This window comes from Pseudoalteromonas shioyasakiensis, from assembly GCF_001550135.1.
GTDB classification, from domain to species: Bacteria; Pseudomonadota; Gammaproteobacteria; order Enterobacterales; family Alteromonadaceae; genus Pseudoalteromonas; species Pseudoalteromonas shioyasakiensis.
In genome coordinates this window covers 403,699-517,186 of record NZ_LRUE01000024.1, presented here as the reverse complement: position 1 = coordinate 517,186, position 113,488 = coordinate 403,699, and the positions used below count along the sequence as shown (strand labels likewise).

Below are 113,488 nucleotides of genomic sequence, written 5' to 3'. Positions count from 1 at the left end.
GGAGAGCATCGCCCTTACAAGGCGAGGGTCACTGGTTCAAGTCCAGTACGACCCACCACATATAAAACCTCCTTATTTTATCTCTAGTTTTCAAAAGCATCGCCACTCTTTACAAAACACAGGCTCGATGGTTCAAGTCCAGTACGACCCACCACATATAACAACCGCTTGTACTCTCTAACTTCTACTCTCTAACTTCTACTATCTAACTTCTACTATCTAACTTCTACTATCTAACTTCTACTATCTAACTTCTACTATCTAACTTCTACTATCTAACTTCTACTATCTAACTTCTACTATCTAACTTCTACTATCTAACTTCTACTCTCTAACTTCTACTCTCTAACTTCTACTCTCTAACTTCTACTCTCTAACTTCTAATATCTAACTTCTAATATCTAACTTCTAATATCTAACTTCTAATATCTAACTTCTAATATCTAACTTCTAATATCTAACTTCTAATATCTATCACTCACTACTCCCTTTATTGATATAACCCAAAGCTAAACTTTAAATCATTGCAAAAGCTGTAATTTGCCTTGTCAGCAGCTAGACTGTTTATTATAGTCATCGTTAATGTCACTTAGTCGCAAGTCCAATGCCTGCAAAGATTTTTTCGAAAGCCAAAATTTTAATAGTTGAAGAGCAGCCACTTGCTCAAAGCTATATGAAACAGTCCTTAGAGGGATTGGGGTTTCGTCAGTTGCGTTTTGCTGAGCATGCAATTGCAGCAAAAGAACAATGTCAAATTGAGCAGTTCGATCTCATCGTTTGTTCATTTAACCTTAGTAAACATCAAGATGGTTATCAGCTTTATGAAGAGCTGAAAACTAAACGTCTTATAAAAAACTCTACCGGCTTTATTTTTATTTCAGCTGAAACAAGTGGCTCGTTAGTTCACAGTGTACTCGAGCTACAACCAGATGATTTCTTAGTTAAACCCTTTACAATTAACGAATTAAAAAATCGTATTGAAAAAGTGTTATTGCGCAAAAGTAACCTACATCAAATTTATCAACTTATTGATGATGGGAATGACTCCAAAGCAATTAAACAAATTGATACCTTGCTGCAAAACAAAGGTAATAGTTACAGCGCCATTCTATTGAGATTAAAAGGCGACGCCCTACTTCGCCTTAAGCGCTTTGAAGATGCCAAAACCTTTTTTAAATCAGTGCTCGATATTCAAAAATTTACTTGGGCAAAAGTTGGTTTAGTCGAAGCGCTTATTGCTAATAATGAACATACCCTAGCACACCGCATGCTTAAGACGATGTTGCAGCGCAGTGAAACTAGACTAGTTGCGCTTGATTTACTGGGTCGATTAGAAATAAAACTCAATAAATTTGATGAGGCACAGGATTTTTTTAGTAAAGCTGTTGAAATTGCCCCGCGTAACATTGACCGCCAGAAAACCTTAAGTCATGTATCACTGCTTAATCACGATTATGAAAAGAATTATTTAACGCAAAAAGACATTGCCAGTTACGCAAAACACTCAATTCACGATAACCCTGATATATATTTAAATGCGGCGCGCGCAGGGATTGATTTTGCTTTAACGACGGATCAAACCGATCAAGTTAATCGTATTTCAAGACAGACAAACCAGTACTTAAGTGATTTAAAAAAGCAGTTTCCGAATAGTAATAATCAAACACAAATTGATGTTCTCAATGCGCGTTTGCATTATTTAAAGGATGAACATCAAAAGGCTAAAGCACTTATCAATCAACTTGATGAAAGTGACACTCAAATTCGTTCAGTAGATGGTGCGCTCGATAAGGCGAAAGCGTTTCATGAGCTTGGTTTTCACCACAAAGCACAGATGCTATTTAACCAAATAATAACTCACTGTGAACGCCACCCATCAGTTAGCGATCCGGTGTATTTACGTTATATTCAACAACAACAAACTGAACGACGAGATATCAAGCTCGGTCCGAAAGAGCTCAATAATCACGCTGTAACACAATTTAATAAAGGTCAGCTCAATACGGCGCTAGAAGCCTTCACCCAAGCATTTAGGATCATGCCTAAAAATGCCAGCATCGCTTTAAACCTACTGCAATGTTTATTCGATACAAATAACCAAGGCCAATCATTTAATTTAGCGCTGGCGAAAAAATGTTTTGCCTTGCTCGATGCGCAAACATTAGAAGATGAACAAGCAATCCGCTTTGAAAAAATTAAAGCCCTGGCTGCAAAGTTAAAAATTAAGCTTGCTGAGTAATTGCGTATGGCATCTTCTTTGTTTAAATTTAAAAAGCCCCTCCTAAGCGTTGCGCTTTTAATATTTTGCCAATACAGCTTTGCCTCAGCAACATTACAACATTGGCAACAAGCCAGTATCAATTGGCAAAGTAAAGCAGGCAGCCATATCAATATTTTGGCTGATGAGCAGCCTGCATTTATGGCGTTAAAACCCTACATTCCTTTATTTGAGCAGCTAACAGGAATTTCTGTTGGCTTTCATGCTTTAGAACAATCACAAATGCGTGTTCGTCGCCATCAAGATTTAAGCGAGGCTTCTGGGCTTTACGATGTACTGCCGATGGGGATTACCTTTTTAGGTGAAGCGCAAAGCCAAGGCTGGATTGAGCCCTTGCAGCCTTACATTGATAACCCAAAACTGACAGACAAAACTTGGTATCAGTTAGAAGACATTAGTGAGCGTAGCCTAGCGCTTTGTAAAATTGATAACACGCTATATTCGTTACCATTTGATTTTTCTGCGCCAATTTATTTTTATCGCAAAGATCTTTTCGAACGTTTTAACTTAGCAGTTCCCGATACCTACGAGCAACTACAAGCAACCAAGGTTAAGTTACAACGAGAAATCGACCGTACTCCTTCTTTAAATGGTATGCATGCATTTGCCTCACGTACGCTGCCGGGGGCAGGATTAAACACTTGGACTGTGTTACCTGTTATGCGTGCTTATGGCGCTGAAGTTATCGACGCGCAGGGCCAGTCTGTTTTTAATAGCCCTGAAACGGCACAAAGCCTACAAGTGTATCGCGACCTAGTAACAGGGTTCGGCAATCCAGATAACAGCCGCTTACTGCATTTTTATGAAATTCGTCGCCTGTTTAAAGAAGGCCGCCTTGCTTCGGCCTTTTTGGCTTCTCATTTTTATAATGAAATAGATACCGCCGAAGAGTCAGATATTTGGAATAAATGGGAAGCAGCCCCCTTGCCTGCAGGTCCAATCGCCAGAGAAACATCTCCTTGGGCATGGGCATTTGCAATTAATAGCAAATCAACTAACAAAGATGCTGCATGGTTATTTATTCAATGGGCAACCAGTGAGCAGACCGCCGCACTACTTAGTACAGGAGGTTCACCGCCTAGACAAAAAGTGTGGCACGAAAAGCTGTTTACTCTAGTAAACAAACCTGGCTTTAATAAAGCCATGTTATGGGTGTTTGAGCATGCAACGCCTGATCGCCTTCAGGCTGGCATGGTCGAGTTTCCAGTTATTGGCGAAATTATTTCGCAAACCTTTAGCCAAATTTTCTATGGTGCAGATATAAAACAATCAATCAAAAGCACAGACGCAAAAATCAACGCTAATATGCAAGCATTAAAAGTACGGAGCAATATTGAGCAATGAGAATTAGTATTGCCCACAAAATTTTAATGATCATTGGCTTTACCATTACCCTTATTTTAGGGGCAAGTACGTCGTTGCATGTAATGGAGCTTAAAGAGCAAACACTTTTGAACATGAGTGAAAAAGCTGATGCGATTGTCTCGCCCATGTTGTCAGAAATAAATAGCCTCACAAAAGATAATACCGTGGGGAGTTGGGTGCTTAAAATTCAGGGTCTTACCCTAAAGAACATATTAAAAAATAATACTTTTGATGATTTAAAAACGATTTACTTTATCGACCAAAATAATTTTATCGCCGCCCACCCGGATAACAGTAAAGTAGATACCCTAGAAACTAACCAAGAGCTGCTAAAACAGCTCAATCCTAAGCATAATGTCATTGTAGCCATGGAGCAGCAATATGTTGTTGCTGTGCCAATTAGCAACTTTCAGGGCGAAAATATCGGTTACGTTATGGTGAGTTTTTCAGATAAAGACTTAGCGTTAAAGACCAAATCGATTATTAGCAATGCGGTTTCGCTGTTTGCTATTTACCTGTTAACCGCACTTATCATCGCCTATATCATTATTCGCCGAATTATTTTGCAGCCCATTGATCAGCTCGTGGAGTTTTCTCATGCCGTGACCACGGGTGATTTAAACTGCCCTATTAATATAAAGAGCCAAGATGAAATAGGTACTCTCGCCAGTGGCTTTAAAATGATGCGCGCTGCGGTTAGACAGCAGATAAACAGCATGCATGAACAACATAGTTTACTTGAAGACACCGTTGCAAAGCGCACTCAAGAGTACCTTGACGCTAAAGAGCAAGCTGAACAATCAAATCAGGCTAAAAGTCGCTTTTTAGCTAATATGTCGCATGAGTTAAGAACTCCGCTCAATGCAGTGCTAGGTTTTAGCCAATTACTACAAGATAGCGAAACAGATAAAAATAAGCGTCGTTACTTAGAAGCAATATCAATCTCTGGTAATTCACTGCTTAATGTTTTGAATGACATTCTCGATTTATCAAAAATCGATGCTGGTAAAATGCAACTCGATATTGAGCGTGTAGAAATCCCTAAAATGTGCCATGAGCTTAATATGATGTTTTTACAACTCAGTGCGCAAAAAGATCTCGACTTACAAATAAGCTCTCACCCAGAGTTAACAACCCCTGTGTTACTTGATAGCAATAAAGTTCGCCAAGTACTAACCAACTTAATCAGTAATGCCATTAAGTTCACTGCACAAGGCAGTGTTAAAGTGTATTTCGATTTTAAAGCCCACGATGACAACAGCAATATTGATATCAAAATTCATGTCACAGACACAGGTAAGGGTATTCCTAAAGATCAACAAGATCTTATTTTTAATGATTTTGAACAAGTACAAGGCCAACGTAGTTCGGAGTTTGGTGGAACGGGATTAGGTCTTGCGATTTCACTGCGTTTTATCAAGCTAATGGGTGGTGAGTTATCGGTGATCAGCGATAAAGATAAAGGCAGTGAGTTTATCGTGTCTTTACCAAATGTTGAATTAGCTGAGTCTAAAAATGAAGTGAAACATCGTAACTACCCCGCTATTTCGAGCTACCACTTTAATCCTGCTCGAATTTTGATTGTTGATGATATTCCCTACAACCGTGACTATTTAGAGTCCTTTTTATCGCGCTGGAGCTTTACCGTAGACACGGCTATCAATGGTGAAGATGCCCTTAAAAAAATTGAGCAGCATCAGCCTGATTTAATCATCATGGATTTAAAAATGCCGGTAATGGGCGGATTAGAAGCAAGTCAGTTAATTCGCAGTGATGATCGCTTCAAGCATATTCCAATCATTGCGGTTACAGCATCGGTATTAAAAGATGATAAGGCACAATCCAGTATTTTGACAGACTACATAATCAGTAAGCCAATTCACCGTGAGCACCTTATTTTCATCATTGCTCAATACTTAGATTAGGTAATAATTAGATAGAGATTAAACACGCCTTAGTCGCGTTTTTTCATCGCTATAGCATTCATGCAATAGCGTAAGCCACTTGGCGGTGGACCATCAGGAAATACATGTCCTAAATGTGCATCGCAAACATTACATACGGCTTCAATGCGCTGCATACCATGGCTAGAGTCCGCGATATAGGCAATGCTTTCAACACTGCTAGGCTGAGTAAATGACGGCCAGCCTGTGCCACTATCGAACTTTTCATCACCATCAAAAAGTAAGTTGTCACAACATACACACGCATATTGACCTGGTTCAAATATCGTACATGAATCAGAGCTGTGCGGACGTTCGGTGCCTTTTAAACGGGTTACATAGAATACATCTTGTTCGAGCTCAGCTTGCCATTCAGATGGCGATTTTTCGACTCGACGTGGAGGTGTTGGGTTACCGTTATGGGCAAACTCTAAAATATCTTGCCAAGTTAACATAATGCTCCCTCAGGGTTGAATACAACAGTTGCACAGTACATCACAAGCACTACGAAGGGCAAGCAACGTGCGTCTAGTAATTACTGTGTTTGTAACTTGATATCTATTTGTGCACGTTCACGCTCAGAAAGTAGCTGTGCTAAATGACTATTTATTTGGCTGCTGTTAACACTTAATACGGCTGTTATCAGCTGGTCATTGACATCAGTTACATGGATTATCCCTTCGCCGATTTCAATCTGCTTAATTTGGCCAATTAATACAAACTCAGCTTTGCGTTTAAAATCGAATATACCAGCCAAACTTATCAGCGCTAGCTGATTTACATCACGCTTTAGTAAATCAGTAATGGGATTACGCGCTACAAATAACGGCGTGACTCGATAGAGGCTTGATAGCGTTATAAAGCCCCATAACATCACAAACAACGAAAATGCAGCACTTTGCCAAAGTGGCGTAAATACCCATAAAACAATTAATACCAGCGCGATAGTGAGTGAAATTTTTGCTAAAAGCTTATTAATTGCCAACATATTGCAGCCCTATTTCTTTTCAATTGGATCTGGCCAATCATTAAAGAAGACCGACAGATATCTGCTTTTTAATAAATATAACAGTACCCATAACACAAGTACCATTTGGCACGCTAAGAAAAACGAAAACTGATAGTGACTGTGCGCAGCCTGATAGGTTAACCAACTTAAATCTGTGATTGCACACAAAATTAATGGCCAGCGCATAAAACGCCATATAGACGCCAAACGTTTCGCACTTTCAGCATTTTCTTGAGGTCGGCGTAAACAAAAGATCACCGCCGGTAATAAGGCGATTGCCGCAATGGCAATGGCTGTAAAGAAATCGCTTTTCGACTTAAAAAACAGCGACATGATATCTAAATCAGGGCGACGGCTGAGCGCCGCCATAATCCATATAAAGTAACTGCGTAACAACACTAACAAAGTTAAATGAAACGCCACTGGGGTTCGATAAGCGCCGTGTTTATCCCAGTATTCTGGACCGTAGCGATTCATATTTGGTTCTTCTTATCGGCAATGATGCCAAGTACAAAAAACGCAGCTGTAAGTGTAAGCGCCAGCCATTTAACACCGAGTAGCAGTAGCAACTTACTTAAAAATGGAGTTACAAACACCACAAGTAAGCCCATGCCAAACCCTGTGACCAACACAAAGCAAAGCACGCGAATAATAAAGTGACGACGCGCGACAAAGCGCTTGGTCACTTTAATAATATCGTTTGCATACAAGGATATAAAACACACCACCAGCAATAATGAAATATTGTAAAGGTGTGGTTGCAGCCAGCTGCCAATTGTTAGAGCAACTGACGACAATGCCTGCAATAGACTATCCATTGTGCTCACTTAAAAGTGCAATGAGGTCAGCCTCAGTTAACACATCAATGCCTAAGTCTTGTGCTTTGGTTAATTTTGAGCCTGCTTTTTCACCCGCAATCAGTGCATCTGTTTTCGCCGATACACTACCCGACACTTTTGCACCTAACGCTTGTAAACGTGCTTTTGCATCATTACGATTAAGCTCACTCAATGTGCCGGTCAGTACGTAAGTTAAGCCAGCTAATGGCTGCGCATCGGCGCTCGGCGCTGTTAATTCTGGCCAGTGAATACCTTGCTCAACTAACGCATTTACAACTGCCATATTGTGCTCTTCGCTAAAGAAGCCACGTACATGCTTAGCAACGATCTCACCTACGTCACTTACTTCAGTTAACGCATCAACGCTTGCTTGAGTGATTTTTTCTAGAGTTAAAAAATGGTTTGCTAAGTTTTGCGCGGTTGCTTCACCCACTTCACGAATACCTAACGAATATAGGAATTTAGCTAAGGTTGTTTGTTTCGCATCTTGTAGTGCATTAACTAAATTCTTAGCAGATTTAGGGCCCATTCGCTCTAGGGACTCAAAATGCCCTTGTTTAAGGATAAATAAATCAGCAGGCGTTTTGATAAGCTCACGATCAACAAGTTGATCAACAATTTTGTCGCCCAAGCCATCAACATCAAGGGCTTTACGTGACGCAAAATGTTTAATTGCTTGCTTACGCTGCGCTTGGCACACTAAACCACCAGTACAACGGGCAACCGCTTCACCTTCAATGCGCTCCACATGTGAGTCACAAATTGGGCAAGTAGCAGGAAATTCAATGTCTTTAGCATCGTCAGGGCGACGTTCAAGGACAACTTGGGTAATTTGCGGAATAACATCACCTGCACGGCGAATAATCACGGTATCGCCAATTTTAACGCCTAAACGGGCAATTTCATCGCCATTATGAAGCGTTGCGTTAGATACCGTTACGCCACCTACAAATACTGGCTCTAATCGTGCTACAGGGGTGATTGCACCTGTGCGCCCTACCTGAAACTCAACATCAAGTAATTGGGTGATTTCTTCTTGTGCTGGGAATTTAAAAGCAATTGCCCAGCGCGGTGCACGTGCCACAAAGCCTAAACGCTCTTGTAGTTTTTTGTCGTTTACTTTAATAACCACACCGTCAATTTCGTAGGCAAGGCTACTTCGACGCGTCAAGATATCTTGATAATAATCAAGTGCAGCTTGCTGACCTTCAACGAGCTTTGTTTCTGGGCAAAGTGGTAAACCCCAATCGGTAAGTTTAGCAAGCTGTTGGTAATGATCTTCTGGTAACTGCCCATCGGCAACAAGCCCAGTGCTGTAGGCATAAAACATCAGTGGACGTTTTGCTGTTACTTTAGAGTCAAGCTGACGTAAGCTACCGGCAGCAGCATTACGCGGGTTAACGAAAACTTTGTCGCCACGCTTTTCGGCTTCACTGTTTAGTTTGGCAAAACCGGCACTATCCATAAATACTTCACCGCGCACTTCAAGCTCTGCCGGGAAGTCATCGCCACGTAACTTAAGCGGCACATTACGAATTGTTTTCACGTTTTGGGTGATGTTTTCACCTACCATACCATCGCCACGGGTGGCTGCTTGAACTAAAACACCATCACGATAAATAATTGATACCGCTAAACCATCAAGCTTTGGTTCACAACAAAAAGTCAGCTCCTTGTTATCCATTACTCGCTCTTTGATACGGCGGTTAAAGGCGGCAAACTCCTCTTCTGAAAAGGCATTATCAAGTGACAGCATTGGCACTTGGTGAGTGACTTGCTCAAACTTATCAAGTGCAGCGCCACCGACTTTTTGGCTTGGTGAGTCAGGGCTTTGAAACTCAGGATTAGCTTGCTCAAGGGCGCTTAATTCGCGCATTAAACGGTCATATTCAGCATCAGGAATGCTAGGTGCATCCAGCACATAATAATTATGGTTATGCTCTTCTAACTGGGCACGAAGTTGGCTAATTTGCTCAAAGATAGGGCTGGACATGAAAACCTCAAAAATCTACATAAAAAAGCCACTTCGACGACTTAACGCCAAGTGGCCTAATACTTATACTCTGTGTGTGCGACTAAGCTGAAAAGCTGCGTACTTTCTCAACATACTCACGAACGCTTTCAACCGTCATTTCTTCACGGTTGCTATCTAAAATCGTTGCACCAAATTCGTCGGCTAGCTTTTTAGCTGCACTGTGCAACATGTTGAATGCACTTAGACCGTCGCCATCACATGGTAAGGTCATAAATAAGCTAACACCTGCCGTACTAAACTGTTCCATATTATCAATATCGAACGTGCCTGGGTTGTACATATTCACTAAACGGAATAACACCGGGCCTGTGCCTGCTGGGTCTAAGTGACGGTTAAAGAAACCTTCTTCAGAATACTTAAAGCCTAACATATTAACGGCTGGCAATAATTGGCTGCCATCCATTGTTAAGCCCTCTGGCATTTGTAAATGCACAATAATGAAATCGGTTGGAGCTTGTGCATCTGCTGGCTCTTCTTCAACTTCTTGTTGCTTAGCTTCAGGCTCTTCAACAACCTGTTCTGAAACAGCTGGTTCGTCGTGACTTTCTGCTGAAAAGCTTAAATCACCAAACTCTGGCTCATCACGTTCTTGCGGTTTTGCAGTTGCAGGCTCTTGAACCTCGCTGGTTGTTTCGTTCGGTTCAACCCGTTCAACTGAAGGCGTATCTGGGCTGTCCTTTTTACGCACCGACCATAAGCCGTGAATTAATAAACCACCAATGACAAATACACTGATTACGATTAAAGCCCATCTTAATTCTTCGGCCATCCCCTCACCTTTATTATTTGATATGCCTAAATTTTATGCATGTGCCATTTGCACAGCTTGTTCTATATCTACAGCGACCATTCGTGATACACCTGGTTCGGCCATAGTTACACCGGTCAATCTGCCTGCCATTTCCATAGCAATCTTGTTGTGACTGATATAAATAAATTGTACTGATTGTGACATCTCTTCTACCAAACGGCAAAAACGACCCACATTCGCATCATCCAATGGCGCATCCACTTCATCTAGCATACAGAATGGAGCTGGATTGAGCCTGAATATTGAAAACACCAATGATAATGCGGTCAGCGCTTTTTCTCCACCACTAAGCAGGTGAATTGTCGAATTTTTCTTGCCTGGTGGCCTTGCCATGATGCTCACCCCACTTTCAAGTAGATCATCACTGGTCAATTCAAGGTAAGCACTACCGCCACCAAACACTTTTGGGAATAACTCCCCAAAGTCTGTATTTACTTGTTCAAAGGTCGCCTTGAAACGATTTTTTGTTTCTCGGTCGATTTTTTGAATCGCCCCTTCAAGGGTATTTAATGCTTGTGTTAAATCATCAAGCTGCTGATTTAAATAATCGCTGCGCTGTTTAGCCTGCTCAAACTCATCTATTGCCGCTAAGTTCACCGCGCCAAGTTCATTTAAAGCTTGCGTGGTTTTTGTAAGCCTCGTTTGCATGCTATTTAAATTGGCATTGTCAGGCAGTTCTTCAAGTACTGTTTTTAAATTTTGTTCCAGTTCTTCAAGTGGCTCTAACGCAGCTTGCGCCTTAACGATTAAACTTTGCTCATCCAGCGCTAATGCTTGCAACTGCTCTTGTAACGTCACCAACTCAGATTGCGATGATTTCAACGCTGTTTGCTTATCAGCAAGCTCCTTTTTAGCTTGACTCAAGGCCGCTTGCAAGTTTTTCAGCTCAACGTCACTTTGTTGATGCTTTTCAAGCAATAGCATAATTTGATCTGCTACTTCTTCAAGCGGGATCACTAGCTCTTCTAGTTGCTCGTTGAGCTCTAATACAGCTTCACTGGCAGCACTTTGTGCGGCATTAGCATGCTGTAGTTTAGTTTCGCTAAGTTGACACTCACTGCGAGCTTTTTGTTCAGCCAAATTAGCTTGATGTGCTTGCGTTTTATATTGCTCAAGCATAGAAGCCACTTGGCGATAGTTGTTATTTGCCTCAACTTGTAGGTGTTTTGCTTGCTCTAACTCAGTTTCAAGTTCTAACTGCTGCTCTAATAATTGCTCAAGTAAAGTCTGCTGCGTTTGTTGCTGTTCGTCAGCACTTTGCTTTTGTTCAGCCAGTAAGGTTTGACGCTGTTGCAACTTAATAAGCTGGTTTTGCCACTGGGTTTGCTGCTCTAATAACATATCGCGTCGAGTGCTGGCCGATGCAATCTGCTGAGCTGCTTGGTGAATTCGTTCTCTGTATTGCTCTTTGTCGGCGATAAGTGTTTTCTTGTGAGCTAGATGCTCATTTAGCAATTGCTGCTTAGTTTCTAATTGCTCGTTGAGTTCTTCATCTAACTGCTGTGCATCACTTAGCTGAGCATGCTTTAAAAGCAAAGAATTGTCGGCGTCTTTATTGGCATCGGTATGAAAGTTACGACCATGCATACAGCCCTCTTCATCAATCACAGCCAGCCAATATGGATCCGCCAAAATAGCGTCATCAAAACAAGGTTGAAATGCAAACCGTGCTAATAAATCAGGGTAAGCACCCGATTCGATATAATTAGCTAATGACTCTTTTGGTAACTCATCATCAGATGCAGGCCAAACACTGTTAGGCTCTTTATGTTGACTGACCTTTAGATGCTCAAGGCCAAGTAGGGCTTGTTCAATTAGCGGCTCAAAGCCAGAAGCCACCTTTAACTGCGCCAATAGAGAGACACTTTCGCTGTCGGTTTGCTCTGATAGCAAAGAATTAAGCGCAGCTATGCTGGCTCTGTTTTCATTACTGTGCTGCTGAACCCGCTTTAAGTCCTGCTCTAAGTGCTGTTGCTCTTTATCCGCTTGTTCTAGATTTTGAGTGAGCTTATTTAGCGCACTTTGTTGCTGCGCAAGCTCTTTCGTCAGTGATTGAATTTGCTGTTGTTGCTCAGCAATTTGCGCTGCAACTGGAGTCGCTTCAAGTTCATTAATTTCAGAGGCAAGTTGTGCCTGCTGAGACTCAAGTTGCGCAACAGTCTGGGCAAAGTGAGCCTGTTGACTCTTTGCAACATTAATATCACTGCTATGAGCTTGGCTTTTCTGTAAGGTGCTTTGATATTGCTCATTGGCGCTTTGCGTTTGTTGCTGTTGCTGTGCGACTTGTTCTTCAACCTCTGCAACCTGCTCGGCGCACAGTAAACTTTGCTCAATCGCTTCTTGTAGCTGCTCTTGTAAAATGGCGGCTGAGGCGTGTTGCTCTTCTTGCAGCTCTTTATTTTGTAACTGCAGTTGTTGCTGTTTGATAAGGTTTTGGCTAAGTGTTTGCTGTTGCTGCTTTAAGCTGATCTGTTGCTGCTCTTTGCGGGTTAAATCAGTATGAGTTTGATGCTGAGCCTGCTGTGCGTCTTGCAGTTTTTGCTGCTCAAGCTGCACCTGATTTTCAAGGCTTGCTAAAACGTCATCGTGGCCAGAGTGCGCTTCTCTAAAGAACTGAATTTGCTCTTTAAGTTTATTAATTTGCTCAGCTTTATCAATTTGTTGTTGGTGTAACTTCTGCCACTTTAAAACCGCAATTTGCCCTTTTAAGGTACGCTCTGTGGCTTTTAGCTCTCGGTATTTTTTTGCATCGACTGATTGCACTGCAAGCTTATCAAGCTGTGTTTGCAACTCCTGCCTTACATCAAGCAATCGTTCAAGGTTTTCGCGGGTACTTTTAATGCGGGTTTGCGTTTCACGACGACGCTCTTTGTATTTTGAAACTCCCGCGGCTTCTTCTAAAAAAACACGCAAGTCAGCCGGTTTGCTCTCAATTAAACGCGAGATCATGCCCTGCTCAATAATCGCATAGCTGCGCGGGCCAAGACCTGTGCCTAAAAAGATATCGGTAATATCACGCTTACGGCATTTACTGCCATTTAGAAAATAAATTGACTGGCCATCTCGAGTCACTAAGCGCTTTATCGCCACTTGGTTTCGATCAGCAAAGGTATTCGGTAAATGACCACTGGTGTTATCAAACACCAACTCAACAGAGGCTTGTGAAATTGGCTTTCGATTAGTTGAGCCGTTAAAAATAACATCGGTCATGGCATCGCCACGTAAGTTTTTAGCTGAGCTTTCACCTAGCACCCAACGCACTGCATCGATGACATTTGATTTGCCACAGCCGTTCGGGCCGACAACACATGTCATCTGATCAGGAAATGGGATCTTAGTGGGTTCAACAAACGATTTGAAACCCGCTAATTTTATGGTGCTTAAGCGCATCTAATTGTTTTACCGATTTTTATTGTTATTCTTCAATTTAACCCATTTTAGGGTAAAAGGTTAAGCGTGGCGCTTAAAATTATCTAAAATAATACCCGTTGCCATCGCTACATTAAGCGATTCTGCTTGGCCAAATGCCGGAATGGTTATTTTATCAGTAACTAAGCTTTCGCAATCAGTTCGTATACCATGAGATTCACTGCCCATTAGTAATACGGCATCTTGTTTAAGAGCAGTTTTGTGAATGTTCTCACCTTCTAAAAATGCACCATACACAGGAAGATTTAAGCTAGGTAAGTAACTGGTTAAATCAGTTTGTGAGACACACACGCGAGCAAATGAGCCCATGGTTGCGCTGATGGTTTTCGGGTTATAAGCATCCGCACTGTCTGTGCTGGTAACAATATGCTTAATACCATACCAATCTGCAACACGAATAATGGTACCTAAATTACCCGGATCCGACACACCATCAAGGGCTAAAATAAGTCCTGATGTTGGTAATGCTTGCTGACTTGGCATATCAACAACAGCAATGGCGGCGTTGTTACTCACGAGCGTGCTGGCTTTAGTTAGGCTGTCTTCGTCTGCTTCAATGACTTGATGGGCTGCAAGCGCTGATTGGTGCGCAGAAATAAATGCAGGAGTCGCAAATATATGAGCAATACTTAACCCACTGTTTAGTAATTCAAGTATATTTTTTTCGCCTTGAACAAGGTACTGGTTATATTGCTTACGGTATTTCTTTTGACCTAATGCACGAATTAGTTTCAGTTGGTTTTTTGAAATCATAACAGCCTCATAAAATGATTCATTAGTATATCACCAAGGTCACAGATTCTGTACTCGAAAAACCAAGGGGGAAGTGCCAATTGCTTATTCAATCAGCACTTTTAAGAGACACTAGCTGATAAGAGGTATTAACTAATTTTTGTCAGCCACTCATTTAACCATGGCTCAGTAACAGGCCAAGGCTCAAAATCTTCACAGGCATCAATTTCTAAACGATGACCAACAGGTTTTGCCTGTAAATCGCGAAACAGCTCATCAAAACTGCGACCTGCACCACAAAACGTATCGCCATAGCTGCGGTCGCCCATAGCAATAATGCCGTATTGCTTGCCTGTTAACATAGGAAATTGATCATTTAATTGGCTATATAAAGCGATTAAATTGTCAGGAATATCGCCCTGACCCGTCGTTGAAGTGATCACTAAAATATGTGACGCAGCCAGCATGTCATCGACCGTGCCATTTTCAACTAATTGCGCTTGATGCTCAGACTTTTCAATAACTTCAATAACTTGTTCGCTTAAACGCTCAGCACCGCCGTAAACACTGCCGACAAAAATACTAATGGTTGCCATAATAATCCTTTTCTTCTGTTGGCCAGCCAAGTTGCTGGCAAATCGTTAACATTGCATCGCCTAATGGCGCTCTAATTGTTATTGGTTGCTTGCTATAAGGGTGCACAAACTTTAATTCAGAGGCAAATAACATTAAACGACGAAGCTGAAAATGCTCTCTAAAAAATTGATTATGCTGATTATCACCATGATTTACATCACCAATAATTGGCAATGATAAATGTTTTAAATGACGACGAATTTGATGTTTGCGGCCAGTTTTTGGAAAACATTCCACCAGCGAATAACGAACTGTTGGGTATTTACCAATTGGAATAGGCAAGCTTGCTTGGTGCAGGCAATGAAATTGCGTTTGTGCTTCTTGCGGTGCTTTATTTTGATCAGCAAACTTATCAGCAATTTTATCAAGCTCTTCTTTTAAAGGTTTATCTAAGAAGATTGATTCGTTTAAAAAGCCTCTTACTAAAGCTAAATAACGCTTTTCAATTTGCCCATCAATAAATAACTGGTTCATATCACGGGCTGCTTCTGAACTTAACGCAAACAGTAATACGCCTGAGGTTGGTCTATCTAACCGATGTACAGGAAACACGTGTTGACCAATTTGGTCACGCAGCATTTGCATTGCAAATTGGGTTTCGTGTTTGTCTAAAAACGAACGGTGAACCAATAAACCGGATGGTTTATCAATCGCAATGTAATTATCATCGCGGTACAGAATCGTTAACTCATCAAATTGTGGCTTAACACTCTCTTGCATCTTAGTCATCACTCAAAAGTTGATCGAGTTTTTGTAAAACGTTAATCACATCATTACCGCCGCTGTGTTGTGCCAGCATCATTTCAGCCATAGGCGCAATTGCAAAATTACGGGGTAAAGGCTGAGCGTGTGTGATTAAGGCATGCATTTTTTCAAGAAAAACAAATTGCAGCCATTGCTCAAAAGCCATGGTGTCATGACAAAACGGCACACTAGAATTGAGTGCACTTGGGTCAATCGGTGCTGTTTGCCAAAGTGAATGGCGTTGTAATGTGGATTCTAATTCGCGCAGCAGCGCCAAAGTCTGTTGATGCATTGTAAAACTCTTAATACCTTTGTGCTTAGTATACCCTGTTCCAAGGCGCCATGGTATGGCGTATAATTCGCGGCTGATATAGATTAAAAACGGTAATTGAGATTTTATGACTGAGCAGATCGCCACATTAGGTCAACTTCTGGATGCAGCAGGCACCACTTGGCGTGCCTTCGATATTGGCAGACACATCACGAAATTAGACAAAAAACAATTTCTTGCCATTGAAGAAACAAAAATCCCTTACCCTTACCCGCTTGCTGGTCATGCTTGGCTTGCTATTCAATTTTGGGATGTAAAAGCGTCTAAAGAACCTTATGTATGGTTTTTAAAATTCCCCCTAGATGAGCAAAGCCGTCTTGTAAGCGCAAGCCGCGATCATTTCGCAAATATGGTAATTGAAGCACTTGGTACAGAAATTACCGGTGAAAATGCCGAAGGCAAATTAGACAACAACCCGTATGTATTTACGCCAAACGCCAACAAGTTAGCGGCATTTAATGCACAGGTTAAATGTTTGCTTAAACAAAGTGCTTCACAGTATTACGAATATGCGCAGCTGTATTTTTCAGGCAAACTCGGTTTTGATAATTGGCAAAGTGTTGCAGTACAAGGTATTGCTGATTTTGCTATGCGTTTAGATAACGACAACAATTTAGCAAATCTACAAGCCGCTTGGGGGCAGTTACCAGTCGAAGTATTACAGCCGCTAAGTGCAATGCTTGAACATGTTGCAATTGAACCCGTATTTGCAGAGCAATTGTTAGCCTATGGTTTAAACGCCATAGAGCATAAAGACGACATCGCCCTTGTTGCAGCTCTTAGAAGCTTATCAAAAACAACTGCGCAAGGTTTAACTGCGCAACTTGTTGATGCTGTATTACGCTCTGATATGAACACCCAATCAGATGTACTATTAACGATTGCGGGACGCTGTTTTAGCACACTTGAAGACCCAGAACGCTTACACGTGTTTATGGATTGCTGTGCACACCACACTAAAATTGAACAACTGTTTGTGAGTATTTTCACCGATTTAGTTGCAATTCCTAGTATTCGCCCTCACCTACTAGGTTTATTAAGAAAAGAAAATCGTAGCGAAACACTCGCTCGAGCAATTGGAAGGTTATTTTCGTAAATGGCAGGCTTGTGGACACTCATCATCATTGGCAGCATCATCTACTTTTTTTGGTTAAACAGAAAAGTGGCCGAAGCAGCTAATCTTCATGCACAAAGACAAATTGAGCAATTAAATGTGCAATTGATGAGTGTTGCTTGCAATAAACGCCGACTTGGCATTTTAAAAAGCGGTAAACCAGGTATAAAAAGCGAATTTATTTTTGAGTTTTCAAGTGATGGACAAAACGTGTATCAAGGCGTTTTGATCATGGAAAACGAATTACTTAAAAGCGTAGTAATACCGCCGCATAAGATTTAAGTTGCGAGTTGCGAGTTGCGAGTTGCGAGTTGCGAGTTGCGAGTTGCGAGTTGCGAGTTGCGAGTTGCGAGTTGCGAGTTGCGAGTTGCGAGTTTTACAAGAATAATTGCCTGTTTGAGAAGTGCGACCTCCAGAAAGAACTAAGGCGTAGCTAATAGCCACGCCCCAATCTTGCTACTTCCATGATTAAGTATCCTTACTTATGCCGAAGCTGCCTTTTTATCTTTCCCCTGAACGGGTATACATCCGATACACCCACCATGCTACTTCATGTAACATTTAACACATCCTAGTGCCGTCCTCTTGCCGTCAATGGCTATCCACTTCGTTTTCCAAACGCTCCTTTAGCTTCCTGCTAAAATCATCCTTTGGTCAGTCCTTTTCAATCGCTCCGCGATTGTACTGCATCCTGGCAGTGTCCTCGTTCTTCCTTGCTTCCCTAGCTCTTGTCCCTTTGCTTCCTGCTAAGCATCTTGCTTTGTTGCCATAATCCTAATCCTTGGCATCAGTTCAATCATTGAACCTGCGTCTTCTTGACATGATTAAGTTTAGAGAAATGCGGATATCTTGGTAGGCATAAAAAGTAATTTTTTCTAAGTCACAAAAATGACAAAAACAATAAATCCTTTAAAATCATTACAATAAGCAATTATGGGTACAAATTTAAAGGCATTAAACTGATAAAACGCACAGCAATGTGAGATTTATCTCACATTGCTATTTCCAAAACGTCCTTTTGTCAATTTGCTGCTTTGAACATCAAGTCACCTTCAACTTGGTTAAAGCTTAATGCTTTGAACACTTCAAACCCTTCAGAGCTAAAGAATTCGCGTTGTTCAGAGCGAGTAACAAATACGGCTAAACCACTTGCTTGATTGCTTGACTCAACTAAGTCATCAAGCCCTCGCAGCAGATATCGGCCTAAACCTTGCCCCTGAAAATGTGGGTCAACGGCTATAAAAGCTAAAAACAAATAATGACCTTTACTCGAGAGCGCTTCACGAATAGTGCGCTCCTTTTCTATAAGCTGATTGGTTTGCAAGTAACCCGCACTAAGCATCAGCTTTAATCGCCAATGCCAGTATCGCTCAGCTTGCAGTTCACTTGCCGAATCAAATACACAGGCAATAGCTTTTAATCTACTTTGTGAGTAAAGGCCTATTAGAGGCTGCTTTTCTTGCCAGAAACTTGCTAGCTCTTCACGTACTAAAGCACGTAATTTAGTTTCATATTTACTTGGGTTATCTTGTTGAAAACCTAATACATTCTGAAGAACGGGATCATCATGATAGGCTTGATAAATAAGGCTTGCGGCAGTGCTGATGTCTTCAGCACTCAGGTATTGCACACTTAAGGTTTCGGGTTCAGCAACTGTCAAAATACTCATCCTTTTATTTGTTTTATTATTTTCGTACTAGACTATAAGGTATATACCCAACAGCGATTAAAGACAAATTCAGCGTAAGTTAAACTGCAGTTCATCATCATTAAGTTCAAGCAGTAATAATTATCGCCATACACAAGGAGCAGAACTATGGATACGACAAAACATGATATTTCGACCCTATTTGCACAACTTGGTTTACCGAGCAAAGAAAGTGAAATAGATGCTTTTATAGCATCCCATCAACTGTCTGATACAACCCTATTGCAGGAAGCGCCTTTTTGGGATGAAGCTCAGCAACACTTTTTAGCAGAATCACTTGCAGAAGATGGTGCTTGGAGCGAGGTGATTGATGAATTAGACGCAAGGTTACGCCAGTAACGCCTGCGACCTAATTTACGAGCTTAAATAACATTCTTTTAGCTCGTAAATTAGGAAAGTAATTTCACTCCACATCTATTATTGCTACCATACGCGCGCACTGCAGCCCATATACTGCGGTGCTTTTTAGTCTTTATAAAAGAGTTTATACAAAAATGAATGCCGTTGTATTTGATGCAATTAAAACCCTTCTTGATGAAGGTAAAACCCCGACAGTTGCCTTAACTAAAAGTAAGCTAGCCCAACCAATGCCGATGCCTGTGATCATCGCTGCGGTTAGCCAATATAAAAACAATCCGGATTCAATTAATAATTTCATCAATAACCCGTCAAATGAACAACTGAGTACACCAAAAGAAAGTCAATTGGATCGTATTGAAGCTAAATTAGATAGGTTATTAGCACTGCTTGAGAAAAAATAATGTTTGTTGTCGATCTGACTTTTGATTGCTACCAAGATACTACCTTAGAGCTTGCTGAGCAGGCGATAAACCGCCTAGTGAATGCGCTTCGTTTTAACGGCCAAATAATTGGTGATGAATTTCCAACGGTTTTAAAAGATGGATTTTTCATTACTCGTGTAATGTGCCCAACCGAAGATGCGATGCATCCGCTCAACCATAGCCCGTTTGTAAAACATAGTATTGAGCAATTAAACACTGCAGGCTTACTGGCACCAAAAGTTAAAGTGGTCGGCCAAGACATTCACTCAAATGGCGCAGACATGTGTCATGATCCGTCGTGCTATATCTTGTATACCACGTACGTGCACACCTGTAGCCCGCTTTATTGTGGTGACGATTTTTTGCCTGTGCCGTTATTTCGCATTCCAGCAATTGCCAATGGCGATTACAAAACACTCATTAAATGGCAAGAAGACTGGCAAGCGTGCGATCAAATTCAGATCAATGGTGCAACCCGTTGTGAATTTCCTGCGCTTGAAGAGCTAACTAGCATCAAGAGTGACTTATACCGCCGTGGTCGCGATATCACGAAACGTATTAGTTTTCTAACCAAGAAGTCGGTTTATTACTATTTATACCGTGTAGGCGGCGTTGACAAAGAGTCAGAGCTTAAACGTCGCTGCCCAAGCTGCGATGGCGAGTGGAAATTACCAGAGCCATGGTTTGGCTTATTTGATTTTCGTTGCGAGCCCTGTGGCATTGTTTCGAATATCTCGTGGGACTTTCAATAACCTAATAAAGGTAATAACCAGATACACGAAAGGGGCAACCGCCCCTTTTACTTATTGAATTTACACCGTTACTTTGTCTAAAAACTCACTGATGCTATTCGCTAGCACATGATGTGGTTTTTTACCCACATACTCTAAGCAAACCTCACCGCTTTCGACTAATACAGTGATCAGCAGATCATCTTGCTCTGTAAGACCAATAAATACGGTTTCTGGCTGCTTTAGCTTGCGCTTCATTAACACGTGACCGGTAATATTTTGCTGTAAGCGGCTAAAATCATCTTCATTCCATGCTTGTAGCAGTTCAATGTGATGATCATCAACACTCAATAACAAATTACCCGCATAGACATGACCAAACAATGGGCTTAAATCTTCAGGAAACGATAGCTCTAGCGCCTTGGCTAAGTCTTCTAAACTGCTAGCAGGTTGTTGTGGAACTGCACACCACTGAATAAGCCCCTGCTCATCGACTTCGCCCTGCTCACATGGACTTGGCCACGCTGTATCATGTTCAATAACAGGAAGCTTTCCTGTGCGTTCGAGGCATTTTTCACTAAATGCTTGATGTAACTTATCTAGTTTTGTAGAAACAGACATACTGCGAAACTCATTGGCTTTAGGTATAATGCCGCCATTGTAACTACAAAAGTGTAAAGATGACAGATTACAGCAACTCACCCGAACTGAAAAACAGTGTTCTTGGTAAAAGCACAGAGTATATAGATACCTACACACCAAGTTTACTGTTTCCTATTGCCCGTAAATTAAACCGTGATGCATTAGGTGTTAGCGAAGATAACTTACCGTTTAAAGGCCAAGATATTTGGACTGGCTATGAATTATCGTGGCTAAATAGCAAGGGTAAGCCAATGGTCGCTGTCGCAACATTTGTATTTCCTTGTCAGAGCAGCCATATCATTGAGTCAAAGTCATTCAAACTGTACCTAAATAGCTTTAATCAAACACGCTTTGAGACGCTAGATGACGTTCACCAAGCACTGAGTAAAGACTTATCCGCTGCGGTAAATGCACCGGTGGTCGTTACTTTATACCAAGCAGATGATTTCAATTGTTTGCCATTTTCAGCGTTACCGGGCGAATGTATTGATGATCTTGATATCGAAATCACCAGCTATGATATTGATGCAAGCTCACTTCGCCATAATGGTGATGAGATTGTCTCAGAAACCCTACACAGTCACTTACTAAAATCGAACTGTTTGATCACCTCACAGCCTGATTGGGCGAGTGTAATTATACGTTATAAAGGCCAAGCAATTTGCCATGAAGCCTTATTAAAATACTTAATTTCGTTTCGAACTCACAATGAGTTTCATGAGCAATGTGTAGAGCGTATCTACTGCGATTTAATGCAGCAGTTAAACCTCGAAGAGCTAGAAGTGTATGCCCGTTATACACGCCGTGGTGGTTTAGATATCAACCCTTATCGCTCAACGAATCAAGATGAAACACCCTTCAAGGTAAAAATTAATCGCCAATAACTTTGGTGACAATAAAAAACCGAGTTGTGAACTCGGTTTTTTATTGTCTGAAGATTCGTTACAGATAATTACTCGTCTTTAAAAATACCCACATACGTTGGTGATGTATTTGATTTACTCGCACGGTACATACCTGCGGTGTTAAACGGCAAGCTGATGTTACCTTTAGCATCAATAATGATCACACCGCCTGTGCCACCTATAGGCATTAATACATCGTGGATCACTTCGTTCCCCGCTTCCACAATGGTTTTACCTTGGTATTTTACGCGAGCACAAATATCAGCTGCCACATTGTAGCGAATAAAGTACTCGCCATGGCCTGTCGCAGATACTGCACATGATTCGTTTTCAGCAAAGGTACCTGCACCAATCACTGGTGAATCGCCCACACGGCCAAAACGTTTTGCTGTCATGCCACCTGTAGAGGTACCTGCGGCGATATTACCGTTTTTATCAAGTGCAACTGCACCGACAGTGCCCATTTTGTAATTAACCGGCAGGGCTTTGTGTGCAGCTTGGTAGTCTTTGCTAGTTACTTTTTGTTTATCGAGCTTTTCTTTTGCTTTTAATAAGGCTTTATAACGGTGCTCAGTATCAAATAGGTTGTTTTCAACCAGCGGCATACCTTGAGTTTTTGCAAACTCTTCAGCACCTTGGCCGCTGAGCATAACATGCACTGATTTTTCCATCACTAAGCGCGCCAAGTTAATTGGGTTTTCAATGTGTTTAACCCCAGCAACAGCTCCAGCTTGGCGTGTACGACCATCCATAATCGATGCGTCAAGCTCATGTGCACCGTCATAAGTATATACAGCACCGCGACCAGCGTTGAAATACGGCGAGTTCTCCAGCACATTAATTGCCGCAGTGATAGAATCTAGGCTCTCACCACCCTTTTCAAGCACGGCATAGCCTGTTTCAACGGCCTCTTTTAGTTTTGCACGGTAAGCTTTTTCTTGCTCTGGCGTGAAGCGGCTCTTTTCAATCGTTCCTGCACCACCATGAATGGCGATAGCGAAAGGTTGATCACTACTGTGGCTGAAAGTACTAAATGATAATGCGCTTAGCGCAATGGCTGAGGTGAGTAATGTTTTTAACATAGGGGCACTTATATTTATTTTAGTTTGTAAGCCCAATGTGAATAATTCGGCGCTGCATTTCAAGCTTTAACCGACGAAAGAAACAAAAAAAGCGCCAAATGGCGCTTTTTTCAGCTGTTTAAAATTAAGCTTTAGCTGCTTTTAAACGTGCTAAACGTGCTACTTGATGAGTAGACGTTAAGAAAGAGTAGATAGGTGCTAAGTAGCCACGCTTACGAAGGTCTAAGAACTCTTCATCGCTTAGTGAGTTAAGTTTTTTCTCGTCAACAAGGTAGATACCGTTGATGTCTTTTTTCTCACCTTTGATTTCTACAGTTAGCGTTTGAGCTACTAGTAGTTCTTTATCTGCAAGGTACTTAGTGAATGCTTCAGTTACCTGAGAGAACTCGATGAAAGAAACAAGTGCTTCTTTACGACGCTTAAGGTATTCAGTTTCTTCACCGTTTTCGAAAAGTGCATTACCTGTTTCTTCGCTTACAAGTGGGCTTGCTTCGTCGATTACGATACCAAATTGGTCAGCTTCTGGGTGCTTAACAAGACCTAGTGGGTAACGAGTCATAGACATAGGTGCAAATGCAGCTGTCCATTTGTCGTCTTGAATGAAAAGGTTCTCGCCTGGCTCTAGACCAAATAAAGCAACTGCTTGGAATTGACCTGATTCGTTGTTTTTAACAAATGCCATTGGGAATTCATTTGCGATGCGTGCAAATTCGTGTGCAACCACAGGTACTAAGTGCTGAGTTTTCATGAACTCAATGTTGATGCCATTTTGAATTTTAGTGTTGGCATGTTTTTCGTTATGTAAAGGCTGTACTTGTTGCTCCGCCATGATACTGCTCCATTAATTTTATAATATGTTTTTGCTGTTAGTGCCCAAAGCCTATAGGTTTTGGCAACAAAAAGGAAGTGAAAATTTTGTGGCAGTTTGTACATTATAAATTAACAAATTTACCCACCCTGCTAATTAACCCCTAGCGATGAAAAAACAAACGATTAGTAGGTAAATATTATCACGCATAAGCCACTATTTTTGTTAGTATATTCAAAATATCATGGACAAAATTAAGGCAAGTGATGGAAGGCTATCAATTAAATAAAGACTATAAAATAAGCCAAGTGTTTATTGGTGAAATTAATGAGACGGTTATTATTATTGATGACTTTTTACACAACCTTGAGCCAGTTTATCAATTTGCCACAGAGACAGCCTATTTCCAGCCTTTTGGCAGCGATGGCACTCTATACCCTGGCAAACGAGATGAAATGCCTGCGCCTTACTACCGAGCTTTTGAGCAGCTACTTAACGAGCTTTTAGAGCAAGGGATCATTACAAGCGGTGAAAATAATTTATATCTTCATCGCTGTAAGCTTTCATTAGTTACTCAAAATGCGAATGAATTAAATACCTTGCAGCGTATGCCACATATTGATTCAACGGATGATAAAACATTTGCAGCAGTGCATTATTTGTCTCCTAAAGAATGGGGCGGCACAGGCATATACAAATACCTGCCTGAGAATATTATTAAAGTGACAGCTGATAACCGAAATAGCGTGCATAACATGATTGCTGATACTGAAAAATACAGCGCAACTCATCAAGGCTATTTAAATGAAACAACAGGGCTTTTTGAAAAAGTAGTGGATATTGAAGCGAAGGTAAATAGGCTCGTAATTTATAAGAGCAACCTATTGCATAGCGCAGCTCTTTTTAATCACAAAGGGTACAGCAATGATATAAGCAACAGCCGTTTATCTATCTCTTCGTTTTTTAGAATTAGCTAAGCTGGCTAATACTTTTTTAGCCAGCTCAGTTAATAAAGTTAGTTTTTCTGTAAGCCAAATTTCTTTATTTTATTTAACAGCTCTCTGTGTTTAGGTAGCTCGCTTAATAGCTGATTGACGCGCTGCTGTTTAAATTCAGCAACTTGTTGGTTGTCGCTCTGCTTAGATTGCTGCTTGGTGGGTACATAATGCATACCAAACAATACATATAAGTAGTTTTCTAAGTCGAATAAATCAAACTTACTGGCAAAGTCTTCGCGTACTGGTGTAAAGCGCTGCCAGCGTGCTAGGTTATTTTTTAGTTTTTCTGATAACTGGTCGGTTTTTTTGTTATCACGCCAAAAAGCCGAATCAGTTCTATCCGAAATACAGTAATGCATTTTTATAAAATCGAACGTTTGTTGCCATACATAATTCACCTGCTGATTATAATCATCAGCAACTAAGTTAATGTCATCTCGGGTACGCGGAAAACGCTTTGCTAATAACCCCGCAGAAAAGTCTGCAATTAAGATGGCAGTTGCTTCAAGTGGCTCAACAAATCCTTGCGACAACCCTATAGCGACACAGTTTTTGTGCCACATTTTTTCTCTGTGCCCTACTTTCATCGGGATCTTTCTTGGCGTTAAGTGCTCAAATTTATTACCTAAATAATGATGCAATTTAGCGTGTGCTTGCTCATCACTCATATACTTAGATGAATAAACAAACCCCACTCCTCTTCGCTCTGTGAGCGCAATATCCCAGATCCAACCAGCTTGGTGTGCTGTAGCAATAGTGTAAGGCGGTATTTCATCATCGTTTTGTGTCGGTACTTGCAATGTGATTGCAGTATCAGTTAATAAACTATCTGACTTATCAACAAAGCCCACCCCTAGTTTTTGCCCAATAAAGGCAGCCGAAAAACCGGAGCAATCAATAATAAAGTCAAACTCTAAGGCGTTACCCTCTGAGTCGATTAGGTGTGTAATAAAACCTTGCTCATCACAGCTGACATCTTTAATTTCTGCAAACAGGTGTTTTACAGCAAAATGTTGCGTGGCATGGCTTCCTAAGAATGCAGCAAACTTTTTAGCATCAAAATGATAGGCATAGCCATTGATACCTGCATATTGCGGTGTCGCAATTGTTTTCGGTGCTAGGTTATTTTCACAACACGCATGTTGCTTAGAAACAAACTCGGCGTAATCATTACCGTTACCCTCAGCAAGCCACTGCTGCGTTAACTCCTCACCGAATATATGTGGGTGATCAAATAAATGATGGTAAAAGTTAGCACCATGTTTGTGTTTATCTAGCCAATTTACAAACTTGATTGACTGCTTAAAAGTAACATCACATTCATTGATAAAGTCACTTTCACTGATACCAAACTTTTGCAAAGAGTTGCGCATCGAAGGAACAGTACCTTCACCGACACCTATGCTGGCAATATTAGGAGACTCGATTAACGTGATCTCAATACCACTTTGCAAAAGCGCATGACCCAAATGGTTAGCGGCTAACCAACCTGCTGTTCCGCCACCAACAATTGCGATTTTTTTTATCATTTTTACTCGCCCACTTTTATACCAATTTGCTTAATTAAATAGTCTATTTTGAGGTAAGAAAACCTCGTTGATAACAAGGCAAAAATTTCGTTATTTAGTTGTGCTCGGCAATTGCTCCTGCATTGCTCTACCTTCTGCATCCATGCAGTCGTAAATCAGAAATTTTTAACGCAGTTAGCGACAGGTTTAATCCCTCAAAATGACTAAGTATTATTGCGGATTGGTATTACTCACAAAAAAGCCCAGTGCGAGCTGGGCTTTCTTAATTTCGTTATCTAAATCAGATTAGAAACGTAGTGATACACCTAGCTTGTAGCGTGCTTCACCTTCAAAGCTCCATGCTGGGTAGCCGTTACGAAGCTCAGGAACTACTTCTGCATCAGAAGGAGCAACACCGATTTGTACGCTGTCTTCTTCAGTTAAGTTAACAGCTTCAAACGTTACGTCAATGTTATCAGTTACGCTGTAGTTAGCACTGAAATCAAGCGTACCGTATGATTGGTGCTCACGGTTACCGTAGAAACCAGGTAGCTCACGGATCATGTACTCTGAACGCCAGTTATAAGCTAAACGTGCTGAGTAAGTATCTGTTTCATAGTAACCCACTAAGTTCACAGTATGCTTAGACGAATCTGAGAATAATGGGATCATATCTGGGTAGTTTTCAGCTTCTGATGGTGCATCTACGAATGTGTAGTTTGCTGAATAACCAAAGCCACTGTCAAAGCCATCTTGAATTTGTAGCTCGATACCTTCGATTTGGCCACCACTTGCATTAAGCTTAGTAGATAGCGTCCAGTTATCACCTTGAGTATCTGGGTCTACAACACCGATTTGTTGATTCAAGATTTGGCTTGAAGTAACAAATGATGTGATGTCTTTGAAGAAGTAAGTTGCACTTACCATACCGTCACCATCAAAGTACCACTCGATACCTAAATCAGCTTGAGTTGCTTTGAATGGGTTAAGGCCTACGTTACCTTTAGTTAGTACTTCGTTATTTGCTGTACCATCAGCGTAACCTGCAAAAGATGATGCAGAGAACATATCTGTGTAGTTAGGACGTGCAATAACTTGTGCAGCAGAGGTACGTAAAATTACATCTTCAGCTAAATCGAATGCGATATTGATGCTAGGTAATACGTCGTTGTAGCTCGCTTTATCTGTGCTTAGTGAACTTTCGTACTCACCATTTGCAAAACCGTAGTAATCTGATTCTGCATCTGTAGAGATATAACGTAAACCGAAGTTACCGCGGATAGATTCTGCAGAGAACTCAGCCATTGCGTAAACTGCGAAGTTTTCTTCTTCGATTGTACCGTAACCTGAGCGGTATACAGCTGAATCATTATCGAAGCTTGCAATTGCAGCACGTGCATCAGCTACCATTTTGTCAAAATCTGGCTCAGGTAAAGTGAAACCTGCACCTGATGACATTGTACCTGAGTAGTAAGTCTCACCATCACCACTTGGTAATGTATCAACTAAAGTAGTTGAGTAAGTCTCTTGTTTTACTTCATGGTCAGCCCAACGGAAACCTGTTTTGATTGCTGTGATAGCACCAAAATCAACAGGGAATGAAAGGTCTAACTGTGCGTAAGTTTCTTCATCTGTGTTAGGTTGCTTTTTAAGTGCCCAACCAGCAGGAGATAATGGACCTGCAAAATCTGATGCTTCAAAGTATTTGTTATTGATATCAATTTTGATCACATCACCAGTAGCATCATAAGTACCAGCGTAATCAGATGGAACGCCGATGAAGTTACCGTAGTTTGCAGTTAGGTCTGTACCACCTTCTGATTCAGTTGTACCGAAACGACCTTTTAATGTGAAGTTTTCACCTTCGTATTTAAGGCTAAAATCAGCAGTGTCAGATGACATGCTTGCGATACGTGCCCAAGTTTGAGTCCAACCTGGGTTTACACCTTCACCAGTACGACGGTAGAAAGTACATGTACCTGATGCATTTGTTTGCTCACAAGCTGCTTCTTTGTCGTCAGGGAACATTACGAAGTTTGAGGTATTTGCATTGTTTGCATCTAACTCAAGGCTCATGATGTTTAAACCTAGCTCTAGGTTTTCTGTAGGACGATACTGGAAAGTTGCATTTAATGCTGTACGCTCACGCTCTTGTTGGAACGTAGTAGGAACAATATCACCCCAACCGATCAGTGATTCGATACCGTTACGTTGGTAGTTTGTTTCAGCCCAAGATACTGAACCTAATAAACCGAATGTTTCTTCGTCATTTTTCCAGCTAAATAAGCCAGAAACTTGAGGGTCTGTTTCTTCAGAGATTGTGCCGTAATCGCCTTTTGCACTTAAGAAAGTTGTACCAGCGTCAAGATCAAGTGGCTTACGAGTGTTAACAATAACTGTACCACCAACACCACCTTCTACAACGTCAGCTTGAGAAGATTTATAAACTTGGATTTCACCAACTAATTCAGGTGGTAAAAGCGTGTAGTTGAAGCTACGGTCGATTGATTGTTGGTCATACCAACCTGTTGATGCAACAGTTTGACCGTTTAAAAGTGTGCGTGTTAATTGGCTTGAAGCACCACGAATAGACACTTGCTGACCTTGACCGAATTGACGGTTAACAGCAACACCTGAAATACGACCAAGTGCTTCACCTACATCGCCATCAGGAAACTTACCGATGTCTTCTGCAGAAACAGCATCGACAACGCTGTCAGCAAAGCGCTTAGTATTCATTGAAGCTTCAAGTGAACGGCGAATACCGCGAACTTCAATTACTTCAACATCTTCTTGAACTTTAGTTTCTTCTGCTGCGTATGCAGCGCCAGTGAACCCAGCACTCATTACGAGGCCGATATTAACTGCTAATAAGCTTTTCTTAAAATTTTTAGCTAACACAGGATTCCCCTTGAATCATTTTGTTGGTTTTTTATATCACTTCTGCCCAGTGATGATGACAACGCTGTCATCTGGTAACAAACCATACACTCTAAATTACATTTGTGCTACATCTTTTTGGTTAATTTGTGCAAAAAATTTACAACGAAATAATCAAGTTATTGATATAACTAATATTTAATATTGAGTTTTTAAGAATTGTTACAAATAAACGGCGCAAATATAGCATGAGTGATATTGCAGATGAAAAGACCAAAAGGATGAGTTTTTGAAATTAGCTAAAAATTACATGCATTTTTGTAAGCTTTAGTTTCCACTGGGCGTTTATTAACCATAACTAAAAGTTATATAAAACCTGTTATCTAACAATAAATTAGCCTAAAAAACTAACCTATTTCTAAAAGCACGCTGTCATGTACAAATTATTTTTAACTTTTTCTGGGCAGAATGAGTTAAAGGGAATGTTGAGAATAACAATCAATAGCAATGACAGCGTTGTCATTTTCAATTATATAGAGCCCTTTTGTACTTGTCTAACACTTTATCGGGCTATTTAAAGAAAGCGTATTTATTCAATACTGTTCGTTAAAGATGACTATTTAAAAACAAAAAAGCGAGCATAATAGCTCGCTTTTGACCTTGATTTTAATTAGGCGATTAAGGCGCCCAATAAACTTCAATATTGATATGTGGGTGATTCAATACTGCACGTAAAGGCATGTCAGCAACTGCACCGCCCTCTTTCGCTTGCTTGTAAACAGCAAGCTTTTCTTCACCGCTAATTAAAAGCTTCACTACTTTAGAGTCTGCAATCGCAGCTAAAGTTAACGTCATACGCTCAGTGATTTTACCTGTTACATCGCTTTCAATAGCGTTAATTGCACATACTAAATCATCTGTCGCAAGACCGTGTTCAAGGCCTTCAGCATGTGGGAAAAGTGAAGCCGTATGACCATCTGGACCCATGCCTAAAATTGTCACATCAAAAGGACGCTTTAATACTTTGTATGCAGCTTCACATTCTGCTACACCATTTTGTGCCGTTAATGCGTCATTTTTCATTGTTACGAAATTAGCTGCAGCGCCATGGTTTTGTAATAGCGTGCTTTTGATAAATGCTTCATTACTTTTTTCATGATCAGCATCAACCCAACGCTCATCAACCATAGCAACATCAATGTTTGCCCAGTCAAGTTCAAGGTTCGATAAGTGCTTATAAGCTGGTGCTGGCGATGAGCCACCCGATACCATTAGTACCGCACGACCATCTTCTTTAATACCAGCAACAAGACTTTGTTCAAGGCTTGAAGAAAGCTCAGCTGTTAATTCGTCTTTGTTTGCAAAGAATTTTTCAACAATTGTTGCCATCTTAATTACGCCTTATCGCCTGTGTTAAACCAAACGTGGTTGTTTTCTTCTAAAAGCTCATCGGCATCTTCAGGGCCCCATGTACCAGCTCGGTATAACGATGGTGCACCTTTTTCTTGCCAACGCTCAATGATTGGGTCAATCCATTTCCATGCTTGACGCACTTCATCACGGTGAATAAACAATGATGGGTTATTTGCTGCGGCATCTAACATTAAGCGCTTGTAAGCATCTGAATGGAAACCATTACTGTACGCTTGCGATAACTCAATGTTCATGGTTACTGGTTCTAATTGCATCTCAAGGTTATCAAGGCGCTTAGACATCAGTGTTAATTGAATTGTTTCTTCTGGTTGCAGACGAATAACAAGACGATTTGGCTCAATGTTACCTACGTTGTCGGTATAAACGTTGTGAGATACTTTTTTGTATTCAACAACGATTTCAGCACAACGCTTTTTCATACGTTTACCAGTACGAAGGTAGAAAGGAACACCTGCCCAACGCCAGTTATCGATGTGCGCACGAATAGCAACAAAAGTTTCTGTTTTGCTCGCACCTTCGTTTAATTCTTCTAAGTAACCTGGGACGATTTTACCGTCTAAGTTACCTGGTACATACTGACCACGTACAATGTTTGCATCAACATCTTCAGCCACTAACGGACGTAACGACTCAAGTACTTTTAATTTCTCAGTACGGATGCTGTTCGCGTTTAATTTGTTTGGTGATTCCATTGCCACTAAGCAAAGTAATTGTAACAAGTGGTTTTGTACCATATCGCGTAATGCACCCGCTTTATCGTAGAAACCAGCGCGGCTTTCTAGGCCCACTGTTTCTGATAAGCTAATTTGGATGTTATCGATTGATTTTGCATCCCACAGGTTTTCAAACAGTGAGTTTGAAAAACGCAGTGCCATTAAGTTTTGTACGGTTTCTTTACCTAAGTAATGGTCAATACGGAATACTTGCTCTTCTTTGAAGTATTCAGCAATTTTTGCATTGATTGCTTCAGCAGACTCACCACAGTAACCAATCGGTTTTTCAACAACAACGCGTGACGTTTCTGTGATCAGACCTTTCTTAGATAAGATTTCACAACAGCTACCGTACACTGCAGGTGGTAATGAAAGGTAAAAAACACGAGACTTATCAGCATCGTGTTCATCAAGGATATCTTTTAGTTTATCCCAGTCATCATCGGCTTCAGTTACATTCGTTACAACTGGCACAAGATAAGCTGAAAATGCTTTCCAATCTTTTGCGTTGTACTCACCTTTACCTAAAAAGTCTTGTAACGCTTTATGTGCTGTTTCGATGTATTCTTTACGTTTGCTTTCTTCACGTACCGTAGGAAGGATACGAGAACCTTGAGGAAGGTTGCCCTCTTGATAAGCGCGATACATTGCAGGAAGTAACTTACGTAACGCAAGATCACCGCCGCCCCCAAAAATTACGATATCAAATGGATTTAACATATATCACTCTCTACATTGGCAATGCCATGTTAATCGACTCATGCAGTATGGCAGTGCGTGTTGTTATCTGGTTGATTGGCTGTGTTAGATGATCCCTTTAACAAAGCCTGTTGAATTTGTTGTAAGTAGTTTACTCATTATTCTTATGTTGGCTGAAGTAAATGAGTCTTAGGGGCTCTGTAAATCCTCTCACAAAAATACAGGCCCTAAGAACTCCAGCGCTACCCGTTCAAAGGTATTCGGTTTACAGCTGTTGCTGCGAATCTATTACTGCTTACGATGTGTTTTATAGTAAGCGATCAGTCCGTTGGTTGAGCTATCGTGTGGATGACTGACTGCGTCATCAAATAATTCAGCTTCAATTTTAGAGGCAAGTCCCTTACCTAGCTCTACACCCCATTGGTCAAATGAACAGATTTCTAAGATAATGCCTTGGCAGAAGATCTTGTGCTCATAAAGCGCAATTAAACGTCCTACCGTTTTCGCATCAACTTTATCTAACAACATTGACGTTGTTGGGCGATTGCCTTGGTGAATCTTATGATTCAATAATTCTGCAATTTCTGCTTCAGATTTACCTTTTGCGGTTAAATCTGCAGTTACTTGCTCTGCATCAACACCGGCCATCATCGCTTCGGTTTGTGCAAAGAAGTTTGATAATAAAATATCATGGTGCTTACCAACATTTACTTGCGGCTCAATTGAGGCAATAAAGTCAGCAGGTACAATTACATTACCTTGGTGCAGACATTGGTAAAAAGCATGTTGGCCATTAATACCTGTCATACCCCAAATAATTGGAACCGTCGTGTAAGGAACCGTTTCACCAGCAAAAGTAACATGCTTACCGTTACTTTCCATCTCACCTTGCTGTAAATACGCAGGTAACATGTGTAGTGCTTGGTCATACGGTAAAATAGCTTGTGCCGTATAACCTAAAAAGCTAGTGTTCCAAACACTTAAAAGCGCCATTAACAATGGTACGTTATTTTCAAATTCAGCATTTTTAAAATGCTCATCAATTTCAAACGCACCTTCTAGGATCTCTTCGAACGCGTCGAAGCCTAGGTACAGGGCGATTGGTAATCCTATCGCACTCCATAAAGAAAAGCGACCGCCTACCCAATCCCACATTGTGAATACGTTTTCATCAGCGATACCAAAGGCCGCTGTTTTTTCTAAATTGGTGCTTACAGCTACAAAGTGCTTAGCAATATGTTCTTGCGCTTGTGCTGTTTGTAAAAACCACTCAACAGCCGATTTAGCGTTAGTCATGGTTTCTGAGGTTGTAAATGTTTTAGATGAGATAACAAATAATGTTGTCTCAACATCTAACCCTTGTAAAACAGATGCAATTTGAACACCATCAACATTTGATACATAGTGAACATTTAATGTGTCGTCAGCATAAGCAGCAAGTGCTTCGGTTGCCATTTGCGGACCAAGGTTTGAACCACCTACACCAATAGCAACAACATCTTTTACAGCTTTACCTGTGTAGCCTAGCCACTCGCCACTACGTACTTTGCCAACAAAGGCTTTCATTTTAGCAAGCTCAGCGTTAACAGCGTCAGTTACGTTTTCACCATCAACCATTACAGCTGTGTTAGCGCGGTTACGTAAAGCAGTATGAAGTACAGCACGGTCTTCAGTAATGTTAATTTTCTCACCACTGAACATCTTGTCGCGCCATGCGCTGATATCGCACTCTTTCGCTAAAGCAATTAATTGTTCAAAAACAGTTTTATCAATTTGTTGTTTTGAGTAATCGAATAATACACCTGGGATCTGAGCAGAGAATTGCTCGAAACGCGTGCTATCTTTGGCAAATAAATCTTTAAGATGAATTTGTTTCATCTTCTTGGCACTTTCAGATAGTGCTTGCCAACTAGCTAATTGCGAACGGCTGCTCATATATATAATCCCCTCAAAACTTGCAACAAACTGATTTTTAACTATCTTTTTATTAATGTTGAATAAAGACAGCAATTAAAAATACGATGAAAATTAACACTAAGTTAAAATGACAACGCTGTCAATGTTCTACTTTTACATTTTATAGTCGAGATAATAGCGCAATTTTTCTCTTTTGACACCGGTATCATAAAAATTATCTCAATTATTTTACTGCTAATTTGGTAGAACATTAGATACACTAACTAACTTATATTAAATATTAATGTACCTATTAAGAAAAAGCGCTCTGGTGAACACTTTTCGATATTATTATAATACAAATATAACTAACTATAAAGTAACAGTATGAAAGTAACCATAAATGATGTAGCCAAGCTCGCTGGTGTTTCAATGAAAACCGTTTCGCGAGTAATTAATAAAGAGCCATCGGTCAGAAAAAAAACGTACGACATAGTGATGGACGCTGTTAACACGTTGAACTATCAACCAAACCTTGCAGCTCGTAACCTAGCAGGCACATCGTCTTTTACTGTTGGTTTAGTTTATGACAACCCGAATGCTTATTATGTCATCGATATGCAAAATGGTGTGTTGTCGCGCTGTAAAGAAGAAGGCTATGAGCTGGTGATTCATCCATGTAACTACCTTGATGGCAACATGGAAGAAGACTTTAAAACCATGATCAAGCGCTCTCGCTTAGCAGGCCTTGTATTAACGCCACCGCTGTCAGAGCAAAATAGCATTATCGATATGCTAGATGAAATGGGCATTCATTATGTACGCGTACTCTCTGGTCGCCCTACCGAAGAAGACCAAGACACTTGTATCTATGTGAACGACTACGCCGCTGCGTACGAAATTACTTCTCACCTACTCTCGCTAGGCCATAAGAGTATTGGTTTTTTATGTGGTGACAAAGAGCATAAATCAACAACTGAACGCTTAGAGGGTTATCAGGCCGCATTAAAAGATCACAGCATCTCGATGAATGATGAGCTGATCTATGAAGGCCAGTATTCTTTTGAATCAGGTGTAGAAGGTGCAAAAGCATTGCTGGGTGAAAATAACCCGAAAAACATCACTGCCCTTCTTGGCGGTAACGATGAAATGGCAGCAGGCGCGTTATTCGCCTCACGCTTAATGGGGATCGAAATTCCACAGCAGTTATCAATTACCGGCTTCGAGGACTCACCGTTCTCGCGTCAGACTTGGCCTAAACTCACTACAGCTCATCAGGCGAATGATGTGATTTCGCAGCATGCAGCGCGTTTACTGTTTAGAAAAACCCGTGGTGCACGTAATCAAGATAAAGACATCATCACGACCTTTACCCCTTCATTAGTGGTACGGGAAAGCTCAGGCCCTACAACGGCCTAGTTTATACAAGTTACGAAAAAGCCGCTCTATAGCGGCTTTTTTAATGACTGAATTGGTATTACTTATTAAAGCAATGCTAAACCGCCATTTAAGTTATAAACGTTTTCAAACCCTAACTGCGACAGATTGTTTGCCGCTTGTTTTGAACGATTACCACTTCGGCAAACCAAAATATAACTATGGTCTTTCTCAAGCTGCCCTTGCACGATGGCGTTTGCCATACGACTGAGTGGAATGTTGATCACTTTGCTATCAGCAACTGTAAATAACTCAGCCAAATTATTCGCACCATGCTCATACGGCTCACGAGTATCAATTAAGTAAGTGGCTTTATCGTTTAGCATTACTTTAGCATCACTTGCAGCAAGCTGTTTCATTGGCGCACTTTCAAGTGTTTCAACATAGCCACAAAGAGAATGACTTACAGTATGCTTTTGCTCATCCGCATGTTGCTTTAATTCAACAAACTCATCATCTGATACTTGTTCACTTAATAGTTTTGCTAATAACGGCGTCGTTGCCTTTTGAGCATGCCAATCCATAGCAAAACATTGCTGATAATCATGCCCTGAACAAATTACCGTAGAATCTTGCACTGCCATAGCAAGCTGTTTTAATGATTGAGCCATTTTCGCAGCATCGCCACCGCTAATTGCTGTGTTACCTAAGCCACCTGGTAAGATTAAATCACCACAGAAGCAATAGCTGATATCACCGCTTTGTGTATCTGACAATAAATAGCTAACACTATCGTCACTATGACCCGGTGTCGCTACTTTAGTTAAGCGTGCATCGCTTAATTCGATGGTTGCTGAATCTTTAGGCCAGCCAAGTTCATCTATTTCATTAGCAACAAAACGTTCTGCGAGCTCTTTTGATAATAAACAACGAGCCGATAAACGCTCTTGGTGATTATGGGTATCTAAAATGGCTTTTACTGTTAGACCTTGTGTCGCGACAATTTTCGCCATACGCGGAATAAGCTCGATAATAGGATCAATCACCACTGCGTTTTTATCGCTGTCTACATATAGCCAACAGCACGCTGCTTGATGACGTAGCTGTGTTAAGCCAATCGCACAAACTTCGTGTTGAGGCGATGTACTATCAGACACAACAAGACAATTTGCCTCTAGAATCGGTTTTAGTGAACGAATTTTATCGCAAGCAAAGTCAATCTCTTGCTGATTCACAGCAGGGCCAAACGACATACGTATCGCGTTTTCACTTTGCCAATCACTGGCTCCCATCGCATCTAAAACAAAGCTACGATTTGCACCTGAGCTACATGCAGAGCCGCCACTCACACGGATACCCGCCGCATCAAATAAATCCATCACTTCTTTACTGGTTAATTCGTTAACTGCAAAGTTTAATGTTGTTGGCACTGAATGCTCAAAACTGTGATTAAACGTGATGCTGCCAAAGGTGTCTGTTAATGCAGCTAATAATTGCTCGCGAAAAGCATGTAGCTGCTCAATTGGCTTGAATGTTTGGTTTTGTTTATCAAGTAATAACGAGAACAACTTATTCAAGCCAGCAATGCCTGGTAAGTTTTCGGTGCCTGAACGCATACCACTTTCTTGGCCGCCACCAGCAATAAATGGTGTATACGCACTGCCTTTACGAATATAAAGTACACCAATACCTTTAGGGGCATACAATTTATGGCCAGAGAATGGAGCATAATCAATGGTTGTTTGGCTTAGCGCTAAGTTGGTTTTACCTAATGCCTGCACGCAGTCAACCATCCAAGCCACATGGGTGTTTTCACTACGAATGACTTGCTCAATAGCGCTTAAATCTTGGAATACACCGGTTTCGTTGTTTACTGCCATAGTACAAATCATCAGTGCATTCGCAGCATGTTTGCGAATAAACTCGTGGTCTAAAATACCGTTTTTATCTACTGGAATAGCTAATACCTGTGCGTTGATATCAAGCACGCTGTTCCAATGTTTTAGGGTATTTGGCACCGCTTTATGCTCTGTTGCCCCATAAAGTAATACCGGATTCTCGATTTGATGATTTTTCGCAGCAATAAGCGTAGAAACAACCGCTGTTTGAATACCTTCTGTTGCACCTGAAGTAAATAAAATATCGCCGTCAGTTGCGCCAATGACTTCACGTGCTTTGTTACGCGTTTGTTCTAATAAGTGTTTTGCTTGAATACCCGTAATATGAGAGCTTGATGGATTACCAAAACAGACTTGCATCGTGTGCGAAACCACATCGGCAATTTCAGGAAGTACAGGAGTCGTTGCATTCGCATCTAAATAAATTTGCTGATTAGCATCGTCAGGAAGGTAAAAATTTGCCATGTAAAACGCACCATATTACTAAAAGATATATCTTATAACCTATTTTACATTTTTCACGGCTAAATTATAATAATCAATTAGTCAGTAAAGTGCGTTTTCTATACTTTTTAAGACTAAGCTAACCTTCTATTAGCTCAACCTGCTTAGAAGACCAGGCATTTATAAGCGCTTTTACTAATGAAGCCAGCGGTATTGCAAAGAACACGCCCCAAAACCCCCATAAACCACCAAAAAACAATACCGCAACGATGATAAACACGGGGTTCAAATCTACCGCTTCAGAGAACAGTAACGGCACTAACACATTGCCATCAAGTGCTTGGATCACTCCATAGATAATTAATATGGTCCAAAATTGTGTTTCTAAACCAAATTGGAATAACGCCACCGCAGCGACAGGAATGGTCACCAAAGCAGCCCCAACAAATGGAATAAGCACCGATAAGCCAACCAACACTCCGAGTAAAGCCGCATAGCGAAGATCAAGTACTGCAAAAGCAATAAATGATGCTGTACCAACAATTAAAATTTCAAATACCTTACCGCGGATATAATTCATGATTTGCTGATTCATTTCTTGCCATACTTGAATGATCAAGCGGCGCTGCTTAGGCAATAAGCGTTCGGCACTTTGTGTGAGCTCTAATTTATCTTTAAGCATAAAGAACACCAGGAGCGGCACTAAGATCAGATAAATCAGCCAAGCGGCCACATCTTTTATTGAGGTAAGTGACACCGATAGCACCAACTGACCAAACTCAATAGCTTTGGTCTCTACACTGGTAACAATTGATTTAACCTGATCTTCAGTAATCAAACTTGGGTAATCTTCAGGAAGATGTAAAAGCAGCGCTTTACCTTTTTCAATCATGTAAGGGGTTTCTTGAACTAGGTTGCTGGTTTGCTGCCAAAGCACTGGCCCCATGCCGACAATAATCATGATCATCAAGCCACTGAATACCAACATAACAAGAATCGTTGCGGTAAAGCGTTTTAAACCTAGCTTTTCTAAGTGAGCAACAGGCCAATCAAGTAAATAGGCAATCACCAAGGCAACTAAAACTGGCACGATTAACGAACCAAAAAAGTAGAAAAATGCAAAGGTTGCAATAAGCAGTAACAACAAGGTTACTGAATGGGGATCAGAAAATTTATTTTCGTACCAGGCTTTTACATACTCAAACACGAATGGGCTCCACAGTTAGTACACCTAATTCTAGGTCAATTTTAAAATGGTAATGATGTTTTTCTAAAAATCGCTGCATATCGTCCGTTGCCTCAGCAGCATTAAATGTAAAAGTCACGGGTTGTTTAACTGATGTTGCCTTATTCAACCCTAATTTAAACTGAATAAATTGTTGAGGGCACTTATAGCCTCTTAAATCAACCGTTAACATAGCGAATCAACTGCGTTATTAATATGAATAATAAGTATAAGGTGTAGGCTGCTTGCGAAAATAAGTCTTTATAATGAGAAACAACTCATTTTTTTCTTAAAACACGCAAAACAATAGTTTATCCTTAATCTATAACTGGTAGTAAAGGAAACTCCATGCCTGGCTCGCATAATAAAGCGCAATTACCTGCGAATCCAACTCTTAAAGAGATAAACTGGTATAAAAAACAAATAAACTGGGGCGAGCTACCGCCTTTTTATCATATGGTGGCATCATCGGTTAGCGAATCTGAAGGGATTTTAGACCACGGTTTTGATAATGCCGTTAAACAATTAATTGATCCACGCAACTGGAACCTTGATTTATTAGGTGGTCATGAAACCGACTTGGGCGAAATTGTCTGTGAGCAAAAGCCGCGAATTGCTTTGCATCAAAGCTTTACGGACCGAGGTTTCGAATTATGGGCCTACCCTTATGCTAAAGATGTTATGGTAGACCAATACATCAAAGACAATCGCTTTATGGAATTTAAGGTGTGGGACCCGCACACCATGAAAAACCTTATTCGCTTTAACCAGCTTCATAAATTCATCGCTTTTTACTTTGAAAGAGGCGATAAAGCTGACAAAGCCCTAATTCTTCACGCCCATAAAGTAGCGCATAAAATCATAACTTTTTTACAACGAGAGTTGAACGTTGTTAAGCTAGATGGAGTCACAATAAAAGATTTCTATCAATTGTGCGAAAAAGACAGCCGAGCATGCAGCGACGAAATAGACTTAGCAAAAGTCATGTTAGGTGAGCAAATCAACAAGGAATAAGATGCGACTAAAATCAGCCTTTATTACACTGTGCAGTGCATTGCTGACATTTTCAATATTGCATAGTGAGCCGTTGAAGGCACAAACAAACTTTAAGCTGCCCGATTTAGGGACCTCAGCTTTACAGGCTTTGCCGATTGAAAAAGAGCAAGCGATCGGTGAAGTGATGATGATGCAAATTCGTGGCTCATCACCCGTTGTAAGTGATCCTGTTCTTGATGAGTACCTGACCACTTTGGGCCGTCGTTTAGTCGCAAACGCCAACGATGTGCGTTTTCCATTTTCATTTTTCTGGTTAAACAACGCTGAAATTAATGCCTTTGCCTTTTATGGTGGCCATGTGGGTGTGCATACGGGTCTTATCGCACAAGCCGATAACGAAAGCCAATTTGCCTCAGTACTTGGGCACGAGATTGCTCACGTAACGCAGCGCCATTTAGCCCGTCGTATTCAACAGCAGCAAGATAACAGCGCGTTAACTATCGCTGGTATGATTGCAGGTATTTTAGCAACCGTTGTTGCACCTGATGCCGGCATAGCCATTATCTCAGCAAACCAAACACAAGCGGCATTTAGTCAATTAACTCATAGCCGTGCTGCTGAACAAGAGGCAGACCGTATTGGTATGCAGACCTTAAACAATGCAGGGTTTGATCCTCGCCAATCGAGCGAGTTTTTAACTAAACTTGCTGCACAAATTCGCTACAAATATAAGCCGCCAGCCTTTTTGCTCACTCACCCATTGCCTGAAAGCCGTGTCTCTGATGTACGCTTACGTGCCGAGCAGTATCCAAAAAGACACTACTCCGACAGCCTAGAGTTTAACCTAGCTAAGAGCCGTGTTATTGCTCGTTATCAGCAAAAATCAAAAGCCGCAGAAGATTTATTTCGTAAATTAATGCGTGAAAATACCGCTCATAACGACACTGCACTTAAATATGGCTTGGGTATTAGCTTGTTGGACCAAAAAAAGCTTGATGAAGCAGCCAGTATTTTGAATCCACTGCTTGAGCAAGATCCAAAGAACTTATTTTATATTGATACCCACACAGACTTACTCATTGCGCAAGGTAAAGCGAATGAAGCAGTAGAGTTTTTAGCTAAGCTAGATATCGATAGACCTAACAATCAGGTGATTGCATTAAACTATGCAAATGCCGCTATTGAAGCTAAACAATTTGACCTTGCTGAACGTATCTTAAAATCTTATTTATTAGCAAAACCTGAGAACAATCTTGCCAAAGAGCTCATTGCTGATGTCTATAAAAAGCAAGAAAATATGGCTTCCTACCATGAAGCGCATGCCGATGTGCTTGCCCAATATGGCGCTTATTTAAAAGCAGCTGATGAAATTCAAAAAGCACTAAACTTTGTTGAGCCTGAAGAGCTAGTTAAACAACAACGTTTAAAAGCCCTACTTACACAATACCGTCAATTACAAAAAGAGCTTGCGAGACTTTAAGTCTCGCGGCGCTTGCCCTAAAATAAGCCAAATTATTAAATGTGAGAACACACCATGTCTGTGACTATTTATCATAATCCACGTTGTTCAAAATCGCGTGAAACACTTGCCCTATTAGAAAGCAATAACGTACAGCCAAGTGTTATTGAATACCTAAAAACACCGCTTAATGAACAACAAATCTCGACTTTAGTTAGCCAACTGGGCTTCACTTCAGCGCGTGAGTTAATGCGTACTAAAGAAGACATCTACAAAGAGCTTGAGCTTAAAAACGAACAAAACGAAGACAAATTAATTGCTGCAATGGCTGCCAACCCAAAACTAATCGAGCGCCCAATTGTTGAAAATAACGGCAAAGCTGCTCTAGGTCGTCCACCAGAAAACGTATTAAGCGTACTTTAATGGCTATAAACATTGTTGTGCTATACCACTCAAGCCATGGCTCTGTAGAAGCAATGGCACATGAGATAGCCGAGTCGATTGAGCAACACGGTGCAACCGCCTTATTGCGCACGTTTGTTAAACGTCAGCCACACGATATTGTGATCAGTAAAGATGATCTAATTCAGTGTGATGGCTTAGCCTTTGGCACCCCTACTCGATTTGGCATGATGGCCTCACAAGCTAAGAGCTTTTGGGAAACCACTAGTGATCTATGGCTCAAAGGTCAGCTAATAGATAAGCCTGCTTGCGTTTTTTCGTCATCAAGCAGTATGCACGGTGGTAACGAAGCTACCTTGTTGAATCTATCACTGCCGTTGTTACATCACGGCATGATGTTACTTGGTGTGCCTTATGAGGTACCTGAGTTATTAGCAACTGAAACCGGCGGTACGCCGTACGGCGCGAGTCATGTGGCCGGTAGCAATAACAGCAATGTGTTAAGTAAAGACGAAATTAAAATTTGCCAAAGCGTTGGAAAACGCTTGGCACTAATTGCGAGTAAATTAAAATGAGCTTGGAACCTGAGCTAAATCAGCCTGTTGCCAAAAAACCAATTACAAAACGATTCCAACGTTTTGCACTGATTGGTTATATCGGCTTATTAGTTTTGATGCCAATTTGGCTGTTTTTAATTGCCCCAAGAGAAGGCCACAGTAACGCCTTTATCTTTGTTGTTTATATACTGCCTCTACTGTTACCACTTAAGGGCATTATTCAAGATAAGCCTTATACCTACGCGTGGGCAAACTTTATCGTGATGTTCTATTTTATCCATGGATTTACATTACTATGGGTCGCACAAGAGCAGCTGATTTGGGTATTACTTGAGTTAACCTTTGCTAGTCTGATGTTTATTGGCTGCACCTATTATGCTCGCCATCGCGGACAAGAGCTTGGTCTTAAGATACGCAAATTAAAAGAAGAGCTGGCCGAAGAAAAAGCCGCTCATGAACACGATAAATAATACCGATTCGTTTATCAAAAAATGAAGTAAAAGATCCACCTTCTAAAGAAGGTGGCTTTGCATTAGCCCCCTAGAAGGGGGCGTTGTTTACTGCAGTGTTAACTGTGCCTGCTCTTGTACCTCTTCCTTTTCTTGGTGCCTGACATACCGTCTTATTATTTCTTCATTTATCCCTACTGTATCTACGAAGTACCCTCTCTGCCAAAAATGGTTTCCCCATAACTTGTTTTTCCTTAAGTATGGATATTTGCTAAATAGCTTTAACGCTATTTTTCCTTTTAAAGCACCCATTAGTTTCGAGACTGATAACTTCGGCGGTATCTTTACTACCAAATGAACATGGTCAACCTGCACATTTAACTCGACTACTTTGCACCCTAACTGCTCACAGTAAACTTGTATGCACCTGTAAACATCTCTGCCTACTTTGTTCTTCAATATTCTGAACCTATACTTTGGTGTCCAGACTATATGATATTGACATCGCCAATACACATGCGATGCTTTCTCGTATCTACTCATGTTTTTTCCTTATATGACTTCGCTAAAAATCAAGTAAGGAATTAACATGAGTATTTTTTCAGGCAAAGCCTAAATGATGATAACCACCTACTGAAGTAGGTGGTTTAGGGCCGAAAACAAAAACGGCAACCTAGGTTGCCGTTTTTTTGCGTTCACACCAACTCTGCTAAGGTGGCTAGTGCGACAATACTTGCCAGACCCACTTGGCCAATTAAGCTAAATAATGAGAACAGCCTTAAAATAAACAGCCCCCATGGATGGCGAATATGCGGGTAAAGCGCACAGCGTTTCAAGCTTGTGGCAAAGAAAAAGCATAAGATCGAAACCAGCGTAAAGCTCAGCGTTAACTCACTTTTAATAGCAATGCTATCGTCAAAAAAGAAGAACAACTGCACAGGTAGTAACACAGTTACAATCGCATGTAGTAAGTGCACTTTTTTAACGCGATCAAACTGCCCTTCTGGCGAAAGCTCTTTAATGCCAAAGTCATGCTCAAGGCACTTTACTAAGTTATCCGCTTTAATGCTAACTGCTAGTCGGTAGCAACTTAGACCGTCGTTGTTACGAACTCTAAAGTCATAGCCCGCTTTTAAAAGCAATACCAGTAAAGGTCCATTCTCGGCTAATACAGCGTAATGTAATGCTGTATTCCCTTTATTGTCTTGGGCCTTCTTATCTTGATGTTCAAGTATTGTTTCAACAACATTCACATAGCCTTTTTCAGTAGCCCACATAAACGCAGTTTTACCATTTTCGTCAGCTAATGCCCCGGTTGCGCCTTGCTCAATAAAACGCTTTGCCATGGTTTGTTTAGCATTTTCGTGGCTTAAGTGGGCAAGTAAAGCTTGTTCAAGTAACGATGCTGAATCAACATCAGGTGATACAAGTTTTAGTAAGGTGAAGTAATCTTCACCGTGAGCAACTTTTTCAGCCGCAAGCGCTGTTAATGGTTCAAGATCAGCCACTGAATCAGGAATAAAACCACTAAAACGCTCTCTAAAGTCAACTTCGGTCCACAGTTCTAATACATCGTCCGCAGACATTTTCGCACCGTGATTAAGTACATGTTCAATCACAGTAAAATAGCGACGATTAAATAACTGGTGGATGAGAGTTATAGGCGTTTTAACAGCCGATTGAGCAAATGCGCTAGCGTACTTCTCTAAGCGCTGGCATAACATTAAAACAAGACTTTCAGGGGTGTAGTCGTTTTCTAAAAAATGCGTTTTCATAGCATTAATATAATGCAACGCAGCTTCATCAAACTCAGAAATATGTTGGAAATAACACTCTTCAAACGGTTCAAGAGGAGTCAACCAAGTAAGGTAGTAAATAGGCGGAAGAACCGTCGTACACACACCGTCATCTTCATTAGTAGAACGACATGCCGGCCAAGCTTCTAAAGCATCTAAAATATAGGCCCCGTTTTGCTCAGCTAATCCTTTGATTAGTAACGGGTATTCCTTTGGCCAAATCAGTACATTTTCCATTAAAAAAACACAACTCCGCTGCACATTATTCGATGTCTTATTAAGCAACTAGTTATAGCAAAATTTAACTGACAGTTTGCTTAATATTGCGACCAATAACACAGTATCTGAACAGATACTTTGGTAAACAAGAAAAGTAGCATGATTCTACCACAGAGGGTTACAGGTGCTAGCGCAAAGTAGGTGATTTTTAAAGAAAATAGAAAAGCAGCGGCACATGGACGGTACTCACTGCTTGGTTGGAGACTGAAAGTAGCTAAAATGCTCGATGAGGTGAAGGTAATCGAGCTTTTGGCTAACTTACTTACTTGCTAATTCGCTTGTGACTTCGTCAATACCTACTTGACTGATGCGCTGCAATACTTCTTTTTGCTTCGCGCTTAACAGTGAAATACCTTCAGCAACGATATCATATACTTTCCACTGCTTATCTTTGCCTTGACGTAATTTAAAGTGCAGATCGATGGCTGGCGCATTGTCATCAACAATTTGCGTTTTAACAGTTGCATAACCATCGTCGATGAGCTGCGATTGATCAAAAATAACTTTTTGGCCTGTGTATTTCATTAGTGCGCCGGCATAAGTTACTGTTAAGTAATGCTCAACCGCAGCAATAAAATCAACAGCTTGCTCACGGCGTAGGCCTTTAATGTGCTTACCTAAAAGCTTATACGATACAAACTTAATATCCATGTGCGGCAATAAGCGTTTTTCTACAATGTTCGCCATTGCTTCTGAGCTTGCATCGCCTTTTGCATTTACATTTGCGATATCAACAAATAAATCTGCTGTGACTGATTCTAATAGTTGCTTAGGCGAGCGGTCTTCACTGGCAAAAGCAGTTGCAGTAAAAAGCGCAGCAATTAGCAAAAATGAATTAACTAGTTTGGTCATCGTATTCACCTCTCAACGAAAATTTTCGCTAATATACCGATATTAAACCCATAAAAAAAGAAACAATCCGACACCGTTTTAATGCCAATTAAGCACCAATCGATTTTTCCCATTGTTTTCAGTTAATTGCTAAAAAATATGAGCATGTGCACAGCTTCTGTGTTTTTACGCACATTGAAAAGTTCTTACCTCCGCCCTTATCTACTTGCTCACAGTCATAATGAGAAGTACCGAGATGAAACTAAAACACCCACTAAAAGCACTTATGTTAGGTGTAGCCGCCCTACTAGCAACACCGACTTATGCTGCTTCAAACCATGGCTATGCCGTTGATTACATTCAAGGTGAAGGTGATGTAAAAGGCTTAAAGCTAGCCTACCAATACCATATCCCCAATGAAAAGCTGCCCTTTCAACACGCCCGTTTGTACTTCGAGTCTAGTTTTAATATTTGGCAGTATGGCAAAGACAATAAACATCAAACAAATATCGTGTTAGCTATGTCTCCGGTGATCCAATACCCTATATTTAATGTGAAAAACATACCTGTTTATGTAGAGTTTGGGATTGGCGTTTCACTGTTGGATGACACCCATTTTGCTGGCAAAAACGTTAGTACTCACTATCAGTTTGAGGATAGATTGGGTTTAGTTACAGACTTAGGTGACAACTCAACCTTAGCACTTAGATATTTACATTACTCAAATGCGGGTTTCAAAAGCCCAAACCCTGGCCTTGATTTTATTTCACTGTCTTATGCAAGACGATTTTAAGTGCTACTATATCGCTGTGTATATCGGCAGGATTTCAAGATGGAAACTTGGCAAATTATAGCCATTGTTGTTGCCGTATTTGGTGTAGTAATTGGTAACCTTATGTTGCTAAAACATGCAGCAAAAATGGACTTCAAAGTGCCTAAAAGCGATGATAATGAAGATAAAAAAAGCCCTGATGAATAATCAGGGCTTATCTATTTTAGACTTCAGCTTAGTTTACACTAACCAATGTGCCATTAAGACAATCACCGGTAATGTCACTAAGGTTCTTAAAATAAAGATAAAGAACAATTCAATAATATTAACCGGGATTTTGCTACCTAAAAGCAGTGCACCTACTTCCGACATATAAATCAATTGCGTCACACTCATTGCAGCAACGATAAAGCGTGTTACATCACTTTCGATACTGCCAGCGGCAAGAATCGACGGAATAAACATATCAGCAAAGCCAACCATAATTGTTTGTGCGGCAGCTTCAGCTTCTGGGACTTGCAATAGCTCTAAGAATGGTACAAACGGTTTGCCCATATATTCAAAAATTGGCGTATATTCAGCAATAATCAAGGCAAATGTGCCTACAGCCATAACCACAGGTAATACTGCAAATACCATATCAAATGCGTTATGTAAGCCTTCTTTTACTGTACCAGCAAAACCCGGCGCAGTGCGCGCTTTAGCAAGCGCCACATCAAGTGAATGAGAAACTAATGTTTTACCTTCAGGCACTGATTCTGCGTCTTTATCAGGCTCTGTTCCATCTACATAGAGGTCTTTTTTAAAGCGTAGCGGTGGTAAACGAGGCACAATTAATGCGGCTGCTAAACCCGCTAAACACACAGTTAAATAGAAAGGTGCGAAAAGGTGCTCAAGCTTTACTTGGCCTATAACAACTAAACAAAAAGTGATTGATACAGCAGAGAAAGTGGTACCAATAATAGCCGCTTCGCGCTGCGTATAATGTTTATCTTCATACTGACGAGCGGTCATCAAAATACCCACACTGCCATCGCCTAACCATGATGCCACACAGTTAACCGCACTTCGGCCTGGCACACCAAAAAGTGGGCGCATAACTTTAGTTAATAAGGTACCGACTAGCTCTAACAAGCCAAAATTTAGTAATAACGGTAATAGTAAGCCCGCTAAAACAAACACAGAAAACAATACTGGCAACAAGTCGTTTAACACAAGAGCACCGGTATTACCGGAAATAATCATTTCTGGCCCTTGTTTGGTGTAGGTCAGAACGATAAAAACCATACCCAGTAATCGAACACTCAGCCAAAGCCAGCTAACATCAAATAAATGTTTAATTATAAAGAACTTAAGTAATAGCTGCGGTTTAAACAACTTTATCACTAAAGATAAAATACCGGTGATACAAACAATGCTGGTAATTAAACCCAGTGCAAATGGGCCAATCCACTCTTGCACTGCTTTTGCCATAACAGCAATCGGAATGGTCATTGCTTCACCTATGGGTACCGGCGTCATAAACAAGAAGACACCTATAAGTGAAGGAACGAAAAAGGTAAACAAGGTTCGCAAGTCACTGCGATTTGCTGTGTTTAAGTTAGACATATTTTCAACCTGTAAAAACCACAAAAAGAGCGGCTAAGCTCTTTTTGTGGTGGTTTTGACTTTTTTAATTATTAAATATTGATACCGCGCTGACGCAGTGCATTTTCTAATGCTTGCTGGAGGTCATTCATTGTACCAGGCTCTAATGTCGAACCTTCAGAGTCCATCCAAGTTAAACTTGTGCCGCCATCATTGGTGCGGCTAACAAGAATTTGGTATTGGCCATCTTCAATTGGAAGTTCAGATAATTCTTCGCCCCAAATTGAATCCCATACGCTTGACTCAGGCTTTTTGTAATCAGCCGTGATCAAACCACGCTCTTGGTCAATCTCTACGATGGTGAAAGATAAGCGTTCTAAGAAACCAGAGAAACGATCAAACACCATGTTGTAATCTTGCTCTGTAACCAGTGCCGCATTACCTTTGTTATCAAAGCCCATTTCTAATGAAATAATGCCTTGTTGTTTACGCATATCAACTTCAAGTTGACGGTAACGATAATCAAACTCTGCAATCACTTGGTTTAATGCACGAACTTCAAGCTGTTGTTGTAGTAATGGTGTTAACGGTACTGAGTCACTTTTATAATCAGCAAGCTTAGAGGTTAACGAAGCTGTACGCTGATGCGACTTTTCTTCAATTGTGAAGATAAAGCGCTGCTGTGATACTTCAGTTTCAGTTTCCCAGAACCAACCTTCTTCAGGTTTAATAATGGCATACCAACCTGTTTCAATTGAATTAGAGGCTTTGTCTTCTTTTAAAGCGGCGGTATTTTTTTCTGCTAAAACAGCTTTGATAGAATCCCAGATAAATACATCTAAATCTTCGATACCATCGTTTTTATCAAAATAAACACGTGCTTCTGTGTCACCTTCTTCAACCCAAGTACCTTGAGCAATGGTAATTACTTGCGCTGGCGGACGGTAGTTTTTAGCTTCAGGATTGTTGTCGTATTGCGCAACATCCATTTTATAAGTTGGATCTTGAGCTGGTTGCGCTAATCCTGCTGGAGCTTTCACCGCTTCGTTAGCACGATAATTGCGTTTGTGGTGCGCTTCATCGGTGAATACACCGCACCCTGTTAAACTTACCATTACGCTTACAGCAAGCGCCTTTGAGATCCAATACTGCACAGATATTTCTCCTTAGCAAACCCTTAATTTTTTGAACAAATATATGAGTGGGTAATGCCGATTTGGTTCACTGTAAAATCACTTTTAACTTTACATTTATTGTTTTTATGCAAAAAACCCGAATAGATTGGGCTAGCGTAACGTATTTGATTGCTTATCGCCTTGCAAAATTTTAACTATGGTACTTTCTGATGCCCCTAAAAACAAGAAAGAGCGCACTTTATTCACGGCTTAATTAATCGCCGCTATCGTTAACGGAGCAAATTATGTTAAACTTCGCCGCCGTGCGGTATTAAACTCACGTGAAATCAAAGCTTATTTAAGCTTATATCCATTGGTATTGTTATTTACTAGGTATTTAAAATTCCATGACTGCTTTTACAAATCATCAGATAGTGCTCACTGCGATTGGCGAAGATAGACCCGGTATCGTTAGCGAATTAACTCAGTTAGTGAGTGATTGCCATTGCAATATAATTGACAGTCGCATTGCTATTTTGGGCAACGAATTTACCTTTATCATGCTATTAGCAGGTGATATGTCGGCAATTAGCCGTATTGAACATACATTGCCAACTAAAGGTATGGAACTTGGTCTTTTAACCATGATGAAACGCACCGCAAGCCATGTTGCATGTGAATTTTGTGCCGGTTACACCCTCGAATACACAGGTATTGATACACCAGGAACATTAAGTAAAGTTACGCGCTTTTTTGCTGATAACAACATCAGCATTTGTTCTCTCAAGTCAGACACTTATGATGAAGATGACGAGCTTAAAATGCGCTGCGAACTCGAGTTTAATATTCCTGTTGAAGTCGATATTGATAACTTTAAAGTGAGCTTTGAAGATCTTTCTCGTAGTTTGAACGTAGATTATATTTTCAGACGCATTCGCTAAGGAGCAAAGCATGAAAACAATTAATCCATTACAAGCAGGCGATACAGCCCCTGCTTTTAGCTTACAAAATCAGAATGACGAAACTATCGCGCTAGCTGATCTTTTAAAAGAGCAGCAAGTACTGGTTTATTTCTACCCTAAAGCGTCAACACCAGGTTGTACTGTACAAGCAGAGAACTTACGTGATGAAAAAGCTGAGCTTGCTAAATTAAATACGCGTGTTGTGGGTATCAGCCCAGATCCAATCAAGCGTTTAAAGAATTTTGAAACCAAAAAAGAGCTTAACTTTGATTTACTAGCCGACGAAGATCACGCGATTGCTGATGCCTTTGGTATTTGGGGCTATAAGAAGTTTATGGGTAAAGAATACGAAGGAATTCATCGTATTAGCTTCCTTGTAGGCCAAGACGGTAAAATCAAACATGTGTTTGATAAGTTCAAAACTAAAGACCATCATCAGGTGGTGTTGGACTATTTAGCGCAGAATTGATAGTTACGAGTTACGAGTTACGAGTTACGAGTTACGAGTTACGAGTTACGAGTTACGAGTTACGAGTTACGAGAACATAGTAAAAAAGCGTTGCCATGGTGCAACGCTTTTTTTGTTTTTAAGGCCACTGACTCAATTGACATACTTATATAAATAGCAGATAAAATAGGAATAAATTTAGGTTTAAAACAATTATATTGTTCACTACAAGTTACCTAACTAGAACGCTTTATGCAGTGCTTTCAAGAGCCAAAAAGTATAGGGCTACCGAAAAAAGAGAGCCTTAACTATGCTATTAAAAGAAAAGTTAGTTATTTTATTGGGTGTTATTTGGTTCTCATTAGGAGTGATCTTTGTTATCGGTTTCGAGCCAATTGAAAAATTGTTAATATGCCTAGGCTTCTTTATATACTTTTATAGATATATATATGCTTTTATTCTTAATAAAAGCATATATGCCCCTCACACAGGTCAGGAGATCCCTTCTGTGCCTGAAAACAAAATATTGAGATTAGTATTATTTTTTCTTGGAATTTTTTCTTGTACTGGATCAACTTTCTTTGTTGGTTAGGGTGGAGTTACGAGTTACGAGGAACATAGCAAAAAAGCGTTGCCATAGTGCAACGCTTTTTTGTTTTTAACTAGAAATATTAAACCCCGTGTCTACTTTATCGGGGTCAGATCAGACGGCTGACGGCTGACAGCTGACGGCTAAACCCTAGCTAATTCCTAAATACTTATGTACTTGAACCGATAAACGCCAGTTCTTTGCAATACAGGTTTCAATGGCAAGTTTGGTTGCTGAGGTTTTTTGGCTAATTGGTTGTAGATACACTAAACGCGGATTCACACCTGTTTTTAAGAATAAATCTTCGAGCTCTTCCACATGCTTTTGCATTGCCACTGGGTGTTTAATCTCATCAGCACGCTGCATTGCACTGCGTAATACTTTATAGCCACCACGCATATTAATTTTTGGTGATACAGTCACCCATGTCTGCTCAGGGACTAAAATTTCAAATGTACCGCTGGTTTCAATTTGAGTCGAATAGCCATTTGCGTGTAATAATTCACACACTGGATTTAGGTCGTACATGCAAGGCTCACCACCAGTGATCACCACATGCTTTGCGTTGTAGCCACGGTCTTTAAATAGCGCTAACACTTGCTCCGCTGTTGCTTCTGCCCAATGATCTGAGTCTGCTTTTTTCTCAACGGTGTCATCAAGTGACACTTTATATACATTATCAACGTCCCATGTTTGTTTTGTATCACACCAAGCACAACCCACAGGGCAGCCTTGTAAACGTAAAAAGATTGAAGGTGTACCCGTAAAACTCGCTTCACCTTGAATTGTTTCAAACACTTCGTTAATTTTGTACAAAAGACATCTCACTTACGACGCAACGGTATAAAATACATACCATCAAAAAAACCAAAAACACGCGCAAAAATTGTTATTTAGGCCCGAGCCGTGTAGTATATCGCGCCCTGAAGTAAACCTCTATCAAAAGTAAGAGCAAAACAGATATGACGCAAAAAGTAGTTGTGATTTATTCCGGCGGTATGGACTCATTTACCGTATTAAATAAAGCCCTGCAACAAGGCCACGAAGTATATGCCCTGTCTTTCGACTACGGCCAGCGTCATGTTAAAGAGCTTAAAGTAGCTGCTCAAGTATGTGAAAAGTTAGGTGTTTCTCATAAGATTGTTGATATTTCAGCGATCAACCAGTTGATTGGTGGCTCATCACTAACTGATGATATCGAAGTACCAGAAGGTCACTACGAAGAAGAAAGCATGAAGAGCACTATTGTGCCTAACCGCAACATGATTTTATTATCACTTGCTGTGGGTTATGCGGTGTCTTTAAAAGCTAGTAAAGTTTATTACGGTGCCCATTCAGGCGATCATGCAATTTACCCGGACTGCCGTCCTGAATTCGTACAAAAAATGGATGATGTTTGCCGTATTGCCAATTACGACGCTGTTGAAATTTTCAGCCCGTACTTAAACAATACCAAAATCGACATTTTGACAGACGGTTTAAAAATGGGTCTTGATTACAGCCAAACGTGGACCTGTTATAACGGCCGCGATAAAGCCTGTGGTAAATGTGGCGCCTGCCAAGAGCGCTTAGAAGCCTTTGCTTTAAATAACGTTACTGACCCTATCGAATACGAATAACCTTATTTAGAATGGGGCAGGTTAAGTTTAAAAGGCGAGTTTAACTCGCCTTTTTTGACTGTGTTTGTTGAATCAGATTTAACAGTTCTGCTGTGGCAGTTGCATCAGCTAACGCTCTATGATGATTCGTTAAATTCAATTCAAAATGTGCCGCTAAGTTACCGAGCGAATATGACTTAAGCTTTGGAAATGCTTTTCGTGATTCAACTACGGTACATAACTTTGGCATTTTAAAGCCTTGCCCGATTGCACTGTATTCTTTGCGAATAAAGCCGTAATCAAAATTTACATTATGGGCAACAAATACACTGCCTTTTAATAGTGAGCGCAGGGTATCCGCAACCTCTGCAAAGCGTGGCGCATCACGTACCATAGCGGCGTTTATCCCCGTTAACTTGGTAATAAAGGCAGGAATACTGCGCTCAGGATTGATTAAACTCGCCCATTGGTTGATTACTTCGCCCGCTTGTAACTGCACAACCGCTATTTCGGTAATTTTATTATTACCTTGAACACCACCTGTGGTTTCTATATCCACCACACTGTAAATTCGATTCGGATCATTAAACCAATTTACCGCAACGATATTCACTGCAAAGCCATGTTGTTTTAACACCTCAATACTGACAAGTTGGTTACGTCTTAGTTTGTCGCCAGGGGCTTTCACTTCTTCAAAGGTGAGCTTATCCTCTTTAAGCACCATCAAATCTGGGTAGCCATCTTTAAGCTGCTTAAAGGTTTTTGTCATTTGTAGTAAATGCGCTTTTAAATTTGTCAGCGGGCTGTGTTTTATTAATACCTCTAGCGGCTCTAACATATCGCTGTGCCACATAAACACGCTATTGGGGGCTTCGTAAAACTGCCCTGCGTTTTTGCAGATATATTTATACAAGGCTTCATTGCTAGTGAATTTTGCAAGCTTTTGTTCAATTTGTGTTTGTTGCACTGTGTAAAAACAATCAGCAAGCAACACCTTTGGATATAGATCAAATTCATTACACGGCGGATGCGGCGTCTCTATAAAGAGTTCTTGCCAAAACGTTAAGGTAAAAAGACTCAACCAAAGATTATTTTCAGTAAAAAATACCGTATTGCCAAGCTGTTGATAGTGCTCGCACACTCCTTGCTCAACATCGCCTCGGTAAATGTCATCAACCTCCAATTGATGCTCTGTATTAATGAGCATTTGTGTTAAGCGTGAGCGATGTTGCTTGTTATATTTACGCTGTAAAAAGTCTTCCGCAAAATACAAAATGCCATCATCAAGTGGGTCTTGAATAACTTGCTCAAGCTTTTGTTCTACCCAGCTTTTATCACCTTGTTTGTAACGCTGGCGAATTGCCAGCTCTTGCGCTTCACTGCTGCCTTCACAGTGCTCAAGTAACTCAAATGCAAATGCTAAGTCATGCTCTTTAAGCTGCTTATATAAGCGGATCAGTAATTTGTTTTTGATACTCTGGGCTAATTCATCTTCTGAGCTAATGGCTAAAAGTGCTTGGGCTAAGTTCTGATACTCTGTGTGTGACTCGCTTTCTTTGAACTGCATTCGCAGCTTATTTAATTGATAATGCGTTTGTGCTTCGGCTAGTGTTTGAAAACGCGATATGCTCTCATTAACATCACCACGTACTTTTGCAATTCCTAAATCACGCATCACAAAACGATTTTGATGATTTATATCACCGCCACTTAGTCGGCCGCTATGTAAAAACTCAAAGTATTCATAATACTGACTACGGCTATTGACCACGAACTGACTAAACAACGACTCTAATTCACTGTGGTTACGATCAATATGCTCTTTACACAGCTGGGTCAAGCGCTGTTTACTGGCTGATTTTTTGTAATCAGGATAAGTCGCCATTAACTCATCATTTGCTAATAAGGTTAACAGGGTTGGTTTGGTTAAATGCTCAAGCAATAGATCTAATTCATCGCTGCTAGGATGTGCCACCAGCCCTTGCTGCTTTAGCTTAAAAATAGCACCGTGCAGATTAGGGATCTCTTCATAATTTAATGATGACAAAGCAACGATTTTTGGCTTTCGAGAATAAATACGCAGCAAAGTACATAAACTTTGCTCATCAAGCTGAAGGAGCTTTTCAAGAAATAACTGCTGCTCTTCTAAAAGCAGATGCCTGCACTGAGCTTGAATAAATTCAGCAAGCTCAAAGAAGTGACTTAAATAATATTTTGCTGGTAGTTGTGTTTTCATAGCCAAACCCGACACTGTATATAAACACAGTATCAGGTATTAGCTAATTGATTTCAATGTTTGCGGTTATTTAACTTTTAAAATACCCACAATTGCGCAAATTGCGCCCCCGACCATACCGAGCCAAGCTTCAATTGGTGTATCACCACTAAACGTGCGGCTAATTTGCGCACTTGCAGAGTCATAAACGTTATATCCCCATACAGCTAGCGCCACACCAATAACGATTAAAGCAATACCTATAATTTTTCCCATCGTGTTGTTCCTTATTGTTATTAATTTCTTTTTGATAACCTCAGTGTTGCACACATATTAAACGCCTGCAAAGCCTTAAGAAATAATCAAACTAAAGGTTATGTTTTGCCCACTTAACGACACCTGAAGTTCAGCGTCAATTGCTTTACTTAACGCTTTGGCAATAGATAAGCCTAACCCAAAGTTATCATTAGAGGTTCTGGCACTGTCTTTTTGCCAGAGTGGATCAAATAACTGGCTCAAATCGTCTTCTGTTAAAGGTACTTTAAATTCATTTGTAACAGAGAATTGCAGCTTATCCTCTTTCGTCAGTAGCGTGCTTACAGTTACATCACTCTTGTCGGGGCTATATTGCTTTGCGTTATTTACAAGGTTGGTGATGATTGATTCGAGGGCAAATAAATTACTGACAATGGCAGGAATATCATCTTGAAACTCAAACTTAATTCGCTCTAAATCATGTTTTTCTAAGGTACGTAAAATAACCTGATTTAAATCGCATGCATCTTGCTTTTGGAGTGCTTCATCACTGTACTTATGCAGTAGTAATAAGTTCGACACAATACTCTTTAAACGCTGGCTAATTTTTAGCACTTCGGGTTTAAAGTCTGCCTCAAACTCTTTTTCATTTGGAAAACGAATGGCCACTTCAGCCATATTAATAAGCTCAGCTATAGGCGTTTTTAACTCATGAGCGATATCCGAGGTTAAGCGTCTTTCACGAAAATAAAGCTGGCGGTTTTCCCGTATAAAGGCATTTAAGCTATCAACAATGGGTTGCAGCTCTTTAACAGGCTCTTTTATTGTTATCACTGCATTTTTATCAGCGATACTGAGCTGGCTAATATCCCGGTTTAGTTTATTCAGCGGCGCTAAAGAACTGTCGACCGATTTACGCACAAATAGACGAATGAATACGATTACTGACACAGTAGAGACAACAAAAATAACGTCGATGAGCCATAAAACAAAGTCAACTTCTTCTGATGAAGCCGCATAAGCTAAGGTTATGGGTTGTTGCAAAGAGGTGTTAACGCCTTCAATAAAGTCTTCATCATCGTCTAGGTCTAAAGGCGGTATAAAGCGAGTATAAATAACCCGCCCATTGCGACCATCAGGTAACTCGGTATTGATGATTTTTGTCTCTCCAAGCTTTATTTTCTCTAGAGGTAGGTTCTTTTGTGAGAAAAGGTGCAAGCTTTCTGAACGCGCAAAAACCCCAGACTGCGACCAGATTTGAAAATACTCAGTTTCTGTACTGCCAGAAAACTCAGGCATGAATTGCCCTGAAAAATCAAAATCAATTTCTTCTTCGTCAATATCAATCAATGACATAAGCATGCCAGCTTTTGATTTCAAACCACGATTAAATTCGTTATCAATCCAACTATCAACGGCGATATCGGTAGCAACTAAAATACTTAGCACTAGCCCAGTTATAGTAATCGATAATGTGGTTACTAACTTACTGCGAATTGATTTCATTATTTTCCTTGAATGATATAACCAAAACCACGCTTTGTTTGAATAGGTAACTCGCCACCTGCTGCCCTCACCTTTTTACGCGCTGATGATAGGTGCGCTTCAATGGAGTTTTTCGAAACTAAATCATATTGCCCAGCAATATAGGTACTTAACTTTTCAGCTGTGATCACTTTGTTTTGATTACTAAACAAGCACTCAACTATTTTATATTCGTTAGGGGTTAAATCGATAACGGTGTCGTTAACTTGCAAAAGTTTTAATTGTAAGTTTAAAGCCAAGTTATCAATGCGGATCACATCACTGATTGTTTTCAGGCCGCCGCGACGCATTAAATTTAACAACCTTGCATGCAGCTCATCAAACGAAAATGGTTTGGTCAGGTAATCATCCGCCCCGGTGAGTAGCCCTTTCACTCTATCTTCTGGTTCTTGCTTGGCAGATAAAATAAGCACTCGCACGTCGAGCTGCTTTGCTCTTATGGTTTGTAATAACGTAATGCCATCAATACTGGGTAACATAATGTCGAGTATGATTAATTCGTACTCACCAGTCATTGCCATACTCAAACCTTCAGCGCCATCGCCGGTTTCATCAATAGTAAAACCTAGGTTCTCAAGGCCAATTCGTAGACTACGTCTTAATGACACCGAATCTTCTATAATCAACAATTTCATATGTTACTCATTTAGATAAAAACCGTTTTAGCGTCATCAGCTTACGCTTTGAATCTTAAGATTCACTTAAGATTTACTGAAGTTTTTCTAGTTTAGAAAATATTAAGATTACCATAAGGGTTTCTTAAGTTTCGATTCCTAGTATTGCCGTAGTTTCGATTAAGTAAGTACGACTATGACAACAAAACTTTCTGTTTTAAAACCTTTGTTCCGTTTTTCATTAATTTTAATGTCAGTATTTATACTGTCGAGAATTGCCTTACTTGTATGGCAACACCAAAGGTTAGCTGATGGCGATAGCCTAGCCGTTTTATTAGGAGGCTTAAGAGTCGACTTAAGCAGCTTAGGCTACTTGTCAGCCTTGGCTGTTTTAATGTTAGTAGCTGATGTGCTTTTGCGCAGCAAAACCGCTTTATTTCAGCATGTTTTTACTTTTTATAGCAGTATAGTTATAACTTTAATCGTGGTTGTAGAGGCTTCGACTCCCGCGTTTATTACCCAGTACGATGTGCGGCCAAATCGTTTATTTGTCGAATACCTAGACTACCCTCAAGAAGTCTTTTCTATGCTATTACATGGCCACCTATTTGCCATGATAAGCACCTTAATTATTGCAACGCTTAGTTGTGTGTTTGCGTATCGTTTTATAAATGCAGCATTTAGCAAACAGCAAAATGCTAAAACGGTTAGCCAAGTGGTGATACTCGTTACGGCTTTATTAGTTTGCTTAATTAGCGCAAGAGGCACTGTAAGCCATCGCCCGTTAAACCCTGCATTAGTGTACTTTTCAAGTGACTCACTAGTTAACTCCTTGGCACTTAATTCAACTTACAGTGTCGCATTTGCTATTAAGAATATGGGCAATGAAAAAAATGCCAGTAGTTTATACGGTACCATGCCACGTGATGAGATTTTACAAACAGTAAAGCAAGCAGCCTATAAACAGCAGTTTATCACTGAGAAAATCCCTACCCTTGCCAACAACACACCTTTTAACACAGGCAAACAAAAGAATTTAGTGATCATTTTAGAAGAAAGCTTAGGCGCACGCTTTGTTGGCGAACTAGGTGGCATTGGTGTGACTCCTGAGCTCGATAAGCTTTATCGACAAGGTTGGGGCTTTGATAACTTATACGCCACTGGCACACGCTCTGTTCGAGGGATTGAAGCGGTAACAACCGGGTTTACCCCGTCTCCTTCGCGCTCGGTGGTCAAACTTTCTAAATCTCAGCGTAACTTTTTCTCACTTGCTGATGTATTAACCCGCACAGGCTATACCACCCAGTTTATTTATGGTGGTGAAAGTCACTTCGATAACATGAAAAGCTTTTTCTTAGGCAATGGCTTTAGCGATATTGTCGATATTAATGACATGCAAAACCCTGAGTTTATTTCGTCATGGGGAGCAAGCGACGAAGACTTGTTCAATCAAGCTGATATAGAGCTAAGTGAGCTAAATAAATCAGGCAAACCATTTTTCAGCCTTGTGTTTACCTCAAGTAACCACGACCCATTCGATATTCCAGAGGGTAAAGTAACACTGCCTGAAGGCCACGACCCAGAAAACTACAAACGCGATCTAGCAATTAAATATGCTGACTATGCACTCGGTAAATTCATCGCAAAAGCAAAAACGCAAGATTACTGGCAAGACACCGTCTTTTTAGTGGTTGCAGATCATGATGTGCGCGTGTTTGGCTCAGAGCCTGTGCCGCTTAAATCTTTTCACATCCCTGCTGTGATCCTAAATAGTGATATGGATGCAAAGCGCGATACTCGCTTATTCAGCCAAATTGATTTACCTGTTACTTTGTTGTCGTTATTAGGCGTTGAGCAAGCAACCCCCATGCTTGGTTATGATTTAACACAACAATACCCTGTTGAGCGCGCCATGATGCAGTACTACGACAACTTTGCTTACGTAGAAAATGGTGAAGCCGTGATCCTGATGCCAAACCAAAAAGTGAGCTATTGGCGCTATGACTCTACAAGTAAAACGCAAGTTGCCATCGATAACACAGATAGCAGCGTTGAGCTTGCCAAAAAAGCCTTAGCACACGTCTTATTTAGCAATTTAGCTTATACCGAACAGTTGTATCGCTTACCAAATAAATCGTAGCGATGAGGAATGATTATGAGCATGCAAATTAAACAACTCTTTACTAAAAAATGGCACGTTAGCTACAGCCAATTTGTCTGGCTGGTGTCGTTGTACTTGGTTATTGCATTTAATGGCCTGTTTTTATTTAACATGCTTGAAGCAGCCAGCAAACCTGAACATATCAATTGGTTATTTATAGCAAGCGTACCGTTTTTCTTATTAGCACTGACGGCAATGGTGTTAAGTTGGTTATCGCTAATCACCTTTGTTAAACCCGTGCTTTTAACAAGCGTCGTGGTTTCATCGTTGTTGTTTTATGCAACCTTAAATTACGGTGTTATCTTTGATAAAAGCATGCTGCAAAATATCTTAGAGACAAATTCAGGTGAGGCTTTTTCATACCTTAATGTACAAGTTATCGCTTTTATTACTGTGCTAGGCGTACTGCCTGCTTACTTGTTTTCTCGCTTTGAAATTGTCGGAAACTTTCGTGTTCGTCTTAAAAGCTTTGCGCTTCTTAACGTTACAGCGTTTATTGCTGTAGCTGTTATTGCCGTTCCTTTTTATAAAGATTACGCCTCTGTAGGGCGTAATAATCGTCAATTAACCAGCTACATTACCCCCTTTGCATTTTATACTGCGGGCTATAAGTACCTGCGCGATAATTATTTTTATCCACCTTTACCATTTAAAGTCTTAGATAAAACACCGCACCTATTAGCTAAGCAACAAAGTTCACTGACGATTATGGTGGTAGGTGAAACAGCGCGTGCAGCAAATTTCTCACTGCAAGGTTACGACAAGCCAACTAATCAATATACCCCTAAACTTGGCGTTAAATATTTCAGTGATGTTAGTTCATGTGGCACCGCAACGGCCATTTCTGTACCTTGCATGTTCTCGCGCTTAGACCGCAATCACTATGATTCGCGCATCGCGCAAAGCCAAGAAAATGCCCTAGATATCATTCAACGAAGTGGTGTAGAAGTAACGTGGATTGATAACAATAGCAGCTGTAAAGGGGTTTGTGTGCGGGTAAACTCAGAAACGGTAGAACCAACAAAGAGCAACCCACTTTGTGACGGACGCTATTGTTTTGATGAAGTACTGGTTGAAGAATTAGCTGCAAAGCTTGCCAAAAGTGATGCGAAACACCAACTATTGGTATTACATATGATTGGTTCACACGGGCCAACCTACTATCGCCGCTATCCAGAAAAAGACAGTAAATTTTTGCCTGATTGCCCACGTAGCGATATCCAAAATTGTAGCAGTGAGCAACTCACAAACACCTATGATAATACCATTGCTTATACCGACCTAGTGCTGAGTAAACTTATTAATTTACTGCAAAGCAGTCAGGCGGATGACAAAGCCCTACTGTATGTTTCTGATCACGGTGAATCACTGGGTGAAAAAGGCTTGTACTTACATGGCTTCCCGTATGCGTTAGCGCCTAAAGAGCAAACCCAAGTGCCTATGCTGTTTTGGAGTAATAAACTAGCCGATACCCGCTTTAATCAATGTATCGAACAGCAGCGTAACCATGCTTTTTCGCACGATAACATTTTTGACACCCTACTAGGCTTAACCCATGTACAAAGCACTGAATATCACCCAGAGCAAGATATCTTTAATGCTTGCTCAACACAAAGCTAACGAAATAGAGATTTCATACTATGCAATTTGATAGCACTAACAAACCCATTGGCATTAAACGTATTCGCCTTGCATTCAAAAACTCCCAACGAGCATTCACGTGGTTAGCAAAGCATGAGTCTGCTTTTAAACAAGAGCTGGTAATGTTGGTGCTTGCCATAGCGGTGGTTTTTGTATGGCAGATTAGTCTGTATGAGAAAATTATGCTGCTTGTATCAGTGCTATTTGTGATGTTTGCTGAAGTCGTCAATACGGCAATTGAAGCCGCCATTGACCGAATAGGCCTTGAAATTCATCCATTATCAGGCCTAGCTAAAGACTTAGGATCCGCAGCCGTACTGATTGCTTTAACGATTTGTGCGTTGGTATGGGGCGGCGTGTTTGTTAATAACCTAAGCTAACTCGCTTTTTTATCATCAGGGGTGTCATTACAAAGTGCACAGTGGCGCCCTTTTGATGAATGATATAAACGGGTTGCGATAAAAATGGCCGTGGCAATAAAAGACCAAAGTAGCGCAAAGCCTAACGCGCCCATTGTCTCGTGACCTTTTAGAATTTCCACCATAAATAATAAAATAGCCACTAACGTAAAAACTTTAGTGGTTCTTAGTATCCAAAATTTTGTACTCACAACTTACTCCTTTAAACGAGGCTCCTTAGAAAGAAGAAGTGTAGTACAAAATAAGAAAAACAACCTAAAAAGCTAAAACAGGCTCAGACAATATCTGTACATTATTTCTAAATACCTCTAAAAGCCCCGGCGGTGAGTGTTCAGTGCCAAGCACTATCACATGACAGACATAACGATAGCCATTGTTAGTAAAGGTATAAAAATGATTCCCTCCACTGCCATCAAAGCTTAATGTGCCCCCTGTGATCACAAGGCTTGGCTCATCTTGCATAGATTGATCAATCCCCCATGCTGCATAACGGTACTGATTATCAGCCAGTTCATCGATACGAATTAAATGCTGTTTTGTTTGCCACGTTAATATCGGCTTTATAAATTCACGGAGGCTTTTATGTAATGCTTGTTTTTGCTCGTCAATCAATGCTTCACGTCGTGCTTTTTCTGCCTCTGATTCATAAGGCACAGCCCAAATAGAGCCATCAAAGTCTAACCACAATTTGCCTGAATCAAACATGATGCCGCGCCACCCCATCATCTCCCAATCATGGCGAATATTTGAGTTCACGATTTTTTCGACAAACTCTTTATCAAAAATTTGCTCAAAGTTTTCTATAAGCATTTGCTCATTTTCAATTGCTTGCAGCGGCTCTTTGCGCTGCAGTGGATAATGCACTCGCTTAGCAATGGCAGCTTTATCACCTGCCTTAAATGCCGCAACCACAGGTTTGACAATATTTATGTGCTTTGTTGCGGCAAGACCACTGAATGCCATCAACAAAAGGAATAGATAAACACAGTACTTAAAAAATCTCATTAATTACTCGACCACCAAATCAAACACAACATTGACACTTGCTCTGAAGGTAATCGATTCTTGTAAATACTTACCTTCTGGGACTGTATTAATACGTGAGCCCGTGACCATGATTCGTTCAATATTTGTATTGCTACCATAGCCAAAGTGACTACCTATCTCTTGCGATTGAATACTATACACCCGACCAAGTTTCGCTTCGAATGCGCTTGCAAGGCTACTTCCCTGCTGTTTGGCATTCGCAACTGCTTTATCAAGAGCGGCTTGCTCGTAATCTGAGGCTTTGGTTGATAAAAGTTGAATTTGCTCGATTTGATTGACACCCACTTTAAGCGCAAAGTTTAAAAAGCCGTCCAGAAGGGAGAGTTTTTTAAGGCTGACTTTGACCTTGCGCGTGGCTCGAAAGCCATCTTTAACTTGGTTATCGTTTTCGTCATAGCGCATATTGGGCTCTAAAAATATCCGCCCCGCAGAGATACTTTTCTCGTCTATAGAGAAATTATTTAAGCCCGCCAGGAGTTCATTAACTTGCGCATCGACTTGCTGCTTAGCCTGCACGCTTTCAGCTTTTACCGCTTCAAACTCTAACGTGATGTCAGCCCTATCGGGGGCTGTACGCACAACTGCCTCACCTTTAACAACAATATGACGATTATCCGGCAGACTTGTTGCAGCCATCGCAGAACTTGAACATAAAACTAATGGTAACAGCAATTTAAGCATCGTAACCTCTCCCTAGAAAAAGTTATGATGCCTTGCTACAGCAGGAAAGTATAGTAATGCATACTTTCTTTCGATGTAAAAAAAGCGAGTGATGATAACTCACCACTCGCAAACTCATCGAAGTTAAGATGATAGGAAATAAAAACTAATCGGCTTTAACTTGCCATCGCATTGTCGACGTAATCTTCGACCATATCGGCAAAATCTTGGTCAACAATACCCAGCTCTGCAAAGCACAGCTCTTTAATCTTAAACCACTCGCTTGAATATTGTTGGTGACGGGCATAGTCTACAGCACTTTCTGCACATTTTAAGATGGCGTACGCCATACGTTGTTGTTCATCATTGTTTTGCTCTAAAAAGTGCGTGTTATGATGATTTAAAATAACGTGACAAAGTGGCTTAGGTAGGTGCCAAGATACCGAGATAAAATAGCCAATCACCGCATGGTCGCACTGATAACGTGCTTGTTCTAGGTCGGTAATCGCATACTCTTTAGCTAAATTTGCTTGCTTGAGAACCTCAACATAGTCTTTAAATTTTAATGCCATAGCCGCAATACCGACATTATGAAAAAGCCCTAATGAATAAAGCTCGTCCACTGGCATTAATGACTTATAACTGTTACCAAGCTGCACACAGGCATTCGCAACTTCAACCGACTCATCCCAAAAGCGCTCTAGGCTAATACAGGCATTGCCTTTAAAATTTTGCTTAAGCAGCGCCAAAGTTACCAACTGGTTAAGCTGATCTAACCCTAAAAACATCGCCGCTTGGCGTATATCACTAATGGTGCGTTGTAAGCCAAACACCGGGCTGTTTATTGTTTTTAATAATAAAGCTGAAAGACTGATGTCTCTTGATATTAGCTGAGCTATTTTATCTAAGCTTGCATCCGATTTTTGCACTTCATCGGCAATTTGGCTCAATAGTTCAGGTTTAGGTGGAATATGAAAACCGCGTTCAAGCGAAACTAGGCGTTGTTCATCTAAGTTGATCATTTGCCCAAGAGCCTCCGTTAATAAGCAACGAGCAATTTAATAGTTTAGATGGGTAAAATACCCTAAGAACTTTGCCTTAGTATTGTTTGAGATCAATGTGTTGCGAAGAAAGGAAATTAATTAGTAAAAAGCTAACACGGCACATTATGGCAGGTTGCTATAATAATATGCCGTCTTTTTGAAGGATTTACTTAGTGAGCAAGTACGCTTAGCCACTCATCAGGGTTTGCTAAAATGAACTCAAATACATCGTTGTTATTTAAAGTAATACGAATTCCATCTGCTGTGATTGGCAAAATACCCGCGCCTTTACCTGAACACTTATCAACGTTATTGATGTGCGCTCGTGGAAGCGTGTATGGACCTAAGCCTAACTCTTTATTAAACGGTTCAAAAACAATCTCTTGCTCAGTAACTAAAAGCTTACCATCCGCTTTTGCGACACCCGATTGAATAGTTGCTATTGATTCTTTGACTGTTTGCGCGTGCATATCCTTTTCTCCACCTAACAAATGAGTGTGGCTTACACTCAATTAAATCATAAAAATTGCGTACCAACTTAAGATACAGCAAGTGCGAAAAAAGTACAGTGCAATTGATTTCAAACTTTTTTATAAAAAAACTTAATTATTCGCTCTAAGTTATTTTTACCTTAGTTGTTAAGGTTTTTTATTATCCTCACAAAAAGTCATTCTGATATAAGCCTTTCTTATGTGAACAAATAAAAATGCGCTATGCTTAAATTAACAGCTAGATAGGTGCGGTAAACAGATGACAAAAGCGTTGCAGCAAACTAAAAACAAGTTGAAAGTGAATGCAATTATCGTGATTGCATTAGTAACGTCACTCACCATTACCTCATTATTCTTTTACAAAAATGTCGACTCACAATGGCATGACTATTCAAAAACCGCCGCACACGTTTATGTACTTCACGACAAGCTCATTCAAAGACTTGGTTATGGTGGCTTTATTCACCATTTTAAAAACCTAGTGCTTAGAAAAAATACAGAACTGTATCTTCCGCCCATTGAAAGTGAACTCACCGAAATAAAAGAGATCCTTGCCAAGCTTGGCGCAATCAAAGAATACGACAAAACTGCACTTACTGACGTTAAAAAAACGGTTATTGAGTATGAAAGTAAAGTCAATATTGTTTTAACGATGATTGCCGATGGCGCAACAAGCGAGCAAATAGACTCTACAGTAAAGGTAGATGACAAAGCAGCACTAAAGGCACTTGCCGCGTTCGAGCAACATGTAAACTTCATACTTAAAGATAAAAGCATCGCCATTGATGAAAACTTCCAAATTGCTTACATCGTGCATGTATTAACGATTATATTGCTCACCAGCATATTGCTTATTTACTTTAGAAAGCTTTCTAACTCTTATAAACAACAGATTGAGCTCACTGAGCGTGCGGTAGAAGGAGCGAGAATAAAATCAGAATTTTTAGCCAATATGAGCCATGAAATACGCACCCCACTTAATGGCATTATGGGGCTGTTGCAGGTTTTGCAACCAAATATTCAAAAACCGAAGAATATAGAAGTTGTTTCTAAGGCGCTGTTTTCTTGTCGATCACTCCTTACCATTATCAACGATATTTTAGATTTTTCGAAAATGGAGGCGAACGAGCTTTCGATTGAACAGGTGGACTTTTCGATGTCGAAGGTCGTTGAGTCAATCAATTCTGATTTTCTGCCGCTTTGTAACGAAAAAGCAATTGATTTAAACATAGATATAGACGATGACGTTGAAGATTTATGGATAGGAGACCCAGTTCGAGTTCGGCAAATTATTTTAAACCTGGTTTCTAACGCCGTTAAATTTACCGAGCAAGGTGGCGTGCAAGTAAAAATAAATAAGTCTTTGCAAAGCCAAAACCAAAAGCAAGGTGTTGAGATAGAAGTGATTGATACCGGCATTGGTATGAGCAAAGAGGGTTTAATGCACCTGTTTAACCGTTTTCAGCAAGCCGATAACAGCATAACGCGGCGTTTTGGCGGGACAGGATTAGGAATGTCGATCACCGCGAATCTTATTAACCGCATGAACGGCACTATTGATGTTGACAGCGCGCTCGGTAAAGGCACCCATTTCACCGTTTATTTACCGCTCAAAGTATCTGAAAAGCAACACTTACATGATAGCTTTACCGATGTGACTGCACCTGACTTATCGGCTAAAACACTGTTGATTGCTGAAGATAACCCACTCAATACCATGATCATCAAGTCAATGCTTGCAGAAACCAACGCTGACCTTCACTTTGCAAAAGATGGTGCCGAAGCAGTCGAGCTATTTAAACAACTCAACCCCATTTTAGTTTTAATGGATATACAAATGCCCACAATGGGGGGAATAGAAGCCTGCTCACATATTCGTAGTATTGATAAAGAGGTGCCTGTTATTGCCTTGACTGCCAACGTGATGAAAGAAAATATCATCGAATACATGAATTGTGGTTTTAATGGCCACGTAGGCAAACCCATTGAAAAACATTTACTATTTAAAGCGCTGCATGATGTGATTGCGGTTAGCCGTGACGAGCTCATAGACTAGGCTTCCCAAGCAGAAAAGTTTTATCTCCACTTTATTTTCAATGACTTACAACTTCACTTCTACGTTTCTCCTGCTGATTCAAAATCGTATAATTTTTATCCAACATTAATTGACTTGGCTAAAAAGATCCCTCATAGTCGAAAAAATCATCAGTACACATTAGACCAAATTATAAAACCAAGTAGCAACTAAAATGCTATCAACAAAAATGTGGAGGAGATGCGTTATGAACCGTAAGTCAAAATTAATCTACCGTATTATGTTGGACTCTAAGCTTCATAGCCGTAATAAAGAGATATCACTCGATAAACTAAAACAAGGCTGCTGCCTAAGTGACTCTGAATTACTAACCATTATAAAAGAGCTAGAAATTAAAAAACTGATCAGCTGGGATGCCAGTAAATCTACTTTTATGATTTCAGCCTAGCTCGGCATATTTAAACGACAGCTTAGCTTTTTCTTGCTGTCGTTTTACATACTCCCTCACATCCTATTTAATCCTTTAAGTATTTAGCCCCCATCCAAATATAATTAAGCGTAATATTGCTACTTAATCGATTATGTAACCACGCTGTGAATACGTATGCATTTAATTGTAAATATTAGCTCAGGGTATATATTTAGTCGAAGTGTTGTTTTTTCATGCAACACCTTTATTCGACAACAAGGCCTGATATGAATTCATTGCTAACCAAAAGTTTGCTTATTTTATTACTAAGCCTAACTACTGCATGTACACACACTAAAACTTCAAACAGTGCCTATGAGCCCAAACCCTACGTAAAACTGACTCACCCAGAGTGGTCAAAAAATGCGGTGATGTATCAACTCAATACTCGCCAATTCACCAAAGAAGGCACCTTTAATGCAGCACAGCAGCAATTGCCACGCTTGAAAGAGTTAGGCGTTGATATTATTTGGCTTATGCCCATAAACCCGATTGGTGAAGAAAACCGAAAAGGCAGTTTAGGCAGCCCTTATTCTGTAAAAGATTACCGTAAAGTAAACCCTGAGTTTGGCACACTTGAAGACCTTAAAGCCTTTGTGAACAAAGCCCATGATATGGGGATGTATGTCATTTTAGATTGGGTAGCAAATCACAGTGCTTGGGATAACTGGCTTCGATTTGAACATCCCGATTGGTACGACCGAGACTACAAAGGCCAATTTAGACCGACACCATGGTGGGACTGGTCTGACATTATTGATTTTGATTATTCAAAACCTGCTCTACGTGAGTACATGACAGAGTCAATGAAGTACTGGGTAAAAGAAGTCGGTATTGATGGCTATCGCTGTGATGTGGCAGGCTTTGTGCCCGTAGACTTTTGGAATAACGTCCGCCGTGAGCTTGATGACATAAAGCCTGTTTTAATGCTTGCTGAGTGGGAGTCTCGCGATTTACATGCCGAAGCCTTTGATATGACTTACGCCTGGTCATGGTCTGAGCACATGCATAAAATTGTAAAAGGTCATGCTGATGTTAGCGCCCTCTTCGTTTATTACTCATGGAACGAAAGTGCATTTCCAGAAGAAGCTTATCGCCTAGTGGGTGTTGCCAACCATGACACAAATGCATGGGAAGGCACTATGTTCGAAAACTATGGCGATGCACTTGAAGCCGTTATTGCATTATCTGTCGTTGGTGAAGGCTTCCCGATGATTTATAACGGTCAAGAAGCAGGTAACGATAAACGCCTCGCTTTTTTCGAACGAGACCCAATCAAATGGCAAAAGCACCCTATCGGTGATTTATATCAATCATTATTTACACTCAAACATAATAATGAAGCACTGTGGAATGGCCAATTTGGCGGCCGCATGGTGCATGTACCAAACACCGCACCAAAACAGGTACTTAGCTTTGTTCGAGCAAAAGGCAACGATAAAGTATTTGCTGTGTTCAACCTATCGAAAGAGCCTCAAACAGTTAACTTTAACGAGCCATTGTTTTTAGGTAAATACACAGATGCTTTTTCAAAACAGGCAATGGAATTTACTCAAACAACAGAACTTACAATTCCAGCATGGGGATTTAGAGTGTTTGTAGAATAGCTCACCGCCTTAACTTACTCCCCCAGTAACCAAATTTGATCCCATAATTAAAATATGGGGTCTAATAATCAATTAATTACTTTACTAACAAGACACCCATATTAATTTCTATTACTTCACAGAGTTAAACCTATAAAAAAACCTCTAACTAGACACCCAACTTAAAATTTCTCACTTCTCAAAATTATGACTAAACTTAAATTGTTCAACTCATGGAGGAGAAGAGCATGGCAACCCCACGTAGAAACTTAATTAGCGTTTCAAACACGCCTTACTACCATTGTATTTCACGCTGCGTTCGTCGCGCTTATTTGTGCGGGCAAGACCCACTGACGGGTCGTTCATATGAACATAGGCGGGGTTGGGTTGAAAACAAACTACTTCAACTTGGCCGGATATTTTGTATTGATATTTGTGCCTACGCGGTTATGAGTAATCACACTCATCTAGTCCTACACATCAATATAGCAAAAGCTAAGCGTCTAAATAATAAAGCGATTCTAATTAGGTGGCACAAATTATTCAAAAGTACATTCCTATGCCAACGATTCTTAAATGGCGAATTGCTAACACAAACCGAGCTCGCTGCAATTAATGCCAGAGTAAATTTATATAGAGAAAGGCTCAGCAGCATTAGTTGGTTTATGCGAGTTCTTAACGAGGGTATTGCACGAAAAGCGAATCTAGAGGATGAATGTAAAGGACGATTTTGGGAAGGTCGCTTTAAATCGCAAGCCTTGCTCGATGAAGCTGCACTTGCTGCATGCCTTGCTTATGTTGATTTAAACCCAGTAAGAGCAAAAGCGGCTGATTTACCTGAGCAATCTGACTACACCAGTATTAAATCTAGAATTAATGCAGCTCAAAATAATAAGCAACCGAAATCACTTATGCGCTTTGCAGGTAAACCTCGTAAACATATGCCTAAGGGACTACCATTTGAACTCAAGACATATCTGCAACTTGTAGATTGGACAGGCCGTTCAATACGACAAGATAAGCCAGGGAAAATCCCAGAAGATGCTTTACCAATACTTGAAAGATTAAACATTTGTACTGACAACTGGCTTACACTCACAACCTCATTTACACGCTCATTTAAAAATACGGCTGGTAAAGAACAGGCTATATCTGCTTATACAAATCACATGAAACGAAAACGAAGAAGCTCTATTAGCACTAGTCGAGCACTATTTGCCTAAACCGAAACTCGAAAATATTTAGAGTAGCCTTGCATTTGGACTAAGCTTGCCCGAAATCTGGCACTAGTCAGAGAATAACTACAGCATCATGTAAAAAGAACATTCGATTTATAAATAAATTTAGTAAATTAATTTAGAACGACTGGGTAGCCTTATTTAAAGTCAGCTATTAAAAAATCTACTAAAGTAGCCTAAAATGGGTGTCTTTTTAATTTTTGTAACCTGTACCTCACCAGCTGTGTCTCCTTCAATTCAATCATGTGCATAACGACGAAGTTTACATTTTTAATATGGGTGTCTTGATAATTCTAAATAAAATGGATGTCTTGATAAATTGATGAAATTTACATTGTTAATGTGGATGTCTAGATAACTTAGAGAATAAACATACTTAAAGTTAAGTTTAATTAACACAGGAATAAAAGATTGTTTCTAAAGAAAGCTTTAAAACAGAATTTATATGAGGAAAGTCACCCAATGTTGTTTGAAGTATAAGTTGACATAGCCAAACTCGGTTTTATTGAGCCACAGCGGCGCAAGTGAAGTATAACTTTGCATAAGATTGAAGTATAAGGTTGCATAAAGTTACAGATTAAAGATTAAGCGTAACTAAAAATAAATATTCTATTAATTAAAATATCAAATCCAAATCAACCCACGCTGAGATCTTTACCATATTCTTTGCAACTAAATTGTGGACAAAAATGCGTTAGAGCTGAAGGGCTGTTTTGTGCCATGAGCAGACATTAGTAACTCCTCATTCAGAGCAGAGGCAAATAATTGTTGGCTAAAATAGCGACACAGGAGCAAAGCCAACTGTTATTTGTTCTGCTGCAAAAATGCGTTGCAGTTATTAAATGGGGAAGTGTTTTTCCTCATATTCTTCAACCCATGCAACGAGCCTTTCGAGCTCGTCACCTTCAGGAGTTCCGGGTTCGGCTGCATCAAACAGTGATTCAATTCGCTTCAACACGGCCTTGTAATCACTTTTAGAAATTTCAAGGCCCAACTCATCCAATTTTACCTCGGCTAGTTCATCACTATGCGTAGTATGGGGGATCGTCCCCTCGACCAGTTCTTTTTCAGATAACCGTTTTTTGCTCACAACTCGTATTTCCATTCAAAATGAGATTAGATAAGTTATAGCTTACTGAGTTATTAGCTACAGCGTAAGGTTTGTCCTGAAACACGCAATGGGGCAAAGGCGAGTTATATTTATAACACGCCTTTGGACAAAAATGAGTTAGAGCCGACCAGTGGCTCTGTGTCATAAGCGTACTTGATACAAAACAAAGGCACCTCATGCATGTATCAAAAGGTGCCTTTTAATTGATTAAAAGTCGTTTTTATTTTTAACCGCTAATACTTGACCGTTTATTGCAATTTGGAAGTAAAGCTTATCTTCGTTGCTAGCATTAGATGCACTAACTACATAGAAATTGTCTTCAACGCTAGCAATCGAAAGTTGCGACTTATCAATATTTTTCCATGACTCATCTAACTTACCGACTTCAAAGCCAGCGTCTTTAAACGTCATCTTTTGAATATGTGTTGCAGCGATGCTAACAGCTTTCTGACCGCTGATGACACCATGATCTCCATGTGCCTGTACATTACTAGTTAGCAAGGCACCACAAAGCGCAACGATTGATATTAGTTTGTTCATTTTAGTCTCCATTTGGTATGAAATTCGTAAAGTTAAATTCGTTATTGTTTAAGGCCAATAACTTCGTATTGCCCTTTAACCAGTAGCTGTACTGACACAGGTTTATCTGATTTGTTTTTCCAATACCAACCATGAGAACCAGCAAATGGCGTGGTATAGCTGCCTTTCATTTCATTAGTTGTAGCAATAGCATAGCTTTCAAAATATCCCGTGGTGTCACCTTCAGGCTCGCCATGTAAATCGAAGTACAATGGAGCACCATCCGTTAACCATTCATAAGTCATTTTTTCATGCTGCTTCATATAAAATTTATATTCGATGCCGCGTCCCGCAGGGACTGTCACTTCTATTGTTTGAAACTCATCCGTGCCTTTAGTTGTCTCTAATGACGTTGTTTCCACTTCAGTCGCTTGTGCAAGTGCTGTTAAACCTAACTTGTTGCCAATACCTGTCGGATCGATGTTGTACTCTGCTGGTAAGATAAAAGTAACCAGTGCAATAGCCGCGACTACGACTGCTGAAATACTCGCTTTAACGAGTGTTTTGGTACTAACTGTATGTTGCATAAAATTCTCTTTTATTTCTGTATTTCTATAAGTTAAAAATCGATTAAATAGTAAAGTAACCAGTAAGTTGTAAGCCCATCAACATCACACCAGCACTCATTAGTGCAGTATTCGTGACTGTCGAAAAACGTTGAAATGACGGCAGTTTTCTCCATGCATTTATCATGATCAAAATAAGTGCGAGCGCAGCAAATTGACCAAGTTCAACACCTAAGTTAAAAGCAATCAGGTTGGTAATAAGACCTTCATCAGCTAGGCTAAATTCTTGTAATTTGGTAGCTAAACCAAAGCCATGAAACAGACCGAAAATCAGCACCGCCCACTGGGTATTAGGCTGCCAATTAAAGCAACGCTTAAAGCCTCCTAGATTATCGAAGCCCTTATAAATTACGGAAAAACCGATTATGGCATCAATTAAATAAGCGTTGACTTGTATGTCACTTAACACACCAAATAACAGGGTTGTACTATGCCCAATAGTAAACATGGTGACGTACAACAGTACGTCACGGCTACGATATAAAAAGAAGATAACACCGACTAAAAACAGCAAGTGGTCATAGCCCGTTATCATATGCTTAGCGCCTATATATAAAAACGGGATAAACTGTACTCCATTATTTTGCTCTAAAAATGCTCTGGTTTTATCATCGACTCCGTGAGCAAAAGCTTCGATACTGAGAAGCGCTAACAGCGCAATCGTCAGATAGGTCAGTACTTTAATCATGTTACTTGGCATCTTGAGACTCCAATACTTCAACATCAGTCAAAATAGACTCCTTTTCTTTATGTAAAATTCTGTATAAGGCAGGAATGACAAACAGAGTCAAAATCGTTGACGAAATAATGCCACCAATGACTACTGTTGCCAGAGGTCGCTGAACCTCCGATCCTATGCCTGTGTTTAACGCCATAGGGATAAAACCTAATGAAGCAACCAGTGCGGTTGTTAACACAGGGCGAAGACGCGTCAGCGCACCATCAAAGATTGCATTATCAAGTGCTAAGCCACCTTTACGCAGCTCTCTAATAAACGACACCATAACCAGTCCATTAAGGATAGCGATGCCCGATAAGGCAATAAAGCCAACTGCTGCCGAAATTGAGAATGGAATATCACGTAATAACAGCGCAGCAATACCACCAGTTAAAGCAAGTGGAACACCCGTAAAGATGATCATGGCATCTTTAAATGAGTTAAGCGCGAGGATTAACAAACCAACAATCATGATTAAAGTGACAGGCACAACGATACTCAGACGCTCTGAAGCGGATTGCAGCTTTTGGTAAGTGCCGCCATATTCCACCCAATAACCAGCAGGTACTTCAACGTTTTCATTAATAGCTGCTTGTATGTCTGCAACAAAACTACCTAAGTCCCTACCACGAACATTGGCAGTTACTACCACTCTACGTTTACCATTTTCACGATTTATTTGGTTAGCACCCGATATCAGCTCAATATCAACCAATTCTTTAAGTGGTACTGTATGTCCATCAGCCAAAGTTATCGGTAAATAAGGTATTGAATCGATATCATTACGTTTGGACTCTGTGAGCCTTACTACAATATCTGAGCGCACATCGCCTTGATAAAACTTACCTGCAACTGTACCACCCATAGCTGTTGCCACTTGAGACTGTATTTGGCTAATACTAATACCAAACTGCATCAGTTTTTCACGATTTGGCACAAGATTAAGCATAGGTAACCCTGTCGTTTGCTCAACTTGTATATCTACGGCACCTTCAACTTGAGAAATTGCACCCTCTATCTCACTGCCTAACGTAGTCAACGTACCAAAGTCATCACCAAACACTTTTATCGCAAGTTCAGCTCTCACCCCAGCTAACAATTCGTTAAAACGCATTTGTATTGGCTGTAAAAACTCATATCGGTTCCCCGGAATTGGCTGTACTAGCGCGGCTAACTCTTCTACAACTTGAGTTTTTGTCTTATCTGGATCAGGCCACAACTCGCGAGGTTTCAGGATAATGAAGTTATCTGCGACACTTGGCGGAACGGCATCTGTTGCAACGTCGGCAGTGCCTATTTTGGCAAAGACGCGTTCAACTTCTGGCATTTGTTTAATTTTATCTTCTAAAGATTCCTGAAGCGCGATTGCTTGAGACAATGACGTACCCGGAATTCGCAGCGCGTGCATGGCAATATCACCTTCATCCAAATTAGGCGCAAATTCACTGCCTAACTTAGTTGCCTGATAACCTGTAAAGCCAACTAATACTGTTGCGACTACAACAACTAACCAGCGGGCTTTTAATACATAGCTCAAAGCGGGCTTGTAAAGAACAGCAGCACCACGAATTATTGGGCTATGTTTTTCTTTCACGGGCTTTTTAAATAACAAGGCAACCATAGCTGGTACAAAGGTAACCGATAACACCATAGCGCTAAGTAACGCGATAACCACGGTGATCGCCATCGGGTGGAACATTTTGCCTTCAACGCCTTCTAAGGCAAAAATTGGTAAGTAAACAGCGGTGATAATAAACACGCCAAATAGAGCTGGGCGTATGACTTCTTTTGTTGCTTCGAACACGAGTTCCATGCGTTCTTTTAGCGGCAGAGGATTGTTTCCTGCTTGACTTAGTCTGCGAAGACAATTTTCTACAATGATAATGGCACCATCGACTAACAAGCCAAAATCTAACGCGCCTAAACTCATCAGGTTTGCACTCACGCGAGTTTGTACCATACCTGTCACTGTCATCAACATGGCAAAAGGGATCACTAAGGCAGTTAAGAATGCGGCTCGGAAATTCCCTAACAAGACAAAAAGTACAACGATAACCAGAACCGCCCCTTCGGTCAGGTTAAGCTGAACCGTTTGCAGGGTTTTATCAACTAATTTAGTGCGATCATAAACAGCGGTTGCGACAATCCCTTCTGGTAAAGTGGCGTTAATTTCTTTGAGCTTTTCTCCCACGGCATGGGCAACGGTGCGGCTGTTTTCGCCAATAAGCATAAATACCGTACTCATCACCACTTCACGACCATTTTGTGTAGCAGCACCAGTTCTTAGCCCTTTGCCGTTTTCAATATCGGCTACGTCTTTTATAAAAATTGATGAACCATCAAGCGACTTAAGCGGAATATTACCAATGGCAGTCATATCAGTAACCTGACCGGGCAGCCTTAACAACCACTGTGCGCCATTTTGCTCAATAAAGCCTGCACCTTGGTTTTGGTTGTTTTGCGAAATTGCATCAACCACATCGGCTTGTGACAGCCCAAAAGCAAGTAACTTTTCAGGTTTGAAAGCGACTAAAATTTCACGCTCAAATCCGCCTATCGGGTTCACTTCTACTACACCCGGCACCCGCATTAACTGTGGTCTTATTGTCCAGTCATGTACGGTTCGTAAATCCGTTGGTGTAATAGGCGTGCCATCATCATGCGTAGCATCAGGCTCAGCATCAACGGTGAACATGAATATTTCACCAAGACCTGTCGCAATTGGCCCAAGTTGAGGCTCTAAGCCCAGCGGTAACTCAGCGCGTGCCGCTGATAAACGCTCATTAACAAGCTGACGGGCAAAATAGACATCAGTATCATCACTGAATATTGCAACCACTTGAGATAGGCCATAACGAGAAACTGAGCGGGTATAGGTTAACCCCGGTAAACCCGACAACGCGGTCTCTAACGGAAAAGTTACCCTTTGCTCAACTTCTAATGGCGTAAACCCAGCCGCTTCGGTATTGATCATTACCTGCACATTGGTGATATCGGGCACTGCATCAATCGGTAGTTTGGTAAAATTCCATATACCCAAACCTGACACAGCTAACACCATCACCATGACAAGGAATTTGCGCTTTATTGAAAAGCGTAAAATTGACTCCAACATTTATACGCTCCTAGTGATCGTGTGATGCGCCAGACTTTTCAATGTCGGCTTTTAAGATGTAGCTATTGTTGGTCACGTATTCGGTTCCCGCTTTTAGGCCACCTAATACTTCAATCCATTCGCCTCCAGCGCGGCCCAACTCAAGCATACGAACTTCATACTGCTCACCCACTTTGGCGTAAACAACAGTAAAGTCTCTAAAACCTTGTAAGCCAACACGCTTTACAGCCAGTGGCACATCAATGGTTGCAACTTCAATGTCAGCTTTTACGAAGCCGCCTTCGGCGAGGTTACGACCTTCTAATTCGACCCAAACTATTCTTGCCTGATCATCTCTCACGCTAGGTTCAATAAATGACACCTCACCTACAAGGGGGTCCTCATGACCTTCAATGTTTAACGTAACTGGCGTTTCCAGTTTAACCTTGGAATAATCCGAAGGATAAACCGCTAATTTGGCAATATGGCGATTAAAATTGGTAATGGTGAGTAAGGTTTTACCATTAGTTTGCTCACCCGCGTTTGCGAATAACTGGGTAATAACACCGTTAATGGGCGCTTTAATAACGTAGGGCTTAAGACTTTCATTACTTTCTACTGTGAATAGCGTTTGCCCTTTTTTAACAATTTCACCGTAATTGACGTGTAATTTGGTGATTTCACCATCGAAACGCGCAGCAATGTTTCGCTTAGCGTCCACAGGTAAACTTAATTTTCCATAAGCGGGTATGGTTTGATGAATTGTCGCAGGGCCTGCGATTTCAGTGTTGATTTCCATTGCATCGGCAACTGCCTGTTCAATTGTGGTGCGACCCTCGAAGTTGTCATATCGCCAATTGTACTTTTTACCCTGATAAGTTGCTTCAATGGCAACAACAAAAGAGTGAGGCTCATAAATCACCATATCACCGCGAAGAAAGTCACCTTGAGCATTGAAGTTAATATCATCAGTGCCATCGCCTAGGCGAATTAATTTTACGTTTAAATCGACATTCTTTGGGTCTATAGGTTGTCCATCATTTGTCGCCCAAACACGAAACTCTGGTGGCACACCAGTTTCAAAAATAGAGAGTTCAATGGCAAAATCACCATCTCGTAACATGCGCCCACGGTGTGGACCTTTCTCTGGTTCAGCTTGCTCTGCCGCAGGTGTTGATGCTGCAATAGCATTAGGTGCGACGACACCTGTGAATGAGATAATAATCGCCAAGCTTAATGACGACAGAATATTTTTATTTTTCATAAGTTTACTCATGGTTTTACTCGCTATCACTAACGGGCACGCCAGTTAGGCGTTGAATTTCAATATGTTGTAAATGCAAAGATTGATAAGCATCAAGTAACTGATTTTGGGCGCTGAGCAGCTCTCTACGTATATCACTCCACTGGTTGTAGCTAAGCTTACCGATATCAAATGCTTGACCGGCTTCCGTCAACGCGTTTTCTAGTACGGGAATTATTTCTAATTGAATCGTTTCAATGACATGATGGGAATGTGCCATTTCTTGCAATAGCACATAGAGCTGCGCATCGAGTTTCTGCATTAGGGCTTGTTGCTGACTTGCCAGAACATCTTGTTTTGCGCGTAAGGCAGCCATTGTTCCTGCATTTCTATTTTCACTTCCCCAAGGAATAGAGACACCGGCCACTAAACCAAAATCATCGGTCGTTTCATATCGTCTTAGTCCAGCAGTGAATTGCCACTGAGGTTTGGCTTCAATACGTGCAAGTTCCATTTGAGACTGGGCGATACGTTGTTCATTAGCGAACTGCTGTATTTGCGGGATTTGCTTAAGCTTGTTTAGTTGGCTTTCTACAGATGGAATTTCTGGCTTAAGCATTAAATTTCCCGTTAACTTAAGCTCTGCCTGAGGCTTACCCCATAAGGATGACAGTTGATAATGGCTGGCTTTCAATTCGTGCTCTAAATCTTCGACAGCGAGATTTCTTCGAACCAACTCAGCTTGAGCCAAGCGCATTTCGACATTAGAACTTTTGCCTGCTTTTACTCTTTTGGCAATAGCGTCAACCACTTCCTGTGCCTGAGATACCGCTAATTGATTGAGTTTCAAGCGCTCTTGCTTTATCAAGATTTCAACAAACTGTTTAGCAACAATCGCAGATAAATCAAGGGCTTTTATTTTTTGCTCGACTATTACTGCACTTGCTTGGCTTTTTGCCGCATTAACTCTGCCATCAATTTGATCTTGTTGAAGCAACCAAGAGTATGTGAGCGTTGATTGCATACTTTTTAATGCACTATGCTCACCAGTCCCTAACGCATCTTCAATCATTAAACCTATTTGAGGACGCTCTCCAATGCCTGCTTGCTCGATATTACCTTGCCACACAGCTTCTTGAGCTATCAAGGCTTTTAGCTCAGGATGACTTTCTAGAGTCATGGTCACAGCCTTGCTTAAATTTATAACCTGATGTGATGACTGTGATTGCTGCTGGATTTGCGCGTTTGCCAAAGAGGGGGTTGATGTTACTAAACTAACCCCCGTTGTTAAAACTAGACCAACAGCCAAAAACCGATTGCCGATCGGTTTTTTTCCGTTGCTTTTATAAAGATTAAATCTCATTCCATATCCTTAATTAATGGATGAAAAAAGTTTCGATAAAGTGATGAAAACTATCGACAGTGGATGCCGCTAGTACTGGCATAGTTGCCAATAATGCTAGAGTAATGATGATAGTAGTAAGTGACGGTTTATTAATTGGATTCAATAGCCCCTCAACACGAAGACTCGTGTAATCATGTCCGAAGTAGCTAACAGACGCCTGATCGCAATCCGTAGGAAGTGCTTTTTGAAGTCTAGCGACATCAATTAATGTCTGTGCGATATCAAGATGGTCGTATTCTTTAGTGACCTCATTGTCGGCTATCTTTTCCGTCATTAAGACATATTGCTCGATTAGGGTTTGTTTTATACGTGGCGGATAGAAGCTGGCAAGTGCCGTGAAAAGCACTTTAAATAACGGATCTCTTGCCGTTACATGGGCCAGTTCATGATTAACGATGATATTAAGTTGTTCATCGCTAACTTGGGTTTGTAGTCCGGTTGATACATATATCTTGGGAGATATAAAACCTGTAGTAAAGGCAACAGGCACTTTAACAGGCATCAATAAATATTGATTGCCATTAGTCGTCCTAGCATCTTGTGCATCAGTAAAGCTTAGTAAACTCGATAATGCGATGGACTGTTTGGTTCTAACAAAGGTAGTCTTAGTTACGCGCCAAGCTAAATAGATTAGTGCTAAAAGTAAGGTTAACGCGTGCCAACTTGAAAAGCTAAAAATATCGATATGGTGCCAATGGGCAAAATCTTCGAACCAGCTTATGTTAAAAACTTTATCAAACCCTAACGAGTAAGGCATAAAGTAACTAATACAAGAAAAGGCTATCCACCAAGGTGCACTCACTAGTGACCACAATATAAACTTTTGACTATTAAAACTGACTTGTTTGAGTCTGAACAACACAAAACGAGATACGACAGCAACAGTTGCAATACCGATCACAAATGCAAGCACTGAAACACTGAGCAAATTTAGAACGATTGCCATATCTCCAACTAACATAATTAAGCCCGCTCCTTTCTAAGCTGGCGTTGTTTCTCGATCATTTTTTCTAATGTATCGAGTTGTTCGTCATTAAGCTGTGCCGAAGCAGAACTGAACGCAGCAATTAAGCTATTTTCACCATCATCAACAAAGTCACTGGTTACATTTGAAATAAGTTGAGCAATTAAGCCTTCACGATCGACTCTGGCTGAATAACAATACGCATGGCCTTGTTTAGTGCGTTTAAGTAATTCTTTTTTAAATAACCTATCAAGCGTACTTTGGATAGTATTTAACGAATTACCACGAGCTAACCCCAGTACTTTATGTACTTGCTTTGCATCCGCTTCTTTCACATTCCAGAAATGTTGAAGCACTAACTTTTCTAGTTCACCTAACTGCATAACACTTTACTCTATTTAATTCGTTGGCTATATTGTCACAACAAAAACCGATAGGCAATCGGTTTTTTCATTTAAGGACATTATATGGGTTGGCTAATAACTAAGTATTTGATCACCGCTACGGTCATTGTCGCGGCATCAGAGCTAGCAAAACGAAATGATAAACTAGGCGCACTAATAGTGGCGTTACCGACAGTCACAATTTTAGCCATGATTTGGTTATATGTTGAAAAGCAGCCGTCAGAGAAAATAGCCAATCATGCTTGGTACACTTTTTGGTATGTACTTCCCACATTGCCCATGTTTTTACTTTTCCCCATGCTGATGCAGCGCTACAGTTTTTGGCTATCGTTACTCATCAGCTCATTAATAACTGTAATTTGCTTTTGGCTGTTTTCTTTATTGCTGAAGCAGTTTGGGATTGATTTGCTTCCTTGAGGTTAGCAGCAAGGTCCGTTGTTCGCCCCCACAGCTGCCATTAGAGTATTTACGTTAACGCGTAATGGGGCAATTATGAGTTAGAGCATTGCTTTCTCTTTAGCAAGTGTCGAAGTTAAAACAAGCCTACTCTATAAGTTGGTAAAATAGAGCCACCTCTCTTTCTGATGAACTTTTGGAGGGTAGCAAACTAAGTATCAGTTCATTTTTAATATAATACAGCCACTAAAGATCAAACATTTAGTGCTGAATCCAAAAACATTTCAAATAAGCCACTCTGCGTAAATTAGTGAATATTTCCGCTTGGTATTTAGTGTCTTTAGTTCTTTCTTCGCTTAGGTTGACCTAAATATTACTGACAGAGGTTCAAAAGTAAAATACTAAAAGCAAGGCGCGAGACCCATTTCCCTTTCTGAGCGTTTGGTTATACTGTATATCCGTATCGTAGTTTATTTACTGTTTTCTTTATTAATAAACGACCTAGAATTGAATTCATGTAGTTGCGAGGTGAATCACCATTTAGCTCTATTGAAGGGTTATCTAGCCAGTAGTTGAAACTGTCAATATTATCAAAATACTCAACACCAAATTGTGCTAACCTTGCTATATCGAGTACATTTTCGCTAAGGTGCTTGTTTAATCGTTTAGATTTGTTTCGCATTAAAAAATGCACAGTTATATCTAAATTCTCTGCGATAAGCTTTTTATCCCAATGCAACGTTTCAGCAAGCGCTAAAACACCTGCTTTGGTAACACCATTATGAATAAAATCAATTTCGGAAAGTGGATCTGAAGACTTCGTAACTTTCTCTTCGGACACGATAGATAGAAAGTCAAATCTATTTTCAGCTCTTTGAAGGACATTCATCTAGAACTCACTTACGTAAAAATTGACTAAAGAATTTCATAAGTCTGCCTTTTCGGCAGTTCATTGTTATCAGCTGTGATTGCTAACTTCCCGGCCTTTTCTCAGCTGCCTACTCGGCAGTACACCTTTATCTTCCCAGATCCAAAACCCTGACTGATTTCTCAGCTGCCTACTCGGCAGTACACTATAAACAATAGTAATAATTCCTATTTATGCCAAATGCTTACTTAACTTTTTTAGAATTTACCTTCTTTCTAGATAAATATCTTAGCCCTCTGATTTTCAGACAATTCACTTAACTGAAAAATTAAAAGGGGATTAAATTTGGAACTGTTCCTTGGAATTCTTGGTTAGTAGCAAAGCCATAATTGTTAAAGTGATTATGCATGGGTTCAGCTTTTTCAATTTTTTGTATATGAAGTATAAAATTATTCCCGTTTCCTTTGCTTGATACAGGTATTGAGTGAAAGTGACCTATGTCCTTTGCCTCAAATTTATATTCAGGAGTGTAAACTTCGCCTCTCGCTTCAGCTCGCTTTTTAGCGCGTTTTAACCGCCTTTGCTTTTCGCCAACAAATGCTTTAGCTATTGACTGGTTGCGAACAAACATTACATCACTTTGGTTTGTTGGTACTTCGAATATTTTTGATAAGTAAAATAACTTATCATGAGCCATCATCTCAAAATAGCTTTGCTGAGATAAGTTGGTTAATTGCTTTTTATCTGTCGATACAAACGAAATTTGCTCGCCTATGTTTTGATCGTTCCATTTAGGAAAACACACACCTATATTACTAATTTCACGTGAACTCATAAACCCATGCAAAATGCCAATGCAACGGCCTGCAAGAAGGCTTACATCACAATTTTTGGGTAAATAGGTAATAGTAAAATAATAGCGCTTCAAACTTTACTCCTTTGGAACAAGCCACCTTTAATCAACACTGCTGCAATAAAGTGAATCACGTTTGATTCTTCACTTTGATCTAAACCATGCTTTTCCATGTGCTTAATATGCAAAGCAATACGCGGGAGTAATGAATAAAAGTCTGAATGGCTCTTAGGTGTTCTATGTGCAACTAATATTTGCTTATCTGCGCCATACTCGTGAGTGCGTAAAGGTTTGTAACCTCCCTCATACCAATCATCAATAGTTTGAATCGCAGCCCCTACTTTTTGTGAGTTTAAACATGCTGCTTTTTTATCACCCATTTGGGTGTAAGCAAGCTGTTTAGATGACATGCCCTGTTCAACATTATCTGCAAACTTTTGACTAGGGTGAACTTCTTGGCTAAATGCATTTTTAATTTTTGCGGTTATGTCTAAATAACAATAATTTTGAGGGTTGCTAAGCCCTTCTTGAATAGCCTCTGATAACGTTATTAATGCTGTTTGATTATGTTGCCAATTGCCTTGCCATTTTAGCTTTTGTGCACCTTCAACAATAATTGGGGCTGAATGTTCTGTGAGAATTTCAATATCAACATTCGGTGATTGACGGTTACGCCAAAGCCAGTTGCCCATCAGTATATTTTTAGCATAGCGAATCGCAACTTCATTAAGGCCATTGTGCTTTTTGTAAGTTTCAAAGAACCGTTTTAACCAATAAATAACTTTAGGGTCATCACAAACATGAGGCTCATTACTATTAGCCTCAACTCTGAGTGAAAAACGACAAAATAACTCATTTACTGTTGGGGGCACGTAGCACACATCAATTGTTTGAGGGTTTCCAAAAGCTAGATCTTGTGGCGCTAAATTTTTAGCCACACTTTGCTTTTGATACGCATCGCTAAACCCTGACTTTTGCCCAACTAATTTATTTTGCTCTATTTGTAGCGGTTCAAAATCAGACTCCGGTGTTTTATAAAAAAAAACCGCTTTACTGGGTGAGAGTGAGCGCGTGTAACTTAAGTGCCGAGGTAATTGCATTATTCATACTCAAACTTAGACTTTTTCATAAGCATAGACTCTTTTTGAACATCCATAACCCAAAATGCGTCATGAAAAAACTGCTTAGCGCCTGCGTACTTTACTGATGTATTGATAACACACTCCAAAAGCCCAATTACGGGCTCTACATAACAATGATATTCATGTAATGTTGCATCTCGCTTTACGGGCTCTTCAAGCGCAGCAAAGCCAATTGCAGCAGGTCTTAAATTAAAGTTCCCGTTAAGGGCATCTATCAATTGTTCAAAACTTTTGACTACTTTTTTTGAAGGGTACAACCAACTGCCATTTGACGGTTTTGCCTTTAAATCTTTAAACAGCTCACTAGGCTTAGTATATAAACGGCACCAGTCTATATTTTGATATAACGAAGGTGGATGCATAGTCCCGCCCGCATAAGTAGATGGTAGTGCGGGCTTTATAAGCTGGCTATTTAACTTATTAAGTATCTCTTCATTTGGTACGAAAAGCCTAAATACTAAATCGAGTGTTATGTCACATTTAGGTTTATCGATAATTCCTGATCTTATTACATGACTACGCCCTACAACTTGTTTTAACTTGCTCGGCTCAGGTAATGGTTTACCTGTATGTAATTGATAGTTTTCAATGTAAATAGCACTGCCAATACACTTAATTGAAGGGTCTATAAAGTTTTTTAGCTTACGCTCAAAGTTATGGGCAAGCCCATTTAAAGCAGTAAGTGACGGCATACCTTGAATATACGGATTAGCCATTGCCTCAGCATCAAACACTCGCATATCTTGGCAATGTACATACACTATCTGCTCATCATTTAATGTTTCTTCTTCAGCTGCACAGTGAGTGAATACATAGTTTAATTGCGCTTTAAACAGCCCCATTAAGTTAGGGTGATACGCAAAGCGTTTAAGTTTGCTCAAAGAACTGAGGCTTTCATTTAATATGTTACTAAATTGGCTAATACAGTTAGTAATAGTCTGATCTAAGTAATGCTTTGCCCACTCAGGGTAAGCTTGCTCTTGAACGTTATTTTTAGCTTCAAGAATGTTATCAAGCCATAACTGCAAGCTAACACGTACTTGTCTAATAGCAGCGACTCGCGCTAATCGCTTTTGCCTTAACGTATTAAACTGCTTAATACCTACCAGCACCAAAAGTGCCTCTTGAAATTGACTGCTTAATAGCGCACGAACTTTAAATGCTTTCTCAATATCATTATTGGCTACTTTAGAGCGGTTAACAGCCTTAGAATTTGTTTTAGGGAAGTAGCGCAACACTCTTATATTCCCGCCAACTGAGCTTGCTAAATCGCCTACATTGGCTGGCCTTGAGTGCTCAACTAGACCAGAGTTTAATTTACGCTCTGTAGTGAGTTGCTGAATTTTAGCTTGCATTGCGTGACTTACTACAGGCGTAACCGCAAGGTAGCATTGCAGGTATGGCATTTGTAATTGTATTGAAAAAGAGCTTATTTCCAATGGGAGCTCTGCCACAGGCAATTGTTGTTTTATTTTACCCGCGATGTCTAAAACCACCTTTTTTGTGTACCCGTATGCTCTGATTAAATCAATCCAAACTGGCTCTTCAGTAATTAATAACTTTGCTAAACAAGTCACTTTACCTTGCCAAATAAATGAGGTTAAAAATAGCTTTGCATGATTAATTTCAGCACTGTTGTGCGACCAACCAAAACTCAACGGTAATGACCGACTGCAAATACCTGCAATATCTTCACTTACAACCTTACTAATTAAACGCTGATGGCTTACGCGTATATCGGGGTATTTTAAATTATGAGTATGAAACCATTTAACCTCGTTAATGCACTTACTAAATAGTACTTCATCACCTAATACACTTTTAGCGGCTCTTACACTTGTTAAATCATCAATCTCACTTCGCTTATAAACTAGGTTAATGAGCACTGTCAGCGCTTGTTCTTCAAGGCCATCTACCGCAACATGAGGTGTATATGGCGCAAACAATTTTCTAAGTGTTGTGGTTTTTTCTTTTGGTGATTCAATTGCAAATGCATCTTGTAAGTTCATAAATTACCACGGCGCTATAAATTGTTTTTTTGTTTGAGGTCTTTCAGCTGCGAATGCTTGCTGTAGCTCGAACACTTGACGTAAATAAAATACATGGCTATCAGCTCTGAGCTGTTCGTGCTTTTTTTGTGGGTAAGCACAGTTTAAAAAGCCTTCTTGATGAAGCCTATAAACCTGCTCTGTGGTGGTGTTTAATAATACTGCGGTATCAAAAGTACAAAGCAGTAAATCAGCAATATTTGGATGTTTAGATTTAGGGTTACTATCAACTAATTCGACAAAGTAATTAATAATCTCATCAAGAACTATGTTTTTACGGTTACTTGTTGCGGCTCTTTGAGCATCACGGATCAAATCGGCATAAACTGAGTTGAGCTTAGTTTTATTAAGAGGGTTAAGTTGTTTGAGCCGCGCATTGTTTGTGAGTAAATCTAATTCAGCCGTAAACCCATCAGGCCAAGTACTAAAGTAATCAACAAAAGCTCGATTAAAGTCTGCATCGCCTACATCAAGTTGTTTAACTTTCGCAAACCACGATATTAACCCCGCAATTTTTTGGCTGTTATTACTTACAAGCGCAGATGCAATTTTAAAGTCTGCATCGTTTAACTGTTCACTACAGGTTAGTTTACAGCTACAACCGCACTCTAAAAGCGCCTCAGAAGCTCTGTAATCAATTAAGTTATGGCATTCACCACATTGTGTAGTCAATTGTGTTTTATGTTTATGGCACGCTTTATAGGGCTTTAAATGCCAATAAAAAGGAATATATGAAGACTCAGACAAGCATTCAATACAAACAGGTATGTTCTCAGTGCGAAGTAGTTCGAGGGGAATAGTCAGTTCATTACGGCTTACTGCTGCTAGGTTGCCAAATTTAAAGTTGCTGCGCCGACATGCAAGCTCAAGAATGTCACCAGCATTAACATCTGCTAATTGGGCTACTAACTTGAGTGCTCTTATTCTAAAGCTACTTGCTTGCCTAGCATGATAAACATCAACCTTGTTTAGCTCTAACGGCAATGCACCTTCGAGCTCATGATCTTGCTCTGCAAGCCATTGCCACAAAATATCAGCAAGCTCACTATAGCCATGGTATGAGTTATTCCTTGCAAGTCTTAGTAAATAGCTTTCAAGCGCCTCATCTGGGAAAGGTTTTGTTTGAACTAAAAAATGCATCGCCAACCTAAACTAAGAAAATCTTAGTTTAGGTTTAGGTTAAATTAATTCGATAGTCAAAATTAAATACTTAATCAATTTCTAAAAGAGGATCACCAATGTAAATTCCAAAGCACTCCTCCCCCAATAAAACTTTTTTATTTTTATCTAAGACAGAAACATACATAAAGTGAAGCCCTAGATAACGCGCATCTTCCCATTGCTTTGCTTTAAAATTACATCCATCAAGAGTCTGAGCTAGGACAAGTGTCTCATGATTACCCGAATTTTCAGCTGCTTCTTTGGCTTCATTACCAGTATTTTTCACTCTAAATTTTACAAAGACTTCAGTGTTTAATTCTTGTTGAGGCAGCTTAAAATTAACTTTAAAGTCTATACCTAAAGACTTCTTTATTACTTCTGCACATGGAAAGTAAGTAAACTTTGTTGGAGCGCTCTTATTATCTTTTAAGCATGCAGTTATTTTTATATTCTCTAAAAAATTGTCTGTTGCAGGGCTTGGTAACAAAGCTACATATTTTTCATGGTTGAGTAAATATTGCTTGTAATTAATTCGATTGCCATCAGCATCTAGATAATTTGGTTCAACAAACTCTTTTTTTACCCTTTCGCCTTTAGATTGAACATGCCTTATTTCCAAAATATCTTCAGGTAAATCTAATAACTCTTTAATTGATTGCCCCAATAGAACTCTATTTTTAGGAGCTCTTTGCTGTAACTTTGCTGCAATATCAACATAGAAAGATGTGGCTGTAACTTCAGAAGCTCCTGAATAACCATACATACCCCATATAACATTTTCTTTTTCGCCATAATCTATACCTATTCGAATGCCAACGTCATCTTCAATACCTTGATCTTCAAAATATGGCTTTACAACTTCATTCATCACTTGAACTATATAAGTACCACAATTAATAGCATCAATAGCAGCATTTCTAGCCTTCTTATTACTTCTAAAAAAAGCAAGTACGGCATCACCCATAATTCTGTGTACATGACCATCAAATGCTTGGATTGTCTCAATAGCAGCCCTGATAATTGCATTTTTGATTAAAAAAACTGTTTCCGCAGAATAAGTCACTCCTAATTTAGTCGAACCTTTAATATCTATAAATAACGAGACATTAAAACCATTTTTTAGTGCATCAGTGTCAGCTAAATAATCAAAATCAGGATGCCCACCTATTTTTGATTCTTTTATCCCCTTTTTACCAAAAGCTTTCCGAATACTCTCTTGTATTCCAAATTGTTGCTCTTGTGGTAGTTGCTTGTTGCTACTTAGGATAGAAGAAGCCGCTTCTAGGCCAGTTTGATAGCTTTCAGAACTCAATGAGTCTAATGAAAAACTATTTCCTTTTTGAACACTTTCAAAAAGCTTAGATGAGCTTCTCTCTCTATCAAAACTTTTCTTTAAAATTTCTTCTACTGACCCGTAGGCTCCTTTTAGCTTTGACATAATGTGATCCCTAATGTGTCTGAAACTATTAATATGAAAAGAATTGATAATAGATACAGATTTGCCTTAGTGGTTTTCGTTGCTCTACCTAAGCTATTAAATTTACTCTTAGTGATGACAGCGACCTCGTGAACTTGTCCTGAAATATCCTCTAAAAAGGCATCCGCATCCGTGCTTTTAAATTTATCTATGTAATCCACTCGATCAGAGTCAGCCACTGAACCAAAAAAGATAACAGAACTAGGTTTATTCGAGCTATCTAGCTTGGGTTTTATGCTATTCATTACAAAGAAAATACTAAGCATACTACACAAGGCTATTAGAACTAGGTTTAAAGAAATAGCCCACAAATAGAATCCTGAATCAGGTAGTAATTCCGAGGCTTTAACTAACAAGCCAGCAAAAACACCAAAGTTAAACGTTGTAATTAGACCGCTTTTAAAATTAATTGTGGCAATGTACGAATCATAGCGTTTAATTATATCCCATAGATCTGATTTATTTGGTTTACCATCACTTGGGTTACCACCACTTTGGTTTTCATTACTAGGTTTACATTTTGTAGACATTTACTTTTCCTTAAGTTTCATTAACAATTCTTTTTGGTCAGTACTACTCAACCTTCCAAGCTCGCAAATTAATTCAGATAAAACATCTTCTTCACAATAAAAGTAAGCGACTGGTACATCTAGCTCTCCAGCGATGCGTTTCATTGTTAAAAAATCAGGAGCGTGTTTGCCCTTTTCGTATTGGTTCATGCGAGCACTTGCCGTGTTTGGCTCCATTCCTAATGCCATACCAAGCTGTTGCTGAGTAAGGCCAACTGCTTTTCTTGCAGATTTTAGGCGTAAAGGTGTGGGAGTTTCCATAAGAACCTTAGCTATAAGTTATATCTTGCTAAGATTCTCTTAGTATCCAACCCACAAGTGTACTAAGGATATTTTAGTTTTTAAATGTACACTTAATTAGTAATGTCTTAAACTATATATTTATGAGTTAAAAGGGATTTTATGCTTGTTTTTGCTAGTGATGCTTCTGGAAAGGTTGTTTCAATAAATAACGTCAAAAATGGTAAAGCATGTAACTGTTTTTGTATCGCATGTAATGACCCTTTAATTGCACGCAATGGAGGGAAAATAAAAGCACACTCATTTGCGCACACCTCAAAGCCTGAGAAACGATCCTGCTTAATGACAGCTCTACACAGGTTTGCGCAAGAATATCTAGTCGCTCAAGAACAAATATTACTTCCTTCCGTTAAATGTAAACACATGAGTAAAACCAAAGTACGACCTCCAAAACTCGTCAAAATACTACGAGGCTCGGTAGAGTCGCCGTTAGATAGATACAAAATGGATGTTGAACTGGAAACATCGCTGGGAAGAATATTCATTGAAGTTAAAGTCACTGCTGAATGTAGCGATGAGAAAGTAAGTTTTCTAAAAAACAATAAAGTACCAACATTAGAAGTCGACCTATCTCAATTCATTGAGCAGCCCATAGAAACTGTCATTGATGCACTTCGTAATATAGAGCTTTACTCAAATTGGATTTATAGCTGGTGTGATGATGCACTCAAAAATGAGATAGAAAAAGAGATAGAAGCTGAACGGATCGCTGCCCAACGAGCATTAGAGCAAGAAGTTGAACGTAGAAAGAAAGTAACCAAGCAAGCAATTAATAACTTAACTAGAAATAACACTATTGGTTTACCCGCAAAAGAGCTGCCATTTACCACATTTATCGGGGCCAGAGAGTACAAATTACAAGCGAAAGTGCTCAATGCTGAATCTTGGAGCTTCAACCACTTCAATGTAATTATAGACACTAATGAGTATATATTGGCGACGTGTCAAATACTGAGCAAAAAAGGAAAAGAAGGTAATAAGCTATACATACTCTTCCCATTTAGTGACAATGCGTTACGTAATTTTAAGCCAGTGCCTAACTCTGCGGTACTTTGCAGGTTGTTTAGAAAAGGAAGCTACCCTTATAAGTGGTTATCATTTCCTGAGCCTAGCTCTCATAAGTTACAACAAGCTCAACTAAAAGCAAAGCTAGTGAAAAGAGCGTCTCTCGAGTATTTTGAGAGTTATTCATAAATTGTAAAGAACCATCTGAAAACGATTAGATGAATTGATTTGAACTTCGCCTGACAGGCTCAAATGAGTGATCGACGACCGGTAGCTCTAACACTCGTCTAGATAAAGTGATTTAGATTGGTGCTTAATCATGATTGACGAATCCCAATGCGCCCAAAGAATCGCGAACTGCATCCATATCATAACCAGCCAAAAGCTCATGATCCAAAGCTAACACTAGCCTTTTTTTCGCTCGGGTAAGGGCTACATAGATTTTTTTCCATTCTTTATTGAAGTGACTAGCTTGGCTAAGTTTTTCTTTTGTTAAATATTTCAGCGTATTGGGGCTTAGTATTAATAAGCAGGTTTCTGCTTCCAACCCTTTAATAGACTCAATACTTTGGACAGTATACTGCACATCATCGTTTTTGAGCTTGTCGCAAAGTTCATATAGCTGAGCTAAGTGAGATTTATCAAAAGTTAATGAGTGTCGAGATCTTAGCCTGCTAATAGCTACTCTAGCTCCGACTTCGGTGACATTACTCATAAAGTCGATAAAAGCAGCTTTCACAAACAGCATTTTGTCTTTCTTGTGATTAGACTCACGAATCATTTCCTCAATGTCTCGTGGAAATGATTGTTTGTGTTTAGACGAAGTTGTATAGCGACCATTCTTTTTTTCGATACAAACAAGTTGTTTTGTAGCTATGTAACCCTCTAGTACCTTGTCGTAGCGTTCATCTGTTGATTCTATAAACATAAGCTCCCCAATCACTTCTGATAACGACTCTTGTTGCTGTTCTTCATAACAGAAGCTATTTGAAACTGCTAGAATTTCTGTGGGTACTCGTCTGGTTTGATTGTTGATCGGTAGTATGGTCGCGTATTCTTTTGGGGCTACTGTTTTGACAAAAGTATCAAGATCTTGGGGGAACTTGATTGCTTGCTTCGGGTCTCCAATCATATACATGTCAATATCGTTGCTACCTAGAACCTCGAAAAAGCGGAGTGCATCTTTATCTAAATCTTGGACTTCGTCGATGAATATCTTATCAAAGCAACTCTTTAGAATAGCCAATAGTCTGCGGACTTTTGCTTTCTTAGCCTTGTTACTGTGCTTGCTAATTGTTTCATCAACTATTTGTTTGGCAATATTGTATACATTATCAGCATGAATAACATTCATCTTTCTTAGTCGTGCAAAAAGGCTATTTTTGTACTTCGGAGGAGGTAAGCTCATTATTGATGTATCGTTATAGACGTCACCAAGAGTAAATGATGAAAATGGATAGATGATTTCATTCAACAAAAAGCTATGTACTGTCTGTATATAGAGATTCGATGGAATAAAGCCATGTTGTTTGATTATCTCTTGCTCTATCTTTGCTGTTGCAGTATTGGTGTATGTCAGTGCAAATGTCTTTTTGTGACTAGTACAAGCTTTGGTATGGTCTATCAAAGTTTTTGCTAAGCCATAAGTTTTCCCAGCACCTGCACCAGCAATCTGTATTTCTATCATGACAGTTCCCTGATAATCTCAGCGATGTGGGCCGGCAACTTGATATCCAGTGGTTTCTCTTCATCAACCATCGCATCACAGACATCAAGCATTCTTGCTGTTTTACCATCTATCATGTGACCGGAGACTTCGTCTAGGCCGCCATCCATTTTGAATAGACCATTTAGCAAAGCTAAATTATCTTCTGCTTCGACTAAATCAATTTCAAGTGTGTAATTTGTCGTTGTTCTAACAGTGACGTTCGCGTGCGCAGTGTCATAAGCATCGTGTCTGGCTTTAGCTGCATCTGAATTATCATAATCACGGATAATACCAATTTTTTTGTTCTGGTTATCTTTGTTCAAGGCGAGCCATATATCTAAGAAAGTGGCGTAACCACGTTGACCGATCGGAATAATATCAATGTCGCTGAGGGCTGGCTGTTTAGACAAATAAGTGCTGATCAGCATTTCTTCAGTCGGCCCCTCTACGAGAATGACTTTGTTTGCGAACAGCAACTTTAGAATGTCGAAATTAGGTCTCTTTCTTAGGTAGTTCACTAGTTTAGTTGGAGTATCGGACAGACTAATAGCTTTCTCACCCGTGAAAGCCAAGACATTAGAGATCTTCAACTTATTGATAATCGATGGGTTATGGGAAGAAATGATAGTTTGTACAAGCGATCCACTTTTACTTGAGCTTTTCTCAATAAAGTCTCTAACTAAACGAAGATTGTTAACGCTCAAGTGTGCTTCTGGTTCTTCTATACAGCATAAGTTAAATGTATCACCACATGACTTGTAGTAAGCAAAAAGAATGAGTATATAGATCAGGTTTCGTTGTCCCAAGCCTTTTTGGTACAGAAATTCATTACCATATCTCAAAGTGATGTTCGATAAAATGTTCTTCAAGTTAGGCAGGTTAGGAGTGCACTCAAGCTGTTTGATAATACTGTCGTAATTCTCAAAGTCTTCATTAGTTCCAATGACTTTATCGAATGTTTCAGTCTTTTCAATAGCACTAAAGAACTCAGAGTAGGCTGTGTTGATCTGACCTTTGTCGTCATCGTCTAGTGTGTTCATAAGCAGCTTTGTGAAGATACTATTAGACTTCATTGAGCTGCTTTCTGAGAAGTCATCTCGCTCGGCATTGATACTATGGACGCTGACATGTTTTAAGTCGCTGTATGCGATAGGCTTTTCGTTGTTCACAGATACTATTTGGTAGTCGTATATCTCAACGGGTAGAGTAAACCAGTTAATATCATCCAAAGTCTTACCAGCGAGTGATTTCTTCACGAGATCAAGTAAGTCCTTGTCACTTTTAGGCTTAAAGTCATATCTGATTTTGTAAGTTTCTTCATCACCCGCAACAATCCACTTAGCCAACAGTGCTGTTTCATAAGCATCTTTCGGATCAGCGAACTCAACGGTTACTGATACTTTAGGGATCTTCTGAAGTTGGTTCTCTTCTGCCTCTTCATTAACTACAGACGTCAAAAAATCAATAACAGCATCTTTGTTAATGTCAGAAACACTCAAACGCTTATGGTTGAAGTCTATTTGGTTGCCGCTTAACGGTAATGAAAGTGCAGTGAAAAAGTTCGTCTTACCAGTATCGTTTTCACCAATGACAACTGTTAGCTGCTGAAGCTGGGCTACAAAAGATCGAAAGTTGCGGTAGTTGTTGATTGTTACCTTTTTGATGTACATAAGAATTTCCATATAAAACATTCAAACGCTAGTACTAATAATGTATCACAGATAATAAACTAAGCTCTGTTTAAGTTTATGTAGTTTTCCATAGGCTCCTTACAGCTTCTTATTTGCTAAATGCAAACTAGTATGTGAATTAAAGCTATTAATTTTTAATGTCATCCTATTTAAACAAGCTAAAGTTAAACATTAATGCTTTTACATCTTCGCAGCTCACTTCTTCAACAACTGACTAATAGGCATTCGATCAGTAAACTTAGTCGCTATAAACGGGTCTTCGTCTTGGTCGCTTTCAGGTTTGTATAGTGAATAGCGCTCGACTTCACTGGCTGTGATTTCTGAAACGGGCAAGGTAAATAAGTTTGATACATCAGGAAACAGTACTTCAAATGCTTTAACTAAATGCTGGGCTGTGAGGGTTTTCGCGTTGTCTATTAATGCGTAAAGTACGGCATCATCTAAAAAGTATTTGAGTGTTCTAAAACAGCCTTTTGATAATGAGAACAAAGCAAATACTGTTGCTTGCTCACTTAAATTTGGCTTTTCGGTAAATGGCATGCGGTTGGCTAGGCCAATTATTAGTTGTACAAAATGCTTTGGATTTTCTGATAACTTAAAATAAGGCAGCTGCCGCCTCACTAATAAACGCGATGACCACTGCGGCTCGTCTGCTATTTTTTCTGCCCACGGCATTCCTACCAATACAATTGATACACCCGCTTCGTCATTAATATATTTTAATCGATTAGCAATCTCTCGGCGTTTTTTACCTTGGTTGTGCTCAATCAGTTCTTGAAACTCATCAATAATTATAAGCTCTGTGCCACACGTTTTTAGGCACTTTATTAATGATGACGTTAACCTTGTGCCGTTCATTCGTAGTTTTCGCTCTGTGCTGCCTACTTGCCCTAAGTCTTTTAGAAGCTCAGCTAAAGTGGATTCTAGTGTCGGGTTGCTGGGTATGCGGCTTACTAATACAGGATGATTCACCACTCCATTAATAAATTGCGGTAAATGGCGTTCTTTATACTGTTTTATTAGTGCTGTTTTGCCTGTGCCTGTATCGCCATTTAAAAGCATGCAAGGCTTTTCACCTGCTAACCCTTTACCAAGTCTTAACCTGTCGAAATCGTTAAATACAGTGGTTATTATTGGGTATTCAATAAATACATTGCGAAATTCATTTAGCCTTTCTTTTTGTTGATCGGTCAGCATAATCAATACCCATCAAGATCTGAGATAAAGTCATCCCAGCTACCTTCGTCTTCTTTAGGCTTAGTGTCAGCTGGGGTTGGTTCTGCTTGCTTTGTTTCGGGCGTTTTAGCAATGGATTTAACTTGAGTATTATCTATGCCCTGCACCCGAGCAATTGCTTTGGTGCCAGTAACCTTAATTTTTGATCCTACGTTTTTAAGCTGCCGGGCCTCTTCTTTCACTCGCTCATCTATAAATTGCCGCGCCTTGGCAAGCCCCAATAGCTCAACTTTGCCTTGAATATAGTCTTTATGAAACTTAAGATGGATTTTATGCCTGATCAGCGACAAACCCATTGTGTAGCCCTCGGGGTCAATGCTTGGCACTTTTATATAGTGCTCTAGCGCGTCTAAGTAGACGTACAAATACGACAGATCATCTGGGTTTATTTTAACTTTAACCTTTATACTCTTTTTGGAGCTGTACTGCTTACGGTATAAAGAGAGTTCGTCACTGTCGTAGTTAATATGTAGATTCTTAATCCCCCCCTTGCGCAATGTTTTCTCTTTAGCCATGCACATAACAACATCAAGCTTGTCTATATCTTGTTCTGTTAGTTGAGCTGGAGGCAGTAAAGCAAACCCCTTGTTCCAGTCTTCATAGGGGATGTACCGAAATCTCGCATCAGGGGTCTTGTGATATACATCAACAATCCACTTATGAAACAACATCGTAAAGGTGCCAAAACGCAATATGGCATCCTTTTTCGGGTTATAATCGTGCCTTGCGAGCATGTTAGAGAATGTTTTACCGGGAAATGATGAAAGCATCATTTCGTTAATGGTTTTAAAAAACTGCTCAACGAAGGGCTTAAGCCAAGGTTTGCCAACTGGGTTATAACTAATATTTATTCCGACCTCTTCACACGCAAGCTCTAACGACTGGCACCAAAATTCAGCACCATTATCAACCACTAAAGTTTCTATTTTTCCACAACATAGCCATTCATTTACGATTTCTGGATAAATACTTTTAAGATAGCTTTTTGGCTTCATCGCATGACTGATAGCTCTGCGCACAGCATCATAGCATGGGCTCTGAAAACCAAGATAGAAACCAACAACGCAGTGGCTATAAACATCAATGAGCAAGGTTAAGGTTGGTCTCCCCAGTGGCACATCAAGCTCATCGTCCAATAGAATGAGATCCAGTGGTGTATGGTCTATTTCAACACGTTCAAGCACTCTAGTGGGTCTTTTATGGCTCATCACTTTACTATATTCAATATCGGCTAAGCGTTTACCATAGCGTTCAAGCATCACCTCATACTGAGGTAGATTATCAATGCGGTTTTTAAACGCTTTATAGGTGAGTGGTTTTAGTGGCTCACCTAGCACCTTGTCATTTTCTAAAACAATTTGGTCGCAATAAAAACGGTGTGCAGATGCAACATTTGGGATCTCTTTCGTAAGGTAACGAGTAAGAGCAAGTTCAAAAAATTTGTCTGTATCGGTGCGAGGTTTGCGGTTGCCCTTGCGGTGATACTTTGGGATCAAAGCATGAATGTCTTCTTCAGCTTTAATATAGCCCGAGTGCCAACCAGCAACCGTGCGCCACTTTGGTTTTTCTTGTCCTTGAAATTCAGGCATTTCAGCAAGTAGTGGCACTAAGTTTTTTTGTGTCCAACCACCAATTAAACGCTGTTTAAGCCACTTGACGTATTTAAGTCGAGCAAGTGTAGCTTCCTGCACTTCCTTGGGTAGTGATTCTAAATCACGATCTTGATATTTATGCTCTTCCGGTTTAGCGGTCTCAGCTAACTTTTGCGGTGCTTCTTCAAAGCTAAACTCGTCTTCAAACTTCATCAGCCCAAATCACCGACTCTAAAGTAAGTTCTGTGTTTAAGTCTGAATTAACACTGCCTAGAGACAATAAACGATATACAGAGGCAAGTACTTCACCAATGGAGGCTTTCAGGGTCCTCACCAAATCTTGAATAGTCAGTTTTCGCCACTGGCTGAGTAACTGAATAATGGAAAGCTGAAGGTCGGTTAAAGACTGAAATCCCGAATAACGATGGAGCAGCTTTAAATTGTCTAAGGCGGGATAAACACAAATTTGCTTGTCGGTGACTAATATTAGTTCAATGCCTATTTGTTCTTTGGCAATCAACTGTTTTTGCGCAAAACGTGCTCTAAATTCAGGGTTCGCTATTTTACTGTAAGGCTTAATTTCAATAAATTTTTGCGAGTTCTCATCATGCGTAATCAAAAAGTCAGGCGTGTAACGGCAAATTCTACCCTCAAACTCATATTCAAACCCTAGCGGTTGTGCTTCAAAGGTTTTAATTTCACGAGAGTATTCAAAGTGAAAGCATGCATCGAATTCTAAAGATGACTCAACTAAACAAGTAGCATTAATCTTTTGACTTGCAAACTTATAGAGATTCTTGACTCTGGAGTGCTTTAGTTTACGCCTTATCATAATCATCACCAACGATGTGAGATGATCTAAAATTAGACTATGCAGGATTATTATTCAAATTTTATGCAGGGTTTTGATACAAATTTGCAGACTTATACTTCAAACAACACCCAAAGAAGATTTTGGGTGGCAGTCTTACCAGCCGCATCTCGGCACACACGTCACACGCTGTGGCTGCTCCCTTCCGGGCCTGACCAGGTTCACCTGCTAGTGTTGCGAGAGGACCAATAAGACTACCATTGAGGGCCTTGTTTGGCGCGGGAGGGATTATCTCTACTTTTAGCCTGTTATTCAAGGGGTATTCGAAAAAGAAAGTGCGATTGCATACTTGGTATACAATCGCACTGTAATTAAGGGGGTTATCGCTTACTTTTCAAGTTTAGCTTTAATGTTGCGTAATGCAGCTTTCACTTTTTTCATATTTTCTGGGCCCATACGCAGTAATTGTTTTTGCGCATCAGGTAGGTTTTCCCACTCAGAGTAAGCATATTGATACGTAACTGAGTTGCGAACAAGTGGCATATCACCTTTTGGCTCTGGCGTATCAAGCAGTACGTCAATTGCCTCTTCTAGCGTGCCAGTGAATGCATCACCTTCGTAGCCAATTTCTGCATAAGCTTCGTTGATAAGTGGTTTGTATTCATCGTACATACGAATAACTTGAGCAGCGCTAAGGCTGGTAAATAATTTTACGTACGGCGTATAGCGCTCATAGCTATTTGGGTCGATTGTTAAAATGTCGCCCTCAATAACTTTAAACGACTCTTTAGGACGCTCAACAGGTGCATGGCTTAATGCCACTTTACCTTTTGCGATGTTATCAACATACACAACACCACGACGAATAAGGTCATCGGTCACCATTAAGCTCATCACTTGGTCACTTAGTAACTCATCCATACGAGCAACAACCACTTCATCGCTTTCATTTAACGTTGGTAGTGGCTCAACTTCTGGAACTGGCTCTGGAGTGCGCTCTGGTGCAGTATCGACTACAACTGGTTCTGGCTCAGGCTCTGTCACTGCAGGTTCTGGTTCAGGCTCTTGATACTCAACAACTGGCGCTTCTTCTGCAACAATGTCTTCAACAACTTGTACTGGTTTATCTTCAGGCTTCAATAAAATAAACGCTGCCACACCAGCAACAAGAATAAGCACAACCACCGCAAAAATCAGGTTGTTATTTGATGAACCCTTTTGTACTTCAGGTTCTGACGAATGCTCTGACATAGACACTCCCTTAAAAATAAAACAGATAAAAATACGAAAAAACCATTTAGCCTTGAGCTAATCTTTGCTTCTTCTAGCTTAAAGACTTACAGTTGATAAATAAAGTAAAGACGCACAACTATTTAAATGCAACCATGAGCAGTAAGTTAAAAAAAACACAACACTCTAAAATCGCTTTATTACTAACAGGTGGTGGCGCGCGAGCGGCTTATCAAGTTGGTGTGCTTAAAGCGATAACGCAAAGCATGCCTCGTACAGCCCCACTGCCCTTTACTATTATTAATGGGACATCAGCTGGCGCAATTAATTCCGCAGCGTTAGCATGTTATGCATCCTGTGCGCATTTAGCATGCAAAAAACTTGAATGGGTGTGGAAGAATTTTTCGACTTCTCAGGTTTATAAAAGCGACTTTTTAAGTGTGTTTTTGCATATTACTCGCAACATGCTTACGAGTTTTCAATCTGAACATATTAATCACCCACCAGCGAGTTTACTGAACAATAAACCGCTGAGAAAACTGTTGCACGAAATACTCGATTTATCGCGTATCGAACGGAATTTACATAAAAACTACCTAGATGCAGTATCAATTACTGCTTCGAGCTATACAACGGGTGACTCTGTAGCATTTTTTCAGTCACTGACACAAAAGCCGTGGCGCAGAGCAAAGCGTGAAGGGCAAGCAACCCGCATTAATGTTGAGCACTTAATGGCATCGAGCGCTATTCCGATGGTGTTCCCGAGCGTGAATGTTTATAACCACTATTTTGGCGACGGCTCTATTCACCAACTTTCGCCACTGAGTCCGTCGGTTCACTTAGGTGCTGAAAAAATCTTTATTATTGGTGTTGATGAACCAAAAGAATTGCACCCACCGGGTTACCAGCCTCATTACCCGGGCCTTTCTAATATTGCCGGTCACTTACTTGATAGCGTCTTTACCGACACGCTACAGTCTGATTTAGAGCGTTTACAGCGTATCAATCGCACGCTGAGCCTGTTACCTGCCCGCGACAAACACCAAGAGTTAAAACAAATCGAAACTTGCGTGATCAACCCATCGCAAAACTTTAATGCAATCGCAGCTCAGTTTTATGATGACATGCCTATGGCAATCAAACTGTTACTACGCATGATAGGCGTGAAGAAACGCTCGCAATCAAGTTTAACGAGCTACTTACTGTTTGAAAAACGTTATACCCAAAAGCTCATTGAAATTGGCTACCAAGATGGCCTTAAAAAGCTACCTGAAATTCGTAAATTCTTAGAGCTGAAGTAGCTAAAAGCTACTCCATACCATCGAGTAAAAACCTTTCTACCCGCTCTACTCGGCGAGGCTTGCCTTGCAACACTAAAATATCGCCTGCCAATAAAATGGTTTGTGATGAAGGTGCGTCAATTTCTCGGTCTTGTCGGCGCAGCGCTCTAACCGACACACGGCGCTGCTCAAGTTTAAGCTCACTAATTTTCTGATTAACCGCATAAGCGTGTTCTGGCAGAGCTATAACATGTAAATACTCAAGCCTATCTGAACTTGCCTCTTCGCCATCGAGTTTATCGCCAGTGAAAAAGCCATTTAAAAACTTATAACGATTACGCCGCTCTTTACTTACTCGGCGTATGATCCGTGTCATCGGCACGCCAGACATATAAAGCACATGCGAAACCAACATTAGGCTTGCTTCGAGTGTTTCAGGCACTACCTCAGTAACACCAAGCTCTTTAAGCGTTTCCATTTCGGTATCATCGCGCATCCGTACCAGTATTTTCACGTCAGGAGCTATTTGCTTGATGGCATCAACGACTATTTGTGTTTGCTCAAAATCAGTAAAAGTAATAATGACTAGCCTTGCCCGCTCTACACCCGCTGATTTTAAAATATCTTTTTGATTTACATGGCCAAAAATAACTGGCTCACCAGCCGCTTTTGCTTCTTGCAATAAGATGGGGTTGCTCTCAACCGCTACGTATTCAATAGCTTCTGGTTTTAAAAAACGCGCAACGGTTTGCCCAACACGAGAAAAGCCACAGATCACAATATGATTTTGATACAAGGGGCTACTTGTCGCAGGCTGCTGCCAGTATTGCCCTGCATGGCTTAAAAGGCCAAGTTTTTTAAGAATAAGCGGTGTTTTTTCAATAAGGTAAGGCGTTAACGCCATTGAAAGCACGCCAACTGCTATTAAAAACGAAGCTTGCTCTGAGCTTATCAGCAAGTGCTGCGAAGCAAGTGCAATTAACACAAAGCCAAATTCCCCCATTTGCCAAAGCATAATGCCCGCCGAAACCGCATCTTGCTTACGCTCCCCCATCACTTGCGCAGAAATAGCGAGCACCGCAATTTTAAATAGCAATAAACCAATTAATACCGCGATGATCCAGTACCAACTATTAAGTACATAGAGCACATCTAACTGCATACCGACGGTAACAAAAAAGAGCCCCATTAATATATCGCGAAACGGTCTAATATCGGCTTCTAGTTGGTGACGATAATGGCTTTCTCCTAACATCATGCCGGCTAAAAAGGCGCCTAACGCCATCGATAAACCAAATAGGTAAGTCAGGCCTGCGGCAAACAAGGCAACCAATAAAGTCGTTAGCATGAATAGCTCATCGGTTCTTACCAGCGCTATTTCACTAAACACTTTAGGCAAAATCCATTTACCTATGCCGAACAATAAAATACACACTAAAGCGCCTTTAGTGAGTGCAAAAGCCAATGCTCCAGCAATTTCTTCAGAGCCACTTTGTGCTAGTAAAGGGTAAACAATGAGTAGAGGGACAACGGCAATATCTTGAAATAGCAACACCCCTATTGCCAACTGGCCGCGGCGCTGGTTTAAATCTCCAGACTCTTTAAGTAACTTAACCACCACCGCCGTTGAAGACAGCGCCATTAAACTGGCAATGGTAAAGCTATTTAAAAGGCTGTGCTCTAACAGCAGTAAAATCAGCATAAATACAATGCTGGTCACCACGACCTGCAAGGAGCCAAGGCCAAAAACAATATTTCGCATTGCCATTAAACGCGGCAACGAAAACTCAAGCCCTAAGCTAAACAGTAAAAATACAATGCCAAGTTCGGCAACAAAGTGCATTTCGTGGCTTTGCGCCATCCAGCCAATACCATGACTCCCCGCCAACACGCCGGTGGCAAGATAAGCAAGAATAGGTGGTAAACCAATTCGTTTGAAGAACCAAACAAATAATACGGCAGCGACTAGCAAGCCAAACACTTGAATCAGCACATTTTGCAAGCAATAAACTCCCTTCTACTTGATGATAAAGCTGTACCCTACCTTAAATATAGCAACCATCTGTTTTTCAGCCAGTTTAAAAATGTGGCACAAATCTCGCTAAGTATGAGTATCTAAACACTCCGGGGGGAGAATTATCATGGAAAATGTCCATATTTTGACGCAGCGGGTGTCTGCGCGAGGCGAGTTTCTGCCGTTTTCGGCAGAGCATTACCGAATAAATGAAACAAATAGTCCACACGATTTAGTCGCAAGGTTACAAACTACGTTATCAATCGAAGAGATTTTGACAATTTTTGCCGAACACGCAAAACAACTGATCAATTTATCTGGATTACAGTTCCAATCTGCACTCGGAGTGTCACAAAGTGCTGGCAGCGATACCAGTCAAACACCGTACTCTTTTGATTTAGATATCGAAAGTGAACGCTTAGGGCAGTTAATTTATTTTAGTCAGTTCCCTATGGGTAAAGCGATTGAAGCAAAATTAAAGCAGCTTCATACAGCACTCGTTTACCCATTACGTAATGCGCTTATGTACACCCGCGTATTACGTTTAGCGACTAAAGATGCTTTAACAGGCTTAAATAATCGTAGTCAATTTAATGACAGCTTGGCACAAAAGCTAGAACGTTGCCGCCGTCAGCATCGTCCATTTAGTTTAATGCTGCTTGATTTAGATAACTTTAAACAAGTTAACGATAACTTTGGTCATAAAATTGGCGATGATGTACTGCAAGAATTTGCTAATGTATTACGCACTAGTGTGCGCGGCACTGACTCTATTTTCCGCTTTGGTGGAGATGAATTTGCATTATTAATCGACGACCCTGAATTTACCACTAATAAAGTGATTGCTGATCGCATTATGAGTTTGGTTGCTAGCTCAGGGTTGATGGCTCAATATGATGTAACATCAAGCATTGGTTATACACTCGCCAATAACCAAGACTGCGAAAACGAAGTGTTTGCCCGTGCTGACAAAGGTCTTTATAAGGCAAAAGCTGCAGGAAGAAACTGCGCAAGAGCTTACTAATTGAGTAAAAGCCTAGCATCCCCCGCTAGGCTTTTTTGTTTATAAATTTATAACCAAGTAATACTAACCAAAAACCAGCGAAGAAGCCGCTTAATAAGTAAAGCAAGGCAGCCATGGTGGTAAGGGGCGATACCATCACTAAAGCCAGCGGCGTAAGAACGCCCAGAATAAAGAAAATACCGCCTTTGCCTGACCAGTAACCTAGCAGCAATAATGAGCAAACTAAGCCGCCAGCTAGTGCATAAAAAAGTGTATTTATTGTCAGCTCTGCATAAGCAAAACCAGCAATTACAGCCACTAGCACCGACAACGCAAAGCCAAGTGGTGCCTTATTAACTAGTGATAAACCAACATGTGGTTGTTCACTCATAGATTGTCTCCCAAAGAATTCCATCTTCAACACTGTGCTGCTCACTAATAAAGTAGCCAACTACCTGCACAAGTTGATCGTTATAAAAAATAAGTGGTGTCTGCGCACGTAACCAAGGAGCTACTTTGGCATCTTTAAACCAATGCTTTAAAGTATTTTTGCCAGGTTTATGCAACGGTTTTATACGCGCTTGTGGCTTATTAAATTCAACCCTTACTTGCTCATCTGGCTTTGGTTTTCTAATACCCTTGCCCGCTTTCACTATTAGTTTTCGGCCATCTGTCAGTTCAACGCTTTGCAAAGTTATATCCATCGCCTCAGGTATTGCCTGCTCTTTTACAAAGTACCAATGTTGCTGATGCCGACGAACATCGCCGCTTTGCAAACAAATTTTTAACTGGGCATCGGCTTTTGCTGTTAAGCCTTGTTCAATAATTTGCTGTAGCTGATTCTCTGAAGGTAGTTGATGGGTAAACTGATTCAGCCACGCACGTACAAGGTTTGCTTGTCTGGGCTTACTAAACCCCGCTATTGCCTCGCAGCTTAAACCACCCTGTGAATTTTGGCAGTGTGTAAGGTCGTTTTGAGTATATTCATCGAGCAGCGATTGCTGCTTTTGTAACAGCCGAATACTGCGCGCTGCACTTTTTTCAAACCCTTGAAAACGCTCCGTTAAAATCGGCATAACCTGATGACGTAAAAAATTACGGTCAAAGCGTTCATCAATATTTGAGTCATCGGTGATATGGGTAATAGCAAATTCACTGGCAAATTGTTCAATTTGCTCACGAGTGATATTAATCAGCGGTCTAAAACATACACGCCCAGACGCTAATAATCGCGTTTGTGGCATTGATGCTAAGCCTTGCAAGCCAGAACCACGCTTTAAACGAAGTAAGAAGGTCTCAAGTTGATCATTTAAGTGCTGACCAAGCAGTATTACACTACTTGGTATACAGTTTTCGTCGAGTGCTTGGTACCGAGCCTCTCTTGCTTGTGCCTCAAGTGATGTACGCGAACGCTCATAAATTTCAACATGCACCGCTTTAAATGCGACATCGAGCTCTTCACACAGCGATTGGCAAAACCCTTGCCACTCATCAGCATACTTGCTCAAACCATGATTAACATACACAGCTTCAAGTTTAAGTCCTGAGTGTTGCTGTTGAGCTTGCTTCATTAAATGTAACAATACAACAGAATCAACACCGCCAGATAAGGCAACGCTAAAGCTACTTTGCTGAGCGTTCAGCAAAGGCTGCAATTGTGCTAAAAAATGGTGGTATAAATCTGATGTTTGCATTTAAAACCAATGAGTATACAAGCGTCTTTGTTATCGGCATTATAAAACAAAAAAAGCCGCAAAAGCGGCTTTTTTCAATTTTAAGCTGTGTTTAGCAATAGCCAAACGACATTAAACGTTTGTAACGCTGATCAAGCATTTCATCTAGTGAAAGGCCTTGTAAGTCAGCTAGGTCACGCTTAAGTTGGTTTTTAAGGTTACGCGCCATCGCATCGTAATTACGATGTGCGCCACCAAGTGGCTCATCAATTACGTTGTTGATTAAATCAAGCTCTTTAACACGTGCAGCTGTTACACCCATGGCTTCTGCAGCTAATGGTGCCTTGTCTGCACTTTTCCATAAGATTGATGCACAACCTTCTGGTGAAATTACAGAGTAAGTGCTGTATTGCAACATGTTAACGCGGTCGCCCACACCAATTGCTAATGCACCACCAGAACCACCTTCACCGATAACAGTACAGATAGTTGGTACTTTTAACGCGGCCATAACTTTAAGGTTACGCGCAATTGCTTCACTTTGACCACGCTCTTCAGCGCCAACACCTGGGTATGCACCTGGAGTGTCGATAAATGTCATGATTGGCATTTTGAAACGCTCAGCCATTTCCATTAAGCGTAATGCTTTACGGTAACCTTCTGGCTTTGGCATACCAAAGTTGCGTTTAATTTTTTCAGCCGTGTCACGCCCTTTTTGTTGGCCAATAACCATCACTGGTTGACCTTCAAAACGTGCAACACCACCTAAAATAGCTGGGTCGTTAGCAAAAGTACGGTCGCCTGCTAGTTCGTCAAATTCCGTGAAAATGCGCTCGATGTAATCACGAGTATAAGGACGCAACGGATGACGGGCTAACTGAGAAACCTGCCAAGCACCTAATTCAGAGAAAATTTTCTCTTTCATTTCAGCACTTTTCTCTTTTAATCGACTGACTTCCTCTTCTAATCCAAGGTCTAATTCGCCAGCGCGGCTTACATTTTGTAATTCTTCAATTTTTGCTTCTAATTCTGCGATTGGAAGCTCAAAATCAAGATAATTGAGGCTCATGCTCTAAACTACCTAATTAATTAAATTCTAGTTCTACATCTTGCGCCGCCATCAGCGATAACTTGTGAATTAAGTCATCACTCGGCGTAACACACCATTCGGTTCCTAAGGTAATCTCAGCCAACGCATCCGGACGTTGATAGAATACTTTAATAGGACAAGTACCAAACTTATAAGGTTCCAGTACTTTTTGTAAATTATCGAAGAAGTTCGCCTCGATCTGCACCATATTCAAGGTCATTTTAATCGCTTTTATACGTTTTTCTCGCGCCTCAGCAATGGTGCATATGTCTCTAGCGGTCATTGTAATGCCACCAGAGAAGTTATCAAAGCTGACCTGTCCAGATATTACCAAGATATTGTTTACTTGCAGCAAATCTTGGTACATTTCAAACTGTTCTGGGAATAAGCGTACATCAATACGGGCACTCTTGTCATCTAAAGTTACAAGACCCCATCGATTTCCCTTTTTGTTTATCAAGGTACGGGCAGAAATCACTAAGCCTGCGGCCGTTGACTGCACATCACGGTTAGTGGGTTGTAAATCGACCAGCCTTCCTGATGTATAATGCTTTAACTCTTTACGATACTGATTAATTGGGTGGCCAGTTAAATACAGCCCTAAAGTTTCTTTCTCACCATCTAGCCACTCATTGTCGGTTAAATCTGTGGCTTTGATAAATGCTTGTTCAACTTCATCTGGCTCTGTGGCAAGTAATCCAAATAAATCTGCCTGCCCTAATGACTCAGCCTTATGATGCTGATCGGCCGCTCGCATGGCATCTTTTAAACTTGCTAATAAGGTTGCACGGCCAGGTTGGGTTTTATCTGGGCCAAGTTGATCAAGCGCTCCGGCATAAATAAGCTTTTCAACAACTCGCTTGTTTAAACGCTTTAAGTCAACACGGGCACAAAAATCAAATAAGTCTTTAAACGGGCCACCTTCGCTACGGGCTTCTAGAATAGCTTCAACAGGCGCCTCACCAACCCCTTTAATGGCACCGATACCGTAAACAATCTCACCTTGTAGATTAACCGTAAACTTGTACTCACCGGCATTTACATCCGGCGGTAACAAGGTCAGTTTCATGTTTTCACATTCATCTACCAAGGTAACAATTTTATCGGTGTTATCCATATCCGCCGACATTACCGCAGCCATAAATTCTGCTGGGTAGTGGGTTTTCATCCACAGCGTTTGGTACGATACTAAGGCATAAGCAGCTGAGTGAGATTTATTAAAACCATAACCTGCGAATTTCTCTACCAAGTCGAAGATTTTCATTGCAAGTTCGCCGTCAACTCCGTTATTAACAGCTCCTTCTTCGAAGGTTGAACGTTGCTTTGCCATCTCCTCTGGCTTTTTCTTACCCATCGCACGACGCAACATGTCAGCGCCACCTAGCGTATAACCAGCCAGTACCTGCGCAATCTGCATTACCTGCTCTTGATAAAGAATGATACCGTAAGTCGGTTCTAGAATGGGTATCAAGCTATCGTGTTGCCACTGCACATCTGGATAAGATAACTCTTCGCGGCCATGCTTACGGTCGATAAAGTTATCTACCATGCCTGATTGCAATGGACCAGGGCGGAATAGTGCTACCAGTGCGATCATATCTTCGAAGCAGTCGGGCTTTAGACGACGAATAAGGTCTTTCATACCACGAGATTCGAGCTGGAATACCGCGGTGGTTTCGGCGCGTAGCAGTAACTCAATACTTGGCTTATCATCAAGTGGAATAGCGTTGATATCAACCGGCTCTTTACCCTCTCGGGCTAAGCGCTCGTTAGTCATATCAAGCGCCCACTGTAAGATGGTGAGTGTTCTTAGACCTAAGAAGTCGAACTTAACTAAACCCGCCGTCTCAACGTCGTTTTTATCAAATTGAGTAACCGGAAATTTACCTTCATCATCACAATAAAGAGCAGCAAAGTCAGTTATAGTGGTTGGTGATATTACAACACCACCAGCGTGTTTACCGGCGTTACGTGTACAGCCTTCGAGGATGCGACACATATCAATAAGCTCTTTGACCTCTTCATCACCGTCGTAGGCTTCTTGTAAACGCGGCTCAACATCAAACGCTTTAGCCAAGGTCATGCCCGGATCGCCCGGTACTAGTTTAGAAATACGATCAACAAAGCCGTAAGGGTGACCAAGTACACGGCCTACGTCACGGATAACCGCTTTTGCAGCCATGGTACCAAAGGTGATGATCTGAGATACCGCGTCACGGCCATAAAGTGCCGCTACGTGATCAATTACCTCATCACGCCTATCCATACAGAAATCGACGTCGAAATCGGGCATTGAGATACGTTCTGGGTTCAAGAAACGTTCGAATAGTAAGTCAAATTCGAGTGGATCGAGATCGGTGATCTTCAGTGCATAAGCAACCAATGAACCAGCACCAGAACCACGCCCTGGACCTACCGGAATATTGTTATCTTTACTCCACTGAATGAACTCCATTACGATCAAGAAGTAACCTGGGAAACCCATTTGGTTGATTACGTCGAGCTCTATTTTCAGACGCTCATCATACTCGCCACGTTTCTCTTTACGCTCTTGCTCATCTGGGAATAAAAACTGTAAACGCTCTTCAAGGCCATCTTCAGAGACCTTAACCAAGAAGTCTTCAATTTTTAGCGAACCGGTTGGGTAATCTGGTAAGAAGTAAGTTCCTAATTGTACGGTCACATTACAACGCTTAGCAATTTCAACGGTGTTTTCTAACGCTTCAGGAATATCGCTAAATAGCTCAGCCATTTGCTCTGCTGTTTTAAGATATTGCTGCTCAGAAAAACGTTTTGGTCTACGTTTATCTTCTAAGGTGTAACCGTCATGGATTGCCACGCGGATTTCATGGGCTTCAAAGTTTTCTGGTTTTAAAAACACCACTTCGTTAGTTGCCACTACAGGTAACTGCTCTTTTGTAGCAAGCTCAACAGCTAGGTGTAAATAGTCTTCTTCTAAAGCACGTTCCGTACGAATAAGCTCAATGTAATAATGATCGCTAAAATGTTGCTTATAAAAACTAACAACCGATTCAATAAGCCCAGGGTTACCCTTTAATAGGGCTTTACCTAAGTCGCCATCTTTAGCGCCAGATAATAAAATTAGGCCATTTTTGTGCTCCACCAGCCATTCACGGTCAACCACTGGGCGGTGAAATAAATGTCCTCGCTGGTATGCTTTAGAGATCAATAAAGTAAGGTTTTTATAACCTTCGTTATCTTTCGCTAAGATGGTAATTCGGCTAGGTTCATCTTCAAATTCAGGGCTTCTTAACCAAAAGTCTGCGCCGACAATAGGTTTAATACCAGCGCCATGGGCAGCGCCATAAAAACGCACCAAACCACATAAGTTCATCTGATCGGTGATAGCCAACGCAGGCATTTGCAGCTCTTCTGCTTTAGCGACAATTGGCTTAGTTTTAGCTAGGCCATCCACCATTGAGAAATCTGAGTGAACACGTAAGTGAACAAATTGTGGCGCAGGCATTACAGTTGCTCTCCTTTTAACGCCAAAATGCGCTGAACAGGTTTAAAGCTTTTACGATGCTCTGCAATAGCACCGTATTGTTCAAGCGCTGCAAAGTGTGCTTTAGTCGGATAGCCTTTATGGCCAGCAAAACCATAGTCAGGGTAACGCTTATCAAGCTCAATCATTTCATCATCACGAGCAACTTTCGCTAAAATAGATGCCGCCGAAATCTCTTCAACTAGGCTATCGCCTTTTACTACCGCCTGTGCTGGTACAGCTAACTGACTAGGCACTCGGTTACCATCAATAAAAACAAACTCAGGCTTTACGCTTAAGCCTTCAACCGCGCGACTCATCGCGAGCATAGTAGCGTGTAAAATGTTTAACTCGTCAATCTCAGTTGGGCTACAACGACCAATAGCATAGCACAGGGCTTTTTCTTTTATTTCTGCGGCTAATAATTGACGTTTTTTGTCTGATAACTTTTTAGAATCAGCTAACCCTGCAATAGGCTTATTTGGGTCAAGTATTACCGCTGCGGTAACAACATCACCCACTAATGGACCACGGCCAACTTCATCTACACCAGCAATATAATTAACATTCGGTCGTTCAATTTGCATTTAGTAACTCCGCGACTGCTGCTGCAGCTTGTTCATTGGCATTTAATCTAATGTCTTTATGTATGGATAAAAAGCGCGCTTTTAGTTCGCTGTTATCAGTATTAAGCATTGGTGTTAGCGCAGCCGATAGGTTTTCAACATTACATTCAGTTTGTAAGTACTCTGGAACGAGTTCTTCATCGGCTAATAAATTAGGCAACGAGAAATACTTAATGTTAAAAGTGAATAAGGTTTTGAAAATCCAGTAACTCAGTGGCTTAATTTTATAACCCACAACCATCGGCTTTTTGTACAGCATACCTTCAAGCGTTGCGGTTCCTGAGGCAAGTAAAATGGCATCAGCGGCTTGCATTGCAAGATTTGACTGACCATCCAATAATTGCAGTTTTAGATCAGGGGCTGTTTTTTCTAAAATTTCACAAAACTGTGCTTTTCGTTTTTCATTGACTAACGGCACCACAATTTTAAGGTCAGGGTTTTGCGCTTGAAGTTTAGCCGCTGTTTCAATGTAGGTTTCGCTTAAAAGCCCTACTTCAGAACCTCGGCTACCTGGTAGTAATGCAAGCACTTTATCTGTTTGTGCTAAACCAAGCTGATTACGAGCCTCGGTTTGGTCGTGCTCAAGGGCAATATCATCAGCCAGAGTATGACCCACAAAGGTACAAGGTACATCGTGCTTATCATAAAAGGCTTTTTCGAACGGTAAAAGTGCCAGCACTAAATTAGTGGCGGCACTGATTTTATGAATACGTTTTTCGCGCCACGCCCACACTGATGGGCTAACATATTGTACTGTTTTAATACCCGCTTCTTTTAGCGGCTTTTCGACACGTAAGTTAAAGTCAGGGGCATCAATACCAATAAATACATCTGGTGGGTTGTCGATAAAATGCTGCACCAATTGTTTGCGTATTTTTAGTAGGCGCGGTAATCGGCCAAGTACTTCAACTAGGCCCATTACAGATAATTCGTCCATATCGAATAATGTTTTACAGCCAGCCGCTTGCATACGCGGGCCTGCAATCCCTTCAAATATGGCATCCGGAAAACGGCGTTTAAGTGCTTTTACTAGCCCTTCACCTAAAATATCACCTGATAACTCACCTGCCACCAAGGCAATACGTAACGGCTTTGTTTGTTCTTTCATTCGTTGATAATTCGCAACTTTTGGCACTAATAAAAACGAGTTTACCGTGTTTTAGCAGTCGGATAAATGTCACAGAGTTAATAAATACTAGAAATCGAAATTAGCCTGCCTACTTGCTCATTGGTTGAGCATTTATTTGCGTGTGTAGCCTGCAGGTTTACTGGCCACTATCTAAAAAGAGCTTAAAAAAGAATAAAATAAGCCATAGCAAAACGGCTTTTTATAACGATTAAATATTTGAAACTTTAGAGCTTTATCTCTAATCTGTAGAAAAGGTGAGCAGGACTTATTCATCTTTATTTCGTATTTTCCTATTGACTAAAATGAATACAGGTTTAATATTCACAAAGTTTCAATAATTACTGAAACTTCATAATCAATATTTGTCGTGTCTACCGCACCCGCTAACAAGGAGCTAAACAATGATAGATGAAACATTTGTGGATCTATCGCGATTGCAATTTGCAATCACTGCCCTATTTCACTTCCTATTTGTTCCCCTTACCTTAGGTATGACGTGGATTTTAGTGATCATGGAATCCGTTTACGTGATGACAGGTCGCGAAATTTATCGTGATATGACTAAGTTCTGGGGTAAGTTGTTTGGTATTAACTTTGCGATTGGTGTGGCGACAGGTCTAACCATGGAGTTTGAGTTTGGTACCAACTGGTCTTATTACTCTCACTATGTGGGCGATATATTTGGCGCACCGCTAGCGATTGAAGGCTTAATGGCTTTCTTCTTAGAATCAACCTTTGTCGGTATGTTCTTTTTAGGCTGGGAGCGTTTGAGTAAACGTCAGCATCTAGGTGCTACCTTCTTAATGGCATTAGGGACTAACTTATCTGCGCTATGGATTTTAGTAGCAAATGGTTGGATGCAAAACCCAGTCGGTGCTGAATTTAACTACCAAACCATGCGCATGGAAATGACTAGCTTTGCTGAATTAGTATTTAACCCTGTTGCACAAGTTAAGTTTATTCATACCGTATCAGCAGGTTATGTTGCAGCATCTATGTTTGTACTTGGTATTAGTAGCTGGTACATCTTAAAAGGTCGCGACCTTGCTTTTGCTAAGCGTTCGTTCTCGGTTGCTTCAGGGTTTGGTTTAGCGTCTATTCTTTGTGTTATTTTACTTGGTGATGAATCTGGATACGAAGTTGGCGAAGTGCAAAAAGTCAAACTCGCAACTATTGAAGCTGAGTGGCATACCGAAGAAGCCCCTGCCGCATTTACTTTAGTTGGTATTCCTGACTCAGAAGAACAAGTCACCCATGCCGCTGTAAAAATCCCTTATGCACTTGGCATCATTGCTACTCGCTCTATTGACGAGCAAGTAACGGGTATTAAAGATCTTGAAAAGCAGCACGAAGAACGTATTCGCAATGGCATGATTGCATACGAATACTTAGAAAAGCTTCGTGGCGGTGAAGACACACCAGAAAACATTGCAAAGTTCGATACCTTAAAAGACGACCTTGGCTATGGTTTGCTACTTAAGCGCTACACCCCTAACGTGGTAGATGCAACAGAAGAGCACATTCAAAAAGCAGTGAAAGACTCAATCCCTCAAGTCGGCCCTATGTTCTGGTCATTTAGAATCATGGTTGGCTGTGGTGTGATCATGCTTGGTGTATTCGTCCTCGCATTTTATTACAACGCACACCGCATTATTGAACAAAAGCGCTGGTTATTATGGGCTGCGGTATGGAGTATTCCTCTGCCTTGGATTGCCATTGAGTTTGGTTGGATTGTTGCGGAGTACGGCCGCCAACCGTGGGCAATTTCGGAAATTTTACCGACCTTCTTGGCAACCTCGTCACTCACGGTGAATGACTTATTGATTAGTATTACTGGTTTCTTAGTTTTCTATACAGGTCTTGCTGCGGTTGAAGGCTGGCTGATGCTGCGCTTTATTAAACAAGGCCCAAGCTCACTTCATACCGGTAAATATCACCATGAACTTGCTAAAGCGGATTCACTTGCAAGCCAAGGAGCTCAGTCATGATTTTTGATTACGAAACACTAAAACTAATCTGGTGGCTGTTAATTGGTGTCTTACTGATTGGCTTTGCAGTGACCGATGGTATGGACATGGGTGTGGCAATTTTGCTTCGCCTAGTTGGTAAAACCGATGTTGAACGCCGTACAGTTATTAACACCATTGGCGCTCACTGGGATGGTAACCAAGTTTGGTTCATCACCGCTGGGGGTGCACTGTTTGCAGCTTGGCCTATGGTATACGCGGCCGCTTTCTCTGGCTTTTACTTTGCTATGATGCTGGTGTTATTTGCGTTATTTTTCAGACCGCTTGGTTTTGATTATCGCTCAAAAATAGATTCACCGCGCTGGCGTAATAACTGGGATTGGGGTCTATTTGCTGGCAGCTTTATTCCGGCTTTAGTATTTGGTGTGGCATTTGGTAACTTATTACTGGGCGTGCCTTATCATATCGACGACCTACTGCGTGTAAGTTATCAAGGTTCATTCTTTGCTTTATTAAACCCGTTTGCCATTGTTGTTGGCTTAGTGAGTGTACTAATGCTGGTTGGTCATGCAGGCATGTGGTTACAACTTCGTACTGATGCAGAGGTTGCTAAACGCTCAGCACAATATGGTCAATATGCACTGATGGCGTTTATTGTGCTGTTTGCTTTAGCAGGTGTGTGGGTATCGCAAATTGACGGATATAAAATCGTTAGCATGGGCGATACTCAAGGTTTTGCAAACCCGCTTGCTAAAACAGTAACTCAGGCACCGGG

At 40.5% G+C, this 113,488-nt stretch carries 103 protein-coding genes and 1 other RNA gene (1 of these 104 cut by a window edge); 35 read left to right on the top strand and 69 right to left on the bottom strand.

Annotated features, from left to right (window positions below):
• From PASHI_RS22175 to PASHI_RS21300, 4 genes are all read left to right on the top strand, one after another.
• A partial coding sequence (locus PASHI_RS22175) for a hypothetical protein (protein ID WP_208855502.1) occupies window positions 1–181 on the top strand: 181 nt, incomplete at its 5' end.
• A 423-nt stretch (window positions 182–604) separates the two neighbouring features.
• Window positions 605–2,239, top strand: coding sequence for a response regulator (locus PASHI_RS21310; protein ID WP_062566967.1), 1,635 nt, complete (start codon window positions 605–607; stop codon window positions 2,237–2,239).
• Between the two features lie 6 nt (window positions 2,240–2,245).
• Complete coding sequence (locus PASHI_RS21305) at window positions 2,246–3,622, top strand: extracellular solute-binding protein (RefSeq protein ID WP_130166749.1); 1,377 nt, start codon at window positions 2,246–2,248, stop codon at window positions 3,620–3,622.
• Window positions 3,619–5,568 (top strand): ATP-binding protein, encoded by a 1,950-nt coding sequence (locus PASHI_RS21300; protein WP_062566965.1) that lies wholly within the window; start codon window positions 3,619–3,621, stop codon window positions 5,566–5,568. Before PASHI_RS21305 ends, PASHI_RS21300 begins: the two co-directional genes overlap by 4 nt.
• A gap of 29 nt (window positions 5,569–5,597) precedes the next feature.
• Here the strand turns inward: PASHI_RS21300 and msrB are convergent, their stop codons facing one another.
• From msrB to PASHI_RS21245, 11 genes are all read right to left on the bottom strand, one after another.
• The gene (gene msrB / locus PASHI_RS21295; RefSeq protein ID WP_062566964.1) at window positions 5,598–6,041 is read right to left on the bottom strand and encodes a peptide-methionine (R)-S-oxide reductase MsrB; all 444 of its coding nucleotides are present in this window, start codon (window positions 6,039–6,041) and stop codon (window positions 5,598–5,600) included.
• 80 nt (window positions 6,042–6,121) lie between these two features.
• Entirely contained in the window at window positions 6,122–6,574 is a 453-nt protein-coding gene (locus tag PASHI_RS21290; protein WP_062566963.1) for a hypothetical protein, read from the bottom strand.
• Window positions 6,575–6,583: 9 nt separating this feature from the next.
• Complete coding sequence (locus tag PASHI_RS21285) at window positions 6,584–7,072, bottom strand: DUF2919 domain-containing protein (RefSeq protein ID WP_054553711.1); 489 nt, start codon at window positions 7,070–7,072, stop codon at window positions 6,584–6,586.
• Window positions 7,069–7,413, bottom strand: coding sequence for a DUF3392 family protein (locus PASHI_RS21280; RefSeq protein WP_058586219.1), 345 nt, complete (start codon window positions 7,411–7,413; stop codon window positions 7,069–7,071). The genes PASHI_RS21285 and PASHI_RS21280 overlap by 4 nt, the downstream gene beginning before the upstream one ends.
• Window positions 7,406–9,427 (bottom strand): NAD-dependent DNA ligase LigA, encoded by a 2,022-nt coding sequence (gene ligA, locus PASHI_RS21275; RefSeq protein ID WP_062566962.1) that lies wholly within the window; start codon window positions 9,425–9,427, stop codon window positions 7,406–7,408. The genes PASHI_RS21280 and ligA overlap by 8 nt, the downstream gene beginning before the upstream one ends.
• A gap of 82 nt (window positions 9,428–9,509) precedes the next feature.
• Entirely contained in the window at window positions 9,510–10,238 is a 729-nt protein-coding gene (gene zipA, locus PASHI_RS21270; RefSeq protein WP_062566961.1) for a cell division protein ZipA, read from the bottom strand.
• A gap of 33 nt (window positions 10,239–10,271) precedes the next feature.
• Window positions 10,272–13,670: a chromosome segregation SMC family protein gene (locus PASHI_RS21265; protein WP_062566960.1), complete on the bottom strand. Its 3,399-nt coding sequence runs from the start codon at window positions 13,668–13,670 to the stop codon at window positions 10,272–10,274.
• A gap of 60 nt (window positions 13,671–13,730) precedes the next feature.
• Window positions 13,731–14,462: a TrmH family RNA methyltransferase gene (locus PASHI_RS21260; protein WP_062566959.1), complete on the bottom strand. Its 732-nt coding sequence runs from the start codon at window positions 14,460–14,462 to the stop codon at window positions 13,731–13,733.
• A gap of 128 nt (window positions 14,463–14,590) precedes the next feature.
• Window positions 14,591–15,037, bottom strand: a complete 447-nt coding sequence (locus tag PASHI_RS21255) for a flavodoxin (protein ID WP_054563623.1) — start codon at window positions 15,035–15,037, stop codon at window positions 14,591–14,593.
• The gene (gene truC / locus PASHI_RS21250; protein ID WP_062566958.1) at window positions 15,024–15,797 is read right to left on the bottom strand and encodes a tRNA pseudouridine(65) synthase TruC; all 774 of its coding nucleotides are present in this window, start codon (window positions 15,795–15,797) and stop codon (window positions 15,024–15,026) included. Before truC ends, PASHI_RS21255 begins: the two co-directional genes overlap by 14 nt.
• A 1-nt stretch (window position 15,798) precedes the next feature.
• On the bottom strand, window positions 15,799–16,113 hold the full coding sequence (locus tag PASHI_RS21245) for a YqcC family protein (RefSeq protein WP_062566957.1): 315 nt from the start codon (window positions 16,111–16,113) through the stop codon (window positions 15,799–15,801).
• Between the two features lie 106 nt (window positions 16,114–16,219).
• Between PASHI_RS21245 and PASHI_RS21240 the strand changes: the two genes are divergently transcribed.
• Both PASHI_RS21240 and PASHI_RS21235 read left to right on the top strand, forming a co-directional pair.
• On the top strand, window positions 16,220–17,248 hold the full coding sequence (locus PASHI_RS21240) for a DUF3549 family protein (RefSeq protein WP_062566956.1): 1,029 nt from the start codon (window positions 16,220–16,222) through the stop codon (window positions 17,246–17,248).
• Window positions 17,249–17,548, top strand: a complete 300-nt coding sequence (locus PASHI_RS21235) for a DUF3301 domain-containing protein (RefSeq protein WP_054553721.1) — start codon at window positions 17,249–17,251, stop codon at window positions 17,546–17,548. It abuts the gene before it with no gap.
• 739 nt (window positions 17,549–18,287) lie between these two features.
• Here the strand turns inward: PASHI_RS21235 and PASHI_RS21230 are convergent.
• Window positions 18,288–18,935, bottom strand: a complete 648-nt coding sequence (locus PASHI_RS21230; RefSeq protein ID WP_054563618.1) for a GNAT family N-acetyltransferase — start codon at window positions 18,933–18,935, stop codon at window positions 18,288–18,290.
• Window positions 18,936–19,082: 147 nt separating this feature from the next.
• On the opposite strand from PASHI_RS21230, the gene PASHI_RS21225 reads away from it, so the two are divergent.
• From PASHI_RS21225 to PASHI_RS21215, 3 genes are all read left to right on the top strand, one after another.
• Entirely contained in the window at window positions 19,083–19,313 is a 231-nt protein-coding gene (locus PASHI_RS21225; protein WP_036969581.1) for a DUF2789 domain-containing protein, read from the top strand.
• Between the two features lie 155 nt (window positions 19,314–19,468).
• Window positions 19,469–19,735 carry a hypothetical protein gene (locus tag PASHI_RS21220; protein ID WP_055021916.1) on the top strand — a complete coding sequence of 89 codons (267 nt, stop codon included), beginning with the start codon at window positions 19,469–19,471 and terminating at the stop codon, window positions 19,733–19,735.
• A complete protein-coding gene (locus PASHI_RS21215) occupies window positions 19,735–20,508 on the top strand; it encodes a Zn-ribbon-containing protein (RefSeq protein ID WP_062566955.1) in 774 nt (257 codons plus the stop codon). The genes PASHI_RS21220 and PASHI_RS21215 overlap by 1 nt, the downstream gene beginning before the upstream one ends.
• A 60-nt stretch (window positions 20,509–20,568) precedes the next feature.
• On the opposite strand, the gene syd is transcribed toward PASHI_RS21215, so the two are convergent.
• On the bottom strand, window positions 20,569–21,108 hold the full coding sequence (syd, locus tag PASHI_RS21210) for a SecY-interacting protein (RefSeq protein WP_062566954.1): 540 nt from the start codon (window positions 21,106–21,108) through the stop codon (window positions 20,569–20,571).
• 59 nt (window positions 21,109–21,167) lie between these two features.
• On the opposite strand from syd, the gene queF reads away from it, so the two are divergent.
• Entirely contained in the window at window positions 21,168–22,013 is an 846-nt protein-coding gene (gene queF, locus PASHI_RS21205; protein ID WP_062566953.1) for an NADPH-dependent 7-cyano-7-deazaguanine reductase QueF, read from the top strand.
• 68 nt (window positions 22,014–22,081) lie between these two features.
• On the opposite strand, the gene PASHI_RS21200 is transcribed toward queF, so the two are convergent.
• Together PASHI_RS21200 and PASHI_RS21195 are read right to left on the bottom strand one after the other, a co-directional pair.
• On the bottom strand, window positions 22,082–23,116 hold the full coding sequence (locus tag PASHI_RS21200) for an isoaspartyl peptidase/L-asparaginase family protein (protein ID WP_062566952.1): 1,035 nt from the start codon (window positions 23,114–23,116) through the stop codon (window positions 22,082–22,084).
• A gap of 124 nt (window positions 23,117–23,240) precedes the next feature.
• Window positions 23,241–23,945, bottom strand: a complete 705-nt coding sequence (locus tag PASHI_RS21195; protein ID WP_062566951.1) for a SapC family protein — start codon at window positions 23,943–23,945, stop codon at window positions 23,241–23,243.
• Window positions 23,946–24,190: 245 nt separating this feature from the next.
• Here PASHI_RS21195 and PASHI_RS21190 point away from each other — a divergent pair, with 245 nt between their 5' ends.
• On the top strand, window positions 24,191–24,901 hold the full coding sequence (locus PASHI_RS21190) for a DUF6445 family protein (protein ID WP_062566950.1): 711 nt from the start codon (window positions 24,191–24,193) through the stop codon (window positions 24,899–24,901).
• Window positions 24,902–24,939: 38 nt separating this feature from the next.
• Here the strand turns inward: PASHI_RS21190 and PASHI_RS21185 are convergent, their stop codons facing one another.
• The 5 genes from PASHI_RS21185 to pgi form a co-directional block, all read right to left on the bottom strand.
• Entirely contained in the window at window positions 24,940–26,451 is a 1,512-nt protein-coding gene (locus PASHI_RS21185; RefSeq protein WP_062566949.1) for a tryptophan halogenase family protein, read from the bottom strand.
• Window positions 26,452–26,736: 285 nt separating this feature from the next.
• Window positions 26,737–29,277 carry a TonB-dependent receptor gene (locus PASHI_RS21180; protein WP_062566983.1) on the bottom strand — a complete coding sequence of 847 codons (2,541 nt, stop codon included), beginning with the start codon at window positions 29,275–29,277 and terminating at the stop codon, window positions 26,737–26,739.
• Between the two features lie 711 nt (window positions 29,278–29,988).
• Complete coding sequence (pgl, locus tag PASHI_RS21175) at window positions 29,989–30,699, bottom strand: 6-phosphogluconolactonase (protein WP_062566948.1); 711 nt, start codon at window positions 30,697–30,699, stop codon at window positions 29,989–29,991.
• A 5-nt stretch (window positions 30,700–30,704) separates the two neighbouring features.
• Complete coding sequence (zwf, locus tag PASHI_RS21170; RefSeq protein WP_054563610.1) at window positions 30,705–32,177, bottom strand: glucose-6-phosphate dehydrogenase; 1,473 nt, start codon at window positions 32,175–32,177, stop codon at window positions 30,705–30,707.
• A gap of 267 nt (window positions 32,178–32,444) precedes the next feature.
• Window positions 32,445–34,091, bottom strand: coding sequence for a glucose-6-phosphate isomerase (gene pgi, locus PASHI_RS21165; protein ID WP_058586232.1), 1,647 nt, complete (start codon window positions 34,089–34,091; stop codon window positions 32,445–32,447).
• A gap of 348 nt (window positions 34,092–34,439) precedes the next feature.
• Here pgi and PASHI_RS21160 point away from each other — a divergent pair, with 348 nt between their 5' ends.
• Window positions 34,440–35,471, top strand: a complete 1,032-nt coding sequence (locus PASHI_RS21160; RefSeq protein WP_062566947.1) for a LacI family DNA-binding transcriptional regulator — start codon at window positions 34,440–34,442, stop codon at window positions 35,469–35,471.
• Window positions 35,472–35,536: 65 nt separating this feature from the next.
• Here PASHI_RS21160 and PASHI_RS21155 read toward each other — a convergent pair whose 3' ends face one another.
• The 3 genes from PASHI_RS21155 to PASHI_RS21145 all read right to left on the bottom strand — a co-directional run bounded on the left by PASHI_RS21155 (window position 35,537) and on the right by PASHI_RS21145 (window position 39,189).
• Window positions 35,537–37,792, bottom strand: coding sequence for an aminotransferase class V-fold PLP-dependent enzyme (locus tag PASHI_RS21155; RefSeq protein ID WP_062566946.1), 2,256 nt, complete (start codon window positions 37,790–37,792; stop codon window positions 35,537–35,539).
• Window positions 37,793–37,910: 118 nt separating this feature from the next.
• Complete coding sequence (locus tag PASHI_RS21150) at window positions 37,911–38,978, bottom strand: AI-2E family transporter (RefSeq protein ID WP_062566945.1); 1,068 nt, start codon at window positions 38,976–38,978, stop codon at window positions 37,911–37,913.
• Window positions 38,971–39,189: a sulfurtransferase TusA family protein gene (locus PASHI_RS21145; protein ID WP_062566944.1), complete on the bottom strand. Its 219-nt coding sequence runs from the start codon at window positions 39,187–39,189 to the stop codon at window positions 38,971–38,973. The genes PASHI_RS21150 and PASHI_RS21145 overlap by 8 nt, the downstream gene beginning before the upstream one ends.
• A 155-nt stretch (window positions 39,190–39,344) precedes the next feature.
• On the opposite strand from PASHI_RS21145, the gene PASHI_RS21140 reads away from it, so the two are divergent.
• Genes PASHI_RS21140 through PASHI_RS21120 form a run of 5 tightly spaced genes read left to right on the top strand, consistent with a single transcriptional unit; the run spans window position 39,345 to window position 42,880 of the window.
• Window positions 39,345–40,010 carry a hypothetical protein gene (locus PASHI_RS21140; protein WP_062566943.1) on the top strand — a complete coding sequence of 222 codons (666 nt, stop codon included), beginning with the start codon at window positions 39,345–39,347 and terminating at the stop codon, window positions 40,008–40,010.
• Window position 40,011: 1 nt separating this feature from the next.
• Window positions 40,012–41,472 (top strand): beta-barrel assembly-enhancing protease, encoded by a 1,461-nt coding sequence (gene bepA / locus PASHI_RS21135; protein ID WP_062566942.1) that lies wholly within the window; start codon window positions 40,012–40,014, stop codon window positions 41,470–41,472.
• A 54-nt stretch (window positions 41,473–41,526) separates the two neighbouring features.
• Window positions 41,527–41,874 carry an arsenate reductase (glutaredoxin) gene (gene arsC, locus PASHI_RS21130; RefSeq protein ID WP_062566941.1) on the top strand — a complete coding sequence of 116 codons (348 nt, stop codon included), beginning with the start codon at window positions 41,527–41,529 and terminating at the stop codon, window positions 41,872–41,874.
• The gene (wrbA, locus tag PASHI_RS21125) at window positions 41,874–42,428 is read left to right on the top strand and encodes an NAD(P)H:quinone oxidoreductase (RefSeq protein ID WP_062566940.1); all 555 of its coding nucleotides are present in this window, start codon (window positions 41,874–41,876) and stop codon (window positions 42,426–42,428) included. Before arsC ends, wrbA begins: the two co-directional genes overlap by 1 nt.
• Entirely contained in the window at window positions 42,425–42,880 is a 456-nt protein-coding gene (locus PASHI_RS21120; protein WP_062566939.1) for a DUF2069 domain-containing protein, read from the top strand. The genes wrbA and PASHI_RS21120 overlap by 4 nt, the downstream gene beginning before the upstream one ends.
• An 87-nt stretch (window positions 42,881–42,967) precedes the next feature.
• Here PASHI_RS21120 and tnpA read toward each other — a convergent pair whose 3' ends face one another.
• The 3 genes from tnpA to PASHI_RS21105 all read right to left on the bottom strand — a co-directional run bounded on the left by tnpA (window position 42,968) and on the right by PASHI_RS21105 (window position 45,786).
• On the bottom strand, window positions 42,968–43,402 hold the full coding sequence (gene tnpA / locus PASHI_RS21115; RefSeq protein WP_036970631.1) for an IS200/IS605 family transposase: 435 nt from the start codon (window positions 43,400–43,402) through the stop codon (window positions 42,968–42,970).
• Between the two features lie 152 nt (window positions 43,403–43,554).
• Window positions 43,555–44,892, bottom strand: coding sequence for an ankyrin repeat domain-containing protein (locus PASHI_RS21110; protein WP_054563599.1), 1,338 nt, complete (start codon window positions 44,890–44,892; stop codon window positions 43,555–43,557).
• Window positions 44,893–45,192: 300 nt separating this feature from the next.
• Window positions 45,193–45,786, bottom strand: coding sequence for an MlaC/ttg2D family ABC transporter substrate-binding protein (locus tag PASHI_RS21105; protein WP_062566938.1), 594 nt, complete (start codon window positions 45,784–45,786; stop codon window positions 45,193–45,195).
• A gap of 235 nt (window positions 45,787–46,021) precedes the next feature.
• On the opposite strand from PASHI_RS21105, the gene PASHI_RS21100 reads away from it, so the two are divergent.
• Window positions 46,022–46,558, top strand: coding sequence for an acyloxyacyl hydrolase (locus tag PASHI_RS21100; RefSeq protein ID WP_062566937.1), 537 nt, complete (start codon window positions 46,022–46,024; stop codon window positions 46,556–46,558).
• A 39-nt stretch (window positions 46,559–46,597) separates the two neighbouring features.
• On the top strand, window positions 46,598–46,744 hold the full coding sequence (locus PASHI_RS21920) for a DUF2897 family protein (protein WP_082389286.1): 147 nt from the start codon (window positions 46,598–46,600) through the stop codon (window positions 46,742–46,744).
• A 33-nt stretch (window positions 46,745–46,777) separates the two neighbouring features.
• Here PASHI_RS21920 and PASHI_RS21095 read toward each other — a convergent pair whose 3' ends face one another.
• Together PASHI_RS21095 and bamC are read right to left on the bottom strand one after the other, a co-directional pair.
• Complete coding sequence (locus PASHI_RS21095; RefSeq protein WP_062566936.1) at window positions 46,778–48,145, bottom strand: YjiH family protein; 1,368 nt, start codon at window positions 48,143–48,145, stop codon at window positions 46,778–46,780.
• A 71-nt stretch (window positions 48,146–48,216) separates the two neighbouring features.
• Window positions 48,217–49,278 carry an outer membrane protein assembly factor BamC gene (bamC, locus tag PASHI_RS21090; RefSeq protein WP_058586243.1) on the bottom strand — a complete coding sequence of 354 codons (1,062 nt, stop codon included), beginning with the start codon at window positions 49,276–49,278 and terminating at the stop codon, window positions 48,217–48,219.
• Between the two features lie 368 nt (window positions 49,279–49,646).
• On the opposite strand from bamC, the gene PASHI_RS21085 reads away from it, so the two are divergent.
• Both PASHI_RS21085 and bcp read left to right on the top strand, forming a co-directional pair.
• Entirely contained in the window at window positions 49,647–50,180 is a 534-nt protein-coding gene (locus PASHI_RS21085) for a glycine cleavage system transcriptional repressor (RefSeq protein WP_054553746.1), read from the top strand.
• Window positions 50,181–50,190: 10 nt separating this feature from the next.
• On the top strand, window positions 50,191–50,670 hold the full coding sequence (bcp, locus tag PASHI_RS21080; RefSeq protein WP_062566935.1) for a thioredoxin-dependent thiol peroxidase: 480 nt from the start codon (window positions 50,191–50,193) through the stop codon (window positions 50,668–50,670).
• Between the two features lie 718 nt (window positions 50,671–51,388).
• Here bcp and queE read toward each other — a convergent pair.
• Window positions 51,389–52,054 (bottom strand): 7-carboxy-7-deazaguanine synthase QueE, encoded by a 666-nt coding sequence (queE, locus tag PASHI_RS21070; RefSeq protein WP_062566933.1) that lies wholly within the window; start codon window positions 52,052–52,054, stop codon window positions 51,389–51,391.
• Window positions 52,055–52,176: 122 nt separating this feature from the next.
• Between queE and queC the strand changes: the two genes are divergently transcribed.
• Entirely contained in the window at window positions 52,177–52,857 is a 681-nt protein-coding gene (queC, locus tag PASHI_RS21065; protein WP_268795049.1) for a 7-cyano-7-deazaguanine synthase QueC, read from the top strand.
• A 40-nt stretch (window positions 52,858–52,897) separates the two neighbouring features.
• Here the strand turns inward: queC and PASHI_RS21060 are convergent, their stop codons facing one another.
• From PASHI_RS21060 to PASHI_RS21045, 4 genes are all read right to left on the bottom strand, one after another.
• Complete coding sequence (locus PASHI_RS21060; protein WP_062566932.1) at window positions 52,898–55,072, bottom strand: exonuclease domain-containing protein; 2,175 nt, start codon at window positions 55,070–55,072, stop codon at window positions 52,898–52,900.
• Window positions 55,073–55,138: 66 nt separating this feature from the next.
• Window positions 55,139–55,327, bottom strand: a complete 189-nt coding sequence (locus tag PASHI_RS21055; RefSeq protein ID WP_054553751.1) for a DUF3185 family protein — start codon at window positions 55,325–55,327, stop codon at window positions 55,139–55,141.
• 75 nt (window positions 55,328–55,402) lie between these two features.
• A complete protein-coding gene (locus PASHI_RS21050; protein WP_062566931.1) occupies window positions 55,403–56,812 on the bottom strand; it encodes a sensor histidine kinase in 1,410 nt (469 codons plus the stop codon).
• Window positions 56,812–57,486, bottom strand: coding sequence for a response regulator transcription factor (locus PASHI_RS21045; protein ID WP_062566930.1), 675 nt, complete (start codon window positions 57,484–57,486; stop codon window positions 56,812–56,814). Before PASHI_RS21045 ends, PASHI_RS21050 begins: the two co-directional genes overlap by 1 nt.
• A 175-nt stretch (window positions 57,487–57,661) precedes the next feature.
• On the opposite strand from PASHI_RS21045, the gene PASHI_RS21040 reads away from it, so the two are divergent.
• Genes PASHI_RS21040 through PASHI_RS21030 form a run of 3 tightly spaced genes read left to right on the top strand, consistent with a single transcriptional unit; the run spans window position 57,662 to window position 61,647 of the window.
• Window positions 57,662–59,605: an LTA synthase family protein gene (locus tag PASHI_RS21040; protein WP_062566929.1), complete on the top strand. Its 1,944-nt coding sequence runs from the start codon at window positions 57,662–57,664 to the stop codon at window positions 59,603–59,605.
• Window positions 59,606–59,620: 15 nt separating this feature from the next.
• Window positions 59,621–61,246, top strand: coding sequence for a phosphoethanolamine transferase (locus PASHI_RS21035; RefSeq protein WP_332394045.1), 1,626 nt, complete (start codon window positions 59,621–59,623; stop codon window positions 61,244–61,246).
• A gap of 20 nt (window positions 61,247–61,266) precedes the next feature.
• Window positions 61,267–61,647, top strand: coding sequence for a diacylglycerol kinase (locus PASHI_RS21030; protein ID WP_062566928.1), 381 nt, complete (start codon window positions 61,267–61,269; stop codon window positions 61,645–61,647).
• Here PASHI_RS21030 and PASHI_RS21025 read toward each other — a convergent pair.
• The 5 genes from PASHI_RS21025 to PASHI_RS21005 form a co-directional block, all read right to left on the bottom strand.
• Window positions 61,644–61,877, bottom strand: a complete 234-nt coding sequence (locus PASHI_RS21025; RefSeq protein WP_062566927.1) for a hypothetical protein — start codon at window positions 61,875–61,877, stop codon at window positions 61,644–61,646. The genes PASHI_RS21030 and PASHI_RS21025 overlap by 4 nt on opposite strands.
• A gap of 64 nt (window positions 61,878–61,941) precedes the next feature.
• Entirely contained in the window at window positions 61,942–62,691 is a 750-nt protein-coding gene (locus tag PASHI_RS21020) for a hypothetical protein (RefSeq protein WP_130166727.1), read from the bottom strand.
• Between the two features lie 3 nt (window positions 62,692–62,694).
• Window positions 62,695–63,414 (bottom strand): SIMPL domain-containing protein, encoded by a 720-nt coding sequence (locus tag PASHI_RS21015; protein WP_062566925.1) that lies wholly within the window; start codon window positions 63,412–63,414, stop codon window positions 62,695–62,697.
• Window positions 63,415–63,569: 155 nt separating this feature from the next.
• Window positions 63,570–64,415 carry an HDOD domain-containing protein gene (locus tag PASHI_RS21010; protein ID WP_062566924.1) on the bottom strand — a complete coding sequence of 282 codons (846 nt, stop codon included), beginning with the start codon at window positions 64,413–64,415 and terminating at the stop codon, window positions 63,570–63,572.
• A gap of 191 nt (window positions 64,416–64,606) precedes the next feature.
• The gene (locus tag PASHI_RS21005) at window positions 64,607–64,906 is read right to left on the bottom strand and encodes a hypothetical protein (protein WP_062566923.1); all 300 of its coding nucleotides are present in this window, start codon (window positions 64,904–64,906) and stop codon (window positions 64,607–64,609) included.
• Between the two features lie 280 nt (window positions 64,907–65,186).
• On the opposite strand from PASHI_RS21005, the gene PASHI_RS21000 reads away from it, so the two are divergent.
• The 4 genes from PASHI_RS21000 (at window position 65,187) to PASHI_RS20985 (ending at window position 70,240) form a co-directional block, all read left to right on the top strand.
• On the top strand, window positions 65,187–66,983 hold the full coding sequence (locus PASHI_RS21000; RefSeq protein ID WP_062566922.1) for an ATP-binding protein: 1,797 nt from the start codon (window positions 65,187–65,189) through the stop codon (window positions 66,981–66,983).
• A 226-nt stretch (window positions 66,984–67,209) separates the two neighbouring features.
• Window positions 67,210–67,410 (top strand): hypothetical protein, encoded by a 201-nt coding sequence (locus PASHI_RS20995; protein ID WP_062566921.1) that lies wholly within the window; start codon window positions 67,210–67,212, stop codon window positions 67,408–67,410.
• 248 nt (window positions 67,411–67,658) lie between these two features.
• Window positions 67,659–69,038, top strand: coding sequence for an alpha-amylase family glycosyl hydrolase (locus tag PASHI_RS20990; RefSeq protein ID WP_062566920.1), 1,380 nt, complete (start codon window positions 67,659–67,661; stop codon window positions 69,036–69,038).
• Window positions 69,039–69,265: 227 nt separating this feature from the next.
• Window positions 69,266–70,240, top strand: coding sequence for a transposase (locus PASHI_RS20985; RefSeq protein WP_062566919.1), 975 nt, complete (start codon window positions 69,266–69,268; stop codon window positions 70,238–70,240).
• An 853-nt stretch (window positions 70,241–71,093) separates the two neighbouring features.
• Here PASHI_RS20985 and PASHI_RS20980 read toward each other — a convergent pair.
• From PASHI_RS20980 to PASHI_RS20940, 9 genes are all read right to left on the bottom strand, one after another.
• A complete protein-coding gene (locus tag PASHI_RS20980; RefSeq protein ID WP_062566981.1) occupies window positions 71,094–71,345 on the bottom strand; it encodes a hypothetical protein in 252 nt (83 codons plus the stop codon).
• Between the two features lie 228 nt (window positions 71,346–71,573).
• On the bottom strand, window positions 71,574–71,906 hold the full coding sequence (locus PASHI_RS20975; protein ID WP_062566918.1) for a DUF6488 family protein: 333 nt from the start codon (window positions 71,904–71,906) through the stop codon (window positions 71,574–71,576).
• A 41-nt stretch (window positions 71,907–71,947) separates the two neighbouring features.
• Window positions 71,948–72,472, bottom strand: coding sequence for a hypothetical protein (locus tag PASHI_RS20970; RefSeq protein WP_062566917.1), 525 nt, complete (start codon window positions 72,470–72,472; stop codon window positions 71,948–71,950).
• Between the two features lie 43 nt (window positions 72,473–72,515).
• Window positions 72,516–73,211 (bottom strand): HupE/UreJ family protein, encoded by a 696-nt coding sequence (locus PASHI_RS20965; RefSeq protein ID WP_062566916.1) that lies wholly within the window; start codon window positions 73,209–73,211, stop codon window positions 72,516–72,518.
• Entirely contained in the window at window positions 73,201–76,344 is a 3,144-nt protein-coding gene (locus tag PASHI_RS20960) for an efflux RND transporter permease subunit (RefSeq protein ID WP_062566915.1), read from the bottom strand. Before PASHI_RS20960 ends, PASHI_RS20965 begins: the two co-directional genes overlap by 11 nt.
• Window positions 76,345–76,354: 10 nt before the next feature.
• Window positions 76,355–77,587, bottom strand: coding sequence for an efflux RND transporter periplasmic adaptor subunit (locus PASHI_RS20955; RefSeq protein WP_062566980.1), 1,233 nt, complete (start codon window positions 77,585–77,587; stop codon window positions 76,355–76,357).
• A gap of 16 nt (window positions 77,588–77,603) precedes the next feature.
• A complete protein-coding gene (locus tag PASHI_RS20950) occupies window positions 77,604–78,929 on the bottom strand; it encodes a TolC family protein (RefSeq protein ID WP_062566914.1) in 1,326 nt (441 codons plus the stop codon).
• A gap of 13 nt (window positions 78,930–78,942) precedes the next feature.
• On the bottom strand, window positions 78,943–79,932 hold the full coding sequence (locus PASHI_RS20945; protein ID WP_062566913.1) for a M56 family metallopeptidase: 990 nt from the start codon (window positions 79,930–79,932) through the stop codon (window positions 78,943–78,945).
• Between the two features lie 2 nt (window positions 79,933–79,934).
• Window positions 79,935–80,318, bottom strand: a complete 384-nt coding sequence (locus PASHI_RS20940; RefSeq protein WP_028834938.1) for a BlaI/MecI/CopY family transcriptional regulator — start codon at window positions 80,316–80,318, stop codon at window positions 79,935–79,937.
• Between the two features lie 84 nt (window positions 80,319–80,402).
• Here PASHI_RS20940 and PASHI_RS20935 point away from each other — a divergent pair, with 84 nt between their 5' ends.
• Window positions 80,403–80,756 (top strand): DUF3147 family protein, encoded by a 354-nt coding sequence (locus tag PASHI_RS20935; RefSeq protein ID WP_028834937.1) that lies wholly within the window; start codon window positions 80,403–80,405, stop codon window positions 80,754–80,756.
• Window positions 80,757–81,180: 424 nt separating this feature from the next.
• On the opposite strand, the gene PASHI_RS20930 is transcribed toward PASHI_RS20935, so the two are convergent.
• The 8 genes from PASHI_RS20930 to PASHI_RS20895 all read right to left on the bottom strand — a co-directional run bounded on the left by PASHI_RS20930 (window position 81,181) and on the right by PASHI_RS20895 (window position 89,114).
• Window positions 81,181–81,624, bottom strand: a complete 444-nt coding sequence (locus PASHI_RS20930; RefSeq protein ID WP_062566912.1) for an MbcA/ParS/Xre antitoxin family protein — start codon at window positions 81,622–81,624, stop codon at window positions 81,181–81,183.
• A 307-nt stretch (window positions 81,625–81,931) separates the two neighbouring features.
• Window positions 81,932–82,531, bottom strand: coding sequence for a type I-F CRISPR-associated endoribonuclease Cas6/Csy4 (gene cas6f / locus PASHI_RS20925; RefSeq protein ID WP_062566911.1), 600 nt, complete (start codon window positions 82,529–82,531; stop codon window positions 81,932–81,934).
• The gene (csy3, locus tag PASHI_RS20920; RefSeq protein ID WP_062566910.1) at window positions 82,528–83,556 is read right to left on the bottom strand and encodes a type I-F CRISPR-associated protein Csy3; all 1,029 of its coding nucleotides are present in this window, start codon (window positions 83,554–83,556) and stop codon (window positions 82,528–82,530) included. Before csy3 ends, cas6f begins: the two co-directional genes overlap by 4 nt.
• Window positions 83,556–85,607 (bottom strand): type I-F CRISPR-associated protein Csy2, encoded by a 2,052-nt coding sequence (locus PASHI_RS20915; protein WP_062566909.1) that lies wholly within the window; start codon window positions 85,605–85,607, stop codon window positions 83,556–83,558. The genes csy3 and PASHI_RS20915 overlap by 1 nt, the downstream gene beginning before the upstream one ends.
• A 3-nt stretch (window positions 85,608–85,610) precedes the next feature.
• The gene (locus PASHI_RS20910; RefSeq protein WP_062566908.1) at window positions 85,611–86,786 is read right to left on the bottom strand and encodes a TniQ family protein; all 1,176 of its coding nucleotides are present in this window, start codon (window positions 86,784–86,786) and stop codon (window positions 85,611–85,613) included.
• 70 nt (window positions 86,787–86,856) lie between these two features.
• Window positions 86,857–88,245, bottom strand: coding sequence for a nucleotide-binding domain-containing protein (locus PASHI_RS20905; protein WP_062566907.1), 1,389 nt, complete (start codon window positions 88,243–88,245; stop codon window positions 86,857–86,859).
• Window positions 88,233–88,814: a Pycsar system effector family protein gene (locus PASHI_RS20900; protein WP_062566906.1), complete on the bottom strand. Its 582-nt coding sequence runs from the start codon at window positions 88,812–88,814 to the stop codon at window positions 88,233–88,235. The genes PASHI_RS20905 and PASHI_RS20900 overlap by 13 nt, the downstream gene beginning before the upstream one ends.
• On the bottom strand, window positions 88,815–89,114 hold the full coding sequence (locus tag PASHI_RS20895; protein WP_062566905.1) for a helix-turn-helix domain-containing protein: 300 nt from the start codon (window positions 89,112–89,114) through the stop codon (window positions 88,815–88,817).
• 141 nt (window positions 89,115–89,255) lie between these two features.
• Here PASHI_RS20895 and PASHI_RS20890 point away from each other — a divergent pair, with 141 nt between their 5' ends.
• Window positions 89,256–90,347, top strand: coding sequence for a hypothetical protein (locus PASHI_RS20890; protein WP_062566904.1), 1,092 nt, complete (start codon window positions 89,256–89,258; stop codon window positions 90,345–90,347).
• 124 nt (window positions 90,348–90,471) lie between these two features.
• Here the strand turns inward: PASHI_RS20890 and PASHI_RS20885 are convergent, their stop codons facing one another.
• The 7 genes from PASHI_RS20885 to PASHI_RS20855 all read right to left on the bottom strand — a co-directional run bounded on the left by PASHI_RS20885 (window position 90,472) and on the right by PASHI_RS20855 (window position 98,447).
• Window positions 90,472–91,845: a UvrD-helicase domain-containing protein gene (locus PASHI_RS20885; RefSeq protein ID WP_062566903.1), complete on the bottom strand. Its 1,374-nt coding sequence runs from the start codon at window positions 91,843–91,845 to the stop codon at window positions 90,472–90,474.
• Window positions 91,842–93,536, bottom strand: coding sequence for an ATP-dependent nuclease (locus tag PASHI_RS20880; protein WP_062566902.1), 1,695 nt, complete (start codon window positions 93,534–93,536; stop codon window positions 91,842–91,844). The genes PASHI_RS20885 and PASHI_RS20880 overlap by 4 nt, the downstream gene beginning before the upstream one ends.
• A gap of 216 nt (window positions 93,537–93,752) precedes the next feature.
• Window positions 93,753–94,754, bottom strand: coding sequence for a TniB family NTP-binding protein (locus PASHI_RS20875; protein WP_062566901.1), 1,002 nt, complete (start codon window positions 94,752–94,754; stop codon window positions 93,753–93,755).
• A 2-nt stretch (window positions 94,755–94,756) separates the two neighbouring features.
• Window positions 94,757–96,598, bottom strand: a complete 1,842-nt coding sequence (locus PASHI_RS20870) for a Mu transposase C-terminal domain-containing protein (protein WP_062566900.1) — start codon at window positions 96,596–96,598, stop codon at window positions 94,757–94,759.
• Window positions 96,588–97,217 carry a TnsA endonuclease N-terminal domain-containing protein gene (locus PASHI_RS20865; protein ID WP_062566899.1) on the bottom strand — a complete coding sequence of 210 codons (630 nt, stop codon included), beginning with the start codon at window positions 97,215–97,217 and terminating at the stop codon, window positions 96,588–96,590. Before PASHI_RS20865 ends, PASHI_RS20870 begins: the two co-directional genes overlap by 11 nt.
• A 133-nt stretch (window positions 97,218–97,350) precedes the next feature.
• Window positions 97,351–97,447: signal recognition particle sRNA small type (gene ffs, locus PASHI_RS20860), an RNA gene on the bottom strand.
• A 136-nt stretch (window positions 97,448–97,583) separates the two neighbouring features.
• On the bottom strand, window positions 97,584–98,447 hold the full coding sequence (locus PASHI_RS20855) for a DUF3014 domain-containing protein (protein ID WP_062566898.1): 864 nt from the start codon (window positions 98,445–98,447) through the stop codon (window positions 97,584–97,586).
• Window positions 98,448–98,581: 134 nt separating this feature from the next.
• On the opposite strand from PASHI_RS20855, the gene PASHI_RS20850 reads away from it, so the two are divergent.
• Window positions 98,582–99,727: a patatin-like phospholipase family protein gene (locus PASHI_RS20850; protein WP_062566897.1), complete on the top strand. Its 1,146-nt coding sequence runs from the start codon at window positions 98,582–98,584 to the stop codon at window positions 99,725–99,727.
• 7 nt (window positions 99,728–99,734) lie between these two features.
• Here PASHI_RS20850 and PASHI_RS20845 read toward each other — a convergent pair whose 3' ends face one another.
• Window positions 99,735–101,708 (bottom strand): monovalent cation:proton antiporter family protein, encoded by a 1,974-nt coding sequence (locus PASHI_RS20845; RefSeq protein WP_062566896.1) that lies wholly within the window; start codon window positions 101,706–101,708, stop codon window positions 99,735–99,737.
• 139 nt (window positions 101,709–101,847) lie between these two features.
• On the opposite strand from PASHI_RS20845, the gene PASHI_RS20840 reads away from it, so the two are divergent.
• Window positions 101,848–102,744 carry a GGDEF domain-containing protein gene (locus tag PASHI_RS20840; protein WP_054562029.1) on the top strand — a complete coding sequence of 299 codons (897 nt, stop codon included), beginning with the start codon at window positions 101,848–101,850 and terminating at the stop codon, window positions 102,742–102,744.
• A 25-nt stretch (window positions 102,745–102,769) separates the two neighbouring features.
• Here the strand turns inward: PASHI_RS20840 and PASHI_RS20835 are convergent, their stop codons facing one another.
• The 6 genes from PASHI_RS20835 to lpxB all read right to left on the bottom strand — a co-directional run bounded on the left by PASHI_RS20835 (window position 102,770) and on the right by lpxB (window position 110,725).
• The gene (locus PASHI_RS20835) at window positions 102,770–103,114 is read right to left on the bottom strand and encodes a hypothetical protein (RefSeq protein WP_062566895.1); all 345 of its coding nucleotides are present in this window, start codon (window positions 103,112–103,114) and stop codon (window positions 102,770–102,772) included.
• Entirely contained in the window at window positions 103,107–104,417 is a 1,311-nt protein-coding gene (gene tilS / locus PASHI_RS20830; protein WP_062566894.1) for a tRNA lysidine(34) synthetase TilS, read from the bottom strand. Before tilS ends, PASHI_RS20835 begins: the two co-directional genes overlap by 8 nt.
• A 91-nt stretch (window positions 104,418–104,508) precedes the next feature.
• Window positions 104,509–105,465: an acetyl-CoA carboxylase carboxyl transferase subunit alpha gene (accA, locus tag PASHI_RS20825; protein ID WP_054553102.1), complete on the bottom strand. Its 957-nt coding sequence runs from the start codon at window positions 105,463–105,465 to the stop codon at window positions 104,509–104,511.
• Window positions 105,466–105,481: 16 nt separating this feature from the next.
• Window positions 105,482–108,973, bottom strand: a complete 3,492-nt coding sequence (gene dnaE / locus PASHI_RS20820) for a DNA polymerase III subunit alpha (RefSeq protein WP_062566893.1) — start codon at window positions 108,971–108,973, stop codon at window positions 105,482–105,484.
• On the bottom strand, window positions 108,973–109,578 hold the full coding sequence (rnhB, locus tag PASHI_RS20815) for a ribonuclease HII (protein ID WP_062566892.1): 606 nt from the start codon (window positions 109,576–109,578) through the stop codon (window positions 108,973–108,975). Before rnhB ends, dnaE begins: the two co-directional genes overlap by 1 nt.
• On the bottom strand, window positions 109,568–110,725 hold the full coding sequence (lpxB, locus tag PASHI_RS20810; RefSeq protein ID WP_062566891.1) for a lipid-A-disaccharide synthase: 1,158 nt from the start codon (window positions 110,723–110,725) through the stop codon (window positions 109,568–109,570). Before lpxB ends, rnhB begins: the two co-directional genes overlap by 11 nt.
• Before the next feature lie 422 nt (window positions 110,726–111,147).
• On the opposite strand from lpxB, the gene PASHI_RS20805 reads away from it, so the two are divergent.
• Together PASHI_RS20805 and cydB are read left to right on the top strand one after the other, a co-directional pair.
• Window positions 111,148–112,734 carry a cytochrome ubiquinol oxidase subunit I gene (locus PASHI_RS20805; protein WP_058586269.1) on the top strand — a complete coding sequence of 529 codons (1,587 nt, stop codon included), beginning with the start codon at window positions 111,148–111,150 and terminating at the stop codon, window positions 112,732–112,734.
• Window positions 112,731–113,488: the 5' portion of a cytochrome d ubiquinol oxidase subunit II gene (gene cydB, locus PASHI_RS20800; RefSeq protein WP_055021939.1), read on the top strand. It continues 382 nt past the right edge of the window; only the first 758 of its 1,140 coding nucleotides appear in the window; it begins with the start codon at window positions 112,731–112,733; its stop codon lies beyond the right edge, outside the window. The genes PASHI_RS20805 and cydB overlap by 4 nt, the downstream gene beginning before the upstream one ends.

Coding starts and splice junctions, on each gene's coding strand:
- PASHI_RS21310 (WP_062566967.1), top strand. CDS start 605: ATGCCTGCAAAGATTTTTTCGAAAGCCAAAATTTTAATAGTTGAAGAG.
- PASHI_RS21305 (WP_130166749.1), top strand. CDS start 2,246: ATGGCATCTTCTTTGTTTAAATTTAAAAAGCCCCTCCTAAGCGTTGCG.
- PASHI_RS21300 (WP_062566965.1), top strand. CDS start 3,619: ATGAGAATTAGTATTGCCCACAAAATTTTAATGATCATTGGCTTTACC.
- msrB (WP_062566964.1), bottom strand. CDS start 6,041: ATGTTAACTTGGCAAGATATTTTAGAGTTTGCCCATAACGGTAACCCA.
- PASHI_RS21290 (WP_062566963.1), bottom strand. CDS start 6,574: ATGTTGGCAATTAATAAGCTTTTAGCAAAAATTTCACTCACTATCGCG.
- PASHI_RS21285 (WP_054553711.1), bottom strand. CDS start 7,072: ATGAATCGCTACGGTCCAGAATACTGGGATAAACACGGCGCTTATCGA.
- PASHI_RS21280 (WP_058586219.1), bottom strand. CDS start 7,413: ATGGATAGTCTATTGCAGGCATTGTCGTCAGTTGCTCTAACAATTGGC.
- ligA (WP_062566962.1), bottom strand. CDS start 9,427: ATGTCCAGCCCTATCTTTGAGCAAATTAGCCAACTTCGTGCCCAGTTA.
- zipA (WP_062566961.1), bottom strand. CDS start 10,238: ATGGCCGAAGAATTAAGATGGGCTTTAATCGTAATCAGTGTATTTGTC.
- PASHI_RS21265 (WP_062566960.1), bottom strand. CDS start 13,670: ATGCGCTTAAGCACCATAAAATTAGCGGGTTTCAAATCGTTTGTTGAA.
- PASHI_RS21260 (WP_062566959.1), bottom strand. CDS start 14,462: ATGATTTCAAAAAACCAACTGAAACTAATTCGTGCATTAGGTCAAAAG.
- PASHI_RS21255 (WP_054563623.1), bottom strand. CDS start 15,037: ATGGCAACCATTAGTATTTTTGTCGGCAGTGTTTACGGCGGTGCTGAG.
- truC (WP_062566958.1), bottom strand. CDS start 15,797: ATGCAAGAGAGTGTTAAGCCACAATTTGATGAGTTAACGATTCTGTAC.
- PASHI_RS21245 (WP_062566957.1), bottom strand. CDS start 16,113: ATGCATCAACAGACTTTGGCGCTGCTGCGCGAATTAGAATCCACATTA.
- PASHI_RS21240 (WP_062566956.1), top strand. CDS start 16,220: ATGACTGAGCAGATCGCCACATTAGGTCAACTTCTGGATGCAGCAGGC.
- PASHI_RS21235 (WP_054553721.1), top strand. CDS start 17,249: ATGGCAGGCTTGTGGACACTCATCATCATTGGCAGCATCATCTACTTT.
- PASHI_RS21230 (WP_054563618.1), bottom strand. CDS start 18,935: ATGAGTATTTTGACAGTTGCTGAACCCGAAACCTTAAGTGTGCAATAC.
- PASHI_RS21225 (WP_036969581.1), top strand. CDS start 19,083: ATGGATACGACAAAACATGATATTTCGACCCTATTTGCACAACTTGGT.
- PASHI_RS21220 (WP_055021916.1), top strand. CDS start 19,469: ATGAATGCCGTTGTATTTGATGCAATTAAAACCCTTCTTGATGAAGGT.
- PASHI_RS21215 (WP_062566955.1), top strand. CDS start 19,735: ATGTTTGTTGTCGATCTGACTTTTGATTGCTACCAAGATACTACCTTA.
- syd (WP_062566954.1), bottom strand. CDS start 21,108: ATGTCTGTTTCTACAAAACTAGATAAGTTACATCAAGCATTTAGTGAA.
- queF (WP_062566953.1), top strand. CDS start 21,168: ATGACAGATTACAGCAACTCACCCGAACTGAAAAACAGTGTTCTTGGT.
- PASHI_RS21200 (WP_062566952.1), bottom strand. CDS start 23,116: ATGTTAAAAACATTACTCACCTCAGCCATTGCGCTAAGCGCATTATCA.
- PASHI_RS21195 (WP_062566951.1), bottom strand. CDS start 23,945: ATGGCGGAGCAACAAGTACAGCCTTTACATAACGAAAAACATGCCAAC.
- PASHI_RS21190 (WP_062566950.1), top strand. CDS start 24,191: ATGGAAGGCTATCAATTAAATAAAGACTATAAAATAAGCCAAGTGTTT.
- PASHI_RS21185 (WP_062566949.1), bottom strand. CDS start 26,451: ATGATAAAAAAAATCGCAATTGTTGGTGGCGGAACAGCAGGTTGGTTA.
- PASHI_RS21180 (WP_062566983.1), bottom strand. CDS start 29,277: ATGAGTGCTGGGTTCACTGGCGCTGCATACGCAGCAGAAGAAACTAAA.
- pgl (WP_062566948.1), bottom strand. CDS start 30,699: ATGGCAACAATTGTTGAAAAATTCTTTGCAAACAAAGACGAATTAACA.
- zwf (WP_054563610.1), bottom strand. CDS start 32,177: ATGTTAAATCCATTTGATATCGTAATTTTTGGGGGCGGCGGTGATCTT.
- pgi (WP_058586232.1), bottom strand. CDS start 34,091: ATGAGCAGCCGTTCGCAATTAGCTAGTTGGCAAGCACTATCTGAAAGT.
- PASHI_RS21160 (WP_062566947.1), top strand. CDS start 34,440: ATGAAAGTAACCATAAATGATGTAGCCAAGCTCGCTGGTGTTTCAATG.
- PASHI_RS21155 (WP_062566946.1), bottom strand. CDS start 37,792: ATGGCAAATTTTTACCTTCCTGACGATGCTAATCAGCAAATTTATTTA.
- PASHI_RS21145 (WP_062566944.1), bottom strand. CDS start 39,189: ATGTTAACGGTTGATTTAAGAGGCTATAAGTGCCCTCAACAATTTATT.
- PASHI_RS21140 (WP_062566943.1), top strand. CDS start 39,345: ATGCCTGGCTCGCATAATAAAGCGCAATTACCTGCGAATCCAACTCTT.
- bepA (WP_062566942.1), top strand. CDS start 40,012: ATGCGACTAAAATCAGCCTTTATTACACTGTGCAGTGCATTGCTGACA.
- arsC (WP_062566941.1), top strand. CDS start 41,527: ATGTCTGTGACTATTTATCATAATCCACGTTGTTCAAAATCGCGTGAA.
- wrbA (WP_062566940.1), top strand. CDS start 41,874: ATGGCTATAAACATTGTTGTGCTATACCACTCAAGCCATGGCTCTGTA.
- PASHI_RS21120 (WP_062566939.1), top strand. CDS start 42,425: ATGAGCTTGGAACCTGAGCTAAATCAGCCTGTTGCCAAAAAACCAATT.
- tnpA (WP_036970631.1), bottom strand. CDS start 43,402: ATGAGTAGATACGAGAAAGCATCGCATGTGTATTGGCGATGTCAATAT.
- PASHI_RS21110 (WP_054563599.1), bottom strand. CDS start 44,892: ATGGAAAATGTACTGATTTGGCCAAAGGAATACCCGTTACTAATCAAA.
- PASHI_RS21105 (WP_062566938.1), bottom strand. CDS start 45,786: ATGACCAAACTAGTTAATTCATTTTTGCTAATTGCTGCGCTTTTTACT.
- PASHI_RS21100 (WP_062566937.1), top strand. CDS start 46,022: ATGAAACTAAAACACCCACTAAAAGCACTTATGTTAGGTGTAGCCGCC.
- PASHI_RS21920 (WP_082389286.1), top strand. CDS start 46,598: ATGGAAACTTGGCAAATTATAGCCATTGTTGTTGCCGTATTTGGTGTA.
- PASHI_RS21095 (WP_062566936.1), bottom strand. CDS start 48,145: ATGTCTAACTTAAACACAGCAAATCGCAGTGACTTGCGAACCTTGTTT.
- PASHI_RS21085 (WP_054553746.1), top strand. CDS start 49,647: ATGACTGCTTTTACAAATCATCAGATAGTGCTCACTGCGATTGGCGAA.
- bcp (WP_062566935.1), top strand. CDS start 50,191: ATGAAAACAATTAATCCATTACAAGCAGGCGATACAGCCCCTGCTTTT.
- PASHI_RS21060 (WP_062566932.1), bottom strand. CDS start 55,072: ATGAAAACACAACTACCAGCAAAATATTATTTAAGTCACTTCTTTGAG.
- PASHI_RS21055 (WP_054553751.1), bottom strand. CDS start 55,327: ATGGGAAAAATTATAGGTATTGCTTTAATCGTTATTGGTGTGGCGCTA.
- PASHI_RS21050 (WP_062566931.1), bottom strand. CDS start 56,812: ATGAAATCAATTCGCAGTAAGTTAGTAACCACATTATCGATTACTATA.
- PASHI_RS21045 (WP_062566930.1), bottom strand. CDS start 57,486: ATGAAATTGTTGATTATAGAAGATTCGGTGTCATTAAGACGTAGTCTA.
- PASHI_RS21040 (WP_062566929.1), top strand. CDS start 57,662: ATGACAACAAAACTTTCTGTTTTAAAACCTTTGTTCCGTTTTTCATTA.
- PASHI_RS21035 (WP_332394045.1), top strand. CDS start 59,621: ATGAGCATGCAAATTAAACAACTCTTTACTAAAAAATGGCACGTTAGC.
- PASHI_RS21030 (WP_062566928.1), top strand. CDS start 61,267: ATGCAATTTGATAGCACTAACAAACCCATTGGCATTAAACGTATTCGC.
- PASHI_RS21020 (WP_130166727.1), bottom strand. CDS start 62,691: ATGAGATTTTTTAAGTACTGTGTTTATCTATTCCTTTTGTTGATGGCA.
- PASHI_RS21015 (WP_062566925.1), bottom strand. CDS start 63,414: ATGCTTAAATTGCTGTTACCATTAGTTTTATGTTCAAGTTCTGCGATG.
- PASHI_RS21010 (WP_062566924.1), bottom strand. CDS start 64,415: ATGATCAACTTAGATGAACAACGCCTAGTTTCGCTTGAACGCGGTTTT.
- PASHI_RS21005 (WP_062566923.1), bottom strand. CDS start 64,906: ATGCACGCGCAAACAGTCAAAGAATCAATAGCAACTATTCAATCGGGT.
- PASHI_RS21000 (WP_062566922.1), top strand. CDS start 65,187: ATGACAAAAGCGTTGCAGCAAACTAAAAACAAGTTGAAAGTGAATGCA.
- PASHI_RS20995 (WP_062566921.1), top strand. CDS start 67,210: ATGAACCGTAAGTCAAAATTAATCTACCGTATTATGTTGGACTCTAAG.
- PASHI_RS20990 (WP_062566920.1), top strand. CDS start 67,659: ATGAATTCATTGCTAACCAAAAGTTTGCTTATTTTATTACTAAGCCTA.
- PASHI_RS20985 (WP_062566919.1), top strand. CDS start 69,266: ATGGCAACCCCACGTAGAAACTTAATTAGCGTTTCAAACACGCCTTAC.
- PASHI_RS20975 (WP_062566918.1), bottom strand. CDS start 71,906: ATGAACAAACTAATATCAATCGTTGCGCTTTGTGGTGCCTTGCTAACT.
- PASHI_RS20970 (WP_062566917.1), bottom strand. CDS start 72,472: ATGCAACATACAGTTAGTACCAAAACACTCGTTAAAGCGAGTATTTCA.
- PASHI_RS20965 (WP_062566916.1), bottom strand. CDS start 73,211: ATGCCAAGTAACATGATTAAAGTACTGACCTATCTGACGATTGCGCTG.
- PASHI_RS20960 (WP_062566915.1), bottom strand. CDS start 76,344: ATGTTGGAGTCAATTTTACGCTTTTCAATAAAGCGCAAATTCCTTGTC.
- PASHI_RS20955 (WP_062566980.1), bottom strand. CDS start 77,587: ATGAAAAATAAAAATATTCTGTCGTCATTAAGCTTGGCGATTATTATC.
- PASHI_RS20950 (WP_062566914.1), bottom strand. CDS start 78,929: ATGAGATTTAATCTTTATAAAAGCAACGGAAAAAAACCGATCGGCAAT.
- PASHI_RS20945 (WP_062566913.1), bottom strand. CDS start 79,932: ATGTTAGTTGGAGATATGGCAATCGTTCTAAATTTGCTCAGTGTTTCA.
- PASHI_RS20940 (WP_028834938.1), bottom strand. CDS start 80,318: ATGCAGTTAGGTGAACTAGAAAAGTTAGTGCTTCAACATTTCTGGAAT.
- PASHI_RS20935 (WP_028834937.1), top strand. CDS start 80,403: ATGGGTTGGCTAATAACTAAGTATTTGATCACCGCTACGGTCATTGTC.
- PASHI_RS20930 (WP_062566912.1), bottom strand. CDS start 81,624: ATGAATGTCCTTCAAAGAGCTGAAAATAGATTTGACTTTCTATCTATC.
- csy3 (WP_062566910.1), bottom strand. CDS start 83,556: ATGCAATTACCTCGGCACTTAAGTTACACGCGCTCACTCTCACCCAGT.
- PASHI_RS20915 (WP_062566909.1), bottom strand. CDS start 85,607: ATGAACTTACAAGATGCATTTGCAATTGAATCACCAAAAGAAAAAACC.
- PASHI_RS20910 (WP_062566908.1), bottom strand. CDS start 86,786: ATGCATTTTTTAGTTCAAACAAAACCTTTCCCAGATGAGGCGCTTGAA.
- PASHI_RS20905 (WP_062566907.1), bottom strand. CDS start 88,245: ATGTCAAAGCTAAAAGGAGCCTACGGGTCAGTAGAAGAAATTTTAAAG.
- PASHI_RS20900 (WP_062566906.1), bottom strand. CDS start 88,814: ATGTCTACAAAATGTAAACCTAGTAATGAAAACCAAAGTGGTGGTAAC.
- PASHI_RS20895 (WP_062566905.1), bottom strand. CDS start 89,114: ATGGAAACTCCCACACCTTTACGCCTAAAATCTGCAAGAAAAGCAGTT.
- PASHI_RS20890 (WP_062566904.1), top strand. CDS start 89,256: ATGCTTGTTTTTGCTAGTGATGCTTCTGGAAAGGTTGTTTCAATAAAT.
- PASHI_RS20885 (WP_062566903.1), bottom strand. CDS start 91,845: ATGATAGAAATACAGATTGCTGGTGCAGGTGCTGGGAAAACTTATGGC.
- PASHI_RS20880 (WP_062566902.1), bottom strand. CDS start 93,536: ATGTACATCAAAAAGGTAACAATCAACAACTACCGCAACTTTCGATCT.
- PASHI_RS20875 (WP_062566901.1), bottom strand. CDS start 94,754: ATGCTGACCGATCAACAAAAAGAAAGGCTAAATGAATTTCGCAATGTA.
- PASHI_RS20870 (WP_062566900.1), bottom strand. CDS start 96,598: ATGAAGTTTGAAGACGAGTTTAGCTTTGAAGAAGCACCGCAAAAGTTA.
- PASHI_RS20865 (WP_062566899.1), bottom strand. CDS start 97,217: ATGATAAGGCGTAAACTAAAGCACTCCAGAGTCAAGAATCTCTATAAG.
- PASHI_RS20855 (WP_062566898.1), bottom strand. CDS start 98,447: ATGTCAGAGCATTCGTCAGAACCTGAAGTACAAAAGGGTTCATCAAAT.
- PASHI_RS20850 (WP_062566897.1), top strand. CDS start 98,582: ATGAGCAGTAAGTTAAAAAAAACACAACACTCTAAAATCGCTTTATTA.
- PASHI_RS20840 (WP_054562029.1), top strand. CDS start 101,848: ATGGAAAATGTCCATATTTTGACGCAGCGGGTGTCTGCGCGAGGCGAG.
- PASHI_RS20835 (WP_062566895.1), bottom strand. CDS start 103,114: ATGAGTGAACAACCACATGTTGGTTTATCACTAGTTAATAAGGCACCA.
- tilS (WP_062566894.1), bottom strand. CDS start 104,417: ATGCAAACATCAGATTTATACCACCATTTTTTAGCACAATTGCAGCCT.
- accA (WP_054553102.1), bottom strand. CDS start 105,465: ATGAGCCTCAATTATCTTGATTTTGAGCTTCCAATCGCAGAATTAGAA.
- dnaE (WP_062566893.1), bottom strand. CDS start 108,973: ATGCCTGCGCCACAATTTGTTCACTTACGTGTTCACTCAGATTTCTCA.
- rnhB (WP_062566892.1), bottom strand. CDS start 109,578: ATGCAAATTGAACGACCGAATGTTAATTATATTGCTGGTGTAGATGAA.
- lpxB (WP_062566891.1), bottom strand. CDS start 110,725: ATGAAAGAACAAACAAAGCCGTTACGTATTGCCTTGGTGGCAGGTGAG.
- PASHI_RS20805 (WP_058586269.1), top strand. CDS start 111,148: ATGATAGATGAAACATTTGTGGATCTATCGCGATTGCAATTTGCAATC.